Annotated in this window: 107 protein-coding genes and 1 pseudogene (1 of these 108 running past the window's edge); 61 read left to right on the forward strand and 47 right to left on the reverse strand. The window is 44.0% G+C overall.

Translation table 11 applies throughout. The features are described 5' to 3' along the window. Positions 1 to 261: 261 nt before the first annotated feature. The gene (locus ZX61_RS12330) at positions 262 to 792 is read right to left on the reverse strand and encodes a DUF2062 domain-containing protein (RefSeq protein WP_049844933.1); all 531 of its coding nucleotides are present in this window, start codon (positions 790 to 792) and stop codon (positions 262 to 264) included. 6 nt (positions 793 to 798) lie between these two features. Between ZX61_RS12330 and ZX61_RS12335 the strand changes: the two genes are divergently transcribed. The 5 genes from ZX61_RS12335 to kdsB are packed head-to-tail and all read left to right on the forward strand — an operon-like array spanning position 799 to position 6746. Beyond that, complete coding sequence (locus ZX61_RS12335; protein ID WP_082173476.1) at positions 799 to 3039, forward strand: DNA internalization-related competence protein ComEC/Rec2; 2241 nt, start codon at positions 799 to 801, stop codon at positions 3037 to 3039. A 33-nt stretch (positions 3040 to 3072) separates the two neighbouring features. After that, positions 3073 to 4821 carry a lipid A ABC transporter ATP-binding protein/permease MsbA gene (msbA, locus tag ZX61_RS12340; protein ID WP_049844934.1) on the forward strand — a complete coding sequence of 583 codons (1749 nt, stop codon included), beginning with the start codon at positions 3073 to 3075 and terminating at the stop codon, positions 4819 to 4821. A 2-nt stretch (positions 4822 to 4823) separates the two neighbouring features. Beyond that, positions 4824 to 5834, forward strand: a complete 1011-nt coding sequence (lpxK, locus tag ZX61_RS12345; RefSeq protein ID WP_049844935.1) for a tetraacyldisaccharide 4'-kinase — start codon at positions 4824 to 4826, stop codon at positions 5832 to 5834. Further along, positions 5815 to 5994 carry a Trm112 family protein gene (locus ZX61_RS12350; protein ID WP_049844936.1) on the forward strand — a complete coding sequence of 60 codons (180 nt, stop codon included), beginning with the start codon at positions 5815 to 5817 and terminating at the stop codon, positions 5992 to 5994. The genes lpxK and ZX61_RS12350 overlap by 20 nt, the downstream gene beginning before the upstream one ends. Beyond that, entirely contained in the window at positions 5994 to 6746 is a 753-nt protein-coding gene (gene kdsB / locus ZX61_RS12355; protein ID WP_049844937.1) for a 3-deoxy-manno-octulosonate cytidylyltransferase, read from the forward strand. The genes ZX61_RS12350 and kdsB overlap by 1 nt, the downstream gene beginning before the upstream one ends. A gap of 48 nt (positions 6747 to 6794) precedes the next feature. Here kdsB and ZX61_RS12360 read toward each other — a convergent pair whose 3' ends face one another. The 3 genes from ZX61_RS12360 to ZX61_RS12370 form a co-directional block, all read right to left on the reverse strand. Then, positions 6795 to 8333 carry a SpoVR family protein gene (locus ZX61_RS12360; RefSeq protein WP_049844938.1) on the reverse strand — a complete coding sequence of 513 codons (1539 nt, stop codon included), beginning with the start codon at positions 8331 to 8333 and terminating at the stop codon, positions 6795 to 6797. A gap of 9 nt (positions 8334 to 8342) precedes the next feature. Next, a complete protein-coding gene (locus tag ZX61_RS12365; RefSeq protein WP_049844939.1) occupies positions 8343 to 9614 on the reverse strand; it encodes a YeaH/YhbH family protein in 1272 nt (423 codons plus the stop codon). Positions 9615 to 9730: 116 nt separating this feature from the next. Next, positions 9731 to 11665: a PrkA family serine protein kinase gene (locus ZX61_RS12370; RefSeq protein WP_049844940.1), complete on the reverse strand. Its 1935-nt coding sequence runs from the start codon at positions 11663 to 11665 to the stop codon at positions 9731 to 9733. Positions 11666 to 11975: 310 nt separating this feature from the next. Here ZX61_RS12370 and ZX61_RS12375 point away from each other — a divergent pair, with 310 nt between their 5' ends. Next, a complete protein-coding gene (locus ZX61_RS12375; RefSeq protein WP_049844941.1) occupies positions 11976 to 13862 on the forward strand; it encodes a methyl-accepting chemotaxis protein in 1887 nt (628 codons plus the stop codon). Between the two features lie 63 nt (positions 13863 to 13925). Here the strand turns inward: ZX61_RS12375 and ZX61_RS12380 are convergent, their stop codons facing one another. The 3 genes from ZX61_RS12380 to pflA form a co-directional block, all read right to left on the reverse strand. Further along, a complete protein-coding gene (locus tag ZX61_RS12380; protein ID WP_049844942.1) occupies positions 13926 to 14426 on the reverse strand; it encodes a YfbU family protein in 501 nt (166 codons plus the stop codon). Between the two features lie 128 nt (positions 14427 to 14554). Next, a complete protein-coding gene (locus tag ZX61_RS12385) occupies positions 14555 to 15217 on the reverse strand; it encodes an energy-coupling factor ABC transporter permease (RefSeq protein ID WP_049844943.1) in 663 nt (220 codons plus the stop codon). A gap of 66 nt (positions 15218 to 15283) precedes the next feature. Then, positions 15284 to 16024: a pyruvate formate lyase 1-activating protein gene (pflA, locus tag ZX61_RS12390; RefSeq protein ID WP_049844944.1), complete on the reverse strand. Its 741-nt coding sequence runs from the start codon at positions 16022 to 16024 to the stop codon at positions 15284 to 15286. Positions 16025 to 16252: 228 nt separating this feature from the next. Here pflA and ZX61_RS12395 point away from each other — a divergent pair, with 228 nt between their 5' ends. After that, positions 16253 to 18133, forward strand: coding sequence for a methyl-accepting chemotaxis protein (locus tag ZX61_RS12395; protein WP_049844945.1), 1881 nt, complete (start codon positions 16253 to 16255; stop codon positions 18131 to 18133). 4 nt (positions 18134 to 18137) lie between these two features. Here ZX61_RS12395 and ZX61_RS12400 read toward each other — a convergent pair whose 3' ends face one another. The 3 genes from ZX61_RS12400 to ZX61_RS12410 form a co-directional block, all read right to left on the reverse strand. After that, a complete protein-coding gene (locus ZX61_RS12400) occupies positions 18138 to 19145 on the reverse strand; it encodes a lipid A deacylase LpxR family protein (protein WP_049844946.1) in 1008 nt (335 codons plus the stop codon). Positions 19146 to 19326: 181 nt separating this feature from the next. Beyond that, the gene (pflB, locus tag ZX61_RS12405) at positions 19327 to 21603 is read right to left on the reverse strand and encodes a formate C-acetyltransferase (RefSeq protein ID WP_049844947.1); all 2277 of its coding nucleotides are present in this window, start codon (positions 21601 to 21603) and stop codon (positions 19327 to 19329) included. Positions 21604 to 21927: 324 nt separating this feature from the next. After that, positions 21928 to 23475 carry a DUF3360 family protein gene (locus ZX61_RS12410; RefSeq protein ID WP_049844948.1) on the reverse strand — a complete coding sequence of 516 codons (1548 nt, stop codon included), beginning with the start codon at positions 23473 to 23475 and terminating at the stop codon, positions 21928 to 21930. Between the two features lie 671 nt (positions 23476 to 24146). Here ZX61_RS12410 and ZX61_RS12415 point away from each other — a divergent pair. From ZX61_RS12415 to ZX61_RS12430, 4 genes are all read left to right on the forward strand, one after another. Next, positions 24147 to 24917: an ABC transporter ATP-binding protein gene (locus ZX61_RS12415; RefSeq protein ID WP_049844949.1), complete on the forward strand. Its 771-nt coding sequence runs from the start codon at positions 24147 to 24149 to the stop codon at positions 24915 to 24917. 71 nt (positions 24918 to 24988) lie between these two features. Beyond that, positions 24989 to 25759, forward strand: coding sequence for an ABC transporter substrate-binding protein (locus ZX61_RS12420; protein WP_049844950.1), 771 nt, complete (start codon positions 24989 to 24991; stop codon positions 25757 to 25759). A gap of 87 nt (positions 25760 to 25846) precedes the next feature. Continuing rightward, entirely contained in the window at positions 25847 to 26587 is a 741-nt protein-coding gene (locus tag ZX61_RS12425) for an ABC transporter permease (protein WP_049844951.1), read from the forward strand. 3 nt (positions 26588 to 26590) lie between these two features. Further along, positions 26591 to 27268: an ABC transporter permease gene (locus ZX61_RS12430; protein ID WP_049844952.1), complete on the forward strand. Its 678-nt coding sequence runs from the start codon at positions 26591 to 26593 to the stop codon at positions 27266 to 27268. 70 nt (positions 27269 to 27338) lie between these two features. Here the strand turns inward: ZX61_RS12430 and ZX61_RS12435 are convergent, their stop codons facing one another. Both ZX61_RS12435 and ZX61_RS12440 read right to left on the reverse strand, forming a co-directional pair. Next, entirely contained in the window at positions 27339 to 29021 is a 1683-nt protein-coding gene (locus ZX61_RS12435; protein ID WP_049844953.1) for an aspartate:alanine antiporter, read from the reverse strand. A 192-nt stretch (positions 29022 to 29213) separates the two neighbouring features. Then, positions 29214 to 29477 (reverse strand): GrxA family glutaredoxin, encoded by a 264-nt coding sequence (locus ZX61_RS12440; RefSeq protein ID WP_049844954.1) that lies wholly within the window; start codon positions 29475 to 29477, stop codon positions 29214 to 29216. Between the two features lie 264 nt (positions 29478 to 29741). Between ZX61_RS12440 and ZX61_RS12445 the strand changes: the two genes are divergently transcribed. Then, positions 29742 to 30992, forward strand: coding sequence for an iron-containing alcohol dehydrogenase (locus ZX61_RS12445; protein ID WP_049844955.1), 1251 nt, complete (start codon positions 29742 to 29744; stop codon positions 30990 to 30992). A gap of 60 nt (positions 30993 to 31052) precedes the next feature. Here the strand turns inward: ZX61_RS12445 and ZX61_RS12450 are convergent, their stop codons facing one another. The 5 genes from ZX61_RS12450 to ZX61_RS12470 form a co-directional block, all read right to left on the reverse strand. Next, positions 31053 to 31907: a MurR/RpiR family transcriptional regulator gene (locus tag ZX61_RS12450; protein ID WP_049844956.1), complete on the reverse strand. Its 855-nt coding sequence runs from the start codon at positions 31905 to 31907 to the stop codon at positions 31053 to 31055. 289 nt (positions 31908 to 32196) lie between these two features. Further along, positions 32197 to 33849, reverse strand: coding sequence for a pyridoxal-dependent aspartate 1-decarboxylase PanP (panP, locus tag ZX61_RS12455; RefSeq protein WP_049844957.1), 1653 nt, complete (start codon positions 33847 to 33849; stop codon positions 32197 to 32199). A 142-nt stretch (positions 33850 to 33991) separates the two neighbouring features. Beyond that, positions 33992 to 34504 (reverse strand): hypothetical protein, encoded by a 513-nt coding sequence (locus ZX61_RS12460; protein ID WP_049844958.1) that lies wholly within the window; start codon positions 34502 to 34504, stop codon positions 33992 to 33994. 116 nt (positions 34505 to 34620) lie between these two features. Continuing rightward, positions 34621 to 35526, reverse strand: a complete 906-nt coding sequence (locus ZX61_RS12465; protein ID WP_049844959.1) for a lysine exporter LysO family protein — start codon at positions 35524 to 35526, stop codon at positions 34621 to 34623. A gap of 19 nt (positions 35527 to 35545) precedes the next feature. Beyond that, entirely contained in the window at positions 35546 to 36466 is a 921-nt protein-coding gene (locus ZX61_RS12470; RefSeq protein ID WP_049844960.1) for an HDOD domain-containing protein, read from the reverse strand. Between the two features lie 354 nt (positions 36467 to 36820). Between ZX61_RS12470 and ZX61_RS12475 the strand changes: the two genes are divergently transcribed. Continuing rightward, positions 36821 to 37408, forward strand: a complete 588-nt coding sequence (locus tag ZX61_RS12475) for a TfoX/Sxy family DNA transformation protein (RefSeq protein WP_049844961.1) — start codon at positions 36821 to 36823, stop codon at positions 37406 to 37408. A 107-nt stretch (positions 37409 to 37515) separates the two neighbouring features. Here the strand turns inward: ZX61_RS12475 and ZX61_RS12480 are convergent, their stop codons facing one another. From ZX61_RS12480 to ZX61_RS12490, 3 genes are all read right to left on the reverse strand, one after another. After that, on the reverse strand, positions 37516 to 38082 hold the full coding sequence (locus ZX61_RS12480; protein WP_049844962.1) for a hypothetical protein: 567 nt from the start codon (positions 38080 to 38082) through the stop codon (positions 37516 to 37518). Between the two features lie 179 nt (positions 38083 to 38261). Further along, positions 38262 to 38759: a response regulator gene (locus ZX61_RS12485; protein WP_049844963.1), complete on the reverse strand. Its 498-nt coding sequence runs from the start codon at positions 38757 to 38759 to the stop codon at positions 38262 to 38264. Further along, positions 38756 to 40708, reverse strand: a complete 1953-nt coding sequence (locus ZX61_RS12490; RefSeq protein ID WP_049844964.1) for an ATP-binding protein — start codon at positions 40706 to 40708, stop codon at positions 38756 to 38758. Before ZX61_RS12490 ends, ZX61_RS12485 begins: the two co-directional genes overlap by 4 nt. Before the next feature lie 173 nt (positions 40709 to 40881). Between ZX61_RS12490 and ZX61_RS12495 the strand changes: the two genes are divergently transcribed. Continuing rightward, positions 40882 to 42147: a DUF945 family protein gene (locus tag ZX61_RS12495; protein WP_049844965.1), complete on the forward strand. Its 1266-nt coding sequence runs from the start codon at positions 40882 to 40884 to the stop codon at positions 42145 to 42147. Positions 42148 to 42271: 124 nt separating this feature from the next. Next, positions 42272 to 43354 (forward strand): 3-phosphoserine/phosphohydroxythreonine transaminase, encoded by a 1083-nt coding sequence (serC, locus tag ZX61_RS12500; RefSeq protein ID WP_049844966.1) that lies wholly within the window; start codon positions 42272 to 42274, stop codon positions 43352 to 43354. A gap of 100 nt (positions 43355 to 43454) precedes the next feature. On the opposite strand, the gene ZX61_RS12505 is transcribed toward serC, so the two are convergent. Next, complete coding sequence (locus ZX61_RS12505; RefSeq protein ID WP_049844967.1) at positions 43455 to 45749, reverse strand: YgiQ family radical SAM protein; 2295 nt, start codon at positions 45747 to 45749, stop codon at positions 43455 to 43457. A gap of 206 nt (positions 45750 to 45955) precedes the next feature. Between ZX61_RS12505 and ZX61_RS12510 the strand changes: the two genes are divergently transcribed. The 4 genes from ZX61_RS12510 to ZX61_RS12525 all read left to right on the forward strand — a co-directional run bounded on the left by ZX61_RS12510 (position 45956) and on the right by ZX61_RS12525 (position 51972). Continuing rightward, a complete protein-coding gene (locus tag ZX61_RS12510; RefSeq protein WP_049844968.1) occupies positions 45956 to 48421 on the forward strand; it encodes a bifunctional diguanylate cyclase/phosphodiesterase in 2466 nt (821 codons plus the stop codon). 53 nt (positions 48422 to 48474) lie between these two features. Beyond that, on the forward strand, positions 48475 to 50949 hold the full coding sequence (locus ZX61_RS12515; RefSeq protein WP_049844969.1) for an EAL domain-containing protein: 2475 nt from the start codon (positions 48475 to 48477) through the stop codon (positions 50947 to 50949). Between the two features lie 54 nt (positions 50950 to 51003). Beyond that, positions 51004 to 51684 carry a hypothetical protein gene (locus ZX61_RS12520; RefSeq protein WP_049844970.1) on the forward strand — a complete coding sequence of 227 codons (681 nt, stop codon included), beginning with the start codon at positions 51004 to 51006 and terminating at the stop codon, positions 51682 to 51684. Between the two features lie 87 nt (positions 51685 to 51771). Then, entirely contained in the window at positions 51772 to 51972 is a 201-nt protein-coding gene (locus ZX61_RS12525; protein ID WP_049844971.1) for a DUF4250 domain-containing protein, read from the forward strand. Positions 51973 to 52018: 46 nt separating this feature from the next. On the opposite strand, the gene metR is transcribed toward ZX61_RS12525, so the two are convergent. Then, on the reverse strand, positions 52019 to 52930 hold the full coding sequence (metR, locus tag ZX61_RS12530) for an HTH-type transcriptional regulator MetR (RefSeq protein ID WP_049844972.1): 912 nt from the start codon (positions 52928 to 52930) through the stop codon (positions 52019 to 52021). A gap of 279 nt (positions 52931 to 53209) precedes the next feature. On the opposite strand from metR, the gene metE reads away from it, so the two are divergent. Continuing rightward, positions 53210 to 55495 (forward strand): 5-methyltetrahydropteroyltriglutamate--homocysteine S-methyltransferase, encoded by a 2286-nt coding sequence (gene metE, locus ZX61_RS12535; protein ID WP_049844973.1) that lies wholly within the window; start codon positions 53210 to 53212, stop codon positions 55493 to 55495. A 69-nt stretch (positions 55496 to 55564) separates the two neighbouring features. Here metE and ZX61_RS12540 read toward each other — a convergent pair whose 3' ends face one another. Further along, positions 55565 to 55987: an organic hydroperoxide resistance protein gene (locus ZX61_RS12540; protein WP_049844974.1), complete on the reverse strand. Its 423-nt coding sequence runs from the start codon at positions 55985 to 55987 to the stop codon at positions 55565 to 55567. 111 nt (positions 55988 to 56098) lie between these two features. On the opposite strand from ZX61_RS12540, the gene ZX61_RS12545 reads away from it, so the two are divergent. Both ZX61_RS12545 and ZX61_RS12550 read left to right on the forward strand, forming a co-directional pair. Continuing rightward, positions 56099 to 56557 carry a MarR family winged helix-turn-helix transcriptional regulator gene (locus tag ZX61_RS12545; protein ID WP_049844975.1) on the forward strand — a complete coding sequence of 153 codons (459 nt, stop codon included), beginning with the start codon at positions 56099 to 56101 and terminating at the stop codon, positions 56555 to 56557. Between the two features lie 44 nt (positions 56558 to 56601). Continuing rightward, positions 56602 to 57153: a GNAT family N-acetyltransferase gene (locus ZX61_RS12550; RefSeq protein ID WP_049844976.1), complete on the forward strand. Its 552-nt coding sequence runs from the start codon at positions 56602 to 56604 to the stop codon at positions 57151 to 57153. A gap of 11 nt (positions 57154 to 57164) precedes the next feature. On the opposite strand, the gene ZX61_RS12555 is transcribed toward ZX61_RS12550, so the two are convergent. After that, the gene (locus tag ZX61_RS12555; protein WP_049845121.1) at positions 57165 to 57851 is read right to left on the reverse strand and encodes a DNA-3-methyladenine glycosylase I; all 687 of its coding nucleotides are present in this window, start codon (positions 57849 to 57851) and stop codon (positions 57165 to 57167) included. A gap of 97 nt (positions 57852 to 57948) precedes the next feature. After that, positions 57949 to 58815: a LysR substrate-binding domain-containing protein gene (locus ZX61_RS12560; RefSeq protein ID WP_049844977.1), complete on the reverse strand. Its 867-nt coding sequence runs from the start codon at positions 58813 to 58815 to the stop codon at positions 57949 to 57951. Between the two features lie 105 nt (positions 58816 to 58920). Here ZX61_RS12560 and ZX61_RS12565 point away from each other — a divergent pair, with 105 nt between their 5' ends. The 3 genes from ZX61_RS12565 (at position 58921) to ZX61_RS12575 (ending at position 61063) form a co-directional block, all read left to right on the forward strand. Further along, positions 58921 to 59217: a putative quinol monooxygenase gene (locus ZX61_RS12565; RefSeq protein ID WP_049844978.1), complete on the forward strand. Its 297-nt coding sequence runs from the start codon at positions 58921 to 58923 to the stop codon at positions 59215 to 59217. Then, a complete protein-coding gene (locus ZX61_RS12570; protein WP_049844979.1) occupies positions 59217 to 60197 on the forward strand; it encodes a Gfo/Idh/MocA family protein in 981 nt (326 codons plus the stop codon). The genes ZX61_RS12565 and ZX61_RS12570 overlap by 1 nt, the downstream gene beginning before the upstream one ends. Before the next feature lie 242 nt (positions 60198 to 60439). Further along, complete coding sequence (locus ZX61_RS12575; RefSeq protein ID WP_082173478.1) at positions 60440 to 61063, forward strand: substrate-binding periplasmic protein; 624 nt, start codon at positions 60440 to 60442, stop codon at positions 61061 to 61063. Between the two features lie 66 nt (positions 61064 to 61129). Here the strand turns inward: ZX61_RS12575 and ZX61_RS12580 are convergent, their stop codons facing one another. From ZX61_RS12580 to ZX61_RS12595, 4 genes are all read right to left on the reverse strand, one after another. After that, positions 61130 to 61729 (reverse strand): thiol:disulfide interchange protein DsbA/DsbL, encoded by a 600-nt coding sequence (locus tag ZX61_RS12580; RefSeq protein ID WP_049844980.1) that lies wholly within the window; start codon positions 61727 to 61729, stop codon positions 61130 to 61132. Between the two features lie 189 nt (positions 61730 to 61918). Beyond that, positions 61919 to 62299, reverse strand: a complete 381-nt coding sequence (locus ZX61_RS12585) for a hypothetical protein (protein WP_049844981.1) — start codon at positions 62297 to 62299, stop codon at positions 61919 to 61921. Positions 62300 to 62473: 174 nt separating this feature from the next. Continuing rightward, positions 62474 to 62749, reverse strand: coding sequence for a T3SS regulon translocated regulator ExsE2 (gene exsE2 / locus ZX61_RS12590; protein ID WP_049844982.1), 276 nt, complete (start codon positions 62747 to 62749; stop codon positions 62474 to 62476). A 7-nt stretch (positions 62750 to 62756) separates the two neighbouring features. Continuing rightward, on the reverse strand, positions 62757 to 63203 hold the full coding sequence (locus tag ZX61_RS12595) for a CesT family type III secretion system chaperone (RefSeq protein ID WP_049844983.1): 447 nt from the start codon (positions 63201 to 63203) through the stop codon (positions 62757 to 62759). A gap of 472 nt (positions 63204 to 63675) precedes the next feature. Here ZX61_RS12595 and ZX61_RS12600 point away from each other — a divergent pair, with 472 nt between their 5' ends. The 15 genes from ZX61_RS12600 to ZX61_RS12670 all read left to right on the forward strand — a co-directional run bounded on the left by ZX61_RS12600 (position 63676) and on the right by ZX61_RS12670 (position 74605). Further along, positions 63676 to 64080: a YscW family type III secretion system pilotin gene (locus ZX61_RS12600; protein WP_049844984.1), complete on the forward strand. Its 405-nt coding sequence runs from the start codon at positions 63676 to 63678 to the stop codon at positions 64078 to 64080. A 642-nt stretch (positions 64081 to 64722) separates the two neighbouring features. After that, entirely contained in the window at positions 64723 to 65583 is an 861-nt protein-coding gene (locus ZX61_RS12605) for a helix-turn-helix transcriptional regulator (protein ID WP_049844985.1), read from the forward strand. Positions 65584 to 65734: 151 nt separating this feature from the next. Next, on the forward strand, positions 65735 to 66715 hold the full coding sequence (locus ZX61_RS12610) for a T3SS regulon anti-activator ExsD domain-containing protein (RefSeq protein WP_049844986.1): 981 nt from the start codon (positions 65735 to 65737) through the stop codon (positions 66713 to 66715). A 13-nt stretch (positions 66716 to 66728) separates the two neighbouring features. Next, positions 66729 to 67157 (forward strand): YscB family type III secretion system chaperone, encoded by a 429-nt coding sequence (locus ZX61_RS12615; RefSeq protein WP_049844987.1) that lies wholly within the window; start codon positions 66729 to 66731, stop codon positions 67155 to 67157. Continuing rightward, the gene (gene sctC / locus ZX61_RS12620; protein ID WP_049844988.1) at positions 67154 to 69007 is read left to right on the forward strand and encodes a type III secretion system outer membrane ring subunit SctC; all 1854 of its coding nucleotides are present in this window, start codon (positions 67154 to 67156) and stop codon (positions 69005 to 69007) included. Before ZX61_RS12615 ends, sctC begins: the two co-directional genes overlap by 4 nt. Before the next feature lie 5 nt (positions 69008 to 69012). Next, entirely contained in the window at positions 69013 to 70314 is a 1302-nt protein-coding gene (sctD, locus tag ZX61_RS12625; RefSeq protein WP_049844989.1) for a type III secretion system inner membrane ring subunit SctD, read from the forward strand. Further along, positions 70301 to 70510, forward strand: a complete 210-nt coding sequence (locus tag ZX61_RS12630; RefSeq protein WP_049844990.1) for an EscE/YscE/SsaE family type III secretion system needle protein co-chaperone — start codon at positions 70301 to 70303, stop codon at positions 70508 to 70510. The genes sctD and ZX61_RS12630 overlap by 14 nt, the downstream gene beginning before the upstream one ends. 11 nt (positions 70511 to 70521) lie before the next feature. Further along, positions 70522 to 70773: a type III secretion system needle filament subunit SctF gene (gene sctF, locus ZX61_RS12635; RefSeq protein WP_049844991.1), complete on the forward strand. Its 252-nt coding sequence runs from the start codon at positions 70522 to 70524 to the stop codon at positions 70771 to 70773. A 3-nt stretch (positions 70774 to 70776) separates the two neighbouring features. Continuing rightward, positions 70777 to 71136: a YscG family type III secretion system chaperone gene (locus ZX61_RS12640; protein ID WP_049844992.1), complete on the forward strand. Its 360-nt coding sequence runs from the start codon at positions 70777 to 70779 to the stop codon at positions 71134 to 71136. Next, positions 71133 to 71762 carry a YopR/YscH family type III secretion effector gene (locus ZX61_RS12645; RefSeq protein WP_049844993.1) on the forward strand — a complete coding sequence of 210 codons (630 nt, stop codon included), beginning with the start codon at positions 71133 to 71135 and terminating at the stop codon, positions 71760 to 71762. The genes ZX61_RS12640 and ZX61_RS12645 overlap by 4 nt, the downstream gene beginning before the upstream one ends. An 8-nt stretch (positions 71763 to 71770) precedes the next feature. Further along, a complete protein-coding gene (gene sctI, locus ZX61_RS12650; RefSeq protein WP_004745577.1) occupies positions 71771 to 72115 on the forward strand; it encodes a type III secretion system inner rod subunit SctI in 345 nt (114 codons plus the stop codon). A gap of 3 nt (positions 72116 to 72118) precedes the next feature. Next, entirely contained in the window at positions 72119 to 72862 is a 744-nt protein-coding gene (gene sctJ, locus ZX61_RS12655) for a type III secretion system inner membrane ring lipoprotein SctJ (RefSeq protein ID WP_049844994.1), read from the forward strand. Next, positions 72855 to 73520, forward strand: a complete 666-nt coding sequence (gene vscK / locus ZX61_RS12660; RefSeq protein ID WP_049844995.1) for a SctK family type III secretion system sorting platform protein VscK — start codon at positions 72855 to 72857, stop codon at positions 73518 to 73520. The genes sctJ and vscK overlap by 8 nt, the downstream gene beginning before the upstream one ends. Beyond that, complete coding sequence (locus ZX61_RS12665; RefSeq protein WP_049844996.1) at positions 73499 to 74131, forward strand: HrpE/YscL family type III secretion apparatus protein; 633 nt, start codon at positions 73499 to 73501, stop codon at positions 74129 to 74131. Before vscK ends, ZX61_RS12665 begins: the two co-directional genes overlap by 22 nt. 117 nt (positions 74132 to 74248) lie before the next feature. Beyond that, a complete protein-coding gene (locus ZX61_RS12670; RefSeq protein WP_150114998.1) occupies positions 74249 to 74605 on the forward strand; it encodes a hypothetical protein in 357 nt (118 codons plus the stop codon). Between the two features lie 163 nt (positions 74606 to 74768). Here the strand turns inward: ZX61_RS12670 and ZX61_RS12675 are convergent, their stop codons facing one another. Then, on the reverse strand, positions 74769 to 75182 hold the full coding sequence (locus ZX61_RS12675; protein ID WP_049844998.1) for a CesT family type III secretion system chaperone: 414 nt from the start codon (positions 75180 to 75182) through the stop codon (positions 74769 to 74771). A 192-nt stretch (positions 75183 to 75374) separates the two neighbouring features. Here ZX61_RS12675 and ZX61_RS24710 point away from each other — a divergent pair, with 192 nt between their 5' ends. After that, on the forward strand, positions 75375 to 76592 hold the full coding sequence (locus tag ZX61_RS24710; RefSeq protein ID WP_082173485.1) for a hypothetical protein: 1218 nt from the start codon (positions 75375 to 75377) through the stop codon (positions 76590 to 76592). A 247-nt stretch (positions 76593 to 76839) separates the two neighbouring features. Here the strand turns inward: ZX61_RS24710 and ZX61_RS24095 are convergent. After that, positions 76840 to 76980: pseudogene (locus tag ZX61_RS24095) on the reverse strand (IS481 family transposase); the annotation flags it as partial. Between the two features lie 195 nt (positions 76981 to 77175). Here ZX61_RS24095 and ZX61_RS12685 point away from each other — a divergent pair. Both ZX61_RS12685 and ZX61_RS12690 read left to right on the forward strand, forming a co-directional pair. After that, a complete protein-coding gene (locus ZX61_RS12685; protein ID WP_049845000.1) occupies positions 77176 to 77634 on the forward strand; it encodes a type III secretion system chaperone in 459 nt (152 codons plus the stop codon). Positions 77635 to 77645: 11 nt separating this feature from the next. Next, positions 77646 to 79121, forward strand: a complete 1476-nt coding sequence (locus tag ZX61_RS12690; RefSeq protein ID WP_049845001.1) for a hypothetical protein — start codon at positions 77646 to 77648, stop codon at positions 79119 to 79121. 57 nt (positions 79122 to 79178) lie between these two features. On the opposite strand, the gene sctU is transcribed toward ZX61_RS12690, so the two are convergent. The 8 genes from sctU to sctN are packed head-to-tail and all read right to left on the reverse strand — an operon-like array spanning position 79179 to position 85594. Next, complete coding sequence (gene sctU, locus ZX61_RS12695) at positions 79179 to 80231, reverse strand: type III secretion system export apparatus subunit SctU (RefSeq protein WP_049845002.1); 1053 nt, start codon at positions 80229 to 80231, stop codon at positions 79179 to 79181. Between the two features lie 9 nt (positions 80232 to 80240). Continuing rightward, positions 80241 to 81032: a type III secretion system export apparatus subunit SctT gene (sctT, locus tag ZX61_RS12700; protein ID WP_049845003.1), complete on the reverse strand. Its 792-nt coding sequence runs from the start codon at positions 81030 to 81032 to the stop codon at positions 80241 to 80243. Next, positions 81029 to 81295 (reverse strand): type III secretion system export apparatus subunit SctS, encoded by a 267-nt coding sequence (sctS, locus tag ZX61_RS12705; protein WP_004745567.1) that lies wholly within the window; start codon positions 81293 to 81295, stop codon positions 81029 to 81031. The genes sctT and sctS overlap by 4 nt, the downstream gene beginning before the upstream one ends. 14 nt (positions 81296 to 81309) lie before the next feature. After that, the gene (gene vscR / locus ZX61_RS12710) at positions 81310 to 81960 is read right to left on the reverse strand and encodes a SctR family type III secretion system export apparatus subunit VscR (RefSeq protein WP_004749292.1); all 651 of its coding nucleotides are present in this window, start codon (positions 81958 to 81960) and stop codon (positions 81310 to 81312) included. Position 81961: 1 nt separating this feature from the next. Further along, a complete protein-coding gene (gene sctQ, locus ZX61_RS12715) occupies positions 81962 to 82921 on the reverse strand; it encodes a type III secretion system cytoplasmic ring protein SctQ (RefSeq protein WP_049845004.1) in 960 nt (319 codons plus the stop codon). Continuing rightward, positions 82921 to 83805 carry a type III secretion system needle length determinant gene (locus ZX61_RS12720; RefSeq protein ID WP_049845005.1) on the reverse strand — a complete coding sequence of 295 codons (885 nt, stop codon included), beginning with the start codon at positions 83803 to 83805 and terminating at the stop codon, positions 82921 to 82923. The genes sctQ and ZX61_RS12720 overlap by 1 nt, the downstream gene beginning before the upstream one ends. An 8-nt stretch (positions 83806 to 83813) precedes the next feature. Beyond that, positions 83814 to 84275 (reverse strand): type III secretion system stalk subunit SctO, encoded by a 462-nt coding sequence (gene sctO / locus ZX61_RS12725; protein WP_049845006.1) that lies wholly within the window; start codon positions 84273 to 84275, stop codon positions 83814 to 83816. Further along, positions 84272 to 85594, reverse strand: coding sequence for a type III secretion system ATPase SctN (gene sctN, locus ZX61_RS12730; protein WP_049845007.1), 1323 nt, complete (start codon positions 85592 to 85594; stop codon positions 84272 to 84274). Before sctN ends, sctO begins: the two co-directional genes overlap by 4 nt. A gap of 190 nt (positions 85595 to 85784) precedes the next feature. Here sctN and sctW point away from each other — a divergent pair, with 190 nt between their 5' ends. From sctW to sctB, 12 genes are read left to right on the forward strand one after another with little or no spacing between them, the layout of a single operon-like run. After that, the gene (gene sctW / locus ZX61_RS12735; RefSeq protein WP_049845008.1) at positions 85785 to 86681 is read left to right on the forward strand and encodes a type III secretion system gatekeeper subunit SctW; all 897 of its coding nucleotides are present in this window, start codon (positions 85785 to 85787) and stop codon (positions 86679 to 86681) included. Further along, on the forward strand, positions 86662 to 86946 hold the full coding sequence (locus ZX61_RS12740) for a TyeA family type III secretion system gatekeeper subunit (RefSeq protein ID WP_049845009.1): 285 nt from the start codon (positions 86662 to 86664) through the stop codon (positions 86944 to 86946). Before sctW ends, ZX61_RS12740 begins: the two co-directional genes overlap by 20 nt. Then, positions 86933 to 87307: a type III secretion chaperone SycN gene (gene sycN, locus ZX61_RS12745; RefSeq protein WP_049845010.1), complete on the forward strand. Its 375-nt coding sequence runs from the start codon at positions 86933 to 86935 to the stop codon at positions 87305 to 87307. The genes ZX61_RS12740 and sycN overlap by 14 nt, the downstream gene beginning before the upstream one ends. Next, complete coding sequence (gene vscX / locus ZX61_RS12750) at positions 87304 to 87681, forward strand: type III secretion system protein VscX (RefSeq protein ID WP_049845011.1); 378 nt, start codon at positions 87304 to 87306, stop codon at positions 87679 to 87681. Before sycN ends, vscX begins: the two co-directional genes overlap by 4 nt. Positions 87682 to 87687: 6 nt before the next feature. Beyond that, the gene (locus ZX61_RS12755) at positions 87688 to 88029 is read left to right on the forward strand and encodes a tetratricopeptide repeat protein (RefSeq protein ID WP_049845012.1); all 342 of its coding nucleotides are present in this window, start codon (positions 87688 to 87690) and stop codon (positions 88027 to 88029) included. Further along, entirely contained in the window at positions 88013 to 90139 is a 2127-nt protein-coding gene (sctV, locus tag ZX61_RS12760) for a type III secretion system export apparatus subunit SctV (protein WP_150114999.1), read from the forward strand. Before ZX61_RS12755 ends, sctV begins: the two co-directional genes overlap by 17 nt. Continuing rightward, on the forward strand, positions 90139 to 90549 hold the full coding sequence (locus ZX61_RS12765) for an LcrR family type III secretion system chaperone (RefSeq protein WP_049845014.1): 411 nt from the start codon (positions 90139 to 90141) through the stop codon (positions 90547 to 90549). The genes sctV and ZX61_RS12765 overlap by 1 nt, the downstream gene beginning before the upstream one ends. Before the next feature lie 60 nt (positions 90550 to 90609). Then, positions 90610 to 90900, forward strand: a complete 291-nt coding sequence (locus tag ZX61_RS12770; RefSeq protein WP_049845015.1) for an LcrG family type III secretion system chaperone — start codon at positions 90610 to 90612, stop codon at positions 90898 to 90900. A gap of 11 nt (positions 90901 to 90911) precedes the next feature. Continuing rightward, positions 90912 to 92810, forward strand: coding sequence for a virulence-associated V antigen (locus ZX61_RS12775; RefSeq protein WP_049845016.1), 1899 nt, complete (start codon positions 90912 to 90914; stop codon positions 92808 to 92810). Between the two features lie 11 nt (positions 92811 to 92821). Further along, on the forward strand, positions 92822 to 93313 hold the full coding sequence (locus ZX61_RS12780; protein WP_049845017.1) for a SycD/LcrH family type III secretion system chaperone: 492 nt from the start codon (positions 92822 to 92824) through the stop codon (positions 93311 to 93313). Between the two features lie 3 nt (positions 93314 to 93316). Next, positions 93317 to 94432, forward strand: coding sequence for a type III secretion system translocon subunit SctE (sctE, locus tag ZX61_RS12785; RefSeq protein ID WP_049845018.1), 1116 nt, complete (start codon positions 93317 to 93319; stop codon positions 94430 to 94432). 12 nt (positions 94433 to 94444) lie between these two features. Further along, positions 94445 to 95785 carry a type III secretion system translocon subunit SctB gene (sctB, locus tag ZX61_RS12790; RefSeq protein ID WP_049845019.1) on the forward strand — a complete coding sequence of 447 codons (1341 nt, stop codon included), beginning with the start codon at positions 94445 to 94447 and terminating at the stop codon, positions 95783 to 95785. A 139-nt stretch (positions 95786 to 95924) separates the two neighbouring features. Here the strand turns inward: sctB and ZX61_RS12795 are convergent, their stop codons facing one another. Then, positions 95925 to 96356, reverse strand: coding sequence for a CesT family type III secretion system chaperone (locus tag ZX61_RS12795; protein WP_049845020.1), 432 nt, complete (start codon positions 96354 to 96356; stop codon positions 95925 to 95927). A 218-nt stretch (positions 96357 to 96574) separates the two neighbouring features. Here ZX61_RS12795 and ZX61_RS12800 point away from each other — a divergent pair, with 218 nt between their 5' ends. Further along, positions 96575 to 98116 (forward strand): ADP-ribosyltransferase, encoded by a 1542-nt coding sequence (locus ZX61_RS12800; RefSeq protein ID WP_049845021.1) that lies wholly within the window; start codon positions 96575 to 96577, stop codon positions 98114 to 98116. Between the two features lie 88 nt (positions 98117 to 98204). Here ZX61_RS12800 and ZX61_RS12805 read toward each other — a convergent pair whose 3' ends face one another. The 3 genes from ZX61_RS12805 to ZX61_RS12815 are packed head-to-tail and all read right to left on the reverse strand — an operon-like array spanning position 98205 to position 103633. Further along, positions 98205 to 101012 carry an Hsp70 family protein gene (locus ZX61_RS12805; RefSeq protein WP_049845022.1) on the reverse strand — a complete coding sequence of 936 codons (2808 nt, stop codon included), beginning with the start codon at positions 101010 to 101012 and terminating at the stop codon, positions 98205 to 98207. Positions 101013 to 101069: 57 nt separating this feature from the next. Further along, positions 101070 to 103001: an Hsp70 family protein gene (locus ZX61_RS12810; RefSeq protein WP_049845023.1), complete on the reverse strand. Its 1932-nt coding sequence runs from the start codon at positions 102999 to 103001 to the stop codon at positions 101070 to 101072. Beyond that, a complete protein-coding gene (locus tag ZX61_RS12815; protein WP_049845024.1) occupies positions 103001 to 103633 on the reverse strand; it encodes a DUF2760 domain-containing protein in 633 nt (210 codons plus the stop codon). Before ZX61_RS12815 ends, ZX61_RS12810 begins: the two co-directional genes overlap by 1 nt. Positions 103634 to 103954: 321 nt before the next feature. Between ZX61_RS12815 and ZX61_RS12820 the strand changes: the two genes are divergently transcribed. Both ZX61_RS12820 and ZX61_RS12825 read left to right on the forward strand, forming a co-directional pair. Then, entirely contained in the window at positions 103955 to 105484 is a 1530-nt protein-coding gene (locus ZX61_RS12820) for a sensor domain-containing diguanylate cyclase (RefSeq protein WP_049845025.1), read from the forward strand. Positions 105485 to 105572: 88 nt separating this feature from the next. Next, complete coding sequence (locus tag ZX61_RS12825) at positions 105573 to 106103, forward strand: 3'-5' exonuclease (protein WP_049845026.1); 531 nt, start codon at positions 105573 to 105575, stop codon at positions 106101 to 106103. Between the two features lie 49 nt (positions 106104 to 106152). Here the strand turns inward: ZX61_RS12825 and ZX61_RS12830 are convergent, their stop codons facing one another. From ZX61_RS12830 to ZX61_RS12845, 4 genes are all read right to left on the reverse strand, one after another. Beyond that, positions 106153 to 107601 carry an AGE family epimerase/isomerase gene (locus tag ZX61_RS12830; protein WP_049845123.1) on the reverse strand — a complete coding sequence of 483 codons (1449 nt, stop codon included), beginning with the start codon at positions 107599 to 107601 and terminating at the stop codon, positions 106153 to 106155. 135 nt (positions 107602 to 107736) lie between these two features. After that, positions 107737 to 108195, reverse strand: coding sequence for a tellurite resistance TerB family protein (locus tag ZX61_RS12835; protein ID WP_049845027.1), 459 nt, complete (start codon positions 108193 to 108195; stop codon positions 107737 to 107739). Between the two features lie 77 nt (positions 108196 to 108272). Beyond that, on the reverse strand, positions 108273 to 110174 hold the full coding sequence (locus ZX61_RS12840) for a hypothetical protein (protein ID WP_049845028.1): 1902 nt from the start codon (positions 110172 to 110174) through the stop codon (positions 108273 to 108275). A 3-nt stretch (positions 110175 to 110177) separates the two neighbouring features. Further along, positions 110178 to 110543 carry a hypothetical protein gene (locus ZX61_RS12845; protein ID WP_049845029.1) on the reverse strand — a complete coding sequence of 122 codons (366 nt, stop codon included), beginning with the start codon at positions 110541 to 110543 and terminating at the stop codon, positions 110178 to 110180. A 169-nt stretch (positions 110544 to 110712) separates the two neighbouring features. Here ZX61_RS12845 and ZX61_RS12850 point away from each other — a divergent pair, with 169 nt between their 5' ends. The 3 genes from ZX61_RS12850 to hrpA all read left to right on the forward strand — a co-directional run. Then, complete coding sequence (locus ZX61_RS12850; protein ID WP_408058743.1) at positions 110713 to 111987, forward strand: MipA/OmpV family protein; 1275 nt, start codon at positions 110713 to 110715, stop codon at positions 111985 to 111987. A 120-nt stretch (positions 111988 to 112107) separates the two neighbouring features. Continuing rightward, entirely contained in the window at positions 112108 to 113040 is a 933-nt protein-coding gene (locus tag ZX61_RS12855) for an ABC transporter substrate-binding protein (protein ID WP_049845031.1), read from the forward strand. Positions 113041 to 113131: 91 nt separating this feature from the next. Next, positions 113132 to 115343 carry the 5' portion of an ATP-dependent RNA helicase HrpA gene (gene hrpA / locus ZX61_RS12860; RefSeq protein WP_082173479.1) on the forward strand. 1718 nt of this gene lie beyond the right edge of the window, so the window shows 2212 of its 3930 coding nt (coding positions 1–2212); the start codon lies at positions 113132 to 113134; the stop codon falls past the right edge of the window.

A 115343-nucleotide genomic window follows, 5' to 3' on the forward strand; every position in this document is an offset into this window, starting at 1 on the left:
GACTTATGAAGCCGAACTTAAACGTTTGAAAGATACAATCAAAGTACAATTTGATTTGAGTATCAATGAACTAATTTTAAAGTCAAAATCATATCATATTTGTTTGTTTGAACGTAACAATCTGATTATTATGGATAAGAAATCAAAACCCCCCCCCCCCCCCCCCAAAAAAAAAAAGGACCATCCGGTCCTTTTTTCATTCTTTGTTTTCAGTCAGTTTCAAGTTTGTTCGTTGCGGGCTGTATGTTTAATAACAACGATTTACTTCTTCAGCAAATTGCCTATTCTGATTTTTCTTTGTTGCCAGCTTCGTACCACTGAATAGCGCCATAGTGCCCTGATTCCAAAATAGCCCAGCATTGCAGACAAGATGCCACAGATAAGGCAGCCAAGCAGAAATGGGGGACCAATTGTACTCATCTGGTGGAGAATAAATTCCCAAGAAAGCTCAAAGTGGAAGTGTTGTGGTGGGACATGCATTGCCCAAGCTCCGACTTTATAAGCGAAGTAGAACAAAACGGGCATAGTGACAGGGTTACTAACCCATACCAATGCGACTGAAAGAGGCAGATTTACACCACACGCGATAGCCAAGCCAGCAGACATAATCATCTGGCTTGGGAGCGGGACGAAAGCCATAAATAAACCAACAGCGAACGCGCCTGAGGCTGAACGGCGATTAAGACACCATAGGTTTGGGTTGTATAGCACATTGCCAAAAATCTTTAGTGCCTTTTGACGCTTAATTACTTCGTGGTCAGGCATAAAGCGTTTAATAAATTTTCTTGGCATAGGGAAATGACTCTCTACTTATATTACTGGACGCTAATTTCATTCTCTTTGTTGATCACAACCAGTCCATATTGGCCATTATTGCCGAATATTGAACACCTGCTAATTGCTTTAGCTATATTGGTTGTTTCAACCAAGTATAGAAAAGCGAGGGGTTTTCTGGGACTGGCTTTAGCGTATGTTGTCATCCTGATGCACGGCAACGTATTGCGATATCAAACAGAAACACTTTTTCAAGCTGGTCAGGATATTACCATAATCGCTGACGTTGACAGCCTTTTTAAGCCAATAAATTTCGGCTTTCAAGGGATTGTTGTAGTTAGATCAATCAATGGCGAAGCCTTAACCAAGATTAACCAACCTAAAATCCGCTTAAGCAGTCCAGTATTGTTGAAGCTTGGTGAGCGAATATCAGCGAGAGTACGAGTAAAACCTATCTATGGACTGATGAATAGTACCGGGTTCGACGCTGAACAGTACGCGTTAACCCAAGGTATTACAGGATCTGGAACAATGGATCGCAAGAGAAGTTTCTTCATCGTCAGCCAGCACTCGGTGCGAGCACAGTTGATCGATTCGGTTAGAGACAAAACGCATCAACTCGAGCACCAAGCGATGGTTTTAGCGCTTATGTTCGGAGTGCGAGAAGGGATTTCTGCACAAAGTTGGCTGAAGTTAAAACAAAGTGGCTTAAGCCATCTTGTCGCCATCTCGGGCCTGCATGTGGGGATCGCATTTGGGATTGGTTGGTTGTTAGGTTTTACATTACTTCGGGTTCATTCATTATTTTTACATGCACCAATGCTGGTGGGGTTAGTTGTCGCTTTTAGTTATGCGTGGTTGGCTGGTTTTTCCATTCCAACGCAGCGCGCTGTTATCATGTGCTTTCTAGTGTGCGTGTTTACTCAACTTTCAGGTCGTGTTCCCAACTCACTTAAGTGGCTATTGGTGCTATGTGCACTTCTTACTCTGGCCCCTTTTTCTGTCGTGTCTCCCAGCTTGTGGATGTCGATGAGTGCGGTCGGGATAATCTTCCTGTATCAAACTAAAAGCAAATCACGCGCGACATTGTTTGGGCAAACAATAGAAGCCCAACTCTTTCTTGTGGTTGTGATGATGCCACTCGTCATTTACCTTTTTCATGGTCTGAGCTTTGGTGCTGTTGTTTACAACCTGATCTTTGTGCCTTGGTTTACTTTGGTGGTTATCCCACTGGTTTTCCTCTCATTTATATGTCAATTACTCGCTCCTTGGATTGAGTTACCTTGGTGGGTCCTTGAGTATAGCCTCAAGCCTGTAAATTGGGCGATGGAGTATTCCCATTGGACTTGGTTTGATATGTCGAATCAGTCGCTATTGTGGCTTGTCACAAGTACGGCAGTGATAACCATGTGTCGAATGGTCGCCAAGCAGTATGTTTGCCTGATCGCTTACTGCGCAAGCCTTAGCCTAATCACTTGGCGAGAGCCGCCTTTATGGCGAATTACAGTGCTAGATGTCGGTCATGGCTTGTCGGTGATTGTTCAGCAAGATGACAGGGCATTTATCTATGATACAGGTGCAGCTTGGCCAACTTCGAGTATCGCTGAGCAGATCATTACTCCAACGATGATTGCACGCGGCATTAGTGATTTAGATTACCTAGCAATCAGTCATTTTGATAATGACCATGCAGGTGGTGTTGAGGCGTTAAAAGAAAGGTGGGCTCCCAAGGTAACGTTAACTAGCCAGACTGGCTATTCGTTGACACCTTGTATCAAAGGGCGCTCTTGGCAATGGGATGGAATTACTATAGAAGCGCTTTGGCCTCCCACAACAGCGGCGAGAGCTTACAACCCTCATTCTTGCGTTTTCAAACTCGTGCATAAAGCTAGCCCGACAACACTCTTGCTAGCGGGAGACATCGAAGCCATCGCGGAATGGATTTTGGTACGAGATGGTCAAAAATTGGATTCAGATATTCTAATCGTCCCTCATCATGGTAGTAAAACTTCATCCGTTCCTGCTTTTGTTAAGGCGGTGAACCCTGAAGTCGCAGTTGCTTCACTGGCTAAAGGAGGACGGTGGCAGTTGCCCGATGAAAATGTGGTAACGAACTACCAAAAAACAGGGGCAAAATGGATGGATACAGGGCAGTATGGTCAAATTGTGTTCGATATTTATCCGCGTAGATATCAGGTAACAGCGCTAAGGGAGATCAAAGGTAAGACTTGGTATAGGCAGATGCTACGGAACGGAGTAGAATAGCCACAATACTGTAAAAGAAAAATAAGCAATTCTATGTCTCTGAATCAAGACGAAACCACGTGGCAAACCTTTCAACGCCTGTGGATTTATATTCGACAGTACAAAGCAGGTCTAACTGTTGCTGTTGTAGCTCTTATTATTAATGCTGCTGCTGATACTTATATGATGTCATTGGTCAAACCCTTGCTAGATGAAGGCTTTGGCGATGCAGAATCTAACTTTCTAAGAATCCTGCCTTTTATTATTTTCGGCATGATGGTGGTGCGAGGCCTGAGTGGGTTCGTTTCAACATACTGTTTAAGCTGGGTTTCTGGCAATGTGGTTATGGAGATGCGACGCTCTATCTTTAACCAATTTATGCATATGCCAGTCTCTTACTTTGATAAAGAATCCGCCGGTGGTCTGCTATCTCGCATTACTTATGACTCTGAACAAGTTGCGGGGGCAACGAGTCGAGCATTGGTGAGTATTGTGCGTGAGGGTGCCAGTATTATTGGCTTACTTATCCTTATGTTCTGGAACAGTTGGCAGTTATCATTGGTATTGATTGTTGTTGCTCCAATCGTGGCATGGGGAATTGGATTTGTTTCGAAACGCTTCCGTAAAATCTCCAAAAATATGCAGGAAACTATGGGGCATGTCACCTCGTCCGCGGAGCAGATGCTAAAAGGCCATAAAGTGGTTTTGAGCTACGGTGGACAGCATGTCGAAAGCGAGCGTTTTGATTCTGTTAGCAATCAGATGCGTCAGCAATCGATGAAAATGGTGGCGGCTCAAGCGATTGCCAACCCAGTGATTCAAGTGATCGCGTCTATCGCTTTGGTTGTTGTTCTGTTTTTAGCGAGTGTCGATTCAATCCGCACAGAGTTGACTCCAGGTACGTTTACTGTCGTGTTTTCTGCCATGTTTGCTCTAATGCGACCGCTTAAAGCGTTGACCAATGTAACCTCTGATTTTCAGCGCGGTATGGCCGCAAGCCAAACTTTGTTTGCTTTGATGGATCTTGAAACAGAGCAGGACAATGGTAAATATCAAGCGGATAAAGTACGCGGTAACATTGAAGTGAAAGGCGTGACATTTACCTATGAAGGCAAAGAAAAACCAGCACTAAGCGATGTTAGCTTTAAGCTCCCGAAAGGAAAGACAGTTGCGCTCGTCGGACGCTCAGGATCCGGTAAAAGCACTATTGCCAATCTATTCACGCGTTTCTATGACGTAGACGCAGGTAATATTTGCTTAGATGAACATGATATCCGTGATTACACTCTAAGCAACCTGCGTTCACACTTTGCTTTGGTTTCGCAAAATGTTCACCTATTCAACGATACTATCGCTAACAATATTGCTTATGCTGCAACTGAGAAGTACAGCCGAGAGCAAGTTGAAGAAGCAGCTCGACTAGCGTATGCGATGGACTTTATCGACAATATGGATAAAGGACTGGATACGGTCATCGGTGAAAATGGCGCGAGTTTATCTGGTGGTCAGCGTCAGCGTATTGCGATTGCGCGTGCACTTCTGCGCGATGCTCCAGTATTGATTCTAGATGAGGCGACATCTGCGCTCGATACCGAGTCAGAAAAAGCGATTCAGTCGGCCTTGGATGAATTGCAGAAAAATAAAACTGTACTGGTTATTGCTCACCGTTTGTCTACCATTGAAAACGCAGATGAGATTTTGGTGGTTGATGAAGGCGAGATTGTTGAACGTGGTAATCACAGTGCCTTAATTGAGAAAGACGGTGCATACGCTCAACTTCATCGTATTCAATTCGGTGCTTAAATTTGATTGAAAAGATCTGGTTTGAGAATCACCCACTAAAATATTTGTTGTGGCCGTTATTGTGGCCATTGAGTGTTTTGTTTGGTTTGATTAGTCGTTCACGACGTAGCAAGTATCAAGCAGGGAAAAGAGCGAGTTATCGTGCTCCAGTGCCGGTAATTGTTGTCGGTAATATCACTGCGGGTGGTAACGGTAAAACCCCCGTAGTGATCTGGTTAGTCGAGCAACTTCAAGCTCTGGGCTATAAACCTGGGGTGGTCTCGCGTGGATATGGCGCCAAGGCTCCTGTATATCCGCTGATCGTGGACAGTGAAACCTCTACCAAACATTGTGGTGATGAGCCTAAGTTGATTTATAAACGCACAGGTGCACCTGTTGCGGTATCTCCAACTAGAAGTACCGCTGTGCAGGCGCTACTGCCTCTTGGCGTCAATGTGATTATAACCGACGATGGCCTTCAGCATTATGCATTACAACGTGATATAGAGATTGTGGTTGTTGATGGGGCAAGGCGTTTTGGCAATGAATCGCTTATTCCTCTGGGCCCGTTACGTGAATCAACAGCGCGGCTGGAAGAGGTCGACTTCATTATAACCAATGGCGGCAATGCACGGAGAAATGAAGCTCCGATGGCTCTGAAACCGACCCAAGCTGTGAATTTGAAAACGAATCAACGAATGGATGTCTCAGAGTTAAAAGGAAGCTTGATTGCTATGGCTGGAATAGGGCATCCACCGAGATTTTTTAAAACACTAGAACAATTAGGAGCAAAGCCAACTTTTCAGCAGGGCTTTGCAGATCATAAAGATTTTGAACTGTCTGAATTAGAACAGTTAGCCGCTAAAGGTGACCATCTAATCATGACTGAAAAAGACGCAGTAAAGTGCGCGCATTATGCCAAAAAAAATTGGTGGTACTTACCCGTTAGCGCGGAATTCAAAGACACCGACAAAGCGTGCATTATTAATAAGATTAAAGAGGTTAAGGAACAGTATGGATCATCGTCTGCTTGAGATTGTTGCATGTCCAGTATGTAAAGGAAAACTAACTTTTGATAAAGAGAAGCAGGAACTGGTATGTAAGCTAGACCGCCTTGCTTATCCAATCAAAGAAGGGATTCCTATGCTTCTCGAACCAGAGGCGCGTAAAGTTAGTATGGACGAGGGCAGATAATGTCTTTCACAGTTGTCATTCCAGCTCGATACCAATCGACGCGCTTGCCAGGCAAACCGTTGGCGGATATCTGCGGCAAACCTATGATTCAGTGGGTCTACGAGCAAGCGATTCAAGCGGGGGCTGACAAGGTAATTGTAGCAACTGATGATAGCCGGGTTGAAAAAGCGGTTAAGTCATTTGGTGGTGAAGTCTGCATGACCTCTCCAGATCACGAATCAGGCACTGAGCGCCTTGCTGAAGTGGTTGAAAAAATGGCAATTGCTGATGACCATGTAATCGTCAATGTTCAGGGTGATGAGCCGCTGATTCCACCGTCAATCATCGCTCAAGTTGCTGAAAACTTGGCCAACAGCAAGGCACCAATGTCGACACTCGCGGTAGAAATCCTCGAAGAGGCGGAAGTATTTAACCCCAATGCAGTTAAGGTTCTAACGGATAAAGATGGTTATGCGATGTACTTCAGTCGTGCGACTATTCCTTGGGACAGAGACAACTTTGCCAATAAAGAGCCAGTCATCAAGCAGCCATTAATGCGTCATATCGGTATCTATGCTTACCGTGCTGGGTTTATCAATACTTACATCAATTGGGAGCCGACCGCTCTAGAAAAGATTGAGTGCTTGGAGCAGCTACGTGTGCTTTGGTATGGTGAAAAAATCCATGTTGAAGTGGCAAAAGAAGCGCCAGCAGCAGGTGTTGATACACCAGAAGACTTAGAAGTCGTTCGTGGTATTATTGCTAAGCTATAGTTTGATAGCAAAAAGGCCCAGAACGGGCCTTTTTGTTTCAATTAAGCTTTAGATTTTCCCATCATAGTCGTTACGCTTTGGGCAGGTTCCAAGGATTTCTCTTCGTCCGCTATCTTTTACCTCTTCAAGGATAACGTCAAACCCCCAAAGTCGATAAAGGTGTTTAAGAACCTCATCATAGCCGTCGTCGAGCGGGATTCTATCATGTGGAATATATTGTAAAGTCATCGAACGATCACCACGTACATCGACATTAAACACCTGGATATTTGGCTCTAGATTACTCAGGTTGTATTGAGCCGCTAGCTTTTCCCTGATTGCTCGATAACCTGTTTCATCATGAATCGCGCTAACCTCAATATAGTTTTTACGGTCGTCATCGACGATGGCGAACAGCTTAAAGTCACGCATTAGCTTTGGTGACAAATACTGGCTAATGAAGCTCTCATCTTTGAAGTTTTGCATAGCGAAATGCACAGCTTCCAGCCAATCTGTACCTGCAAGGTCCGGGAACCATTCTCGGTCTTCATCGGTAGGCTCTTCACAAATTCTACGAATGTCGCGGAACATCGCAAAGCCAAGTGCATAAGGGTTGATGCCACTAAAATATGGGCTGTTATATGATGGCTGCGCGACAACACCGGTATGGCTATGTAAGAACTCAAGAATAAACCTGTCAGTTACTAGACCCTCATCGTATAGATGATTGAGAATAGTATAGTGCCAAAAGGTCGCCCATCCTTCATTCATAACCTGAGTTTGCTTTTGTGGGTAGAAGTACTGGCTAATTTTACGCACGATACGGACGATTTCACGCTGCCAAGACTCAAGCAATGGTGCATGTTTCTCAATGAAATAGAGGATGTTTTCCTGTGGTTCTGTAGGGAAACGGATTTTCTCACTTTCAGGTTCAACCTTCGATTTTGGAACTGTACGCCATAAATCATTAACCTGAGATTGCAGGTATGCTTCACGTTCCTCTTGACGAGATTTCTCCTCTGCAATAGAAATTTTCTCTGGGCGCTTGTAGCGATCTACGCCAAAATTCATCAAGGCATGGCATGAATCGAGGAGATTTTCGACCTCTTGAACTCCATATTTTTGCTCACATTCCGCCATGTAGTTTTTGGCAAATAGAAGGTAATCGATAATTGAACTGGCGTCAGTCCATGTTTGGAATAAATAATTGCCTTTGAAAAATGAGTTGTGACCGTAGCAAGCGTGCGCCATGACTAACGCTTGCATGGTAACGGTGTTCTCTTCCATAAGATAGGCGATACAAGGGTTAGAATTGATCACTATCTCATAGGCCAGCCCCATTTGCCCATGTTTATACCCTTGTTCTGTTTGGATAAACTTTTTGCCAAAAGACCAGTGGTTGTAGTTGATAGGCATCCCGATACTAGAGTAAGCATCCATCATTTGCTCTGAGGTAATAACCTCGATTTGGTTCGGGTAAGCGTCGAGCTTGTAGTGGTCAGCAACACGTTTAATTTCTGTGTGGTAGCGGTCCAAGAGATCAAATGTCCAATCTGGGCCATCTGGCAGTGCCTTGCTTTTTGCTGGCTTTTTCGTTTTTGTTGTCATACGGCCTCCCTAAGCAGTCTCTTTTTTGAAAAGCTCTCTAAATACAGGGAAAATATCCTCAACGTTACGAATGTTTTTCATCGCAAAGTTGGGGAAGGCACCCTCAAGCTTTTCGTACTCGTGCCACAATGTTTGATGAGAGCGGCGAGTGATTTCGATGTATGAATAGTATTGGCAGTTTGGCAATAGGTTTTTTGTTAGTAGCTCGCGGCAACGTGGAGAATCATCTGCCCAGTTGTCGCCATCTGAAGCTTGAGCAGCATAGATGTTCCACTCCCCAACGGGGTAGCGATCGGCTACAATTTCGTTCATCAGTTTTAGAGCACTTGAAACTATGGTCCCCCCGGTTTCTTGAGAATAGAAAAACTCATGCTCATCGACTTCTTTAGCTTGAGTATGGTGACGGATAAACACCACTTCTACATTTTCGTAGGTGCGGGTTAAGAACAAGTAGAGCAGAACATAAAAACGTTTTGCGATGTCTTTAGTTGCTTGATCCATTGAGCCAGAAACATCCATTAAACAGAACATCACGGCTTGGCTTGATGGAACTGGGCGGCGTTCGTAGTTTTTGAAACGTAAATCAAAGGTGTCGATAAATGGCACCGCATCAAGCTTGCGACGTAGAGCTTTGATCTCTTCTTGCAGCCGCTTCTCCTCAAGCATTTGTGCAGGTTCAGACATTTTTACGCAATCGAGTTCTTCTTCAAGTTTGCGAAGCATGCGCTTTTTACCTGCTGTCATTGCTGTTCGGCGTGCGAGTGATTGCTGAAGCGACTTTACGATCGCAATATTAGCGGGAACCCCAGCGGTTTGATAACCCGCACGATGAGTTTTCCACTCAGTGATTTTGGCTATTTGATTCTTTTCTAAGTTCGGTAACTCCAGATCTTCAAACAGAATATCGAGGTATTCATCTTTAGAAATCTGGAATACAAAATCGTCTTGGCCTTCACCGTCTGCGCTGGCCTCGCCTTCACCAGAACCACCGCCTTGACCTCCACCTTTAGGTCGTTCGATTTTATCACCGGTAATGAATTGGTCATTGCCCGGATGGACACGTTCTTTCAGGCCGCCTTTGCCTTGATGAAAGACTGGCTCTTTGATGTCTTTATGCGGAATTGCAACGTCTTCACCAGTTTCAGTGTTGGTGATTGAACGGCGATTTACCGCATCCGCCACAGATTCTTTAATCTGTTCTTTATGGCGGCGTAAAAAGCGCTGGCGGTTAACCGCACTTTTATTTTTGCCGTTCAGTCGTCGGTCAATAAATTGCGCCATGAGTCACCCCTTATCTCTTACGTACCTGCCTTTAAATGTCGACAGACACTTATATATCCAATCTCCTACCAGAGCGTTAACCTCTGGTAGGGATTTCATGGGCTAAAACACTGCTATTACGAAGATTTACGTACGCGTAGATACCATTCAGATAGCAAGCGGACTTGTTTCTCTGTATAGCCTTTTTCCATCATACGAGCGACGAAATCGTCGTGTTTCTTCTGATCTTCAGAAGAGGTCTTAGTGTTGAAGGAGATAACTGGCAGCAACTCTTCTGTATTCGAGAACATTTTTTTCTCAATCACAGTGCGCAGTTTCTCGTAACTTGTCCAAACTGGGTTAGTCCCGTTGTTGTTGGCACGAGCACGAAGCACAAAGTTGACGATTTCGTTGCGGAAATCTTTCGGGTTGCTTATACCGGCTGTTTTTTCGATTTTTTCTAGTTCGTTGTTTAACGCAGAGCGGTCAAATAGCTGACCTGTTTCTGGATCGCGATACTCTTGATCCTGAATCCAGAAATCTGCATAAGTGACGTAGCGGTCAAAAATATTCTGACCGTATTCTGAGTAAGACTCTAGGTATGCGGTTTGAATTTCTTTGCCAATAAACTCGACATAACGTGGTACTAAGTAACCTTTTAAGAATTCGAGATACTTCTCAGCGGTTTCTTGCGGGAACTGTTCACGTTCAATTTGTTGTTCAATGACATAAAAAAGATGAACGGGGTTAGCTGCGACCTCTGTTTGATCGAAGTTAAACACGCGCGATAAGATCTTAAATGCGAAACGTGTCGATAACCCCGACATACCTTCATCCACACCTGCAAAGTCGCGGTATTCTTGATAGCTTTTAGCTTTAGGGTCTGTGTCTTTTAATGTTTCACCATCGTACACTCTCATCTTAGAGAAGATGGATGAGTTTTCAGGCTCTTTTAGGCGAGAAAGAATACTAAATTGCGATAACAACTCTAACGTACTCGGTGAGCACGGTGCTTTCGACAACTCCGAGTGGTCGAGCAGTTTTTGGTAGATTTTGACTTCTTCTGCTACACGCAGACAGTAAGGCACTTTGACGATGTAAACACGGTCGAGGAATGCTTCGTTGTTCTTGTTGTTACGGAATGTCTGCCACTCGGATTCGTTAGAGTGGGCGAGAATCATGCCATCAAATGGTAGGGCAGACAGACCTTCAGTACCATTGTAGTTGCCTTCTTGGGTTGCAGTTAATAGAGGGTGAAGCACTTTGATTGGCGCTTTGAACATCTCTACGAACTCCATCAAGCCCTGGTTAGCACGACATAGCGCTCCTGAGTAGCTATAAGCATCTGGATCGTCTTGAGAAAAATGCTCTAGTTGTCGAATGTCCACTTTACCTACGAGTGATGAGATATCTTGGTTATTTTCATCACCTGGCTCGGTTTTAGCGATCGCAAGTTGGTCTAGAATAGATGGTCTTACTTTCACCACTTTGAATTTAGAGATATCGCCGCCAAACTCATGGAGGCGTTTTGCCGCCCAAGGCGACATAATCGATCGCAAATAGCGCTTTTCAATCCCGTATTCTTGCTTGAGTAAATCACCGTCTTCATTGACATCAAATAAGCAGAACGGGTGGTCATTGACTGGGCTACGTTCGCCATTGGCGGAAAGCACATAAACTGGCACCTGTTGCATTAGTGCTTTGAGCTTTTCTGCCAAAGATGATTTACCGCCACCTACGGGACCGAGTAAATACAGAATTTGTTTGCGCTCTTCAAGCCCTTGAGCTGCGTGTTTGAGGTAGGAAACAATTTGCTCGATGGCATCTTCCATACCATAGAAATCTTTAAATGTGTCGTAACGAGAGATGACGCGATTGGAGAAAATACGACTCAGTTGTGGGTCTTGTGCGGTATCAATAACCTCTGGCTCACCAATTGCCATCAATAGTCGCTCTGCAGCATTGGCGTAAGCGCTCTTGTCGTCTTTACAAAGCGCTAAAAAATCTTGTATTGATAATTCCTCATCCTTTGAGGCTTCGTAGCGCGCTTGGAAATGGTCGAAAATACTCATAATGAATTCCCCTCTGAACCTGTCAAACTGACAATAAACCCGCATAGAAAAGCAAATCCTTTCTTACTTAAGATTAGTTGGTTTTTAGAATTTTGCTTAAAAAATATGTGTTTAATTGCAATTTGTGACCGAGAGCTAGTTGTCAGACCACGCTGAAATGTAACGTTCAAAATTAGATATTTATCTGGTAAATGAATGCCTAATAGAATTGTTAAGTTACGAGCTAGATCATGATTTATTTTTTGCCTCGAAATATAATATGGTTGATTTAAATAGAGTATCCACATAAATAAAACAAAAGTGACGGGAAATGCTAAAAAAATTATCACTGAAAAATAAACTCGCGATCTCAGCGAGTGTTGCCATAGTCATCGGGGGACTGTTGGTTGAAGGACTTTCGTTTCGAGCTTCACTAGAAAGGCTAAATGTTGAAGTAGAGCAGCGTCTTGAAAGCACTGCATCATCATATAACCAATATGTATCAGATTGGATTCTATCAAAAGAGAGAGCGCTAACTTCGCTATCTCAAGAGTCCAAGCAGCAAGATATCGTTACACACCTCAAACAAGTTAAAAGTTCTGCAAGTTTCGATAATGTGTTTCTAGCATACCCGAATGGCGGGCAAGATAACGCCAATGGAGTCGTTCTACCTTCCGGCAATGATGATCCACGTGTGTGGGGATGGTATAAGAACGCGGTGAAGCAACCAAGCAAAGTGTTTATGGATAACCCTACGGTTGCAGCAGCGACAGGTGCGAATGTTGTATCTTTAGGGAAGGCTTTAGATCTTCACGGACAACAAGTAGTACTCGGTGCTGACGTCGAAATTACTGATATCTTGAGTGGTATGGAGAAGGTTATCCTACCTGGTGACGGTTATATGTTTATCGCTAATGATCAAGGTAAGGTTTTTGCTCATCAAGACACCAAGCTGCTCAACAAGTCGCTGCAAGAACTCGGTCTGAATGAGAGTTCAATTAAGCAAGCAGTAGCTTCAGGGCACAATATCAATGTTGAAGTGCTTGGTAAAACGTCAGTCGTTTATGCGAAATCGATTGATGGCAGAGGGCTAACGACGGTCATTGTCGTTGATTATGACTCTTTGGTATCACCTTTATTTAGCGCAGTATGGGGGCAACTCCTTGTTACTGGTATTGTTGTCGTAATCTGTACAATTTTGTTTAACCTATTGTGTAACATACTGTTCCGTCCTCTAAACAATGTTTCCTTAGCGTTAGAACAGATAGCAAATGGTAGCGGTGATTTGACTCAGCGTATTAAGGTGGAGTCACAAGATGAAGTTGGCAAACTTGCACACAATTTCAATACTTTTGTTGGTAGTTTGCAACAATTAATTGGCCATATCCGCGAGCAATCATCTCAGCTCACACAACAGTCTGAATCAAGTACACGTCGTGCCCAAAGCTCTGTTGATGAGATACATCATCAACAACAAGAGATTACAATGGTTGCTACCGCAGTGACAGAATTGGCAAGTGCGACGCAAGAAATTGCATCACATGCCGAGAGAACGGCGCAAGCCGCTCAAGATTCAACAGTAAGTACTGAAAGTGGACATGAGTTAGTGGAAAACACTAAAGGTTCGATAAATAAACTTGCCAATGAACTACAAAGCGCGAGCGATGTTGTGGGTGATCTTGAGCGACACGGTCAAGAAATTTCAACCGTGTTGTCTACGATTCAAGGTATTGCAGAGCAAACAAATTTACTGGCATTGAATGCAGCAATTGAAGCAGCTAGAGCAGGTGAACAAGGTAGAGGTTTCGCTGTCGTTGCAGATGAAGTTCGCGTACTTTCTCAACGTACTCACTCATCAACAGAAGAGATTAAAAACACGATTGCTGTTCTTCAAGAAACAACGAGTAGGGCGGTGTCTATTATGCACAACAGCGCTGATCTCGCAGGGCTTTCAGTAGAAGATGCAGACAGAGCGGCCAATGCGCTGGGTGAAATCAACCAAGCGGTTACACTGATCAGTGACATGGCGACGCAAATTGCTACCGCTGCGGAAGAGCAAACTCACGTCACTAGCGAAATTACTCAGAACATTACGTCAATTAAAGATGTCGCAGACCAATTGGTTGTTGGTGTAAATCAAAGTTCTGAGGAGTCGTTCCAAGTTAAGAGCCAAGCTGAAGAGCTAAGTGCTAAAGTTGCAACATTCAAGTTATCATAACTATTTGTTATTAAAATAAAAAAAAGGGACTAAATGGTCCCTTTTTTCTTGGTCATTTAGGCTCTAGGCATTGAAGATCTGCTTGAGTTCATTTGCACACAAATGATACTGACGCGGGCAGTTACGCCATGTGTTTAGCATACGACGGTACTTGTCTAGCATTGGCATTTGCGCATTAAAGTGGTGTTCACCTTTACTAAATTGTGGGTAAAGGCCTTCTGAGTCAATTAGGAAGCGTACGTAATTTACAAGTTGTGCCTCAGAAGCAATATCGAAACCTAAGAAAGTTAAGCGGCGCTGGTCAACATCTTGTTGCTCCTGTTCAGAAAGCATTTTGTTGGATTCTTGCATCGCGTGATACATCTCCATAATGTCGATAATTTCGCGACACTCAGCTTCAACTAAACAACCAAAATCTTTGTTAAGTTCTCGCATTTGAAGTTCGTATCCGCGCTCGACAATAGTCTGTAGACGCTGGTACTTGGCTGCATTTTCTTGATCTAATTGCGACATCAGGTAGTACTGGTTAGATAGGATCAAACGTTGAGCGTTGGTCATTTCCATGGTGGCCTCACTAAAATAATCTAATACATTTTTAATGTGCTTAGGTTATCTGTTCCTTGTTGAGTGAAACATGATCTCAACACATATTTAATATGAAAAGCACAAAGATTCAGCAACAATTTTGCTTGTTATTTATGATAGTTATTGTAGATGTAGTCACGGTCAGAAAACACCCTTAATAGCTCGGGTTTAAAGACAGCTAAAACGGCGGCAGTCATCCCGTTGAGGAGTCCTTCAGGAAAAGCGAGGAGTGGGGTGAATATCAGGTAATTATCAAATATCGTTTGCCAGTCGTATTCAGTAACAATACTCAAATATACAGAATTAGCGATTAGGTGGAGGGTGCCCGTTAGCCCACCATTGAGAAAGCCCGCGATGAATATAAAGATAAAAATATTCCTCGGTAGGTAGCGATAACTTGCCAAAAATATCGAGTAACTAACCACAATGGGAAACAGGCAGGATAAGACTAAGTACTCAGGGATGGTTTGAAAAGCAAGCTCACCAAATAGGGCCATAAGGACACATATGACGATGGCAAGAGCAAACGCGCTCTGCCAGCCGTACATCAAGGTCAGAGCAGTAATCCCGAGAAAATGGATAGACAGGCCCTCTTTCACCCCTACATCAGCCGACCAAAGCACATACAGTGCAAAGATAATCGCGAAGGAAATATTCTGAAATGAACGTTCGTGTATCAGTTTTGGCAGCAACACCTGTTTGACATCGCGCCATATAAAGAGCACCGCAATGGTCACCACGATGAATGCAAGCAATTCGTCTAATTCCACCTAGACCTCAAAAAAAATACCAACCGAGACGGTTGGTATTTTTTACGAATTAGAGATGAAGTGGTATCAGTATTTAACGTTTGAGTGATACTGCTCAAGAATTGATACGATTTTGTCCATGGTTTCCTTTGAAGGTGGGTTTGTCCCTTCAAGTGGATATTCGATACCAAGTGCTTCCCATTTATGCGCACCAAGCTTGTGGTATGGGAGCAGCTCAATCTTTTCTATATTGTCCATGTCTTTAATAAAGTCGCCAAGCATGTGTGCGGCTTCTTCATCGTCCGTGTAGCCAGGGACGACGACATAACGAATCCAAGTTTTTTGCCCAATCTTATGCAGGTAGCGGGCAAAATCGAGTGTTCGCTTATTAGATACACCGATGAAATCGTGGTGAACTTCGTCTTGCATATGTTTAAGGTCAAGCATCACAAGATCAGTTGCTTCAAGCACTTCATCCACGACATCGGTGTGCTTACGAATGTAGCCGTTTGTGTCTAAGCATGTATGAATGCCCTCTGCATGTGCAGCGCGGAAAAAATCACGGACAAACTCAGGTTGCAGCATTGCTTCACCACCGGAGCAGGTTACGCCCCCTCCTGATGCATTCATAAAATGCCGATAGGATTTGGCTTCATTAATAATCTCTTCAACGGTCACTTCCTTACCACCGTGAGTATCCCATGTATCGCGGTTATGACAGTACATACAGCGCATAAGGCAACCTTGCAAAAAGACAATAAAACGGATACCAGGTCCGTCTACTGTCCCACAGGACTCGAAAGAATGAATACGACCAGTTGTTGACATGTGCTCATCTCGTATTTAGTAATTTGTGCGTTATTTTATTACAAATAGTGGGGTTTAAATAGGGTTTGATATTCAGAGACACAACATTTTGCTAAATAAGAAAAAAAAACATACTTGGGCTAAAATGTATGTTATAAAAATGTTGCAAATATAAGAATATTAATAATAAAAAGAAAAGGTCTGGCTAGACAAGTATTAATGCATACCACTGATGTTAAGGGATTATTTATGGATATGCTTGCATTATCTCAGAAGCAAAAAGTCATGCTATTTCTGGTTGTTTTAGCATTAGGCTTTGTTGCTTTAGCAGGATTCACATCCTCACGACTCACTCAAATGAGCGATCAGTACCACCTCAGTAGTGATGTCTCTACGGGCTCTATGTCCATTTACCAGACTCAGGCCAAGATTCTGACGTTAAGTAGTAACTTAGATAATTTGAATGGCACCCAAGTCTCTCAGGCAAAGCAGGAAATCGCGGAGATTGTTACTGCGGTTAACGAGGACGCGGAGTTTCTCATCAAATTAAGCCTGACTAACCAAGCAGATAACCTTAAGCGTAATGTAAACGTGTTTGAGTCAGCAGCGAATCCTTGGTTGAATCTTAAGCAAGAACTGGGGTTTACTATTGACGAAGGAAAACTGGGTGAGCTTAAGCAGTTGGCCAATACCATTGAAAAGAAAATTGAAGAAACAGGCATGGTAACGCTTAACTCAGATTTCCAAGCCATGGTGAAATCACAGCAAAATTATTTGTTACAACCAAATGAAGAGAATCTAAAGCTGTTCAATCGCGCCATGGGGAGTTTTGAAAGCATGTCTAATGTTTATGCCATGCTTGAACTTTATGAAAAAGAGATCGAACAATACAAATCCACGTTCGTAAGAGTGAGTGAACTTTCACGCCAACTTGGTACCGTTGAGCAGCAGCTACTAAGCTCAAAGTCGCAACTGACCCAATTGATCGCCACTATTACCAACGATTTAGAAGGCATTTCTACTCAGTATCAATCATCTGCGGAGAAAACATCTGAGCAAACACTCTGGTCGATACTTGTTGCGTGTGTAGTGTTAGCTGTATTTACTGTTGCAATTTTTGTAATGCAAAGCACATCGTTGGCTAAATCTTTAGCGAGAACACGTAAAGTGTTGCATGGGCTTTCAAATGGGGATCTATCTCAACGAATGATGATGACGAAAAACCCTAACGATGAGTTTAATCAACTAGCGAACAGTATCAATGAAAGTTGTGAAAACCTAGGTGGCTTGGTCAGAGGAGTGCAAGAAAGTAGTCAAGCGCTATCAGGTAACGCTGTAGAGCTAAATCAAGGGCTTGATATGTTGGTACATCATCAATCTGAAGTGCTAGGGCAAACCCAACTTTTAGCTTCGGCAACAGAAGAGGTGAGTGTAACGACTCAAGAAGTATCAAATTCACTAGAGTTTGTATCAGAGATTTCTCGCTCTTCAACCCATGCTGCAGAAGAAGGGGCAAAAGTAATTGGCGCCGCAATTGGCTCACTTGAAGAGGTCGGTACGATATTAACCTCTGCTGCTAGCCACATTCAGTTGCTTGAACAAGCCTCGTCGAAGGTTGATTCAGTGATGGAAATTATCAACGGTATCGCGGAGCAAACTAATTTGCTTGCTCTTAATGCGGCGATTGAAGCGGCAAGGGCAGGTGAGCAAGGGCGGGGTTTTGCCGTTGTTGCGGATGAAGTCCGTAGCTTAGCCGTTCGAACGGTTGACGCGGTAACAGAAATTTCAGGTACCATCGACACAATGAAAAAAGAGAGCGCTGAGGTTATTCAGTTTATAGGTCAATCTGAAACGTCGATGTCGGCGGGGCGTCAGCGCGGACAAGAAGCGATGGATGCGCTTAAACTGATCACCGAAAAAGCAGACGAAGCTTCACATCAAACGGAAGTGATCTTCTCCTCTATCAAAGAGCTAGCGACAACCAGTCAATCTATGGCCGACAATATGACGCAAATCTCTGCTGCGATGAAAGAACTAGAGCAAAACAATGAACAGCTGAAAAGTGTTAGTGGTGTTGTTGAAGAAAGGTCTGGCAGCTTGAATCTAGACTGCCAGAAATTCACAATCTAGTTATTTAAAAGAAAGCGTATAACGCAAAACCTCCAGTGCCATATACGCTTTCTGGTGCTTCTTTATAATCTGGCGTTTTAGCTGTGGCAGTTAACGTCGCGCCAAAGCTTTGATTGTACCAAGCAAAGCCAGCCACTGCGGTTGCTTGATTGTTTTCTAACGTTACATTGTAGATGCTTGGGTCTTGGCCATTTTTCACCGCATAGTCATTGACACCTGAGCGATCACCTTCGACTGTAATATCGTTAAAGCGATAACGAGCTTCGATACCGGTAAAGATAAACCAGCCACTTTGAGAACCTCCGAGCATACCAGCGCGGAACGGGTTTTCGTTATCGATGTTGGCAGCACCCATGTTACCAGCTAGATCAGAACCCCAGCGGAACATTAAACCTGTAGAGATATCGCTACGGAAATTACCGGCATTTATTTCTGAGATGTTGCTGATTTCCCAGTCTGTGTTAGCGATAAAACGTTGACGTATAAGATTAAAGTGGCTTAGGTAACCGACGCTAGCGGCAAAGCTATCGTCAACCTGATACGCCCATCCATTGGGTTCGTCAGATTTTGTTATTGAATGGACGATTTTCTGTGCGTCTTCAGAGAGTGCTTTATCACCAGTTACACCCAGAGTGACATTAAAGCGCTGAGCTTGTTGTGGATGAAGGCTGATATAGTTGAACTCAGTGTGTAAGTAGCCTGCATATGGCCTGTCATTGACCATGGGCGTTGTCGATTCAATATCCGATGGTGTGTACATCTTGTGACCAAGAACAAACTCGAATTTGTCTAATGAAGCGCCACCCCAAAAAGAAAGGCTGAGAGGGGCAAATATCGGATCAGGTGTTATTGCGCCAGTGGTATAGCTTAGAAACAGTCCGTTGGTGTAGTCTTGGTCAACACCGAAAATGCCATCGTTATCAATAGAGAAAGAAAAAGTCGACTTTTCAGAAGCTAGACTTGCCGCCGAAGCGAGCAGAAGGGGCAGAATAATGGTACGGTTTAACTTCATAGGCTTGTGCTTAACTTAATTGGAATTCTGATAGTACAGGATTAATTGAACTAATGGATAGCAATTAACATACCAGTGAAGTGAATTGTGCACCGTATCTCTCATTTTGCAGTAACTGGTTGATAGAAAAAATAAAGCCCCGCATTGAGCGGGGCTTTTTTAATCATTCATTATGTTGAGATTATAGAGACTCAGTGAATGTACGTGCGATTACGTCTTTTTGCTGTTCAACAGTTAGAGAGTTGAAGCGAACAGCGTAACCAGATACACGGATTGTTAGCTGAGGGTAGTTCTCAGGGTGCTTAACTGCGTCTTCTAGAGTTTCACGGTTAAGAACGTTAACGTTCAAGTGTTGGCCGCCTTCGATGCCTTGCTCATGGTGGAAGTAACCATCCATAAGACCAGCAAGGTTAGCGCGCTGTGAACCTTCTTCTTTACCTAGTGCGTTTGGCACGATAGAGAATGTGTAAGAGATACCATCTTTTGCATCAGCAAACGGTAGTTTACCTACAGAAGTTAGTGAAGCTACAGCACCTTTCTCATCGCGACCGTGCATTGGGTTAGCACCTGGAGCAAATGGAGCACCTGCTTTACGACCGTCTGGCGTAGTACCAGTCTTCTTACCGTATACCACGTTTGAAGTGATAGTTAGGATAGACTGAGTTGGGATTGCATCACGGTAAGTCTTAAGCTTACGGATTTTACCCATGAAGTTAGAAACAAGTTCACAAGCCATGTCATCAACACGTGCGTCGTTGTTACCAAATTTAGGGTAGTCGCCTTCGATTTCGAAGTCGATTGCGACGCCATCTTCGTCACGGATAGGCTTAACCTTACCGTATTTGATTGCAGATAGAGAGTCAGCTGCAACAGATAGACCAGCGATACCACAAGCCATAGTACGACGAACGTCACGGTCATGAAGAGCCATTAGAGCTGCTTCGTAGCTGTATTTGTCGTGTGAGTAGTGGATAGCGTTTAGCGCAGTCACGTATTGCTTAGCTAGCCAATCCATCAGGTTGTCTAGACCAGCCCAAACTTTGTCGAAGTCTAGAACTTCGTCAGTCATTGCTTCAGTCTTAGGACCTACTTGGATTTTAAGCTTCTCATCTACACCGCCGTTGATAACGTACAGTAGAGTCTTAGCTAGGTTTGCACGAGCACCGAAGAATTGCATGTGCTTACCGATAACCATTGGAGATACACAACAAGCGATAGCGTAGTCATCGTTGTCGAAATCTGGACGCATTAGGTCATCATTTTCGTACTGGATAGAAGAAGTATCGATAGACACTTTCGCACAGAACTTCTTGAAGCCGTCAGGTAGCTGCTCAGACCAAAGTACAGTGATGTTTGGCTCTGGAGAAGGACCCATAGTGTATAGCGTGTTTAGGAAACGGAAGTTAGTACGTGTCACTAGCGTACGACCGTCAACACCCATACCACCCATAGATTCTGTTGCCCAGATTGGGTCGCCAGAGAATAGCTCATCGTACTCAGGAGTACGTAGGAAACGAACCATACGTAGTTTCATTACGAAGTGGTCGATCATTTCCTGAGCTTGTTCTTCAGTGATGATGCCAGCTGCGATGTCACGCTCAACGTATACGTCAAGGAAAGTCGAAGTACGACCTAGAGACATTGCTGCGCCGTTTTGAGATTTAACAGCTGCTAGGTAACCGAAGTAAGTCCACTGGATAGCTTCTTGAGCTGTAGTCGCAGGACCAGAAATGTCGTAGCCGTAAGATGCTGCCATTTCTTTCATTTGACCTAGTGCACGGTGCTGTTCTTGAATCTCTTCACGAAGTTGCATGGTCATTTGTAGATCTTCGCCTGACTCAAGTTTCTCTTGAGTAGAGTGGAATTGAGCTACTTTGTCTTTGATTAGGAAATCTACACCGTATAGAGCTACACGACGGTAGTCACCGATGATACGACCACGACCGTATGCATCAGGAAGACCAGTTAGAACACCAGACTTACGACATTTTAGGATGTCAGGAGAGTAAACATCGAACACACCTTGGTTGTGTGTTTTACGGTACTCAGAGTAGATTTTAGAAACTTGTGGGTCAAGCGTACGACCGTATGCTTTACAAGAACCTTCGATCATACGCACGCCGCCGTTAGGCATAATAGCGCGTTTTAGAGGTGCTTCAGTTTGAAGGCCAACGATTGTTTCTAGATCTTTGCTGATGTAGCCAGCGTCGTGAGAAGTGATGGTAGAAATCACAGAAGTATCAAAATCTACAGGTGCGTGAGTCGCGTTTTCCTGTTTGATACCTTCCATAACTTTAGCCCAAAGCTGGTTAGTTGCTTCAGTGCCTTCAGTAACTAGGAAAGACTCGTCGCCTTCATATGGTGCGTAGTTCTTCTGAATGAAGTCGCGAACGTTTACTTCGTTTTGCCAATCACCTTCAGCAAAACCTTCCCAAGCTTTAGCAAATTGCTCTGCCATGACATACCTACCTTTTTAGTAGAAAAAACACGTACCTGTCCGATCCGTTGAGCGAGTCGGATTCCCATTATTGGGGCGGTACACTCTTATGAATAACAATATGTATAGTCTTTAAAATCGAACAGCGAAAGGGCATAAAACTATATATATTGTCACTACTTTTTATATGGTGTTCTATTAACTTGGATTCAAGGATACGCTAAAAAAAAATTGCAAACCTTAAACTAAATCAATAAATGGTCCGTTATTTAAAGTATTTTTTAGTATTAACTGAAATATTAAAAAAAAGTTGAGAGCCTTACGCGGCTCTCAACTCATTGTTGACTACAGGAATGCTGGGATGCCGTATTGGCCTTCAAGCATGCCTACTGCCAACATAGCAACTAGACAGATTACAAGTACTCCGACTGGAATCACAATCTTATCGACAAATGACAGACGCGCCGCGCGCTCTTTATCGCCAATTAGACCGTTGTTGTCGAGTAGCATGGTTAATGCCCAAGCAAGCACTGGGTTTACGACAGCAGAGCCGAAGATACAGATGCCTGCTGCTTGAGAATCTTTTGAATCTTTAACCATCTGCATACCCGCCTCTAGTAGAGGAAGAGATACACCTACAAGCAGAGCAACACGCATCACAGGAGGCCACACTGCGATATCCATAGGAAAGCCTAAGATGGCTATGATCATCACTAGCAGACCAAGAAGGATTGCACCCGCTGGAATTGGGCGCTTAGCGATCGCTGCAGGGATCATGTAAGTCCCCCAAGATGATGTAATGTTACCACCACCGACTGCCGTACCAACCATCTGACGGATAGAACACATGGTCATTGTGTCATCAACGTCCATCAGCACTTTTTCGGTCTTTTTAGGGTAGTTTAGTTCTTGGAAGATACGGTGACCTAGGAAGTCAGGAGACCACATTGCTACCGCAAGGATTGCAAATGGTAGAGAAGCAATAAAGTGCTCTACAGTAGGAAGGCCTAGCATCCAACCTTCTTCAGTGCTACCCCACCAGTAAACTGGGTTTAGGTTTGGTAGACCCGTTTCGGTCACAAATTTAATGTCGAAGCCTGCGCCTAGTACAAGAGCAAGTAGTAGACCAGTAAAAGCACACACAGGAATAGCAAGCCAACGTTTGTTTACTTTTGCCAAGAATGCGTATAAAGCGATAGTGACGGCTAAAACGATAAGACCGACGTAACCCATACTACCTGCGGTAACAGTGTCCGATTGCAAACCAACAGCCCAAGACTGGATCGAGTTGATTTGACTCATGGTCCCCGTTAGGCCTAAGAAGATCAGTAAGCCCCCCGCAGTACCTTGTGACGTCAGATTAACCAGTTTAGAGCCACCTTTTAGGAAGCTAAGCAGTAAACCAAAAATACCAATTAGGATTGCCAATGCAAGGGGGTGGGCACCTGCAAGCGCTATGGTACCGATAAGAGGGATCATTGGGCCGTGGTTACCCGCAAGGTTCGCTTTCGGGTTAATAAAACCGGAAGCCAATACACAGAATAGTAATGCAGGAATAAGCATCTCTACACGTGCTACCTCAATCGCAAACTCTTTACCTAAATTGACGTGATCCCATGCTGCGGTTAGGCCTTCAGCCCAAGACATCATTACAGCAGAGTACATCGCAATGATACCGATAGTGCCTGCTAGTGCAGGAACCAAGTCTTCAAGTTCGAAACGGAAGTCGCGACCAGGAAGGTTTAAACCAAAGCGACGAGGCTTCATGATTTGTAATTCGTGGTCTAGATAGTCTGAACGGCTTTCAAATTCAGAAGCTGGACGATGCAGCTCTTGATAGCTCTTGTTTTCGATATCCGAATCAGAGTGCGGTTTATTGACTGCGTCTGACATAGATTCCTCATATTCTAAAAAGTTAATGATTCTTCAAAGAGTGACCCGATTATTATTCTGTGACGGTCGCTCAGCAAAAACCTGGCGTAGCTTCCTGCAACTGCTCCCTGGTCTACCTCAGTGTAGCGCACTTGCTGTGTGCTATAGCATAGAGGATTTAAAGATAAAACGTACGACTATTGAGGCTTTTATCTTTGACGCGAGTTTAACGTGCTAACCCTTAAGAGTGATTGATTTAGATCACTTTATGAAAGGTTGTGAAAGAAAACTACACAACAAGTTAGCGTGGGGGCTGATAAAGGGTATTCTATTGAAATTCAGTTTCATAATGCGAGTTTTCTTAGCGAAATCACAAGGGTTCAAACGTAAGAAATATTGAATTTGAGATGGTTTGTTGAGATAGATCTTATTTTTATAAAAATGTTAATTAGTGGTTTTGGCTTATAGCTTGGGTGGTAGAGTGTTTTATGCGCATTTTTAAGCTCAAATGACTGAACATTGCATTATTACTCATATAAAGTGGTTAGATATCGCTGTTTTACAGGTTAATAATTTGTTGCAACTTGCACAGGGTAGTGCTAATTTGTATCGCAATGTGGGTGGAACCCAGCAGTCGGCCAAGCGTTTTAAACCAAGCGTTTGGTTATAATAAATACAGGGAGTAAAAGCGCATGAAAGATGTACCAGCGCTGGACATAAAAGAACTGCATAAAACATTTGGACAAAATGAAGTTTTAAAGGGCATCTCGTTAGAAGCTCACAAAGGGGACGTCATTTCTATTATCGGATCATCTGGGTCTGGTAAGAGTACCTTTCTTAGATGCATAAACCTGCTTGAAACGCCAACTGAAGGTGAGATTTGGGTTAACGGCGAATTAATCCAAATGAAGAACAACCGTCAAGGTGAAGCAGTCCCTGCCAATGAAAAGCAAGTTCAGCGCATCCGCTCGCGCCTTGCCATGGTATTTCAAGGGTTCAACCTATGGTCACATATGACCGTGCTTGAAAATGTTATCGAAGCACCTATCCATGTACTAGGTGTGCCGAAAGCACAAGCGCTTGAAAATGCAGAGCTATTGCTTAAGAAAGTCGGCTTATACGAGCGTAAAGACTACTATCCAGGTCATTTGTCTGGTGGCCAGCAGCAACGAGCGGCGATTGCTCGCGCTCTTGCCGTTGATCCAGAGGTAATGCTGTTCGATGAACCAACTTCAGCACTTGACCCAGAGTTAGTGGGTGAAGTACTTGGCGTAATGCGTGATCTAGCAGAAGAAGGTCGAACCATGTTGGTCGTGACACACGAGATGGCTTTTGCCCGCGATGTGTCGAATCATGTGATGTTTTTGCACCAAGGTCTGGTGGAAGAGCAGGGCGACCCAGCCAAGCTATTCACCAGTCCTGACTCAGAGCGTCTGCAACAATTTATCTCGTCGATTTACTAATCGCCGTTTAGCGGCAAAACACAACAAGCAATTAAGTAAAAAATAAGAATCACAATCACAGGAGTATGGAAATGAAAAAGTGGTTATTAGCAGCAACACTGGCAGCAACAGCAGTCTCCGGCGTAGCGCAAGCGAAAGAATGGAAAACAGTTCGCTTCGGTATCGAAGGAGCATACCCTCCATTTAGTTGGACAGAGGCTGACGGTTCGCTTAAAGGTTTTGATGTCGATATGGCGAACGCACTTTGTACCGAAATGCAGGTGAAGTGTAAGATTGTTGCTCAAGATTGGGATGGCATTATTCCTTCCCTACTTGCACGTAAATACGATGCCATTATTGCAGCGATGTCGATTACTGAAGAGCGCAAAAAGAAAGTCGATTTCACTGGTAAATACGCACTTATCCCTAATAAGTTCATCGCTAAAAAGGGTGCGGGTCTAGATTTCGATAACCTCGACGGTCAAAAAATCGCAGTTCAGCGTGCAACAACTCACGACAAATACCTAACTGATAACTACGGTGACAAAGTAGAAATCGTTCGTTATGGCTCATTCGATGAAGCATACTTAGACCTTGCTAATGGCCGTGTTGCCGCGGTACTTGGCGATGCTTCAGCACTCGAAGAAGGTGTACTGAACAAAGCCGGTGGTGAAGCGTACGAATTCGCTGGTCCTTCACTGACTGATCCAAAATGGTTTGGCGACGGTTTTGGTATTGCGGTTCGTAAACAAGACAAAGACCTAACTAAGAAGCTAGACGCAGCAATCCTATCTCTACGTGAAAAGGGCGTCTACCAAGACATCGCTGCTAAATACTTCAACTACGACGTTTACGGTCAGTAATCGTTGCTAAGCGACCGTTGGTTCTTGTTCCTAGGAGTAGTAGCCAACGGTCGAATTTTATAAAGTTTAGGGATCAGGAACTTACCTATGCTGGATCTACAAGGATATGAAGCTTCGATACTAAAAGGGGCCGTAGTAACCATCGAAGTCGCGCTATTGTCGTTATTGTTAGCGATGATTTTAGGCATGCTAGGTGCATTAGCCAAAATGGCCCCATATCGCTGGGCTAGAGCTATCGCGACACTATATACCACAGTTATTCGTGGTATTCCCGACCTCGTCCTCATGATGCTGATTTTCTTCGGTGGACAGATTCTCCTCAACAACAGTTTGTATTCCATCAACGAAACTTTGAATGAGTGGTTCGCATCGAGCGACCCGAATCATGAATGGACAGCTTACTTACCCGATTATATTGATGTCAGCCCATTCATTGCGGGCGTGCTTACGATTGGGTTTATTTTTGGTGCCTATATGGCTGAGACTTTCCGCGGCGCGATTATGGCTGTCGACAAAGGAGAGTTGGAAGCCGCCAAAGCATACGGAATGAGCTCAGTACTCGCATTTCGTCGAATCCTATTACCTCAGATGATCCGCCATGCGTTGCCTGGTTTTGGTAACAACTGGTTAGTACTGTTAAAAACAACCGCACTTGTTTCGATTATCGGCCTTGAAGATATGGTACGTATGAGTTCACTTGCGGCAGGTTCGACCAAAATGCCATTTACTTTCTATATGGCAGTCGCGATCATTTTCTTATTCTTTACCAGTGTCTCGACAGGCTTCTTGAAAATGGTAGAGCGCAAATTCAGTATTCATGCGAGGTAAAGAATGGACTTTTCACTTATTTTAGAAAGCTTCCCAATTTATCTAGACGGTCTGTGGACGACCACATGGTTAGTAGGGTTAGCGCTCATTATCGGATTAGTTGTAGCGATCCCACTAGGTGTGGCACGCAACAGCCATAACTACTTGTTGAATGGACCGAGCTGGGCATTTATCTACTTTTTCCGTGGTACGCCGTTGCTCGTGCAGCTATATCTAATTTATTACGGTATGGATCAGTTCTTCCCTGTGAAGGATACTCCTTGGGAAAATGCTTGGTTCTGTGCACTAGTGGCATTCGTGCTAAACACTTCGGCCTATACTGCTGAAATTATCCGCGGTGCAATCAACGGACTACCTAAAGGCGAAGTGGAAGCTGCGAAAGCCTATGGTATGAGTACATTTAAAACCTATCGACGCATTATTTTACCAAGTGCATTGCGCCGCGCTCTTCCAGCGTACAGTAATGAAGTTATCTTTATGCTTCACGGTAGTGCTGTTGCGGGTATCGTTACTATTGTTGACCTAACAGGTGCTGCTCGACTAGTTAACTCTCGCTACTACGCGCCATTTGAATCGTTCCTAACGGCAGGTCTGTTCTACATGGCACTGACCTTTATGATTCTTGCTTGCTTTAAGTTTGCAGAAAAACGTTTCTTAGCTTACCTAAGACCGTTGAGCTAACATGAAGAATACGAAAAAGGCTTCCTTCGGGAAGCCTTTTTTATGTAAATTTGTCAATAAGATTGGGAGTTTAGCTGAGGATGATAAGAATCGTACCTGCTAAAGTCATCAAAATATTGGCGATGGCGTATGTGCCTGCATACCCAAGTGCTGGAATAGTTGATTTAGCGTAGTCATTAACAATATCCATGGCTGGTGCACATGTGCGTGCGCCAATAATTGCGCCAAATAACAGTGCTCTGTTCATTTTAAGCAGGTAGGCGCCGACTAGGTAGGCCACCACAACGGGGACGACGCTTATTACAAACGCTAATCCGATCACCTGTAAGCCAACTTGTGAGAGGTGTTCAAACATTTTGCCCCCCGCGCTGAGCCCTATACCGACCATAAAAAACATTAACCCCAGGTCTTTAACCATGTTTAGCGCCCCTTGTGGCACATAGCCGAATGTTGGGTGGTTAGCACGTAAAAAACCAAGCGTAATCCCTGAAAGCAATAGGCCTACCGCATTACCGAGGCCAAATGAGACCTGACCGAAAGTCATGGTGATTAAACCAAACATAACGCCAAGAATGAAGAAACTACAGAAAGCAAGCAGGTCTGCCATTTGGCTGTGAATCGAAATGAAACCAATTTTTTCTGCCAGACCATGCACCCGGCTCTTCTCACCACTTACTTGCAGTACATCACCTTTGGCAAGAACGATGTCCAGATCCATTGGCATTTCGATTTGAGCGCGGACCACACGGTTCAAGAAACAGCCGTATTCAGATAGGTTAAGATCTGACAGACGCTTACCAGCGATAGAGTCACTCTTTACGACGATTTCTTCTTCAACAACACGTAGGTCAAGGAGATTGCGGTCAAAGACCTCTTTACCGTTTCTAAAGCTTGGGTCTAGCCGCGCATGGCTATCTGGGAAGCCCACAAGAGCAATCTCGTCACCTTGTTGCAGGATAGCATCGCCATCGGGGTGGGCGAGGATGCCATTACGACGAATACGCTCTATGTAACAGCCAGTTTGACGGTAAATGCCCAACTCACGCAAGTTCTTACCATCAATCCAATCGATCAGCTCTTGTCCAACACGATAGGCACGAATTATGGGTAAATAGACTTTACGTTGACCTGAACTACCTAACCCCCGCTCTTGAGCAATCTGCTCTGCAGAATCAGACAGATTTTGCTTTTGTAGCTTAGGAAGAAGCTTGGCAAACATGATCATGCTGATAAGACCAATCAGATAAGCCATGGCGTAACCGACAGATAGGTTTTCAATAACTTTCGAAAAGTCCATATTATGTGGCGTAGTGGCTAGCCCAGAGTTTAGGGCATCTTGAGCGCCAACTAATACTGGTGTGGATGTTAGCGCGCCTGCCATCATACCGGCGGATAAACCAAAGTCTAAGCCCATCTGATGGCTTGCAAAATAGGTGATAGACAACGCCGTAGAAAGAACGACCAAACTTATGATGAAGTAGTGTTTTCCGTCTCGGAAAAAGATACCGAAAAAGTTTGGCCCTGCCTCGATTCCGACACAATAAATAAACAACATAAAGCCAATAGTTAAGGCTTCTGCGTTAAAGGTAAAACCGAGGTGTCCCATTACCAATGCGGTAATTAATACACCAATTGAGTTACCAAGTTGAAAGTTGCCGAAACGAATTTTGCCAATACCTAGGCCGATCGCAAGTACAACGAAAATGAGAAGAATAGGGTTTTGTTCGAGCAAATGTACTACGTCAATGTTCACGGGCAATTCTTGTGTTGGTGCCGGGGAGTAGGTTAAGTGAGCGAATTGTATCTGAATATTGCCAAATGATAAGTGAAATATTTTATATTTTGCTATTAGCTGACTTAGGCAACAGAACCGACAAACTTATTTAATCTCAGCCACAAAAAAGCCGCTTACTGCTAAGCGGCTCTTATCGAATCTCGATTAATACTAGGCGAATAGCCCTAGGTGCTCTTTCGCGTAAGCTTCAAACTCATCACAGCCACCAATATGATCTTGGTCAATGAAGATTTGAGGAACAGTTTCAACAGGTTTACCGACCGTTTTCTCCAAGTCGGCTTTAGAAATGCCTTCTGCATGAATGTCTACGTAACGGTAGTTGAAATCATCACGTTTTGCTTTCAGCGCTTCAGCATGCTCTTTTGCACGAACACAGTACGGGCAAGCCGGGCGACCAAAGATAACTACGAACATATTCTCTTTCTCCTGTATTTTGTTGATTGCAACTATGCCCGAATCATTGGCGGAAATAAAGTGTCATTTGCCTCTTGATTTGATAGGTAAAATCTATTGAGCAAAAAGTAAACTTGATGGGTGTTGATAAGATCCTTTGGTGTGTGCTTTAGGTCGAGAAAGCCATATAATTATTAAGGCTTTTTCTGACAAATTGCACTGGGTCATGTTTATTTGCTGCCATTAGGTGCAAGCTTATTAGACGGTTGTCACAGGAGTGTGTGTATGTTCCAGTTTATGACCTCTACCCGAATCATATTTGGGGAAGGTGCCTTGCAATCTTCGCTATCTATTTTAAATCAATATGGTTACAGCGTGCTTCTGGTCACGGGCAAAAACACCGATCGGGCTTCCCCGCTTCTTCACTATCTAGTGCAACAAAACATGCGCTATCAACATGTCGCGATCAGCGGTGAACCAAACATTACCATGATTGAAGAAACGGCATTAGTTGGGCGAAAATTCAAACCCGATTTGGTCGTTGCGATGGGAGGGGGAAGCGTTCTTGACATGGGTAAAGCGCTTGCTGCAGTGATCCCTAATCAAGGGGATGTGTATGACTATGTCGAAGTAGTGGGTCGCAATGTTCCACTTAAGTCAAAACCTATTTCGTTTATAGCTATCCCAACGACAGCAAGCACAGGCTCTGAAGTGACGCGGAATGCAGTGCTGCGCTCTGGTCAAGATCAGGTCAAAGTGAGTTTACGCGATCCTGAAATGCTGGCTGACGTTGCGATAATTGATCCAACGTTAACTTACGGGACTGATCAGCTAACTTCGGGCCGTGGAGCAATGGATGCTTTTACTCATTTGATGGAAGCGTATGTCTGTGGTGACCCTAATCCGTTAACTGATATGATCTGTGAAGAAGGGCTGAGAAGGTTAAGCCAATCAATATTGCCGGCGTGTTTACAGGATAATTATGAGGCGAGGGCCAATATATCATTTGCGGCCATGCTAGGAGGAATGGCGATAACCAACGCTAAGCTAGGGGCTGCTCATGGCCTGGCATCTGCTTTGGGCGGCAAGCTAAATGCACCGCACAGTATTATTACAGCAAGGCTTGCTCCGTATGTAATGACAGAGAATATTAAAGCTGCACAAAAGGCAGGAAGAAGTAATGTGCTCGATCGATACAATAAAGTAGCTCAAATCTTGACTGGACGTGTCAACGCGCGCCGAGAGGAAGGCGTTTTATGGGTTAATATGATGTTAGATAAGCTCGCGTTACCAACACTAGATAGTTTCGGTGTTTGCGCAACTTCTTTTGAGGACGTTGCTGATGACGCGCTCAAATCTGTTGCGATTAAAGGCAACCCATTACCACTAACGAAGCAGAGACTAACGTATATTCTCCAGCAGGTTTGCCAGTGTCAGAACCAGTGTGAAAATGTTAACCGCTGGGCTGAAGAGTCAAATGTGAGAGTAGTTGTACAGGTCAACAAGAAAGATCAGGGAAGTTACCAAGACAGTTAATATGGTAAAAGTGATGGTTAGGGGTAATAAAAACGGAGTAACTATGTACTCCGTTTCTGTTTATAGCTGTGAAAGCTTATCGTAGCGAGAATCTTTCAAAACATCTTTAACACGTTTGAGGTTTTCTCTAAAGCCTGTTCCGCGCCGTAGAGTAAAGCCAGTGGCTAATACGTCTATGACGGTCATTTGTACCACTCGGCTTGCCATAGGCATGTAAACATCGGTATCTTCAGGGACATCAAGTGATATAGACAGCGAGCTCGCTTTGTCGAGTGGTGAATCTTTTGCCGTAATCGCAATAACCGTAGCGCCATTTTCACGGGCTAGGTTGGCTATTTCGACTTGACTCTTGGTGCGACCAGTATGAGAAATCAGCACAATTACGTCGTTGTCTGTACAGTTAATACAGCTCATACGCTGCATTACGATGTCTTCAAAACAGGTAATTGGGATGTTAAAGCGAATGAATTTGTTCTGAGCATCTTTCGCAACGGCAGATGATGCGCCTAAGCCGAAGAAAGAGATGCGTTTAGCTTGGGTAAGCAAATCGACGGCGCGGTTGACCTGCATTGCATCTAAGCTGTTTTTGGCTACGTCTAGACACGCCATCGTCGATTCAAAAATCTTATGGGTATACGCATCAGGACCATCGTCCTCTTCAACATTGCGGTTTACATAAGGCGTACCATTAGCCAAGCTTTGAGCAAGGTGGAGTTTAAAGTCTGGAAAACCTTTAGTATCTAAACGACGACAGAAGCGGTTAACAGTAGGCTCACTCACATCAGCCATTTTTGCCAGTGTAGCAATACTAGAATGAATAGCAGTTTGCGGTGATGCCATGATTACTTCGGCAACTTTACGCTCAGACTTACTAAAGTTTTCTAGATTTTTTTGAATTTTTTCTAATGTGTTCATAGTGTTCACGAGGGTATAGAGAACAACTCACTGGATATACCCGTATGTTAATGATGGGGAACAAGGCGTCACCCCAAAAAAGGTAAGTGCAATCCAGCGCCATGGAACCAGTATAAACCTAAGCTAAAGGTTTACCGTAACTTTTCTATTAGGCAATTGGCTAATATATGACAAGCCTCAAACAAAATTTTGGTTAAACTACAGAAATCTTGATTCTGCCGCAGAAAATTTCAATTTAAAGGCTTGTGTTGATAGGCAAATTACAAATTTGGAGAAAGAAAATTTCACTTTATTCGCTTAACGCAAGTATCTGCTGCGCTAACTTTTCTATCCTGCCAAGTAACTTGGGCGCCTGCTTAGCGATCTCTCTCTGTTCTTCGAGTACTGAACTTAGAATATCGCAACTGGTTAGAGGGTTTGCCAACACAACGCGGAAAACGATGGTGTTCAAACGCCCCCACTGCTTAGGGTTTAAACGAGTGCGAGACACAAATGACTTACCAGTCTCTCGTTGACGTTTTTGGATAAACTTGGTCAGTTCATTAAGCAACTCGTTGAGTTGTTCTGTCTGACTTCCTGATGATTTATCGAGAGCAAGACGAATGTTCGCTGGTAAGTAACGATAGGTAAGAAGACACAGTTCTGGTTGTGAAACGAGTTCGAAATCTGCTTGTTGCTCAATGTGGTTAGCAAAGAACTTGGCCTTGTCTATGCTTTGGTCGATCAGTAGCTCGTAACCAGGGCGGCTAATAATATGCATGGCCGCATATACCAGCATAGCCATTCCTGAACGTGAGCCTTCTAAAGTATGGCTGCCTAAGTCTTTAGATCCCTTCCGCAATATGTACTGGGCATGATGCTCAATAGATTTCATTGCATCAGGCTTTTTGAATAAGACCATACCTGCGCCCATTGGGATGTAGAGCTGCTTGTGCGCGTCGATAGTGACAGAGTCTGCAAGCTCAACACCATCGAGTAAGTGTCGATAGTTATTTGACATTAGAGTCGCACCACCCCATGCCGCATCAACGTGGAAATGACACTCTTCCATTTGGCATATCTGAGCCATTTCTTTGAGTGGGTCGATGTTGCCTGTTTCCGTAGTACCGGCAACACCGATCACCGCGAATGGTTTGATGTTTTGTGCCTTGAGCTCGGTGATACGTTGTTGTAACGATTGTGGGCAAATTCGATTGTTGCTATCTGTTTTAACCGCTACCAAGCCTTCTTGACCAATGCCTAGAACATCTGCCGCTTTCTTGAGAGAGTAGTGACCACGCTCGGAGACTAATACGGCTAATCCTTCATAGCCATAATGCTTCATTGCTTTGTACAAGCCTTCCTTTTCTACTCCTTTAAACTCACCGTGCGCTTTTAGTGCATTATTGCGTGCTACCCAAAGCGCGGTAATGTTCGCGATCGTGCCGCCGGAACAGAATGCTCCTAAAGAATGGTTGGCGCTGTGCATCCATTGATTGTAAAACTGGTCTTCTTCTCCATAGATAAGGCGGTGCAACATACCAAGTACTTGGCGTTCTAATGGAGTAAATGCTTTGGAGGTTTCAATCTTAACCAGGTTCTGGTTGAGAGCGATCATGATTTTTGACAGCGGCATTAAGAAGTAGGGTAACGCTGACGTCATGTGGCCAATAAAACTTGGTGCAGAGGTGTGAACCGAATGAGAGACCAGTGTATCGAGCAAATGCTGAGTATGATCCGAGACAAATTCGGGTTGTTCTGGGATTGACGCCTGCGAGAAGTCTTTTTCAATATCACGTAGTGGCTTTTCTTCAGCCACGATGTGTTCGCGCAAAAACTTATTTAAGTTACGCGATAACTTCTCTTCAATTTTTGTAAGCGTTGAGTCTGGCCCTTCAGGGACGGTGAAAATTCGGAGTAAGCTCTCGAAACTCACATCAGCCGTTTTATGTTCCGATATCATACAGCTACATTGCTCTAATCATTTTTGTTGCAGCGGGACAATCTAAACGAAAACGGGAACAAAGTCCCGCCTTAATTACCGAATCTTAGATTTTACCGGGTAGAAGTTTGTTGAAAACATAAAGCCCCTACAACCCTTGTGATTACTTACACTTGATCGATTCAAGCTCTTTGATTGACGCGTTATAGCGCTTTAGTGCGCTATCAATCTTAGTCGGGTGACTGAGTAGGTCGGCAAACGCTGAGCGCAGTTCATAATTTTTGTCGTGCGGCTTAGCTTGACGATCACCAAAGGTCACTTTTGCTAATTGACCCAGTTCATCACTACGTGACGCCAATACTTTGATATCTTTTTGTTCTAACTGCAACCATGCTTCAACAGCTTGATTAGTGGCCACTTTTGCTGGATCTTGTTCAAGATAATAGTGAACGGCTGCGCGGTTGAGTTCGAAATGGTTTTTACGTCCTTTGAGGAACCACTCGCTAACTTCGCTCAATTCAGGGTATTGCTTTGAAGTTAGCTCGGAAAGATCTTCGTACCAATGAAGAGACGCATCGATATACGCGTCATACTTTTTAGATAGACAAGCATTGTCAGCCGCAGTTGCAAATGTAGAGGTTGCAGCAAGCAGCATTGCAATGAGAGTACGTTTCATAGTGATTCCTTTTAAGGCGAATTATTATAGTTTCTAGTTATCTAATTTAGCGTTGGCTAAACTTGTTAGGCTTGTAAGCGCATAATATAGAGGTTTTGCATAACAATTCCTGCGATCTAGCCTGCAAGTGAGACAAAGAACAGCATCAGTACAGGTACGAGAAGACTGAGTATGAAACCACTGACTATTGCGATTGGTACGCATCGAACGCCACCTGTAGTTTGAATCACAGGTAAGGTGAAATCCATCGCAGTTGCACCAGCATAACCAATCGAAGTGCAAGGCTTAGTTCTTATAAATAGTGGGATAAGGACCAATGCAATTAGCTCGCGTAGCAGTTCTATCATAAAAGACGCACCACCATATACAGGTCCAAAGGCATCCCCCATTAGTATGCCTGCTAAAGAGTACCAACCAAAACCAGAGGCCATGGCCAACCCTTGGAAAGGATCTATATCGAGGATCAATGCGGAAACAATCCCCCCAAGCAAAGAGCTAACGATGATCACTATAGCGATCAGCATGCCGTGCTTGTTGAGCAATATTTGACGTAATGTCAGGCCACTGTTACGCAATTGGATGCCAATAAAAAACAGCAACAGAAATAGGATCCATTCACTAGCAGTATCTACCCAGCTCAGATCAAAGGGAACGAGCAAGCCTCCAACGAGTCCACCGCCAACAACCAATATTAGTTTTGCAGACTCCATCGCCATTTCAGACAGAGGCAGTTTTGTATTGCTGGCGTCAGTTTTTATTGGCAGCCATTTATCAATTAATGGCAATACAGCAAGATTCGATAGACTCAAGCAAACAAAGAACACCGCGGTCGTTTTTAGAATCAGTTGCAGGTTTTGCCCCAGATTATCAAGCGCAGCTAAGCTTAGCCCCATCAGGGCCAAAATCACGTAGATCAGGCTAGATGTGCTTGAGTTAATCTTGTCGAGTAGCGACTTATTGGTGATAGAAATGAAATACCCCACAACAAGTGGGGCAAAGATAAATAACATCCCTGAAAACATGGTACTTCCTGTCTAGCGGCTATAAACCACTCGCGCTAATAAGTTCATCTATCTGTGTATTGAACTCAATATCACTTAAATTACTGAGTTTGTACAGTATATCTGCGCCTGTAATATCAAATTCTACAGTGTGTTCAGTGATTTGTTCATCTTGTCGACGGAACATGAGGATATGATTAGCAATTCGAGCAACATCCAAGTAACTCACTGCCACGTCTGTTTTGTCGATAACTTGGTTTGAAGCCACTTCAAGAAAGTCGTTGTCAAACCCCCAGCTTTCGAGGACGAGTTTACTCGCGGTGGAGCACTGACGATCGAAAATCTGGAATGCTATATCTTCATCAAGGTAATTACCTTGCTCTAGATAGTTGTGATACTCATTGACGATGCAAAACAGGCCGATATCAGCGAGAAGGCCAGTAAGCAAGGCTTTGTCTGTCTCTAAATGACTGTAGTTTGGTGAGCCAGATTCTTTGAATCCACGCACTACTAGCACCATGGTTGCCGCCAGCTCTCGTGAGTTTGCAGCACTTTGTACCAAGACGTTGTTGCACGACTGACTGAGATTGACCGAGTGTTTTAGTTGTTCAATCGCTTGGGCTGTGACAATGTCTCTCACACGAAGGATACCTAGACGAGATACAGCGGTAACTAAATCGGTACAAGTGATATTACGACGATTAAAAATAACCGAATTCGCGACACGAATGACAATTGCTGCAAGACCTGGATCTTCAAGTAGGCTATCTGCAACATCTGAAACAGTGGTGGTATCTTGGGTGCAAAGTTGCTGAATCTTTAACACCACGTCGGAAATAGGAGGAAGAGAAATAGTACGCGACTTAATTGAGTGCTCAATTAGGACTGAAAACTCAGACTCGATACCTTTGAGTAATAGCTCGCCATTCTCTGGGAGCCAATAAAAAGATAAGTGGTTCATATACACGATAAGATTGGGGTACTCCATATAGTGTACCGCTTAACGTTATATATTAGCAAATTATTGATATTACTTATTGATAATTCGCGCAGCATTTTATCTGGACGTATTTCCTTGTTCACAATCAGGTTAATACAATAACTTGTGATATTGTTCACGATATGACATCAATTGAGTGTCATTGATGTGACCAATGCACAGACTTATTTTGTTTCGTTAACTATCATTCTTAGTACTTGTTATCAACCAAACTAAACAATAACTAACACTATAGTTGGGTTGTGTTTTAATTTTTCGCTTATTACTGCTGCTATCTGGTGATCATAACTAATCGGGGTATTTGATTAAGGATCAATGGATATGACAGAGCAACTATTTATTCAATACGTAAAAAGGTTTGGCGACTTTCAGAAACGATCTATGTTTGGTGGTACAGGGTTGTTTAGGGATGAGGCCATGTTCGCACTCATCAGTGCAGATAAAATATTCATCAGAGGTGGTGAGAGTTTAGATAAAGTACTCAATCAATTAGGCTGTGAAAAGTACCGTCATGTAAAAAAACAGACCACAGCGACGGTGAATTACTACGACATTACTCAGCTTTTTTCTAGTAACCATCAACAACTGAGTGATTTGGTTGAGCAATCAATAAATTTTTCTGTGTCACAACGAGAATATAAGCGCTCATCAGCGAATAGACGTCTACGAGACCTACCTAATATGCAACTGACGTTAGAACGTATGGTGAAAAAGGCCGGAGTGGAGGATGTCGATACATTTCTTGAACTTGGTGCACCTGCTGTGTTTTCGCGAGTGAAGCAAGCTTACGGTAGTGATGTAGATGTGAAACTACTTTGGAAATTTGCCGGAGCCATCGAAGGTATCCATTGGAAGCTTATCCAAGAGCCACGTAAACGTCAGCTTTTAGCCAGCTGTAATTAAACTCTTGCCACTTCAGAGTTATCGTTAGAAGTGGAATGCTCAAATGCAAATGGATTTGCAATAAAAAACCGAGGTCGTAACCTCGGTTTTTTTACATCTCGACTCGATTAGTACTTAAAGCGAGTAGTGAACATCAATTGATCACCGTAGAAGTCGTTAATGCGAGCTTCCGCACCTATTGAGAAAAGTTCAGTAGAGTGGAAACGAACGTAAGCAGAACCTGCCCATTCTTTATTGTTGTCAATGGAAATGTAGCTACCTTTACCACCGACCTCTAACTGAGGACCAAGCCATTGACGAACGCCAAGGTTTAACTCCATACCAGTTTCTGTACCACGGTCTAACCCGAAGCGGCTTTCATTACCCGTATCAACTAAGCGGACAAGCATCTCACCAGTGAAATCAGCCCAGTTGTTAATTGGTGCATGGAAACCAAAACCCGCGGCAGCATCGTAATCGCCTTCGAATTCAGAATCGATACGACCGAGAACATGTGCGTTGGGGTGAATAGACTTGCTCATTGCAGCGCCGAAAGTGACAGGGCTAGCACCGATTCGAGCCTCAAGGTAGTCATAATTAAAGTTGCTCATTACCGCTGGGCTACCCGGTTCGGTCTGAGCAAATGATTGACCAGATACAAGCACAAGTGCTGCAGCTAAGATTGTTTTACGCATGGGACGATAAACCTATATCTTGTTAATTTCCTTGGTCTTTAGCGACATCAGCGCCATGACATGTGAGTCTGTGACCCCGATACGACATGATAATGCATCATAGCAACAGTCACTATAAAAATGTCATTGTTTTGTCGTTATTTATTCAATTAAGCAATTAATATGCCGTATTTGCGTGTTTACTCACCATAATAAAGGCGATTTTTAGCCATCGCTTCGAATACTCTTTCTGTTTCGAGTGCGGATGCCCAAGGCATTAACTCCGGTTCGTGCTCAATCATATATGTTGTAAGCTGGTTTTTGAGGACCTGGCGTAGCTCATCGCCCTGCCAAGGTTTGGCAATATAGAAATCTAGGCAAGAGTGGTTGACGGCTTCTACGGTGTCTTCTAACCCTGCTTGGCCCGTGAGAAGCAGCTTTCTCGTTGGTTGGGTTGGTTCATCTTGATTAAGTTCGATTAAAAACTGTATCCCGGTCTGCTCCGGCATAATATGGTCACAGAGAATCAGTGCCAATTTTACGTCTTCTTGACGTGACTCCGCGATCAGTTGTTTCGCTTCTTGGACCGATTCGGCTGCCTCGACAATGAAGTGTTCTTCAAAACAGTCAAGATCCTGCATTACGCTGTCCAATACTTCTCGTTCATCGTCAACACATAAAATAAGGTATTTATTCATTTAGGGCTCCTAGACGATAGGGGGACTTGGCTGAACGGCAGCCAAACCGACATTTTAGTAAACTGATTAACGACAGAGTCAACTTCAATTCTCCCACCGTGTTGGAGGACAATTTGTTGACACACAGATAGACCAATACCTAAACCAAAGTTTCCCTCCTTCTTAGTTGTAAAGTTGAGGGTAAACATTTGCTGTTTGATGGCGTCAGGAATACCACAACCATTGTCGGTAAAAGAAACAACCACCCAGTCGATTTGATTTTCAGACACTCTACTTGTTTCAACTCTTAGTTCGCCTTTATTAGGGAAAGCATCGATAGCATTGGAAATCAAATTGGTCCAGACTTGCTGCAAGGCAATAGGTTGGCACTGTATCTGAGGGATATCGGAATAGACACGTTCGACATGATGATATTTAAGGCGGCTTTCAAAGATGACTAAGGTGTCTTCAATACCTTCGTGGATATCGACCAAGTGAAACTTCTCGTCATCTGGCCTTGCATAACCTTTCAAGCTTTTGACCATATCGGCAATTCGACCTGCACAGACGTTAATCGAACGTAATGTCGAACCCGCCAAGTGGTAGTCTTCTAATCGTTCAAGCTTACTTAAGGTGTTTTCAGGTTGAGCCTTGGCTAAATGAATCCATTCATCTCTATCCTCTAGCCCTAGTTTGACCAGTTTTTTTGCAAGGCGTCGGTCATTAAGTTGCTCTTCGAGAACTTTGGCCAGCTCCCTTTCTTTGGCGGTTGAGCGTGGTCTTTGGCTGAGCCCTTCCTGTAGTACTGATACTCCATCTAGACCGACTTGCTGTACCGAACGGCCATCAACCAATTGCTGAATTTTGCTTGTTAGTGTCTCTGTTCCTCTAAGAATTGCTGCTATTGGATTGTTAAGTTCATGAGCAACGCCCGCGACGAGCTGGCCAAGCATTGCCATTTTCTCGCGTTCAATCAGTTGTTGATGAGCAGACTCGAGTGATTCAAGGGTTTTTTGTAGTTCAAGCTTGGTATTGATGCTTCGTTGAAGGCGCCGATTAAAATGCCTAAGCAGCAGGTTAGTAAACAGTGGAAGTAAGGTCATGTTGGAATGCATGACTTTTGAAAAAACATCTCGATCCAACTTAATGACTTCAGTTTTTGAGAGAGTCACAGCCGTTGAAAAAGAAGGCTCTCCGGTGACAAAAGACATCCCCCCGACAATGTTCCCTTGGGTGTGCCTAACTACTTCGCGTTGCATTCCCACGTCGTCTTTTTTGTATAGTGCGACTTCACCTTTGGTAATAAACCAAAGGAATTGGTTTTCTTCACCTTCGATGGTGAGCAAATGTTCAGGAGAGTATGTTCGGCACGCCTGAGTCTCATCCTCTTGTGCGAAGAAATCGAGCAGGGCAGTCGAGACCTTTTCGGCGAGTTTCTGGTCGGACAAACTATGATGATCAGAAATAAAACCTTCACGATAGCTTCGCATTTTTTGCTCGATATGAGCGCGAAGTAACCTGTGCTGGTCAAGAACTTGGCTGTAAGAAAGCAAGTTGTCTTTGTCGTTTTTGAGAATAAACGTTGTCAGTTCTTTCTGTGCAGTTTTGTGAACTAAATTGTCTTGCAAAGGCTTGGTTAAGCAGTGATCTAAGCGGCCATCGTTGACCGCAGATAAAATCGCTTGGATGTCTTGGCCACAGCTAATTAGCACTTTTCTCGCACTTTGTGTATGGGTATTTCTATCTAGCTGAATAAGGAAGTCGGCACCATTAAAAGTCTCGTGATGGCTCGCAATTACAAGAGCGACAGTCTGTTTTTGCTCAAGGCAATATTCTAACGCAGCGTGGGCGTCTTCCAACGTATCTGCGGTATGAAGATCAAACTTTGCAGCAAAAGGACTGAGCTCTCGCCTTAGCTGCTCAATGCTAATGGGGTTGTTATCTAAACAGAGTACGGAAAATGGGTTCACGACTAGGCTACAATTTAAAGATTGACACGTTTTACTCTACCAAGGATGGCAATTGAGTATTGAGAGCTAAGTATGAGAATTTTGTTTGTTTTTTGTAGAAAGACAATACTCTGATTTAACTCAATGTTTTTTGGTGTAGACTTAATGAAATCAATAAATAAGACGTATTTATCATGGATCTAAAAAAAATGGGCGCTATTGGCGGCGCTATTTCGCTTGCGTTATGTTGGCCTTTGGCTGTAGGACAAATTGGACAGACGGTAATACAAGATGGTGTAACACACCTGTCAAATGAGTCAGTCAATGCTGAAGTTGTCGAGTATGATCGCGGCTATTTATCATCGACGGTAAAAACACGTTACACCATTCTCGACCCGGCACTTGCTGAACAGTTAGCGATTGACGGCTTACCATCAGAAATTGTTGTGAGCAGCAATGTCAGTCATGGTTTGTTTAGCTTAAAGGCTGAATCTGTTATAGAGAATGCGCCTGAGCTGCCTTTAACATTAGAAACAGTGACCCAGCTCAACGGTAACACGGATTATGTGTTGAGTCTGGCCAACTGGAATCAGATAACGGATGGGCCGGAAGGTGCGATTGTCTCTGTAACACCGTCGACTTTGAAAGGGCATGTTAGTGTACTTGGCGATGTGACATATGATCTCGATATTCCTTCGGTAGAGATTGACTTCAACTCCGGTGAGAAGATGCTGTTATCGGGCCTAACGGGTCAGGGTGAAGGCAAGAAGATGAATGGCTTCTGGATTGGTGAACAGACGATGAATCTAGATGAAGCGTCTGTACTCAACGTTGATCAATCTCCACTATTTGCTTTGAACGATAGCAAATATACTTTCCTTAGCTCTTTCGATGAAATGGCTAAGACAGTGGGTAGTCAACATATCGTAGATCTCAATAATCTAGTGATGGCAGAGGGTAATGTAGACAGCGTGTCTATCGATCTGTCCTTTGGAGATCTCGACAGTGTGGCTTTCGAGCACTTGATGAATCTATATCAAAACAATCCGATGCCAACCAATTCGGATATTGAACAAGCGCTCCCGTATGTTGAAAGTTTGTTTTCGAAAGGTTTTTACTTTGCCATGAACAAAATGGCGGTAAAACTTGGCCAGGAAAGTGAGTTTGAATCGAAGTGGAAGATTACTGTACCGCAAGGGACAGATAATGTCGCGCAGAATCCAGCATTGATCTTACCCGCTTTGACCGGTGATCTTGATACCTTTTTCTCAAGTGGTTTAGTTACTCAATACCCGTTTATTAAACAGGGCATTGATGAAGCAATGGCGATGGAACTCATTCAGCAAACCGAAAATGGTTACCAGATTCAAGCTGAATTAAAAGAGGGGAATTTGGTATTTGAGAATGGTCAGCAGATCCCTCTAATGGCGCTGTTTTTGCCAGCGTTAATGCAACCATAATTACCCAATTTACATGTTTAACGCGAAAAGAGGCCTTAAGACCTCTTTTCTTGCTTTTTATCATTCATAAAACATGGTATTAATCGAGTAATCTCTTAATCAAGCATGCGCAAGGAAAGACTAGATGAGCAAGGTTTATAACTTTAGCGCAGGTCCAGCGGGCCTACCTAAAGCTGTGATGGAAAAAGCACAACAAGAATTCGTTGATTGGAGCGACTTAGGGACTTCTGTAATGGAGATCAGTCACCGAAGCAAAGAATTTATCAAAGTCGCGGAAGAGGCTGAACAAGATCTACGTGACTTACTTAGTATCCCTGACAACTACAAAGTGCTGTTCTGTCAAGGTGGTGCGCGAGCTCAGTTTGCGGCAGTGCCTTTAAACCTCCTTGGCTCGTCGAAAAAAGCGACTTACATTGACGCGGGATACTGGGCAGAAAGTGCGATTAAAGAAGCGGGGAAGTTTTGTGAAGTTGATACTTTTGACGCTAAAACGGAAGTTGATGGTAAAACGGGCGTAGTCCCTGCGAACGAATGGAAAATTTCACCTGATACGGCGTATGTTCATTTTTGCCCAAATGAAACCATTGATGGCATAGAGATCGGCGAGCTTCCTGATACGGACAAACCTATCGTTGCGGATATGTCATCTAACATCCTTTCTCGTGAAATTGACGTAGCAAAATATGGCGTGATTTATGCCGGAGCACAAAAGAACATTGGCCCTGCAGGGCTATGCATAGCGATTGTTCGAGACGACCTATTAGATCTAGCTAACGACCTTGTACCTAGTTTTATGAGCTACAAAGTCTTGGCAGAGAAAGACTCAATGTTTAACACACCGCCAACTTTTGCTTGGTATCTGTCCGGCCTTGTATTTAAGTGGTTAAAAGAGCAGGGTGGTGTCGCTGAAATAGAGAAGATCAATAAAGAGAAAGCATCACTACTCTATAATCAGATCGATAGCTCGGACTTTTACATCAACAACGTGCAGCAAGCTAACCGTTCTAGAATGAATGTTCCGTTTCAGTTAGCGAAACCTGAGCTTGATGGTGCATTTCTTGAGCAAGCAGAGAAACGTGGCTTGGTCGCTCTTAAAGGACACCGCGCAGTTGGTGGAATGCGAGCTTCAATCTACAACGCTGTTCCTTTAGAAGGGGTACGGGCTTTGGTCGAATTCATGCAAGAATTTGAAGCTCAAAACGCTTAATTTACCTGTTCATTTTTCGCAAGGCTCAACTATAAGTTGGGCCTTTTTAAATGTTGAAGGCATAAAAAATCGCAGCGATGGCTGCGATTTAGTGTGAGGCTTAGCGTCGTTTCGGCTTACGTCCTGCTGGTGGTTTGCCTGAACTATTGTTTGTTGGCTTTCCATTACGGGTATTCGTTGGTTTACCGTTTGGTTTTCCTCCATGAGTAGGTTGCCCCGTACTCGTTCCTTTCGGGTTTCCGCTTCTACTTTTTCCTTTCTGATCGCCATGCATCTTTTCGAATCCAGGCTGGCTTTTAGTATGTTTGGTGGCAAAACGCTGCGAACCGTGACGACCGGACTTACGACGTTGAGCAGGTGTTTTGGCATCAACATCTTCTGCAGGAACTAAGCAGTTTGCCTTGTCGCCAATCAAATGCTTTTTACCCATGCTAAGTAAGGCTTCGCGAATCAAAGGCCAGTTAGCCGGGTCATGATAACGTAGTAGTGCTTTGTGCAGACGACGTTGACGCTCGCCTTTAGCTACTGGAACCTCTTCACGCTTCTTGTACTTCACACGTTTTAGTGGGTTGGTCTCTGAGTAGTACATTGACGTTGCATTGCACATTGGAGATGGATAGAAGTTCTGTACTTGGTCACATTCAAAGTTGTTTTTCTTCAACCAAAGCGCCAAGTTCAGCATGTCTTCATCTTCGGTGCCAGGGTGAGCAGAAATAAAGTATGGAATTAAGTACTGCTTCTTTCCTGCTTCAGCGCTAAATTTTTCGAACATCTCTTTGAAGCGGTCATACGCACCCATTCCCGGTTTCATCATCAGATCCAGAGGGCCTTTTTCTGTATGCTCGGGGGCAATTTTTAGATAACCGCCAACGTGGTGGGTCACTAGTTCTTTGACATATTCTGGAGACTCAATTGCTAAGTCGTAACGAACGCCAGATGCAATCATGACTTTCTTAATACCGTCTACTTTACGAGCTTCACGGTAAAGATCGATCGTGTGTTTGTGGTCGGTGTTGAGTTTGTTACAAATTCCTGGGAAAACACATGATGGGCGTCGGCAGTTAGCTTCTGCTTTAGGATCACTGCAACCTAAACGGTACATGTTGGCTGTTGGGCCGCCGAGATCGGAAATAGTACCTGTAAAACCTGGCACCTTGTCACGAATCTGCTCCAGTTCAGTCAAGATCGATTCCTGAGAACGGTTTTGGATGATACGACCTTCGTGTTCGGTGATGGAGCAGAACGAACAGCCACCAAAACAGCCACGCATAATATTGACCGAGGTTTTGATCATGTCATAAGCAGGAATTTTGGCTTTACCATACATTGGGTGAGGCACACGTGCGTAGGGTAAACCAAAAACGTAATCCATCTCTTGAGTTGAAAGAGGAATCGGTGCTTGATTGACCCACAGTTCACGATCGCCGTGGCGTTGAATCAAGGCACGACCTGAATACGGGTTAGTTTCAAGGTGCATGATGCGACTCGCATGAGCGTACAGAATACGGTCATTGTTGAGCTTTTCAAACGGTGGAATGCGCACCGCAGTGGTTGCCGCATCATGGCGCGATGGGCGAATGCTAATTGGCTGCGCTTCGCTTTCCTGAGTTTTCGTTTTGGTGTCGCACTGTTCCTCAACCGCATACGGGTTTGGAGGAATAAATGCTTCTTTACGTGGCTTCTCAATGCGTGAAGAGTCGATCACCTTGTAGCCTTCAGGCGTCGCAGGCAGATTGACCGCTGTTCCACGAATGTTTGTTAGCGAAGAGATTTCTTCTCCATCTGCTAATCGATGCGCAACTTCAACTAGTGCTCGCTCTGCATTACCAAATAGCAAGATGTCTGCTTTGGCGTCAAACAGAACCGAGCGACGTACTTTGTCAGACCAGTAATCATAGTGAGCGAGACGACGCAGGCTGGCCTCAATGCCGCCCAGAACAATAGGGGCACCTTTATAAGCTTCGCGACAGCGCTGTGAGTAAACTAAAGTAGCACGGTCAGGTCGTTTACCACCTTCATTGTTAGGTGTATAGGCATCGTCATGGCGGAGCTTACGATCTGCAGTGTAGCGGTTGATCATTGAATCCATGTTACCAGCTGTGATACCGAAGAACAGGTTAGGTCTACCCAATGCCGTAAAGGCATCTTTGTTGTTCCATTCTGGTTGAGCAATTATACCCACTCGGAATCCTTGCGCTTCGAGAAGGCGTCCAATAATCGCCATACCAAAGCTAGGGTGATCGACATACGCGTCACCTGTTACGATAATAATGTCACAGCTATCCCATCCTAAGGCATCCATTTCTTTTCTGCTTGTCGGTAGAAATGGCGCAGTGCCGTAGCATTCTGCCCAGTATTTTTTATGCTCATGAATAGGAGTGATATTGCTGTACATATTTTGTTCTCTGTTCCAGGGAGCGCGAATTATAGCGACTTGGGCGGTGACTATCTACCTCAATATGTCTCTGGTTATTACGACTAAATAAACCTTATTCAGTGATTGGAAAGATAGGCAGTACTAAAGTGTTAAGCAAATAACGATCATATACCTCTCAATGACCTATAATATGCATATTATTGTTATGGCGTTGGTTGGCTATCATGGCGACAGTAATTGAAGCTCGGCTTGAAGAGAAAAAAAGTAATGCGCGTAAAACCAAATACGCTACTTATGACTGGTATTTGAACCTAAAAACGCAAGTACTGGAGTTTGATGATGAGGCGAAAGCGGTGCTGCTGGGGGATTCGTCTAAGCAGCTTAGTGCGAGATCGTTGTTTGAGTTACTCCCTCAGTCCCAGAGACCTGTGGTCAAAGAAGCCTTTCAGTCGGCTCTTAGCTCCGGTCTGCGTACGTATACACATTGCTGTTTAATGAACGATAGAAATTTGTTCGCTTATGCTGAAATAGTGATTGACCGCGTGAGTGCCCATGAGCTGAAAGGAACGCTGTCTCCTTGCTTAAATATCTCCTCTAAGCATGAGGCGGCAGAAATTTTTTATTCAGTATTTGAAAACGCCCACCATGGTGTAGTTGTTACAGACTCTGAGACTCGAATTTTAGCATGTAATCGTCATTTTGAATCACTGACGGGTTACCTAAGAAATGAAATTGTTGGCCTAAAAACAAAGCTTTTCAATGCAGGCAAACATTCACAAGCCTATTACCAACAACTATGGGAACAAGTTCAGTCAAGCGGTCATTGGAGCGGAACGATATTATCGCGGCGTGCCGATGGCTCGATATTTCCTCAGGAATTAACTATTCACAAAGTGAAACCGGGTAATGGTGAGTCGTATTTTGTCGGTTTTTCATCAGATTTGTCTGGTCAGTTGGATAGGATAGAAGACATTGAGTCTGGTGGAATTGACCTGTTAACCCAACTTCCAAGCAAAGATACGTTTCTCGCCCAGTCATCACAAGTTTGTCAGTATTTGGAAACAGGACAGGGGGTGGTTGTTTTAGCCATACAACCCACTTTCATGCAAGACTCTGCTCAAGAGACAAAGCGCCAATTTGCTAGCTATCTGAAAGATAACACCAAAGTGCTCTCCTGTGGGTATATTGGACATGATTGTTTTGTCGTGACCTTAGCTTACAGTTTTCAGCAACCAACCCAAGTGGTATCTGGTATTGGTCGTTCAATTAAAAAGCTATTTCATAGCTTTAAGCATGCACCATTGCAAGTCGCCACAGCCTTGAAAGAGGGGATTACCGGTGTATCGGTATTTGATGTCGATGCGAAAACTCCTAACGGAATGGTTTCTCATGCTTACCAAGCGTTACTTGAGCTTCATTCAGGGCAAGCTCGACGGATCAACTTTTATGACCGTAATATCCACAATCAAATTGAAAGGAAAAAAGCCTTAGAAGAGTTCGTCACAAGGACCATTGAAAAGAAAGCGGTAGAAGTCTATTTTCAACCGATTGTCGATATCACTACAAACCAAATAGATAAATTCGAAGCTCTTTGTCGTTTCCCCGTGGAAGGCGGGCTTGAGGCGACAACCCAAGAGTTAATTAGTATTGTAGAAGAACTAGATAAAGTGGTTCAGCTTGATGATGCTGTACTCTCTATTGCCGTTGAGCAGTTGCCAGAGCTACAAAAGTTATTTGGTTCACAGGTTAAGCTTTCTTTAAATCGGTCTTTAAGAACATCAACGGGCTTGAATGAAATCTTAGAGCGAACAGCGATGTTGCTCGATATAGCAAAAGTTGACCCCGAGTCGATAACCCTAGAATTCACAGAGAGTGCCTATTTTGAAAGTGATGAACAAAATAAACAAGTGCTGTCTTTTTTGCGAGATGCGGGTGTTTCGATTGCAGTGGATGATTTTGGTACGGGAAGTGCGTCATTCCGTTATCTTAAGGAGTGCTATTTCGACATCCTAAAAATCGATCGGGCTTTTATTCATAATATTACATTTCAGTCCCGCCAGTACTATATTGTGCAGTCTCTCATTCAGCTGGCCAAGCAGTTAGAATTGAAAGTCATTGCAGAGGGGGTAGAAACAGATCAAGAGATGAAAATTCTGCGCGCCTTAGGTACTGATTATATTCAGGGCTACTACTTTTCAAAACCCTTGCCTCTGGCAGAGCTAAGAGAGGTAAAAGATTTCTGTCAATTGCCAGTAACGCATTCCGATGTTGACGCTGACACGCTTTTTCATCTTGTCGAGCACGGACACCATGTCGATGCAGGAGATTGCCTCTCTCTTGTTTATCAATACTTTGCCGATGGATTTAATGACTACTTACCTGTGGTGGAAGATAAGATTTGTGTTGGTTACATAGACAGAGTCAATATGAATCTTCATTTAACACCTAACATGGGGACAGATCGGGAATCAAACAAAGAGCAAGCTTATTGGAACAAGCCAGCGAATAGAATTATGGTACCTGTTCAAACCACTTTATTGTGGGATACTCCGCAATCAAAAATAGGGCAACTGATTAAGAAAAATACCGCTTTCCCGTGGGTACTTATTGATGACCAAGGTTTGTTCAAAGGTATTATTAGCTCGAAGACTGTACTTGAATATCTTGCTAATAATAATAATGTCACTTAGGGAAACTTGTTCTAACTTTAATACTAGGGCTAGCTAAACTAAAGGATGACCCTATGTATCGGGAGTTAGGCTCCACTGCTCTGTCGTCAGCGAAAAATGACCAAAGTGTTGCCAAGTCTTTAGATTGGGTATGGGACTTAGAGCATCATCAACTCACTATTGATGAAGAGTGCTGTCGCCAGATATTGAATTCTGATCTTCCTTCGCTAACAGGCAATGTATTGCTGCCATGCATGAGCTATCACGATCAAACCGAGCTATTAAACCTCCTTGCCGAATCAAGTAAGTATCATTCTAGTCAGCGGTTTTGTTGTTGTTTACAGCTTAGTGATGACCAATGTTGTTATGTAGAATTACTTTTTAAAGGTGAAGACCGTTATACCGTTAAGGGGAGTGTGACACCTTTGCTGTTTGTCCACGCGACCACGTCAACACTCAGTGCCTTGTTCGAGCAGCTTTTCAACAATCCTCATCATGGGGTCGTTCTCGCAGATAGCTCGCGCACGATTATCGCGTGCAATGATTACTTTCTAAAGCATACCCATTACACCAATCAACAATTGGTGAGTCAACCGATGGATAAGCTCAACTCTGATAAACATAGTTCTGGATTCTATCAAAAAATATGGCAACAAATTGACGAAGAAGGGAGTTGGTCTGGTGTGGTTTTAATTCAAAGCTCATTAGGTAAAACCTATCCGCAGGATTTGACTCTTCAACAGATCAATTTAGTCGAAGGCACCTTTTATGTTGGTGTTTATTTAGATTTATCCAACAATCTTTACCGAATCGCTGATGTGGAGCGGGGAGGGATAGAACTACTGACTCAACTGCCAACAGAGAAACAGTTTACGCGCTCCATTACAAACCAATGGATGGATGCTGCCGAGCCTAATATTAGTATGGTCGTTGCGTTCCATCCAAGTTTTGCACAAGTGGACGACTTTGAGCTTAAATCTATGCTTTCGGAGCATTTGAATAAGAATAAAGTCGTTAAGTATGTTGGCTATTTGGGCAGCAATCATTTTGTCGCCTGTTTGGAGTGTGAAAAGATTGCTGGACCTTCTCAGATAAGATTGATCCACCAAACCATTCGACGCTTTTTTGCCACGTTAAACCAGTCTGCAGGTAAAACTATCCACAATGCAATCATTAGTGGTCGTGTAGGGGTGTCGGTACTTGGGCATGATACACATAGTCCTAAGAAGCTTGTTTCTCATGCTGTTCAAGCCATGTTAGAGCAATCAAGTGCCCAAAGAGGGCAAATCACCTTTTACCACGGAGCATTACACAAAGAGGTGCTAAGACGTAAAGAACTGGAAGAGTGGGCAGAGAAACTGATTAAATCTCAAGAGGTTGAAGTTTATTATCAACCAATTGTTGATGTAAAAAACTGGGATATTGTTAAATTTGAAGCACTGAGTCGCTTTAAAGGCCCTAACGGTAAATTCCTAAACACTCAAGAGATGGTTATGATTGCTGAAGACCTAGATTTGGTGTCTGATCTTGATTGGTGTGTGGGTAAAAAAGCGCTGCAAGATCTCAACAAAATACAAGCTAGGTTCGGCAATGGTTTAGGTGTGACGATCAATCGGTCATTAAATACCAAACTCGAAGTTGATGAGGTGTTACAAAGTGCTGACTCCTTGGTCCATCAATATGCCTCTAGCCCAGATACCGTCACAATTGAACTTACCGAAAGTGCTTACTTTGACAGTGAATCTCGTCAATCGAGTTTAATCCGAAATATTCGGCGCAGAGGTGTGAGTGTCGCCATTGATGACTTTGGAACAGGTTATAGCTCATTTGCATACCTGAGCGATTGTAACTTTGACGTTTTAAAAATTGACCGAGAGTTTGTAAAAGACCTCAAAGAGGGTTCACACAAATATTATATTGTCAAAATGATCACCCAGCTTGCGCATACCTTAAATGTTAAAGTGGTCGCGGAAGGGGTGGAAACCCGCAACGAGTTAGAGGTGATATGCAGTCTAGGTGTGGACTTTATTCAAGGGTATTTTTTCTCTAAACCTTTGCCATTAGAAGAGCTGGAAAATGCTTGGGGATACTATGAGAAACTTGATAGTTTTTTATCGAGCGCTGGGCATGCGAGACAAGTTGGAATACTCAGTATTACTCAAGTACATATTCCAACGTTGGCACCGGACGATACCATAGAAAAAGCGCGCGCACTTTTTGATTCCGGCCAATATCGACTTGATGTTATTCCGATTGTAGATCGAAAAGAATGTGTGGGTATCGTTGGCCGAGAAGAGTTGAATTATCACCTTTCTCCTACCTTAGGCACTAAACTAGAAACCATTAAAGACTTATCAATTACTAAAAAACGACTTAACCAAGTGATGCGTACCAATGTGTATACGGCTTCGTTCCATACCAAAATTTCAAAAATCAACGAAATTATCAAAGCGGGCATCAAACCGCCTTGGCTAGTTGTTAACGATTCAGGAGAGTATTTAGGCATTGTGACCAATCAGGATATTTTAGAACATTTCGCCAATGGCTAAAATTGCCCAATCTGCTATTATCCGCAGCCAACAATTTCATAAATCGATGACGTTATGGTTCAGCAATTACTCGCCGTTTTCGCGCCTATGTTACTTGGTGCGCTGTTTATTCTTACCCTTATTTTAGTCAAAGGTGATATATGCCCTGGTCAAAGAGGGCGCATCCATAAAGTGCTTCCTTCTTTAGCGCTCTTATGGCTGGCGGTTGCGTCACTACGCATTGAAGCTATGATGATCGTATTTGCCATAGCTTACTTTTACACTCAAGTACAAACAAAAAAGACTCGCGACCAAGGTCCAATATGGGTGATGTATCTAGCTAATGGTTTGGCACTTGCTTATGTTGGAATCGAAGTAAGTTTACAAGCGTCGGTTGCTGCTAGCTTAAGTATAATTGTTCAAACTTTCTTACTGGGAGGATTGTTGGCTCACTTACTTCTTACTGTTGCTCGCACTCGATTGCAGGCATTTCACCGAATTCTACCGGTTTCAGGTGTTGTCTCTGCGATGTTGATGAGTCTCGCTATATTGCTTAAAGCTTATGGCCTAGATAACGAAATCTTGATCGCAGTGACACAGTCGCTCTTGGTTGGTGTCGCGTTGATGATTAGCGCTGTATTGGTTTGGTGCTGGCATATGCTGGCAACGAAAGAAATTAATAAAATGCAGTTGGGGATTGCGTTGGCGTTTATGCTAATTGCGAGCACATCCAATCAGGCACTATTTGCTCTTTAAATCTGAATAAAGATTAGATCTGGCTCACTTTCAAAGCGCTTATTTATAGCTACTCTTTTAAGAGCAGTATCATAAAAGGAGGTGTCAATGGATCTCAGTAATGCAGCGAGCTTTGACAGCATTATCTTATTAGGAATAGTGAATGAAAAGCTACGTTTGGAGTGTGACTCTTTTGAAGAGTTAGTTTCTATGTATGAAATGGATGTTGAAGCGGTGACTGGTAAGCTCGACATACTTGGCTATCAATACGACCCTTTAACTAACCAGTTCAAATCATATGACCGATAAACTAAAAGAGGCGTCCAGCCTCTTTTAGTTCACTATGGCTTGCCAATCACACTGTTTTAATTCCATCCAAGTGGCTTTGAGACTGAGTTCTAGCCGTATTAAAAAAAGCTTGTAGATAGCGTTTGTTCTTATCAGCGTTGCGTGTCGCTGCAAATAAACGTCGCCATAGCCCATTGCCTAGTGGAATACTAGAAATAAGCCCTTGTCTTGAAAATTCGCTAATTGCCCAATTAGGTAACGCGGCAACGCCAAGTCCGGCAGAAACCATCTGAATCAACATCAAAGTATTATCCGCCTGTTTCCACCTTGCTGGTTCAATTCCAGCAGGCTGTAAGAAGTGTTTAACTACATCCAAACGAGACTTTTGTACTGGGTAAGAGAGCATGGTTTGTTCAGCAAGATCTTCTGGTTCGATACACTTTTTTTCCGCCAAAGGATGAGAAATTGAAGTGACTAAACGCATCTCAAAATCAAACAAAGGCTCGTAGTGCACTTCCGAGCGCGGCTGAATATCTGAGGTGATGACCAAATCGAGTTCTCCCGCCATCAGGGCAGGCAAAGGTTCGAATCCAAACCCGGAAGAAAAGTCCAACGTTACGCTAGGCCAAGCCACCTGATACTCTTTAAGTGCAGGCATTAACCACTGGAAACATGAGTGGCATTCAATCGCCATGTGCAGTCGACCGTTCACATCCTCTTTCAAGCTCGCAATTTCATTTTCTGCTTTGGCAATTTTAGGCAACACATCATCAGCCAATTTTAGAAAGATCTCACCCTCGGAAGTGAACTTCACCGGGCGAGTTTTACGCAAAAATAGCTGTCCACCAATTCTTGCTTCCAGATCTTTGAGCTGGTGTGACAAGGCCGACTGGGTTAAATGCAGTGTGGTTGCGGTTGCGGTTAGCGAACCAGTATCACGCAAAGTGGTCAATGTTTTCAGATGCTTGAGCTCAATCATGAATTTCCCTCAGATGATGTGTGAACAGCATGAATATTTATAACCTACCTTGTTTTTATAGGGGTGTAAACATCTAGACGTCTATATCATTGGCTGAATATGTTGATGAAGTTGTTGGACCTTGTCTTAAAGACTATGAAATTTTCTAATAAACAAGTTAAGTATTTGGAGATTGTCCAAATTTGATTTTGGCGAGATAGTTTAGCCATCCGGACATCTTGAAGGTGTTCTGCACAGTATTAATAAATTGCAAAATTGAGAATCAGAAGGATCGGCAAGATGACAACGACAACGCATATATTAGGTTATCCTCGCATTGGTAAAAAACGTGAACTGAAATTTGCGCTTGAGAAATACTGGCGTGGCGAAATTGATCAAGCTGAGTTAAAAGCGGTAGGCGCTGAGTTACGTAACAAAAACTGGAATACGCAATCTGAAGCCGGGTTAGAGTTTGTGACTGCAGGTGATTTTGCTTGGTATGATCATGTTCTTACGACTACATTGCTACTAGGACACGTTCCAAAGCGACATCGTGATGGTTTCCCCGATCTAGATACTCTGTTCAAAGTCGGTCGTGGTCAATCTCAAGCGGGATGTGATTGTAGCGGCCATGCGGCCTCAGACATGACTAAGTGGTTTAACACCAACTACCACTATATAGTGCCGGAGTTCAGTCAGGACGATACGTTTGAAGTGAGCTGGCCTCAACTGTTTGAAGAGGTCAACGAAGCTGTGAAAGCTGGTCATAAAGTCAAGCCTGTATTACTTGGTCCTCTGAGCTATCTTTACCTTGGTAAGGAAGTAGAAGAGGGTTTTGATCGCCTGGCTTTGCTACCTCGTCTGTTAACCGCTTATCAGGCAATCTTAGCGAAGCTAGCGAAACAAGGCATTGAGTGGGTACAGATTGATGAACCGATCCTCTCTCTTGAGCTAAATAAGCCATGGCAAGACGCCTTTAAACTTGCGTATCAAGTGATTCGCAGTGATGTGAAGGTTCTGCTCACCACGTATTTTGATTCGGTTAGCGACACGCTTGATAAAGTTGTCGAGCTAGCAGTAGATGGCTTGCACATTGATTTGTCTGCAGCGCCTGAACAACTAGACGCTGTTGTCGAAAAACTACCTGAACATTGGGTGCTGTCTGCTGGTGTGGTTAATGGGCGCAACGTGTGGCGCGCTGACTTGAGCGCTCAACTGGCGTTACTGCAACCGCTTAAAGATAAGCTCGGTGACAAGCTATGGGTAGCGAGCTCGTGTTCACTTCTGCACAGTCCGGTGGATCTAGAATTAGAGCCTGCTCTGACGGAAGAAGTGCGCAGTTGGTTTGCTTTTGCTAAGCAGAAAGTAACGGAAGTGGCACTGCTGGGTAAGGCGCTAGATGGCAGCCAACAAGCTATTTTTGCTTGCGACACCTATAGCGCACCGATTCAAGCACGTAAAACCGCAACTCATGTCAATAAGCCACAAGTTCAAGCGCGTTTAAATAATATTACCAAGTCTTTGGCAGAGCGCAGTGCACCGTATGAAGAGCGTGCAGCTCACCAAAGTGAAGTATTGGGGCTGCCGCTGTTTCCGACTACGACCATTGGCTCTTTCCCGCAAACAAGCGAGATTCGAGTTCAGCGCAGTGCCTATCGCAAAGGTAAATTGTCGCAAACGGAATACGATTTAGCGTTAAAAGACCATATCGCTGATGCGGTTAAACGCCAAGAAGCGTTGGATCTGGATGTCTTGGTTCACGGTGAAGCTGAACGCAACGATATGGTGGAATACTTTGCAGAAAACTTAGCGGGCTTCCAAACTACTATATTTGGTTGGGTACAGAGCTACGGATCTCGCTGCGTTAAGCCTGCCATTGTGGTTGCAGATATTGAACGTGAAAAGCCGATGACAGTGGAATGGTCTATCTATGCTCAGTCTTTAACTGCGAAACAGATGAAGGGCATGCTAACGGGGCCAGTAACGATTCTTTGTTGGACATTCCCACGTGAGGACATCACTCGCAAGCAAATCGCTGATCAACTTGCGCTAGCACTGCGTGATGAAGTGTCAGACTTACAAGGTGCGGGCATTAATATCATCCAAATTGATGAGCCAGCGATTCGTGAAGGTTTGCCACTTAAGAAGCGCGATCATAAAGAGTACTTAGAATGGGCAGTGGACGCGTTTAAGATTTCAGCGGCAAGTGCTAAACCAGAAACTCAAATCCACACTCACATGTGTTACTCAGAGTTTAATGAGATCATTGAATCTGTCGCCGCGCTAGATGCAGACGTGATTACAATAGAAACATCGCGTTCAAACATGGAACTGCTTAAGGCATTTGAAGACTTCAACTATCCAAATGAGATTGGCCCAGGTGTCTATGACATTCACTCACCAAACATTCCAACTAAAGAATGGATCGAAGGCCTACTCAACAAAGCGGCAGAGAAGATTCCGGCGCAGCGGTTATGGGTGAACCCAGATTGTGGACTGAAAACACGTAACTGGGCAGAAACAGAAGCGTCACTGGCCAATATGGTGTTAGCGGCTAAAGAACTTCGCAAAAGCTACAAAGCGTAATTTTGAGCTTTAAAGCAACAAATGCCGACCTCAGGGGTCGGCACTCTCTGTTTACACAATCAACACCAATTAGATTGCTTGGCCATTTACCGTGACTTCTACGTCGATATTCCCGCGTACAGCGTTTGAGTAAGGGCACACTTGATGCGCAACGCGAACCAGTTCGAGCGCTTGTTCTTGAGGTAGATCTATTGAGGCTGCAAGGCTTACCGTTAGCGCAAACCCTCCTTGTTCGTTCGGACCAATCCCAACTTCTGCTGTCACTGGTGCTTCTTTTAGAGCCATTTTACCTTCGCGGGCAACATGCAAAATAGCATTTGAGAAGCAGGCTGAATAACCTGCGGCAAACAGTTGCTCTGGATTGGCAGCAGCGCCGGTGCCGCCCATTTCTTTTGGATAAGCGAGCTCTAGTTCAAGCAAGCCATCATCTGTTTTAACCAAGCCGTTTCTGCCCGCCAGTGCTGTTGCTTTAGTTTTGTATAGTGTCGTCATGTTTGCATCCTTATTTTAAGTTGCGTGCAATTCAATTGCTTGCAATATTAGATCGAAACAAAGCTGGAATGCAAGTATATTGTGCGCAATTTAATTTGAAAGGGTAGTGGAATGAGTTACTGCGATAGTGAGAAACAGCTAACTGAAGAAGAAAGCTTATTGTTAGAGAATCAGGTTTGTTTTCCTCTCTACAGCGCTTCCAATGCGGTGATTCGAACCTATCGCCCGTTATTGGATGCCCTAGACCTCACTTATTCCCAGTATCTTGTCATGATGGTGCTGTGGGAAAGTGATGGGATTAGTGTCAAGGATATTGGTGCAAGATTGCATCTCGATTCTGGTACATTAACCCCGTTATTGAAGCGGCTTGAAGCTAAAGGCTTTGTTCTAAGAGGAAGAAGTGAACTAGATGAAAGAGTTAGGGTGTTAAAACTTAGCGAAGAAGGTAGGAGACTCAAAGAAAGAGCCGTTGCGATTCCCGCAGAGATGAAATGTAAGATTCAGCTCGACCTAGATGAATTAATCCTACTGAAGACATTGTGTGAAAAAGTAATTGTTAAGCTTGAGTAATAACGGGCATTTTAACTGGCTTATCATTAGAAGAAGGAAAATAAATGCTAGAAACGAAAAGACTTCGGCTAAGACAGTGGCAAGATTCAGATATTGAACCCTATTGCCTGATCAATGCTAGCGAGCAGGTGATGCGCTATTTCCCATCCGTTATGACCAAAGAAGAGACCCTAGCTCAAGTAGGACGTGCACGTAGCTATATAGATAACAATGGCTATGGCTTTTGGGCGGTTGAGCTAAAAAGTACTCTAGAGTTTATTGGCTTTGTGGGTCTGCTTGCTCAAAGTGAAGAAAGTGGTTTACCTAACACGCCGTTTGTCGAAATTGGCTGGCGATTAGATTGCAAACACTGGGGTAAAGGCTATGCCCCTGAAGCGGCTCAAGCTGCCTTGGAGTTTGCTTTCACGGAATTGAAGCTAGAGCAGGTTTACTCCTTTACCGCTTTGCCAAACTTACCTTCACAAAGGGTGATGGAAAAAATTGGCATGAGCAACATAGACCAAGATTTTGACCACCCTAAACTACCGAAAGGTCACGAGTTAGAGCGCCACTGCTTATTTAAAATCACTCGCGAGCAGTGGCAATCAGCTCAATAAATGTTGAGGGCCTATACGCGGTTATCACCCGTACTAAAGGCGATAGTTTGGCTGATTTCTGTTAGTGAACGCCCGCTTTCTTGTTGCCAGTGAGCAAAAGCGCTGTTGGCTGCTGCAAGAGAGCGTTTGGTGTCTTTGCCCCCTTCAATGATTTTGTAGTTACGTAGATAGCTTTCAACATCACCTGAGAGGATAAAGGTATCGACTCCCATTTGGCGCAAACTGTATGGGCCTGTGTTGCCACCAAGACGGTTGCCATGCTTCTTGAGATAACTCCATAGCCCCGTAATGTCTTCACTTGGCCAGTTGGCGACCATGTTGGAAAATGAGCCATGTTGTAGGGAAGCTTCGTGTAGCATTTGAGCATTCGCTTGAATGGATTTCACTTTGGCATGATGGCGAATAATTCGAGTATCAGATGCTTTGTTATCCCACTGCTCTTCAGAAAGCATCAAGAGCGGCTCAATCTTAAAAGCAAAGAACACCTCTTCAAAGTTAGGCCATTTGTTTCTCACTACCTTCCAAGAAATGCCGCTTTGAAACACTTTCATACTGAATGCGGATAGCCAACGATCATTGGTAATCTGCATCAGTTGATCCAATGACAATGGCTTAGATAGTAATGACTCTAGGTTTGCTTCCCCACCTTTGCGCTCAGCTGCGCGTTGGTAAATATCGTCGAACTTTTCTAGTGCCACAATGAGGCTCTCCATAATGTCTTTAACCACTTTAGCAAACATACTAACTTTCTAGCTATTGTTTGTCTGTACTAAAAGGGGATTAGAGAGCGTATTTTCAAGGCCTTAAAGCGCTTAACAGATAGTCGGCAAAGGTTCGGTCTTTTAGCGATAACTGTTTGTCTTTATAAACAAGATGAATCGGTTTTGTTGGCAGAGGGAAGTTATCAAGCACTTGCTCAAGCGCGCCTGATTTAAGATCTTGCTCAAGCAAAATGCGAGGCTGCATAACAACCCCCACACCTTTCAAAGCGGCTTGACGAAGTACCTCTCCGTTGTTTGCCATCAACTTGATATGTTGGCGTGAATCCGACTTAGTACTTGGAGTATCTGAAATATCGTGATAGCGAAAACCAAGGCAAGAGTGGCGAGTCAGGTCTTCTGGCTGAATAATCTTGGCATGCCTAGCGAGGTAATCGGGTGAAGCGCAATAGATAAGATCATATTCTCCTAGGTATCTTGCCACCAAGTTGGAGTCTTTTAGCAGACCAATTCTAATAATAAAGTCAGCCTCACTTTTGTATGGGTCAACTACACCGTTGTCTAGCTCCAAATCAATACTGATATCAGGGTATTGAATGATGAAGTCAGACAAAATAGGTGCGAGAGCCTGAGTACCAAAGGTGACAGGTGCGTTGATTTTTACCGTGCCTTTAGGTTTGTTCTGCAAATCATAGATAAGGCTTTCAGTATTGCTGATATCTTCGAGAATTCTCTGGCACTCTTTAAGGTAAATTCTTCCAGAGTCTGTCAAGGTTTGCTTTCTTGTCGTGCGATGAATCAGCGGTGTGTTAAGTAAACTTTCAAGATGTTTTATGTGTCTGCCGACCATGGTTGAAGACATCGAAAAATAGTCCGCGGTAAGGCGAAAGTTGCCTTGTTCTGCGACATGACAAAAAACCTTCATACTGGTGAGCTTGTCCATTAAACACTCTGGGTTGTTAAACAAAAAACATTGTCCTAGTTTAACAATCTGAGCGCTGTAATAACATGATTTGCTTAACGTGAAGAAAATAAGGTTTACTGAATAATGGACTCAACAATTTTTGTCACTGCGGAGCTAAGAGTAAACACTGATGTAGACTTAGCCGTGGCAAGGAAAGCAATTGAACAGTTTTGCTCGGATATGGAGTCGGAGTCAGGCTGCCAACAGGCGACAGCAACGTTTGATGTTAACGACCCTCGACGCGTCATATTGTGGGAGCGATACGACGACCAGTTAGCGATTGAGGCACATTTTGCTATGCCTCATACACAAGCCTTTATCGCTCTAGGTATGACAGAACTGGTCAGTGCAACTAACAGTCACAGAGTGGGAGAAGCATAATGAAGTGGGGCATTCTAGGAACGAGCTTTATCTCTGATGTGATGGCAGCAGCGATTGCGGGGGACAGTGAAAGCGATCTTTATGCGGTTGCAGGCCGAAACCCACAGACGCTTGAAGAATTTGCCAGCAAGCACTCTGTTGCCAAGACGTACCTTTCAATGGATAAGTTGATAGAAGATAGTGACGTTGAGGTGGTTTACATTGCATTGCCGAACCATCTTCACCATGACTATGTCATCAAAGCAGCGCAGAAAGGCAAAGCGATACTGTGCGAGAAATCCCTCTCTATCGATATGGAAAAAACTCATGCCGCATTAGATGCGGTTCGTGAGCACGATGTGTTTTTTGCAGAAGGGTTAATGTATCTTAATCATCCGTTGATTCAATCGATTTTAGAAACACTAAAGCAGGGAACAATTGGGGAAGTGCGCAGCATCCAAGGCTCTTACATTGCTGCTATTAGTCAGTTTGTTAACCCTGAGAGTAAGGGCGCACTGTATAACTTGGGCTGTTATCCTGTGTCACTGATGCATCTTGTCCTGCAAAATCAATTTGGCGACAGTATCTTCGAAAATACAGAGGTTCAAGCCATTGGGCGCAAAGGGCAAGATGGTAACCTTTGCGAGTCTAGCGCCATCTTCAAGTTTGGTCAAAATGTGACAGCTCAAATGCACACAGCAGAAGATCACGGCTTAAAGCATGGATTCAAAATTCTTGGTTCAAAAGGCGCAATCAATCTTACGACCAACCCTTGGCTACCCACAGAAGAAAACCAATACAGTGTCGAAGTTTATGAAACCTCGCAGAAATCAGTTAAGGTACAAGCTAAAGGGGATGGGTTCTATTATCAGGTAAGAAACATTCGACAGGCCGTGAAGTTGGGCCGCAAGTCACTCGATAGACCAAGTGCTACGCCAGATGACTCTCTGCAGATCATGAAATTGCTAACCGACTGGGAACGAGCCGCTTCTACCTTCTAATTGCGCTAATAGCTTAAACCCAAAGCCAGAACATCATGTTCTGGCTTTTGCGTCTGCTAAGTAGACGTTAGAGTGAAAGTTGCTTTTGAGATCACAATGATAGATTGGTGTACGCTATAGGATGAGCCTATATTAAAGATATGGATTCTTAATAGCTTAGTTTGATGATTAGTAGGACTTTATACACTTGGATATTCGCTTGGCTGTGCTTTGGCAGTAGCTACGTACACGCACAGTATAAAATGCACTTCTTTTGTCCAGATTTTCCACCCTATACCACCGTTGACAGCACAGGCAGTCATAGCGGAATTGGGCTTGATAAAATGAAGTCGATACTGGACTCAGTCGGCATAGACTACACCATTGAAATTAACTCTAATCACGGGCGTGCATTGGCTGAGCTAAAAACTGGGCGCTCAGATGGCTTTTTTATGGCTTCTCAGAACGATGAGCGCGACAAATATGCGGTTTTCTCTGAGTCAGTAATGACCAATCGTTGGGTCTGGATTGTATTGACCAGTCATCACGGAGAGTTTTCTTCTTACCCCAAGTCAGGGTATACAGTCGCTAGCTTACTAAACACCAATACAAATCGTTGGCTGACGAAAACGGGTTTCAACTTAGCACATCCGGCCGAGAGTATTACATCGTTAATTAGTATGTTAGATAAGCAAGAAGTGAACGCCGTATTGGTGGCAGAAGAAGTCTACAATCACAGGTTTAAAAACAATACCAAATACAAAGTTATCTTACAGGAAGAGAAAGAGTTTGGTGTTTACATCTCCAAATCATTTCTTAACCGTCATCCACAGTTCATGGACAAACTCAACAGGGCAATACGAGCTAGTCAAACTAAGAGGCGATAGCGAGTTGGAGAAATCTAAAAAGCCAGAGCAAGATGCTCTGGCTTTTGATTTCTTTGGTGTATAGTCTTAAAGAGTCAGAAGGTAGTTTACCAACTGATTGTACTCTTCAAATGAACGGATTTGGTCCGCTTTTACAATGTACTTATTATTAACTAAGACACCTGGGACACCTGTGAGGGTGCTGTTTGCGAACTGTTTGTCGAATCCGCGCTGCATGGAATTGACCACAAAACTGTTGTATGTTGCATCAAACTTCTCTGCATCAATTCCATTGTCAATAAAGATTTGGCGTAACGCTTGCTCATCTTTTGGCGCATTTCGTAGTTCATGGATCTGTTTGAACATAGCAGGAACCATAGTTTTTTCAGCATCTAAAGCAACCATGGTTGCGTAAGACTTAGCCATCGGAACAGCCATGTTAGAGCCCATAAACGCAACATGGACTTTTTCCAGCTTTGCATTCTCAGGCAGAGATGCTTTTAGGTTCTCAACCACAGGTTCAAATTTGTAGCAATGAGGACAGTAGAATGAGAAAAACTCTGTGACTTTTGGTGTTGCCGATTTGTCTGTGTCTAATACTTTGTAATGTGTCCCTTCTTCAAATTGTGCAGCCTGTACCGATAAGGCAACAATCAAAGAAGAAAAAAGAGTAAATAGCTTTTTCATCGCTTATTCCTATATAAATTCCGATTATCAAATAGCTTTATCCCGTTCATATTTGAAGCTGCCCAGCAAACCAAATACAACACCTATGCTGATTGGGGTGATCAGGCTCGCCGCCTAGATGCAGCTACAACTATTTTGGGTATGAATTCTTAACGCATTGAGCGCGGTAAGAGTTTGTGAAGATGGGAACTAAGCGATTGGAGGGCGGAACAAAGTACGAGCGCGCGTGATAGCTTTACCTATATCTTCTAAATCTAATGGAGCAAGTATTGGCAGAGAAAGTTGCGCTGTTGATATGGATTGGTTGTTGGTCAATTTAAGTAGACATGTCGAGCCACAACAATGATGGGCTGAAGCTTGGTGATACTGATCTAACTCTGGACACTTAATGGGACTAATCTGGTAATGGTTTTGGTCGTTAATCAGTTTGGATGATATTAGCTCGATACTTTGCTCACTTGCTTGCATGCCCACTGCACTACTGCTCAAAATAACAAGGCAGGAGAAAGCAAACACTGAAAGAATGGAGCGGCTAAATATCAATTGAGTAATCCGTAGTATCGAAGTCATTACAGCTTAACGGAATTTTAAGTCTAGATAAACGTTTTGCTTTCCAGAGGTCAAGAGATTGAGGCTAATAGTGCTATCTGTCTGCTTACCTCCTAAGTCCAATCACCATTGAGCATAGAGATAAAGCGGTTGCGCTAACTTAGCCTGTCTTATTTGAAAACCTGTTCACAGTTCTCAAAGAACTTCTACTTTTCGTTTATAGAGCGAGTTGATTGCAAACTGCTTATCATCACTAAGTACAGTGCTGCTAAGTGCAAGATTACTTAGCTGATTTAGTTGCTTGTTAAGTGATATTTTCGCTTGAGCCTTGTGTTGTTTACGTTCCGAAGAGCCAAGTAAAGTGACTGAGCGGCCATAAAAGGTTTTCTTTGATACGTTATTACGCTCTGTTGACGTGTCTAAGGTAAAAACATGAGCGTTGTTTCTCGTGGGTTGAATATCATTCGACATAGTACTCTTACACCCTTAAGTCTGCAGTATTTGGCAAGCCAAGGTTTTGCTCCGGAGTCTCAAAGGCTGTCAATAGTGACTCCCAAGACTCACACTGTGTAATAAGTTCAGCTAGCGCAGACTCGAAGTAAGCATAATCAAGCTTTTCACTACTTAGTAGTTTATGTAGACACAAGACGTTTCTATTGTTGTCGAGACTAAAAAAGAGCTCGTACTCTGGCCAGTGATGATTGAAAGCAAGCAAAGAACGGCAAAGGTCGCTACTGAGCACAGCTAAATTGACCACCTCTGCTTCTATTTGAAGTGTTTCCTGATCAGGGTGATATAAAAAGTGAACTCGTATTGCATCATCAAATGCAAGACTGAGTTCATTATCAGTTAAGCGTAATTCAGGCAAGCCTATTTGATGAGCAAATTGAGTTAGCACCTCATCTATTTTCTGGCGTGCTGACATATGTAGGATCCTTATTTTCGTTTTTCTCAATGAACATATGTGAGAGCGGCATTCTTGTTTATCATTATTTGGTGTAGTTTTTTATATTTTGGTCGAGACTGAGTGTTTTTTATATGGATACTCAATAATTGTGCACCAAGTTTCATCGTTCAGGTAATGCTTTCAAAGAGTTAAGTGATAGTGTTTGTTTTTGTATGCGGTATGTTATTGATGGTTTGTTTATTGAAATGTTCTTATTAATTAATTCAAAACTGAGAGACTCTATTATCAGAAAAATGATCTGTATCTAATGATATTATTATTTGTAAATACAAAGAATTGACAATTACTTATACGACGCACAATGAACCGGATCTGTTTTTTAAGGCGTGCACCTTGTTCAAATCTACAATCTAAAAGGTTGATTTTAGCAACGTGGCTGTATAAATTTACACCAATTCCCTCTAATTTACTTAAACTTGGATTTTTTTGAATGAAAAAGCCTTTATGGTCCGGTCTAGTATTTCTGGTTGCTTTGAGTGGATGCAGTCAGTCCATTTCGAATACGGATACTTTTAGTAAGAAGTCTCAAGCTCAGGTGTACGGTTGGATCTCTATAGATGATTATTTTTCACCTGTTGTAACTAAAGTAGAAGTGGATATGTGTCAAGTGGTTGATAATAGGTGTCTAACGTCGGCAGAGCAAGAGTATAAAGGGGTTCAATTGCCGATTCAGTATTCATTTTTGATTTCACCTCTTCAGGCTGGTGATGGGAATATGAAAATCCGAGCAAGACTGTTAGATAAAGGAAGCGTAGTTGCTCAAAGCTTGGTTGAATATCATTTTGAACCTGGTGAGAGACGTGTTGATATAGTGTTAAGCTCAACAAAAAATTAACAACAAAACCGGAACGATGTGGTTGGTTAATTTGTGTTTTCTTAATTAGTGGCTACTAAAATAAGGTTTTCTTATATTTAATATGTGCTCATATGAAATGATTTTTACTCATCTAAATGATATACATTTGACTTTTTAGCTCATCGGGACAGTGAAATTTATCACTTATGATTGTTGCCTAAGTTGCTAACTTTGTGATTATAATTCGGTTATCGGACAAGTTGGCTTGACTGGAATGAAATTTTGAGTGCGTGTGCGCTTGCATACCCCTGTGTCTCATGTTTGAGAATGTAGTGTTAAGTAATTTCATTTTGTTCTAATAATAAACCAAAGTTATTAATATAACTCTCAGTAGTTATAACTTTAGTTAATACTAATTAAATACAAAAATTAGCGTTCCCTGTAATACCAATAATCTAACTCAGGGAACTCGCATATTTAGTTTTATTTACCCCGCTTGAAAGCGGGGGTTTTGAGCATTTTGCTTTAAATACGGGGGGGTATAGTTGGTTGCTAACTTACTGTGCTCTTTTCTTTTCTTCTTAAATTACTAATGCATTATTAGGGTGTTATCGCTAACTGATGGTGCTTTGGAACTCCTGTGCTTTTAAAACAAGGAGTGAATATGATGAAGGTTAGGAAATGAATGTGTCAGGCCAATTAAACACGGATAAATTCGGCGCTTGTTTTGAAAAAACTCACAGGTTTTCAACTCAGGAAAGCTTTGATGAGGTATTTCATTCAGATCATTCTCAAATTGTTATTGTTCGTAGCGGTCAGTTAAAAGTTCAAACTGGAGATTGTACAGTTAATGTTCTTGCTGGTAGTGGAATTTTTTTGTCTCAAGGCGATTATTTGTTTGAATACTCGACTCTTGGTGAAGAATACCAATCGATGATCATAGAATTTGAAAATGAGCTGGTGAGCCAGCTATTACAAAAACATAGCGATTTGCTAATGACATTGCCAAAGTCGGATAAGGCTATTATGGGGCTTTTCCCCTTTGGCTTAAATATTCTACTGGAGCAAGTTATTTCGGGTATGCAAGCGCTGGAAGAGCAATCTTATCCAAGTGCAATTATGCGATTAAAATACGAAGAAATGTTGATCCTGCTATTACATAGTGAGGGAGGAGAGCAGCTCTATGCTTTGCTCTCGCAACAGATGAATCGCACGTCAGAAAGGCTACGTAGATTTATGGAATTGCATTATCTGAAAGAATGGAAGCTCAATGATTATGCTCAGGAGTTTGGTGCAAGCCTAACGACTTTCAAAGAGCTTTTTAATGAGCACTATGGTATGTCCCCGCGAGCTTGGATTAGCGAGCGCCGCCTCCTGTATGCGCACAAGCTATTGTTAACGAGTAAGATGAGTATTGTCGATATTGCGATGGAGGCAGGTTTTTCTAGCCAGTCTTATTTTACTCAGAGCTATCGCCGTCGTTTTGGTACAACGCCGAGTAAAGTGCGATCAGGTGAAGAAATGGTCGCAATCGCAGAATGAAATGACTTGTGACTAAAATTTTCTGACTTTTATTACAAGTGTCGGTTTGCAAGTCATTATATTATCATCAGCATAGAAACTAATATTCAATACTAATTTCACCTCTTTCGTTCAGGAGTGTACGAAAGAAGTGCGGAGAAAGAAGACGAAAATGAAAAAGCAGCATTGGCGACGCCGTTCGCTTTTTCCAGACAACTCTGTGGCAAAAAGGAAGGTCACGGTTTTGCAGAGAGGGGCTCGATACCAAGAGGCCGCTAAGCAAACGCAGGGTAAAAATGTTGTTAATGTCAGTCACCGTCAGCTCCTAAGCGAAGGTGTCTTGAGTTCTGAGCAGCTATCTCTATTACAAAGGTTGCTAAATAGAGATGTAATTGACGCTTTGTGCTCAAGCCAGTTAGTTAAGACTTATGAAAAGCTTAGTGTGCCGTTGGATAGATTTGCTATGCGTTTGTTCTTAGAAATAGGTTCGAGGTTGGGTGCAAGTCAGATCTTTACAACCCACGAACAGCGCGTGGCATATATCAATCAACATGTCGGTTATCGATATAACCTAGCTAGCCCGAAATCACTGACATTATGTCTGCACTGCGCTATTGCTGAATGGGTAAATCACCAATCTGACCAAAGTGTGTTACTGGATGTGGTGGAAATTGAGCAACTAGCTAACCAACTTCAGATTCAAGGCAGTTACTGGGAAAAGCTGTTGGGCCAAGAAGCGAGTGCTATATACGTAAAGCAGCAACTCGAATTGATAAAGTCTCAACAACAACAGGTGAAAGAGCAACTTCAAACCCTTGAAGATACGCACAAGAAGGCCGCAGAGTCACATCGTCTTATGATGGAAAAGTGGCAGCCTTGCCTCAATGCATTAGAAGCATTGTCTGAGCACGCGCTGACATCTCCAGAGTTCTTCGCAGCATGGCAGGCATGGTGTGAGCAGGCGAGTAGACTCGCCCCTGAACTTCGGGAAGTTTGGGAAGCATGTGACCACATATATCGTGATTTAAACGCGGTTGCGAAACTGTGGCAATGGTTCCAAGACATGAAATCGGTAGGTGACGTAGATCTGTATTACTTTGATGTTCAAAGTGGTCAGTGTGGTCAAGCTTACAATCACATGAGTCATATTTAATAAAGGCATAACTATGCTAAATCAAATAATGAAATCTCTAGCAAATACGCTAGAGGTTAGGGCTTTTGCGCCCAATGAAAATGGCATATACGAGATTGAAGTTGACCAGTTTAACGTCGAAGTTAAACAACATTCGTCTTGGATTTTATGGGAAACCGAATTGCCTTTCCACTTTGATAAAGATTTAGACTATCAAAGTGAACAGATGCTTAAACGTTGTATGCAGTTGTCTTTAAAAACAGTACGTGATGGCCGAGATACGTTAACTCTAAATAAGGAGCAGCGTTTAGTGTTACAAGGTAAGGCTCCGTTTGATCAAGTATCTTCAGTGATTTTTCCTTCACTGCTCTCCCAACACGTTAACATGTGTGAATTCTACAGTGAAATACTAGAGCATGAACGTGTAAACCGTGCAATTAATCATACAGTGTGGCTGCCATGAGAACATTGCTTGCCAAACTCAGCTTAGCAGTTCTTTTGTTGTCTGTTGGTTCAACAAGTTTATTGGCTGCCCCACTCGATTGGCCACAGCGCCCGTTTCGCTATTTTGCTGATAATGATTCTCTAAAAGAGTTATTAAATAACTTTGGCGCAAACTATGGTGTGTCGGTTGCTGTCAGTGAAAAAATCAGTGAAAAAATTAGTGGGAGATTTACACCAGAAGAGCCAACCGAGTTCTTAGATTACTTGGCACAGGTTTACAACCTAATGTGGTATTTCGACGGTGCTGTACTACATGTATACAAGGCGACAGAAACTCGTTCACGGCTTCTCCAGCTTGAGCTTTTAACAGCGCGAGATTTACGAAGCACGCTAATTTCAACTGGGGTTTGGGATCCTCGTTATCGTTGGCGAGCTGTAGAGAGCAAAGGCCTTATTTATCTTGCAGGACCACCGCGTTACGTCGATCTAATCGTTCAGACAGCGGAAGCGCTAGAGAGCCGATTGTTACAGAAGGCAAATTCTACTGATGAACTTTATGTTGAGCTGATCCCATTAAAATATGCTTCAGCAACTGATCGAGAGATCTCTTACCGAGACCAGAAAGTTATTGTACCAGGCATAGCAGCAGTGCTTCGTCGATTAGTATCAGGTGTACAAACACAGGTTGTAGATTCAAGTGCCAAGACCGACGGGGAGGGTGGCGAAAGCCAAGATGCGATAGCTAAGCCAGCGTCAGTACATGGTGGTGCTACAGTTGAAGCTGAACCAGGTTTAAATGCGATTATTATTCGCGACACTCAAGCGAGGCTTCCTTTATATCGCAAGCTAATTGCCCAGCTAGATCAACCACAGTCAAGAATCGAAGTTGCTCTTTCGATCGTGGATATAAGTGCAAATGACATTAGCCAGCTAGGGGTAGATTGGCGAGCAGGAGTGTCTGTCGGTAACAACAGCATTATCGATATAAAAACAACAGGTGATGTCGCTGGTGGCGATGTTACTTTGGGCAGCGGCGCGACCTTTAAATCCCTGCTTGATGCAAGTAACTTAAATTATTTGCTAGCCCAAATTCGTTTGCTGGAATCTCAAGGGAGTGCCCAAGTGGTGTCGAGACCGACACTATTAACGCAAGAAAATGTAGAGGCTGTCCTTAACCATAGCAATACATTTTACGTGAAATTGCTAGGCAAAGAGACGACAGCTCTTGAAGAAGTGACTTATGGAACCTTGTTGAGGATTGTGCCACGTATTGTTGGCGATCGTTTCGCTGAGCGTCCAGAAATCAACTTAAGCCTGCATTTGGAAGATGGTTCAGAGATCCCTGATGGTAGTGTTGATGACCTGCCTTCAGTACGAAAGACCGAAATCAGCACCTTAGCGACCGTGAAGCAAGGGCAGAGTTTGCTGATTGGTGGTGTATATCGTGATGAAGTCAGCCATCAGTTACGCAAAGTACCATTACTTGGTGATATCCCATTTTTAGGTGCCTTGTTCAGAAGCAACACTAATACAACTCGTCGCACTGTTCGAATGTTCATCATTGAGCCACGCATCGTAGTAGATGGCATTGGCGACAATGTTCTTATTGGCAATGAACACGATCTGCGTCCTCATATTGGACAGTTAAACAATATCTCCAACAACAGTACACAGTTTAAGTCTGCAGTAGAGCTATATAGTTGCTCGACGTTAGAACAAGCACAGCGTCACCAAATGTATCTACTTGAAAGCGAACAATCTTCACTACTGTCAGAGTGTGAATTACCAACCGGACAAACGGGTTGGCGAGTTAAAGTGACTCAATGCGATTCAGAACCACACTGTATGCGCCCAGCTAAGGAGCTTTGATAAGAATGGAGCAATGGAAAATTCGTATCTTATCCGGGGTGCATTCCGGAGTAGAGGTCCCTTTGCCTCAAGGTTCATTGGTGCTAGGAAATGATGACTTTGGTGCTGACCTTGTACTTTCAGACGCGGGTGTTGAGAGTCATCACCTTACGCTTGAATGTACGTTAGAGAATGTCATCTTGAAAGGCTGTAGCGACGCTTCGCTACAGGGTGAGCAGGTCGATGTTGTTGAAGAAGGAGTTGAACTAGAGCGCGGCAGTTTGGTTTCTGTCGGGGTAGTTCAGTTTGCTATCGGACATGCAGGTGATGATTTGGCAATCTTGGGCCGTGAAACAGAAACTGTAACCAAAGAGATATCCAACAAGGTGACGAGAACTTCGAGTTGGAAACGATCTCTATTGATTGGTGTTGTGTGCAGTATGTTGCCGAGCGCGATTCTTGCGGGTATGTGGTACAGCCAGGCGAATAGTAATGCCAACGAGATTACCACTGAAGCGGAACCAATTGTTCAAGTTCGGGATATTTTGAAAGAACTTGGGCTAGATGATGTGCGTGTAGAATGGAATGCGAACGTTCACCAAGCGGTACTCGAAGGATATGTCGACGATAGTGCCCAAAAACTACAGCTATTGCGTCGAATAGACTTACTAGGGATTAACTATAAAAGCGATTTACGCACCATGGAAGAGATCCGTCGCGGAGTTCGCTTTATCCTTCGAAATCTAGGTTATCACCAAGTCAAAGTTGAGAACGGTGATGAAACAGGGACCGTGCTGCTAACAGGATACATCGATGATGCGAGCCGTTGGAGTCAAGTCGAACAGATTCTAGAAAGGGATGTCCCCGGTCTTGTTGCGTGGAAGGTTGAGTTACAGCGGGCAGGGGCGTATATGGATACGCTGAAGCAGCTGCTTGAAAAAGAATCCTTACTCAAAAAAGTCCAAATCGTTACCAGTGGTGATCGCGTGGAAGTGCGCGGTGAGCTAGATGATATTGAGACGACACGCTTTTACAGCGTCACTAGAGAGTTCAGGGAACAGTATGGTGAAAAACCGTACTTGGTTTTGAAATCTATCCCAAAAGTTAGCAAAGGAAGTAACGTTGATTTCCCATTTCGCAGCGTGAATTTTGGTCAGGTGCCGTATGTCATTTTGACAGACAATGTTCGTTATATGGTGGGTTCCCGAACCCCTCAAGGCTATCGCATTTCAAGTGTAACACCTGACGGAATTGAATTGGTGAAAGGTGGACAGGTCATCAATATTGAACTCGGATATTCAAAAGAGAATAACAATGACAGATCTTGAACAAATCTTAAATAACGATCCAACTGGAGCTGAAGTGAAGAAGCTTAAGGAGACACTTTTCCAAGCGCAAACTTCTGTCAAGCGAAAGCTAGATCAGGGGTGTGATCCTCAGCAATATCAACAATTAACCAAGCAACACGAAGCGTATATAGCTGCCCAGGCAGTCCTTGAAAACTACGTTTCCCGGCTAAGTTAAGGAGAAATACTATGACATCTTTTTATACTGGTACCAGTACAGTCAACCTCGACGAAGTTAAGAAAAAACTTACTGATCAGGCTGCAACGGCAAACACTAATGTGACCACCGCTATCAATAATCTCTCAGCCAACGCGGACGATCCTTCGAAACTAGCTGAGCTGCAGCACACCATCAACCAATGGTCAGTTATCTACAACATCAACTCTACAACGACCAGAGCAATTAAAGATGTGATGCAGTCTATTTTACAAAAGGTGTAACTGATGGAAAGAGAAATGCGTCAGCTTTTGGCTGCAGTGGCTTTGATGGCTACAGGTACGCACTGTCATAAAGAAGCTCAATCAATTGTCGAGTGCCTCGAACAGGAAGAAGGGACTGAAGAGGTGGTGGCGATGATTTTGGCGATGAGCTTAATGAATAGGGGCAAGTATGAACAAGCTGAGCAGCATCTTGCTTCATTGTGTTCTGCTCATGCATCTCTTATTCCTCTTGCTGCCTTGGCTGCGGGTAAGGCGGGTTTGTCTAGTAAGGCTGAGCATTGGTTGCAACAAGCAGCGAATGGGAGATCACAAAGTAAAGCCTTTGCTGAAAGTTTTTGTCATGATCTTAGGAACTTTGGATGATCATTGACTCAAGCTTGCAAGCTGCTGACCCAAAGAGCAGAAATGAGCTAAGCGCGTATCGACGCCAAGATGAAGAGCGAATGAGTTCGTTAATGACGGAATCAACGCAGCAAGAAAAAAGCGTCAAAAAAGAAACAAATCCGCCTGTTGTTCAAGCTTCTAGTGACGCTTCCATGGTTAAAGCTTGGTATGAGAATATTAAGCCTCAGCAATATATTAGTCGACAAGCTTTGATCTCGGAGCTAAAACAAGCTTTTCCCGAACTTGCTTCGCAAAAAGAAGCTTTGTGGTACGCCTACAACAAAGAGAAGTCGTTAAAAGGGACAGAAGAAGCAAATTCGAATTTACTGAATATGCTTAAACAGGAGCTTGTAGGGGACTTCGCAAGTGAACTCAGAGATGTACCACCTACCGGTAGCGATCAGCTTAGACAAATGCTATCAGAGAAGTATTCTCTGAGTGCTCATAAGGAACAAGCCCTTTGGCATGCTTGGGATGAGCTTAAAGCGGTTCCGGAGATGAAACCCGTTGTTGATTTGGTTCGCCAAGAGTTGAGCCTAGTTATTTCAAAAAATGCCATCGTCAAAAACATGCTCACTCATAGCCATAAGTTAGATTTGTCGTAGGAGGTCATATGATCAACACGCAATACACTGAAGTAGTACAAACAAGCCTAGAGCAGGTGCAAGACGCCCAAATAGAAGATGGGCTCAGTGAACGTTTCGATCAAGCAATGTCATTACCTGAAAGCAATAATGGCCTAGAGGGTGGTTTGTTAGAAAACATCAGTGAACTAAAGTCAAATATCGACAATGCTAAAAGTTCATTGCAGGACAGCATGGAAGCGGTAGGAGACAACCCTGCGAAACTGCTAGAAATGCAATGGGCGCTGACGCGTATTACTTTCCAAGAAGAGTTGATTGCCAAGACAGTTGGCAAAACCACTCAAAACGTAGAAACCCTATTAAAGGCTCAGTAAGAAATGATGAATAAATTGCGTGTATTCGCCTTGGCTATGGTTGTGTTTCTTGCAGGTTGTCAAACTGAGCTTTACACGAATATAAGCCAGAAAGAAGGTAACGAGATGTTATCTATTTTGCTGTCTGAAGGCGTTGTAGCGACCAAAGAGCCAGGTAAAGACAACACGGTAAAATTGATGGTGGATAGCTCGCAAATAGCGTTCGCGGTAGATGCACTTAAGCGCAAAGGCTATCCACGTGAAGAGTTTTCAACACTAAAAGAAGTATTCCCTAAAGATGACTTAATTTCATCACCATTGGCAGAGCGTGCGCGTCTAATCTATGCAAAGTCTCAGGAATTATCGTCGACACTTTCTCAGATTGATGGGGTACTTGTTGCGCGAGTGCATGTGGTTCTCGAAGAAAAGGATCTACGTCCTGGAGAGCGTCCAACGCCAGCTTCAGCCTCTGTATTCATCAAGCATGCTGCCGATGTTGCATTAGACTCGTACGTGCCGCAGATAAAGTTGCTAGTCAACAACAGTATAGAGGGCCTTAATTACGATCGTATTAGTGTCGTAATGGTACCATCTGCAGAGGTTCGAATCACTCCTCAGGGGAATCAGTTTGAGAGCATCTTGTCTGTTCAACTAACAAAAGACTCGGTAGATAATTTTGTTGTCATTCTTCTTTTTATGGTGGCGTTAATGATTGGAACGAATATGGCAACTTATCTTTGGTGCCGTAGGAATGTAAAACGTGGCTAACCCAGAAACACCGCTTAGTCAGGTTGTCCACCAGTTCAACTACTGCCCGTGTCAGTACATGGACAGTAGCTGGCTTACCGAAAAGCAGTCTTGGATAGAAAACCTAGATGGTTGGAGGCATAGACCAATGCTTAACAACTGGGCGCTAAAAGAGTGGGCATTGACGCCCATTTCCGAGTCGACTTTTAATATACCGACAAACAGTATGGCACTTTTGCCACCTGAAGCACTTAAGAAACTGTTAGTCATGGTTGGCGGTGTGCTGCATTGCATTGCAATGCGTCAAGTTATACTCAAGGAGCCAAAGCAACATCTAAATACGGTGTTTGGGCCTGAGGGGGTGCAATTCTGTATTCAACAAGGTCCAATGCTACTTTCTGATTGGCCAGAAGGGTGGCAACACAAATTACCTAGTCAATTTGACAGCGTGAGCATCCAGGAGCGCGCGCTACAGCTAGGCTTGGTCTGGTTTAGCTTTATCCTAAAAAACTCTCCGGACAATATCCAACAGCGATGGCGTTTTAAGCTCAAACAGTCAGATTTCACTTTCTCATCAAATGTTGCTTGGCTAGAAGAAAGTCAGCGTGATTTGGCATATCGACTAACTAAAAAAATCGCAAAGCAGGTTATTCCCCAATGGTTTCATTTGTTGAAATAAAAACAGACAACTTACAACTCGCACCGGGGTTGAAAGTACTAAAAGCTCGAGAGTACTTGAGCTACTTAGACTCCCAGCACTTGGTTGAAGCTGCGCATGCTAAAGCAGATAGCATTGTTGAGAGTGCTGAGCAGGCTTACGAAAGTGAAAAACAACGTGGTTACCAAGATGGGTTACAAAAGGCGAAAATTGAAAACGCCCAGACCATGATTGCGACCCTAGCTAAATGTAATGATTACTACCTTCAGGTAGAGCAAAAAATGACCGGCGTGGTGCTTGATGCTGTACGCAAGATCATCGATACCTTTGATGACGTTGATACGACGGTAAGTGTTGTGCGTGAAGCTTTACAATTGGTCAGTAACCAAAAGCAAGTGATTTTACATGTTCATCCAGAACAAGTCATTGACGTCCGAGAAAAGGTTTCATCGGTATTGAGTGACTTTCCAGAAGTAGGATACGTTGAAGTCGTTGCCGATGCGCGTCTAAAAAACGGTGGCTGTATCCTTGAAACGGAAGTCGGCATCATCGACGCAAGTATTGATGGTCAGTTGCAGGCGTTAAAGCAGGCTATGGAAAAGCAACTTAGTGAACGTCAAAACGCCCTGTAACTAAACAACCCAATTATTGCTCTCGCCAAGTTTGAATATCACGATTTATTGGATTGGATGAACCTATTCAATCTGAGGGCAAGAGTTGCTTGATAACAAAATTAAGGACGAAAAATTGTGAAGGCAGCACGAAGAGTGAAAGGGTTGCTAGTTGTGGCACTTGCCATGATTGCAGGTTGCTCATCTACGGTACAGGTCTGGTCGAAAACGGAGCCTGATTATATTGAAGTTCTGCCAACTTATGCTGGCGAAGATGTTGAAGCCGTACTGAAAGCTCAAAATATTAGTTCGGTTTGTGTACAACCGCCACAAGAAGTAGAGAAGGCATGTTTTGTTCGAGAAAGCGATATCAGTAGGATTTCAAGAAAAGTAATGGCGACTCCTGCCGCTTTGGTCAATGATTCTGAGAACGTGATTAAAGTGACTGGTGCAGTTTTACTACTGTATGTACTGCCTTCGTCATTTTACGAGTAAAACAGGCGTTGTGAACAAAATAGAGAGTGGTTGTCGCCACTCTTTTTTTGTCTAGAAAACAAATAATGCCAATGGTCTAATCAATAAATGTAGCTGCTATCTCTGCACTAACATGATGAGTTTTAAGTGCTGATCATTATGATGTTGGTGCTACTCTTTAAAGTCAAACCATCAAACTTGAGTATAATGGAGGCAAATCTGTCGATATCGGTTCCTCCGAAGATAAAACCTGAGCAAAATCCAAGAGATTTTCAAGAATTTGGTTTATTGCTGGAGCATCGAGTTCATTGATTCGGTATTGACTCCAAATTACGAGATCGTTGTTTTGAGATAAACCGATACGCGGTTGAAAAAACTCCGAAGAAAAGAAGTTTTGTCTAAGTAGCAGCACTGCTTGTTGTTCACTAGTCAGCGTGCCAGCACTCATAAAAATAACCAACTGGTCTTCGCTAATAGGAGCTAGGTGCACGACGTTTTGGTTTTCAAAAGTTAAACTGGATAGACCTCCTTCTATAGTCAGTTCTGTTTCTAGAAGCCTACCTAAATCGTCTATAACCATTTTAAATCTTTCGTTCATGTGATTTGACCACCTTGTAAAGAATATCCATGAAGTTATCAAAAAAACTCTTAGTCATTTGTTACTCGTGGCTGTGGTTTTGTAGGCATTCGTCTTTTGAGACCTAAAATAAAAATTAGCGACCAAAAATGCAAACTAGAGCCAGAATAACCCCTTAACATGATGGCTGAATTCCACAATATCGAGGTCAATATGGCATTATCGATTCAACAATTGCACACTCAGGTCACTAAACTAGCCGAACACAATGGTGACGCAACGGGTAAACTAAAAGGAAATGTAGCTCCAAATACTGAAGGTAGATTTCAAGGACTTAAAGTCTCAAGTGGTGCGAGAGATACAGAAAAAACCTTTGCTACAGAGGTGCTGAAGCACGCATCGAACGTCATCCTCAACAAGAATGAACAGGCTGAGTTATTCAACAGTGCTTCTCGCTTTGGTAAGAACAACTTTGTCTTGCATCAAGCTACTGGTGGGGAAAGTCGTTTTGTCGGGTTAAATAGTGATCAATTGACTCTCCGAGATGCAAAAGTTTTACTGGAAGCAGCGATGCGTCAACAAGCTCCACCGCTGCCTCCGCGAGGTGCCACACCACCACCGCTTCCTCCGCGAAGTGCTACACCACCTCCTGCTGGAGGCGACAGCACAAATAACGCTTCAAGAAAATATGATCAACAATTTATTTTAGATTCTGGTTCAGGAAAGTCAGCAGAGGGTATTGCTTTGAAAGCTAAGTCAAGCGCCTTAAAAACTCAATCTGTAAGTTTGAAATCAAATGTTATTAGCATTCCAGATAATCTCAAAGGTATTACTTTTAACTCTAGAGTTTATATTGTTGGACACTGTTCCCCGGGCTCCAGTTCGATAGTCAGTGACAAAGGTGTGAGAATAACAGCTCAAGATTATGCTAAAGGTATTGCCGAGGCAATTACACGATCAAAATCTGAATATAAAGGAAAACCGCTTGTTGTGAGTGTTATGGCATGTAATGGAGGAAGCTCATCGTCGGTACTTGTTAACAACCGTAAGGAAGCACTAGAGCTGAGGGCTGATAATAGCAGAGTTGACATTGTCTGGCCTAGTAGCAGTGGGAGTGGATATGGGTGTCTTCCTAAAGGAAGTACAACACTTGCACAGGCCCAGAGAATTTCAAACTATAACCCCGACGAACTTCATGACAGCTTCGCCGAAAAATTAACACAAGAGCTGTTAGAGCTAGGTATTGTTGCAGAGGTAAAAGGAAGAACAAATGTAGTTGGAAGAACCAGTGAATCAAAATTGGAAGGTGTTAGAGATGGAGTGGATACTTTTTCAAAAAAAGTGAATGGAAGACACCATGTAGAAGGTGATAAAGTTGGTTTTATCGCCCAAGGAGGAGATATAAACAAAGTTGTTTATGATTATAAATAATTCCATATGTGCATAGTGTAATTAAGCGCGGTGACATAAAGTGATAGTGCTTATTAAGGTTGAAAAATGAAAAAGAGACTGTCCTGAATTCTGTGTAACTGTCTAAACTTAAGCCTTCAAGGCTAAGGGTGGATAGTATGGACAAGAAAGCACTTGAAGCGTTTGCTCGTGAAGCTGCTAAATTGTACTAATTCTGACCTGACAGTTACCCACTTTTCGACTTGGTGCCTGTCAGATTATATCTGGGCTAGATTTTTTCAGCCCAGATTGATTTCCCATCGTCTATTGTTTCTACAGGTGTTCTACCGCAATACATTTTTCCTTGATGAGTACGATGATAGTTGTAGTAGTCCATCCATTCGTCCAGATCTTTCTGCAACTCTTCCATGTATTGGTTACGGAAACGCCATTTTAAAGTCTTTCTTGTATAAATAACCTACAAACTGCTGCAAAAATCAGCTTTATAGTTTTGTGGTAAGTATCACAGCGCATTGCCGAAAGTAACAAAATTAGAGCTATTTACGACATCGTTCAATAAGTAATCGTTGTTCAATGGATTTCAGTGAAACAAAAAGGAAAAACTATGAAATCAATACAACGCTTACTTGATGAATTCTGTTCTCTCAATGAGCTTCCACCACTGCTTATTGAAAATAATGGTCGTTGTCAGTTGCTTGTCGACGACCGCACACTGCTCTATTTTATCGCGACAGAAGATAATGAACTTTTGTTATCTGCTCGTGTGGGTGCACTGCCAAAGCAGGGTAGCTTAAGGAACCGAGGTTTAGAGCTGTTGGCAAGAGCAAATTATTATGGGTTAGGTTGCGGCGGCCTGAATCTCGCCATATCACCAGATGGACGTCAAGTCATTCTGTTTGGTCGAAAAGCTCTAGAAATGTTAGATGCAGCAAATCTCACCCAGTGGTTCGACGAATTCAATCAACAAAGCTCGGAGTGGTCAGCGCGGTTTTCCATGTTAGACCGTGATATTCCGCTCAGTGAATCAAACCAACAAACCTTTGCTCAGCAACTACGTGTATAGAGGAAGATATTATGGTGAATCCAGTGAAAGTGGGCCAAGCTAGTGTACCAGATTTAGACCAGTTCCGTGCGGTTGCGGCTGCCAAAGATGACCGTGTAATCAGTAAAAAAGGTGAGGTTAAAGAGCCATCGACATTCCATAAAGGGCATAAATACGCTGCGATTAGCGAAAATGTGCTTAAGCAAAAATACAACAAGTACTTTCAAGAGAATATAAAAACCCATTTAGACTTAAAGCAAGCACTGATAAAGGAAGAAAAGTACGATACGGCTATGTTGGCCTACTCTCTTGTTAGCCCTTCAGGGTATCGAGGGGAGCCTCTGACAGAAAGAAAAATCTTAGAGGTTGTCAGCCTTTTAGATGAAGTTAAAGTTGATGGAGATACTTACCAAGAGCTCAAAAATAATTTTGATGCAATAAGCAAAGATGCTCGACTTCAAGCGAGCTTAGAGACCCAGTATCCGGGTAAGATGGACGGATTTAGTGCTGAGTTGATAGAGATGGTGAAAGACAAGCTAAAAGGGCCCGGGGTTAATGTGGCTATTAACATGCTATTACCAGGAGTGGGGTTGATTGTCGCTACCGGTCGAGAATTGTACAAAGCTTCTATCAACGGGGATGCTGAGGCATATCATCACCAATTAGAGCAGGTTTCGCACTTGCCAGGACGAGACCAACGTTTATCTTTACCAATGGAGCAAGCGCTTGCCATTGGTCATGCAAAACTGTCTGCTGAAGGAGGGATAGGTGCCACGTTAGGAATGGCAACAGGAGGACTCGGCACATTTGGCGTAACTCCGGTGGCTACAGCAGGTGTACTTCCTTTAGCTAAGGAAGCAATCGGAACTGTTGCTGCGTCGGGTATTATTAGCGGTGGCGGCTTTGTTGCGGGGCAGGCTAGCAGTTATGTTCTAAACAAGGAAGCAACTGAGTCATTGGCTGAGGAGGCCAATTCAGGCGTGTTGCCAAGGCTTGAGGTTGCCAACACAAAAGGAAACTTCACTTTTAGTATGCAAGACGCCGCATCGGTGAGAGCTCTTATGGTTTATCTAGGGCCAAAAGAAGACACAAACTTGACGGGCTCTGATGCTCCAGCAGAAGTTAAACAGATGGAGAATGCTCGGTTAGCATTAAAGAAAATGCTCGGCTCGGCACCTAGTGAACATTTGGTCCCAGACACCGATGCTATATTGAAGCTTAGCGAAGAAGATGAACCTAGCGAAACAGAGAAAGTGGCGACGGGCGCACTGAAAAAACTTCTCGACGAAGATTGGAACTGGTTGATGCCGGCAGTACGTTGCTTAGACGAAGGTAAGGCGGATCAGATCAATGAAAAGTTGACTTATAAATTGCCATTAGACGCCCCCAATGGCCGCGTAATGCTAGATAAGAGTCCTAACTTAACAGATGAGCAAATTGATGCACTGAAGAGATTGGGCTCACCAAGCCAATTAAGGTTGCTCTATTTAGCAGAAGGTTGGGTATAAAAAAGGGAGCGAAAGCTCCTTTTTAATATATGTAACTCTATGTTTTGACGGGCTTTATTAGTTGGCTTCTGCTGAATCTAAAGAAGCTACCCACCTTAGAATCTCTGCTGTTGCCTCAATCAGATCTCCGGGGATGTATTGATCAAGTTGGCCATCGGCGTAAAGTGCCCGAGCTAGAGGAACCTTCTGCATAACCGGTACTCCTTCTTCCTGTGCGATTTTAATCATACGTTTTGCCATGGCATCGGTTTCTTTCAAAGTGATGATTGGAAGAGGGGTTTCTCCTTTTTTGTAGTAGAGACCGATGGCGATGTGGGTAGGGTTCGTTACTAATACGTTGGAACGCTTAACATTTTCACGTTGGTTAGATGCCTGAAGTTCTTGGTGTAATTGACGGCGTTTACTTTTGATTTCTGGACTACCTTCCATTTCTTTATATTCGCGCTTAACTTCGTCTTTAGTCATTTTCAGTTTCTTGGTGTGATCGTATTTTTGGTAAGCAAAATCAGCTGCAGCAATCACAATAAACCCGAAGGAAGAGATAATCATAAGCTGTTTAATCAACACGCCAGCTATGGTTGGAACGCAGTTTAGTCCACAGGTAGGGACTTGTAGCAATGTATTCAGGTTGCCGCGAAGGGTAACCCAAATAATGCATGAAAGCAGACTGACTTTAAGTATCGATTTAATAAATTCGATAACACTTTTGAGTGAAAAAATCCGCTTTGCCCCCTCGACAGGGTTCACTTTTTTGATTTCAGGTTTAACAGATTCTCCGGTAAACAGAAAACCAAATTGGCCCATGTTGGCGAAAACTGCAACGAGCGCTGCGACAAGAATGATTGGAGCCAAGAGGTAAGCCATTTCTTTAGCAATCGAGATGGCGACATCAAGCAACGCATCTTGAAAGCCTTGATAGGCCAGTTCACTGGGAAGTAGCAACAGGGCGGAAATGTGTTCAAGGTAATAATCTGAGAATGCAAACAGTACAGCAATGAGCACAAGTATCAGCGAGGAAGAGACGATTTCTTGGCTTTTGGCAACCTGGCCTTTTTGTCTCGCGTCACGAAGTTTTTTCGGGGTGGGTTGTTCAGTTTTTTCACCGCTCATATCTCAATCCTAGTGGCTTAGCCAAATGGGGTTTAGTAGTTCGACAAACAAGGTGATATTGGGGAACAGGTCTTGATAATGATCCATCATCAAAGCGAGATAAAAAATCAGTAAAACACTAGCAACGGCACTTTTAACTGGCATAGCGAGGAAGAATACGTTGAGCTGAGGGGCAAATCGGCTAATGAGTGCAAGCCCAAACTCTGATAAGAACATCGCTAATACTAATGGTGCAGACATCAAGACTCCAAGCCATAACATTTGCTGGAACTGTCCGTAAAAGAATGTTACCCAAGCGTCGGTTACCGTTGGAAAGAAATCAATAACGGGCCATGAGTTATAACTTTTGAAAATCGCATACATAAATGCGATATAGCCACCACCAGAAAAGAAGAGGGTGATGAGTGTTTGAGTCAACAAAACGGCTGTTGGTGTCGATTGTGACCCTAATGTAGGGTTAAACATTCCCGCCATCGCAGCACCGCGTTGGTTATCGATCAAGAAGCCACTAGCTTCTACGGCCCAAAATGGAATCGCTGCGATAAAGCCAATCAAAAGACCCAATAAGATCTCTTTGCCGAGGATAACCATAATCCATAGCCCATCAATCTCGGCAGGTAAGGCGTGCTGGTTTATGATTGGAAAAGTAAATAGCGCCAGTGAGCACAGGACACCATTGCGGACCATAGTGCCACCTAGCATCTGCTTGCTTAAAATAGGCAAAAAGATAAAACACGCCATCATTCGAGGTAGCGCTAAGCTGTAAACAAATAAAGCTTGATGGAGATCTTCGTAGTTCATCGTATCTGCGGAATCTTATCCATTGTAAGTGCGGCAAATGAATGCAGCTCCGCACCTAGCCATTGGGTAGTAACAAACAGAGTAATGATGACTGCGATCAGTTTGACGACAAATCCGAGAGTCTGCTCTTGGACCTGAGTCAGCGCTTGTATCAGTGAGACCAAAGTACCGACAAAGGCAGCAACTAAAATGGGAGGCAGCGATAGTACCAAGACAAGTGTTAGTGCTTGTGTCGTAAAGTGAATGATTTCTGAAGGATTCATAGCTAGGTACCTTGTCAACCGTAACTCAACACGAGACCGTGAGTTAACTTGGTCCAACCATCAAGTAGTACAAATAGCAGCAGTTTAAAAGGCAGCGAAATGGTCATAGGGGATACCATCATCATCCCCATTGCTAACAGAATATTTGACACAATTAAATCGATGGCGATAAAGGGAAGATAAAGTAAAAAACCTATTTCAAAAGCCCGAGTTAGCTCACTGACGGTAAATGCAGGCAATAAGAGCAATAAGCTGTCAGATTCAAGTCGGTCAACGTACTTTTGCGGCCATAAAGTTCGCGCAGCATCGGTGAAGAATGCAGCTTCTGTCTCTCGAATATGTTTTTTTAAAAACTCGCGATAGGGCTGCATTCCACTTTCAATTAGTCCTTCAACACTTGCTGAATCCTCTAGAGAAATCTCGTTTGCCTTTACATAGTCATAGGTTTCGAAGCCAACGGGTGCCATGATGAAAATAGACAAAATGATCGCAAGACCATACAACGCCATGTTGGGCGGTATTTGCTGCACACCTAATGCATTTCGCAACAATGAAAAGACGACCGCAAGTTTGACGAAAGAGGTGGCCATCATTGCGATGAAAGGAATCAACGCCAGTAGCGCAAGGCTGACGATGAGATTGAGTTCGTCTGGCAGCTGAATCATGTTAAGCGTTCTCGCCGATGAAAATTTCTAATAAGCGAACACCGAGCTTATCGTTAACATTAACAAGCTCACATTGACCTATCACTTTGCCATTGGCTCTTAATGCAACCGGTTTGGTTATTGGTTGGTCTAACTCAAAAACATAGCCCGGTTGAAGCTGAGTAAGTTGCTCTAAGGTTATCGTCTGCTGACCAACATCAAAAGTAAGATCAACTGGAAGTTGTTGATGTTCGGTAATTGGCTCTTGGTTATGTAAATCGTTCATAGTTGGTTCTTTTTCCAGTATTTGAATGGTTTGGTCTTCAAGTTTGCATCGCCATAGATTTTTGCCTGATAGCTGAAAAACAACTTGCTGATCAGCAACATAGCAGTGGTCAAAAAAGACAACATCGCCTTGTTCAAGAGCAGTAAAGTCGCTCACCGCTAATTGAGTGGTGCCAAGGCACAACCAGATAGGCAGAGTGATTTGCTGATTGATTTTGGAGGATAGCGTTGGCAGAGCTTCGACGAGAACGTTGTTGCCTTGGCTCAGCCAAAGGCAAAGTGTATTGTTGTTGCCCTTGGCAGCCAACATCAAGGTTTGTTCTTGATTGCTTTCAATCGTAATGGGTTCCAACTTGCTTAGAACTGGAAGCTGCCCAAATTGCTGTTTTAACTCACGCGCATATGACTCCAATTGAGCAGCCAGTAGCTCAAGCTGAAGCGAATCTGGTAGTGAGTCGAAAGAAGTCTCTTTAAGGATATCGCCTAGCCATTGCTGTAATTGTGCCGATGCCAAGTCGATGTGTAGAGTTTGACTACCAATTATCGCCGTAAGTCGATACCCCGAAAACTGCGGTTTTTCCGCGATAGTGATTGATAAGCTCCCCCCATTATCGCCATGGAAGTAACATTGCTTTGTGCAAAGGCGATTAATCAGTTCAACGCTTTCGGCTTCGATTTTAGGAAATGCAAGTTTCATCAGTTTTCCTCTGGCTGCCATTCATCATAAATGCTGCGCTGTTGCCGCGAATGTTGCTGGTCATGTTGTTGGTCTGTTTGTTCTGTGACGGTGATTTTAATTGGTTGATCTAAGTTAAGACGATTAAGCCTTTCGGATAATTCTTGGCGTGCCTGCTGGTTAATGACTGAAAGTGCGTTATCTTGACGGATGGTCACGCTATAACCTTGGTTATCTAACTTAATTTGGATCTCTCCACCTTTTAGCTGACCGTCGTTGAGAAGCAAGCGCACCTCTTTCGATGTGGTGGCATTCGGTAGTGATACTTGGATCTGCTCTACAAGCTGTTTGACGAGGTGAGACAGCTCGCGTTGAGTTGGTTGAGAAGCTTGACTGGTCATGCTTCTTAAAATGAGTTCTCCCTGAGTCATAGCATTAGAGGAGTGACTTTGCGTTGCTTCTGTTTTAGGCGTTGAATGTGTTTCTAGTAGCTCAAAAGGAATCTCTTTTACTTCAGCACTAGATGCTCCACGGCCTAGGGAAGAGAGATTTGATTCACCTTTACTAGTGGCCAGAGAACCAGAGCTTCCCGCCATTGGATTTCTGTGATTTTTATCCTTTGGTGACAAATCGGAGTCTTGTCTTTGACTATTACTTTGAGCAAGTTGCAAGCTCACTCCTTGACTTGACGAGAGCTTGATCTTATCGGCAGGAAGGCTTTCTACGGTATTCGTTTGTTCTGAATCTTTGTCGCTGGCTTTCTTTTTGCTTAGTTGTTTTTTGTCGGCCATTGCACTTTCGAAGCGAGATTGCAGGCGATTTGGGTCCTGCTCTAAAGCTTTTTGAGAGCGTGCTCTTTGAGGTGGATTTTGGGTCTGACTGTCAATGTTTTGCTTAATTTGCATTGTTCCCTCTACATTACCGCGACAGTGCGAAATTCTTCTTGTTCGAGTTCTTCTTGATGTTGTGCTAGCAGTTCTTTCTCTGCTTGCTCTTGTTCATATAGCTGAATAAATTTTTCGGTGGTTTTGTGTGCTTGTAAGGCAGCCTTTTTTTTGTCTTGTAAGAGTCGCTGCTCTTCTTCAAGTGCTTTCTTTGCTTCTGCCGATTTTTGCTTGAGTTCGGCCTCGCGTTCTCGTAACAGGGCAATTTCTTGTCTTAACGTTTCTAATTCCTTGAGCAAGACAGTGCTCTGTTTGGCTTTGGCAAAGCGCCGCTCTTCTTCTTGCTCGCGCCAGTGATGGTATTCTTTGACCGTTTGTTCTGCTTTCAACACGATCCCGGAAGCATGGGACACTCGGTATTCTTGCTGCTGGACTGCCTTATCGGCTTTGTCAGCACGAATTCTTTTGATGTGCAGAAGCTGAGCAATCATTGGTTAGCAATTCCTGTGAGTTGTTCAACCGCGCCAGTTAGGTCGCTCAGCTCATGAGTACCCTGACGAAGAAAAGTGCGGATGTCTTCGCTTTGAGCAATTGCCATATCTGCTCTAGGGTCAGTACCTTGTTGGTATTCACCAATCTTAATTAGCAACTCGACTTCCTCGTATTTTGCTAACATTTCACGCATATGAGCCGCAGATTCTTTGTGCGAGTCATCAACTATCTGGTTCATTACGCGACTTGCAGAGCGTAGTACGTCAATCGCGGGATAATGGTTGGTTGCTGCGAGCTTTCTCGACAGAATAATGTGTCCATCGAGTATTGAGCGAGTTTCATCGGCGACGGGCTCTGTCATGTCGTCACCCTCAACCAAAACAGTATAAAGAGCCGTAATAGAGCCTTTGTCTGATTGTCCGGCACGCTCCATCAACTTAGGTAATGCTGCAAAAACTGACGGTGGATAACCACGTCGTGTAGGTGGTTCACCAGCCGCTAAGCCAATCTCTCGTTGAGCACGTGCAAACCGAGTGACTGAATCCATAAGTAGAAGGACGCGCTTTCCTTGATCGCGAAAGTACTCGGCAATCGACGTCGCCACGAAAGCGGCTTTCGCACGCTCCATTGCAGGGCGATCAGATGTTGCAACGACCAGTACAGAACGGGCCATGCCTTCTTCACCAAGGTCATGTTCTATAAACTCTCGAACTTCCCGTCCGCGCTCACCAATAAGAGCAAGTACGGTGACATCGACATCTGCGGAGCGAATTAGTTTGGCAAGTAAGGTACTTTTACCACCACCGGCGGCGGCAAAAATACCCATACGTTGGCCTTCACCGCAGGTAAGTAGACCATCAATTGATCGGACACCCAACGATATTGGCTTTTCTATCAATTTGCGTTGCATCGGTGGTGGTGCATCTTGATAGACGGGATACCAGGATGTAGGCTCCTGCATTTGCCCACCATCAAACGGGCGGCCAAGTCCATCAAGAATCTTACCTAGCAAGTGTTCACCGACACCAACTTCGTGCATTTTCCCCAACGGACTTACTTCAGTGTTGGACGAAATACCAAACATGTTGCCAAGTGGGGTTAGCAGTGCGTGGTGTTGTTGGAAACCCACAACTTCGGCCAATAAAGACAAAGTTTGGTCAGGATTACGTAGTTCGCAAAGTTCACCCACGCGCACACCAGGGACCACGGCTTTGATGATCGTACCGGTTACTTGAGTAACACGACCCCGGATCTGGATCAGTCGTGTTTGCTTGATAGCTGATTGCTGAATATCGGTGATATAGGAAAACTGGTTCAAACTTAAATTTATGCACAATGATTGATGATTACGAGAATAGGTTTTAGGACGTTCTATTTATAGTGAGTATTAGTCGGGAGTTTTTAGAAAACTAAAAAAGGCCTAAAAAAACGCGTCTGATTTTGACAGCTTGGAATGCTGGTGCTCCATATAATCGCTCTATAAATTGGGAAAAATAGAGCGTGAGTGAATGAGTACGATCAATAATCAAGTCACTACAAATTCGAAATTTGATGCGTCCGCGAGAGTTAGCCAAGATAGTGCTCGCTCTGATATTGCTAGTAGCAAAGGTACCTATCGGGGGGAAACTGTCAGAGTGCATAACGCTACTCAATCGCTATTCGATGCGATGGAGGAGTTGACGTCACTGGGCTCAGAAAAGGCAGAAAAAGACCTTAGCAAGCGTAAAGTCAAAGACAGTGGTTCACGCGTCAATGAAGTTCATGAACTGGTCTCTGAGTATCTAAAGAAAGTTCCTGATTTAGAGAAAAACCAAAAAATAAAAGATCTTGCTGCCAAGATGGCTGGTGGCAATATTTCTACGATTGCGCAACTGCAAACCTATCTAAATGGATTTTCAGAAGAGAAAAGTCACCAATACCTAGCGTTAAAAGCGGCAAAGGAATACCTCAAAGCGGGCCCAGATAATAAGCATCTGCTGGCGGTTATTGATCAAGCCTTATTGAAGATGGAGCAAAATCCAGACTCTTGGGGTCAGATCGATACCGAAATCCGCGTATCGCAATTTGCAGATGATTTTAGTCGTGAGCAAGAGTTTAGCAGCTTGCATCAGTTGAGAGGTTTCTATCGGGACACTGTACACAGCTATCAAGGCTTAGGAGCCGCATATCAGGATGTTGTTGAACGATTTGGTTCGCAGGAAGTATCGACAGCTGTGGAGTTCATGTTGCAAGGCATGAGTGCAGATTTGAGTGTTCAAGGTAGCACGATTGACTCTGTAAAACTGCAACTGCTGATGTCTGATATGCAGAAGCTAAAGACCTTAAACACGCTTCAGGACCAGGTGCGCGGTCTGTTCCAAATGTTTCAAACGCAAGGGATGAGCCATGGCCTATCAGGACTCTGACTTAATGGCTGACATCATCGCTTTGGTTGAACAGCGATGGGTGGGTGCTGAAGCGGTTTGGAAGTTAGCTGAGTCAATGAGCTTAAACTCGATTGAACAAAAAATAAGCTTCTTCCGTGAGTTACATAAGTTGGTTCGACATATACCTGTAGACGTGTTCGCAGACGATGAGCAAAGGCAAAACTTAATCCGTGCGGTGCAAACGGCACTTGATGAAGCTGTCGATAGAGAAGAAGAGGAAGCGTGGGAAGATGAATTGGATTGACTCGTCAGTGGATGATTTTTGTCGAGGGATGGGGTTAGATACGGTTGATTTTTCATCAACTGGTCGGGTGCAGCTGACATTCCAACTTAGCGGAACTCTCCACATAGAAAGACACCAAGACAACATATTTTTGATGCTTTCAAGAGGGATTTCATGGCATCAATCGAGCGAACTGATTAAAGGTGCATTAGCACTGTGCAATTTTGAGAATGGCTGGCCGTTTTCCGTTCGTACGGGATTGTTGGGAGAAGAAACTCTTGTATTCACGGCGCAAATTAATGGTGCGGAGGTAACAATACCATCTTTAGAACAAGCGTTTGCGTTACTGATTCGACTTCACAATGAAGTGGTTGAAAAATGAATAGTATAAGCACCTTAAATGTTGGGATTGAAGCATTTAGTCATCTCACAACCGAGCAAGCTGAACACGACTTTCCACAACGTTTCCAGCTATTGCCAGATGGCCAAGCGATAGCGACACACTTGGAACGTTTATATGATCTTCGCCCTTCAGACCAATACCTATTAAATCTAGCTAAGCCGAAGTTAACGCAATCTGACTTATTGAGGCCAGAAAAGTATCGTGAGCAATTTGATCAAACGTTAGACACTCTCAAGGCGTTGGCAAATCAAAGTGACTCCCAAATACTGACTTCAGCAGCAAGAACGCTAGAGAGTAGCCAATTAGATCAGCGCTATCTAACCATGGCTCTCAACCTACTAATTCAGGTCTAACGAGCAATGATAAGCAAAAAAGAATCAGAGCTTTTACTGGTGCATGCAGCGCTTCAAATTCAGTACCAACGACCAGAACAGGCGATGTCTTTGCTCGACGCACTGCTAGAGCTTAGCTCTGACAATTGGGAAGCAAAACGGCTGCTCGCTGTCGCCTGTCTACAAACAGGGCGCTATACCCGCTCGACCATGTTGTGTGAAGAATTATTACAAGTTGATCCAAAAGGCCATGAGGCGGGACTTTGGTTTTGCCTTAGTCAGGCCAGATGGAAACAGAATAATCAAGATGGGGCACGTCAGGCCCACAGACGTTACCTACAATCACTAAATAGTGAATCTAATGAATAAGTTGATTGATATATTAAATAAGGTCGGTCAGCGTAAAGATATTATGCTAGCAGTTATGTTGCTGGCGATAGTCTTTATGATGATTTTGCCTCTCCCTACTGGACTTGTAGATGTCCTGATTGGTGCGAACATGAGTATCGCTGTGGTGTTACTTATGCTGGCGATTTACATTACCACGCCGCTAGAGTTCTCCGCTTTTCCTGCCGTTCTTCTAATCACGACGCTGTTCCGTTTATCACTGTCTATTACCACCACACGCCTTATTCTTCTACAAGCTGACGCAGGTCAAATTGTCTATACCTTTGGTAACTTCGTGGTGGGTGGCAACTTAGTTGTCGGTATTGTTGTTTTCCTAATCATCACCGTAGTTCAGTTTATGGTCATTACCAAAGGTTCTGAACGTGTTGCTGAGGTTAGCGCGAGATTCTCGCTTGATGCAATGCCTGGTAAGCAGATGAGTATCGATGGTGATATGCGCGCAGGGGTGATTGATGTCAATGAAGCTAGGCACCGCCGCTCTTTGATAGAGAAAGAAAGCCAGATGTATGGGTCGATGGACGGCGCAATGAAGTTCGTAAAAGGCGATTCAATTGCGGGGTTGATCATCATCGTAGTTAACATCCTTGGTGGTGTCATGATCGGGGTCACTCAGAAAGGCATGAGTGCATCTGAAGCGTTGGAATTATTTGCGATTCTAACGGTTGGAGATGGTCTCGTTTCACAGATCCCTGCGCTATTTATCGCCATTACTGCTGGTATCATCGTTACGCGAGTGTCTCATGAAGAGTCTTCAGATTTAGGCTCAGATATTGGTGGACAAGTGACGGCTCAACCAAGAGCCTTGCTCATTGGTGGTGTTCTTCTGATTCTATTCGCTTTGATTCCTGGTTTTCCGAAGATAACTTTCCTTGTTCTTGCAGCAGTGGTTGGGGGAGGGGGAATGTTTCTCTTTTACCAACAAAAAAAGCAAAACGAGACTGACACATCTGATCTATCTACATTTGTCGCTCAAGGTGCGGGTTCACCTGCTGCGATGCCACATAAGCCATCTCAGTCACGAGCGAGTAAAGGCAAGTTAACCGAGCAAGAAGAGTTCGCCATGACGGTGCCTCTGCTTATCGATCTTGATTCAAGTTTGCAGGTGCACCTTGAGGCAGTAGCACTTAACGATGAGCTTGCAAGGGTTAGGCGCGCACTATACCTCGATCTTGGCGTTCCGTTCCCTGGTATCCACTTACGTTTTAACGAAGGAATGAGCAGTGGAGAATATTTAATTCAGCTACAGGAAGTACCTGTCGCTCGAGGTCGGATCGAGCAAGACAAATTACTTGTGACCGAGGGAGCAGAGCAGCTCGAGTTGCTCGGGATACCTTACGAAGAAGACGATGACTTCCTTCCTGGTGTCAAGACTATGTGGGTGGCAAATAGCCATCGGGCGAAGCTAGAGGCAAGTCATGTCGGTTTCTTAACTCAGGATAGAATTCTAACATTCCATTTATCACACGTGCTGAAAGACTACGCACAAGACTTTATTGGTATTCAGGAAACTCGTTACTTGCTTGAGCAAATGGAAGGCAGTTTTGGGGAGTTGGTTAAAGAAGCGCAGCGTATTGTACCTTTGCAAAAAATGACTGAAATCCTTCAGCGTCTGGTTTCAGAGGATATATCTATCCGAAATCTAAGAGTTATTCTCGAAGCGATGGTTGAGTGGGGACAAAAAGAAAAAGATGTCGTTCAACTCACTGAATATATTCGTTCAAGCCTGAAGCGTTACATTTGCTACAAATACGCAAGTGGGCAAAACATGCTCCCGGCTTATCTGCTAGATCAAAGCCTTGAAGATACGATTCGCAATGGTATTAGACAAACATCAGCGGGCAGCTATTTGGCGCTAGACCCTTCAGTTACTCAGCAATTTGTCAGCGATGTAAAGCAGACTGTAGGTGATCTTAGCAGAATGCCTAACAAGCCAGTGCTAGTTGTCTCCATGGATGTACGTCGATATGTCAGGAAGTTGATTGAATCAGACTACTACGAGTTGCCTGTGCTTTCATTCCAAGAGTTGACACAGCAAATCAACATTCAACCACTTGGTCGGGTTGGAATGTAATGGATAAGCTCATTTGCTCTCTACAAAACGCAGGGATAGAGACGACACCATATTACTGGCAACAAAGCAGTATCAAGCTCGGAGAACGCATTGAATTCGATGGAATGGAGCTTGTATTTCGTGTTGAAGAGGGCGAAATAGTTATTGTTCTGCTTAGAAGAACCAGCGCCAACCAAGGACTTCGAAACCCATTTTCCTGCCTGTTTATGCTTGCTGAACATGCGGTTAGGCTCTACCCAGCAGACTGGGTCATTCGAGGTAATGTCGATGTGTTACGTGGAAGTAACATGAGTAACCAACGACTTGCGCAATTTTATCTAACGGCTTGTGGTGCCAGCCATGATGCAGAAGAAGACTGGTATTTGCTGCGTTTAGCTGACTATAGACCGTTGAAAAATAGGAAAAAGTAAAAAGTCTCGGCTGTTACTGACAGCGCGCGACGTTTTACTGCCTTTATGATGGAAAACAAGATGAAACAACCCTTTACCGACACGATAGACCAAGCCGAACTAGCGATCCAAAGTGCTGGAGATCGTAGTGATGTATTTAACGAACTGTTGGAAGGGCTTGGGGTCGGGCCAGTAGCCGGTGAAATCCTGCTGGGAGGGATTAATGCCTCTCCACAAACCATGAAAAATGCAGAGCAGGAACTGGCAGAAGAGGTGATGCGCAGGCGTCAGCAGTTGAATGCTGTTCAGGCACCGGGTGAAAAAGGCAAAAGAAGAAAACGTCCGACCATGATGCGCGGAATGGTGATTTAAGGTTTTTTGATATGACAGATATGCGAACAACAACAGACTTAAACGCGGTTGCTACGAGTGGCGCTGGTGATGTAGACAACCCACAGGTTCCCCTTTCCTTTCAGGCTGAACTGGAAGCAAAGCTTAAAAAGAATCTCTCCGAAGATCAGCATACTCTAATTGCCCCACTTCTTACTCAACTGCAAGATCTGCCTCCTATTAATGGCTTAGCGGCTGCAGATGAGATTGCACAACAGTACGCGACAGCTATTGAGACCCTGATTGAGAAGCAGGCGGCATTTTCTGATATGCCGCTTCAGGGCGCTCTGACTCAGTGGATTGATAACCTCAAAGCCAAAGTTCCCACCGAAGGTGATGCGAAGGGCAAGGTTGCGCAAAGTGAGCTGGATACACAACTGAATATTACCCTAGCAACTCAGTTTGAAAGTTGGTTTACCAACCTGTTAAACCAGAGCGTCGGGCCGGGTATGCCGACGGAGTTTATCCGTAATATTCAGCTAACGGGCTCGGGTACTTTGCCCTTAGCTGAGCAGATGCCGGATCTGGACGCTGCTGGCCTAAAAAGTAAAACAGAAGAGCTTAGTACGTTTTTTGCCGGTATCAAAGCGCGGTTACCGCTTTCAGAGAATCCTGGTGGGGCCACTCAGTACCTGCGAGCTATGTTTGAGCGACTGGGAGAAGGACCTTTCCCGCTATCACAGTTGCTGTCGGGCGATATTTTACTGACGGAAGAGCAGTTTACAAACAAAGTAACCGAGCTTCTACAAAGTTCGCTTTTAATCAGTAAAGAGGATGCAGAGGCGATAGCTGGCCAGTTTATAAGAGCTGGTATTGGCAGTATGTCAATAACTGATCTGGAGAGCCTCTTTAGCAATCTTGACGGACAGGTTGACGGGATGTACGCCTATGCCCAGGCAAATGGACAGTTGTCAGCGACGGTGACACTTGCCAAAAGTATTGAGGATATGGTTGCGCTGCTGAAAAACAATCCGACCAGAGAAATCTCTATTTCTGCTTTTTTTGCTGGTATTGCAAAGCCGTTAACAGATTTGCAGATTGATACTCTTGTTAGTGGACTGAAGGATCAGAAGCAGAGTCAGGTTTCGGAACAGGAGCTCGAAAGGATTAAGGAAAGCGCTGGAAACGATATAGAGGTCCTGTTTCAAAAATACGAGAGCGGGCAGGATATGTCTGGTCAGAAAAATCTTCAGCAGCGTTATGAGACGCTGACTGGAAATCTCGCAAAGTTAAAAGCTAGGCTTGGCAACGTTAGCCAGAAAGAGCTTGACGACAATAAAATCTTGGCTGAGCACGCTTTGAGCTCACGGGATTTGCTGTCAATTACCGATGCCAGTCTGGCAAACCGCTTCGATGAACAGGTACTACTGGCACTGAATGAACGCCGAGTTAATCGCCTCGAAAAGCGTAATGAGGTAAAAGATGACCTACAGGATCTCACTGCTCGCCTGAAGGTTTTTGGTGAGGTTCAGTCGAAAATTCATACTCAGCAGAGCAATAACAGTGGATACAACCCTGCCGGCTACAAATTTTCTCATAGTGACTTTGGTTATGGTTCAGAAGAGGCATTTAAAAAGTCACCTGAATACGCATATCTGCAAAGCATAGCTCCTGATAAACAGGTGAGCGAGATAAGCCATATGGACTTCCTTAAAAATGAGGGGGTAGATGCTCAGAACAAGACCTATCAGAATGAAGAAGATGAACCCACTTACTTAACTGATTTCTCAAGCTCAATTAGCGATAAGTCCAAATTGCTGAACGACGAAGTTCAGATCAAAACCACCACACTGAATGATCTCAGCTCTCAATATAATTCAACTGTTGAGGCGATGAATAAATTCGTTCAGAAATATCACAGTATTTTAGAACAAATCCTACGAGCTATTTAAGGATAAACACCATGACTACAGAACACGCGACTACCGATGCATCTCAATTTGATGCCAATGACTTGTTTTCTTTTCTGGAAGAGGGCGGCACGATTAAGATGCTCCATGATGTGTCTCCTGACACTATTGAGCACATCTATGCCGTGGGCTACAACTTCTTTCAATCCGGTAAGACTGACCAGGCAGCGAAGGTTTTCCAATTACTCTGCATGCTAGACCACTATCAGGCGCGTTTTTTTGTAGGTCTTGGAGCAGCTCGTCAGGAATTGGGTGAGTATCTGGAGGCGATTGACGCCTACAGCTATGCAGCACTGGTGGATATTAATGATCCGCGTCCGCCTTTCCATTCGGCTGAGTGTCACTTAAAGCTCGAGCAACTGACCGAAGCGGAAAGCGGGTTCTATAGTGCAAAGGAGATGTCTGCCGGGAAATCAGACTATGCAGATTTGCATAAACGCGCAGGCATCATGTTGGAAGCGGTGAGAAATAAAAGGAGTAACTAGAATATGAATTCTATGCTAATTGACCGCTCCCAGGGAACTGGTTATACCCAGGGCCCTGATGAAACGAAGCTGGATAAAACCCAGCAGAAAAACGTCGGACAGACTAATGTCGCGGCGGGAAATGTTCAGAAAAATGGTGCAGAACTGTCAAACTCTGACAAGGTTCTACCTCAGCTGAATGTTCCACAGGTACAAGTGACAGAAAAAAGTACCCCGCTGACTCTGGCTGAGATCGCAACGCTTCAGCAAGCCGTTAGCGCTTTATCTGGAACCATGCGAGCAACAGGTCAGGAGACGACAGCAATTGCTGTAAAGATCATTTCAGGTTCTGCCGATGATTTTGAAGTTGAGCTGGCGGCGCTTACTGACAAGCTGAAAAGTGCACAGAACAAACTCAAAATTGAGGAAGTGAAAGTCGCTAAAGCTAAGCATGAGCAGGAAATGGCTGAAAACCTAGAGAAGATTAAAGAGTCTCAGGAAGCTGCGCAAGAAGCTAAGAAGTCTGGTCTCGCGTCTAAAATCTTCGGTTGGATCAGTGCAGTTGCCTCGATTATTGTTGGTGCCATTATGATCGCGACTGGTGTTGGTGCAGCTGCGGGCGCCCTGATGATTGCCGGAGGTCTGATGGGGGTCATCAGTCAGGTGACACAGATGCCGGAAGTTCAGAAAGCGATGGAAGCCGCAGGTGTCGATGTAAAGGCATTTGGTTATGCCATGATGGCTATACAGGGAGCACTCGCTATCGCAAGTGCTGGTGTTGCGATAGGCAATATCGTTAACGCATTGAAAGGCGCGGTGGATGTAGCGGCTAAAACGCTGTCCACAGCTGTCAAGGTAACTCGTACCGTTGCAGAAACCGTCGATACAGCGGCAAATATTGGCTCAAGTGCTGCAGACATCGCCAACGGGGTGAATCAATCGAAAGTTGCTAACATTCAGGCTGATCTCGCTGACATTCGGGCTGAAATGACTCTCGATCAGTCGGTAATAGACAAACTCAAAGAAGAGATTGAGAACATCCTGCAGGGCTTCCAAGAGCTGATGGAGATTATTATGCAGATGATCCAGGCTAAAGGCGAAACTATGCAGACAGTATTGAACCGTCCGGCTACGGTCTAAGGGGGAGTTGCAATGGCAAATGAAGTTAATAATATAACTGCAGGTTATACAAAGGTATTTGATCTGGTTGACAGTCTGAAGACTGAAACCGGTGAAACGCGGGCTATCACAAAGCAGGAAGCGGCAGAACTGAAAACAACGGTTCAGAGTTGGGCAAACGACCTTAAAAGCTATCAGTTGTCGGTCCCGTCAGGCCAAGTAAATGGTCAGATGGCGATGGCTGCAGAAAAGCTAATTGGTGAGTTGTCTACAGCATTGAGTAATATCAACTTGGTTGGTTCTCTGACTAATGGTACGCTTTCAGGTTCGCTACTGATAAGCTCGCTTGAAAAAATCAAGCCAGTTGCAGACTTTGTTCTTGGTCGTATTGACACTGTGCTGGCGGGTAATCCTGTATCTGAAAAGCTGATGGCTCAGATGGCTCCTTTGATGGATGATCTCGTGACTGCGATCGTTCAGAGTGCCGCCGGGGAAGCAAATAAATCAAACAACCTAGATGATATGCTTCCACGCTTAACTCAGGCAGTTGAGTCTATTAAAACAATGCTCAACGGTACTCAAGAAGGCAGAAAGCTAACGCAAGAGCTGAATAGTCTGATTGGAAAAATGACCAACAATGCTGGACAGGTAGCCGACGCAGAAGATAGTTCCAACTCTATCGCTGATGGTCTAGCTCTCATTGTTCTGCTATATACTCTTTCCAAACTTAGCCGTCAACAGCAGGTACAACAGCGTGAAATTGCTGTTGATGCGACAGTGACTAGCCAGAAAAATCAGGCTGATGAGCAAAGAAGTGCCGCTTGGGCGATGATTGGTATGGCTATCGTTGCCGGTGTTATGGCTGGGTTAACTGTGGCCGCGGGCGCGTTTGGTGCTTTCCAGTCCGGCAAGAAGATTGGCAAAGAGATGTCAGCAAACGCGCAGGTAAATACCCAGCAGAAAGGTATGAACCAGGTTGACGAACTGCTGCAGAAAACTGACCTTCCTGAGCAAAAGCGTACTCAATTGCTAAAAGCTAAAGAAGAAGGCACTAAGAACCTGACAGAAGGTAATCAATATTTGCAGACGAATAACCACAAGTTTGATCGTATGACAGGTATTAACCAAGCGCTGACTGCTTTTGTTCAGACTCTGGGTCAGTTTGGTAACGCGATTGCCAATTATTCACAGGCCGAATCCCAGGCACGAAGTAAGGAAGACGAAGTTCAGGCCACCCAGGCTCAAGCAGAAAAACAGAAAGCAGACGAAAATGTCAGCTTCCAAGAAGGTCTGCTTAAAGAGCTTCGTGACTTGTTCCGCTCTATTGCTGATAGCGAGAACCAGGCATGGCGGGCTTCGGCTCCAACGGTTTAACTTAAAATCGTTCTAACCTCAAGGCGCTACATTGTGGCGCCTTTTTTTGTAAATTTTCTTATTGGTTATGTACAAAAAAAAAGCAAAGCCAGAGTGACTTTGCTTAGATTCCTAATGGTTCTTTGTTAGTGAACGACGATTACACTCGGAATGCAGCTGGGCTAAAATTAGACTTCTCTTTGGCCTCTGGTTCAGCCAACTCTTGTAAGTCACTTTGCACTTGATCGTAATATTGACTAAGAAGCTCAAGTTGCTGATAGAGACTATGACGGTCAGCCTGTACCAGAGACTGATGGTTCCAGAGGATCACGTTATTGCTGTTGCTATCAAAGCCAACGACAGGCTTTTTCTCGTCTTGACTGAACATACCAATCTCGAGCAGCGATTTCGCATTGTCAGAGGTTAACTCACCAAGATTGCTGAACATAAGTAACCGTCCGGAAGGGTGTTCTGTAATGTGGCATTCCTGCTCTCCTACCTTGAAGCTGACAATGGTATCAATGTTACCTGAAAGTGTTAGGTTTAACTCCTGACATAGTATTTCAATTGCCTGAGTGTATTGTTGACTCATTCGTTACTCTTATGTTGGTCTGAAAATCTAACGGCAGTACAACAAAAAGCGTCTGGCTCAACTATCAGTATCGGCAGGAAGTTTTTATATTGTTTAGTGTGAGTGAATGAGATGACTGACTGGTATTTGTCAGTTATATATTTCCGACTGATCCTGATATTTTCTCCTGCAGCAAGCTCCTAAACTGCTTCATGTGTTAAACAATAAAGAAAAGCAGTATGACTCATTTAAACGCAACTCACTCTAGCGCAACACAGGTTGCCAGTATTTCAAATCATCAGACAGAGCTGTCAACTCAGGCTGGCGCACTTGGTGATAAACCAGTCACTTCAATTGCAACACCAAAAGATGCTCAGCAGTTAGCAGAAAGGACCGAGAGTAGTCCGAGAACGTCGCTAAAAGACAAAGTAGTTAGCTGGTTGAGCAATGCGGCAAACGCCATTAAGGGGTTGTTTACAGCAAAAGATAAGCCTGTCTCAAGTATGACTCCGACAGGTCAAACACAGCAGCTATCTCGTGAAGAAATGGGTAAGGTAGCCCTAAAAGAGTCTCTAAATGGTCTAACTCAGTTAGATACTTTATCGAGTCTTGATGGAGAATCACTGAAGCAGCAACATAGAGAGCTTGCGACAAACAATGGTGCTCTGCGCTCAACAGTTACAGCACTTCAGACAATCAAACTGTTCGGTACAGAAGCCCAGAAATCGGCGGCAATCAATATATTAAGCGATACGGTGGGTGGCCAGCCTTTCCAGCAGTGGGCGACAACAGGCAGTGGCGAGGCTAAAGATGCTGCAACGTTTTTGAACGATGCCTCATCTGAGGAACTACAAGCAGCTAGCGACAAGATCAATCAACTCTCCGTGCAAATCAGCAAGCTGAAAGGTGAATTGATTGATTATTTACAGCCTCAGCAGACTGCTTCGGCAAGTGAAGAGAAGCCCGCGAATTCAGTTGAATCTCGTTATGAAGCGGATAACGATTTTGGGATTGGAGGCGGCCGCTCTGCTAAAGATAGCAGTGTTAAAACTGCACTGGATGCAGTTAGCTTCCTAGCTACGAGAGTAGCACCAAGTACAACCCCAACATTGTCTAGTGAATCGATTAATGCACTGCAAGATGCAATCGCCGACGGGACAGTCACCTTTAGTATGATACAACAGGACGTTCTTAATAAAGGCGACTTAGCCATGATCCGGGAGCTGGCACTTTCAACAGTTTCAAACCAAGAAGCATCATATACTGGCGAACTAGGCTCAATTGTAGACTCGTTAAATCATAGTCGGTCAAATGCAGGAACCGTAATGCAAGGTGTTCAGGGCTTTATTGATATGTCGGCTTCTCAGTGGCACGCAAAAACAGCGGATAAGCCGGAAGACGCTATTGACGCCAACGCTCACGCTAAGTTTGACAGAGAGTTGATGAAATCAAGCCTTGATGGCATGTCGCAAAGCGATCTTAAGCAGGCTTTAGCTCAATTAGAAGGCGATTTTGGTCAGAATCTGAGGGGCATTATGGGCTTAGTTGCCGAAAAAGTACCAGTTTCTGATGATGCACAGGAAAATCCGGTGCTGATCTCTAGTGCGATGCGCTATGGCAATGTTATCGAAGGATTGATTACTGCTCTAAAGGAAAAGTTAGGTGAGCCGACCGATACTCGCTTTGCTGATGCACCAATGATTAGCGACCTTTCTGAGCTGACTGCTTTTGAGAAAGCTGCGCTGTTAAGGGTGGGAATTACGGAAGAGATGATGGCTTAACCCACGTCTACATGCTTTGTTTACACTAAAAAGATGCCCTTCGATGAGAAGGGCTTTTTTGTCTTAGGGTTATAATGCATTTCAGCCATTAATGATTTACAAGAGTCAACCCACTAGGCAGAGCGTCGCCAAACACGCGCTTAGATTCGCTTTCTGATAGCTCTTTCACCTCTTCTACCAAGCTAACCCAGGATTCAGGCACCTTGCTTTGTTTTAGCTTAGCGAGAACTTGTTTTCTATAGTCATCAGAAATATCAAACAGACGATCACCTGTTTTTCGACAGATCATGACCGCGGCAAAAGCAATCATTGGTTCTTTTTGCCAGTTTTGCTCGAGTAATTTAGGTAGCCATTGTTCTGCTTGTTCACGAGGGATCACGCTGTGCTGACTGCCATACAGTGGAGTACGTGAAGCAAGCCTACCTAACGCCCACCAATGTGCTTGTTCGAACTGGTTATGGTTAATGGCTTTACTTATACACCAAGAAGCGAGAAGTACCTTATCTTCTATTTCAAGATGCTCCAATGAGGCGGCAAGCCTGACCATAGATTCGTAACCCATATCTTGCGCCGCTTTGGCTGACTGAGGGTTTTTCATCGCCCCTGGATGAAGATACTTAGCAATATCGGCGAGGATGCTCTCTTGCTGTTCTTGACTTAGTCCCCCAGCAATTCGGCGCCAGAAGACCCACCAGTCGGTCCAACCTTGATGATTTTTAAACTGAATCCCCTGTTGGTAGAGCCCCCAAACTTGCTCGATACGCCATGAATCAGTAGCATCGCCAAAACCAGGGCGCAGCGAGAAGCCAGCCAAACGTAACCAGTTCTTTTCGTGCGGTTCAGAGCGACGACGACGTTTGTGTCCGAGTGCCAAAACATCAAACAGCTGACGTAAAGTCGTGAAGTCCCACTCATCACGTTTACCCAGTTTGCGTTCGAGATCTTTGGCAAGGGTTTTGATTTCTTTAGAATCCGCGCTTTTCTTATTGCCACTGTAGATACGAGAAATCAGCTCTTGACATTCGGGCAGGCGAGGGTGAAGACTCTCTTCAACTTGCTCTTCTGCTTGTTGGTTACGAACTTCGAATTCTAATTCCCAACGCTTTGTGTCGTCTTCGACATGGACACACTCCATTTTCAGCGTGCCGACTTCGGTTAGCTGACAGGCGAGCTGAACTTCAACTCGCTCTTTCTGGTTGGCTTGCAGCTCGATTCCTTCACCTTCCAGTGTCGAGATGTAAGGGGGTAGCGGCGCGAATAGGTCTGGGTCAATATCAACCATGACGCCATTTTGAATGGCTGTGTTGTTGGACAGCGTGTCGTGTGTCGTTGTTAGAAGGTTAAAACGAACAGGTTCGCCCAAGGTTAATGAGAATCGGCGACCACTAAGTCTAATCTCGTGCCCTTCCTCGGTCCCTTTTGATAGCAAACAGAGTGCCTTGCCCATTTTGTTCTTTTCTTGAAGATGTAAGAAGTAAGAACGTGCTGCGCCACCACCGATTTTAAGTTGCGCACCTCGGCGAGCCTTACTAAAAGCGACAGCGCCAAGTGCGACTGACCAATCCGGATGAGGGTTATCGAGCACCGTGACATCGTCACCACGCCAGTTGCCAAGCAATTGGGTAACACGCTGAGTGACAAGGTCACTATTGAACACACCACCGTTGAGCAGGATGCCTGCAGGGATAGCGGGTTTGTTGGGGTCGTCTTGCTTGAGCGCTGCCATTGAAACTTGCTGATGTTGGCTCAAAAACTCTGCAACATGCTTACTGACCGCAGGATCGGCGACGTAAGGCAGACCGAACTCAACGACAGCACTGCGTCTTTTATCTGGGGTGTCAGTAAAACCAGACAATGGGAAGAATCCATCTAGAGCAATTTGATGAACTTCTTGCTTTGAAAGGCCGATACTCTTCGTCCCGCCAAGAAGTTTTGAACCGCTGCCGAGCATAGTGATCTTTACTTCTTCAGGCGCGTTGCTAGAAAGTAGATTTTCTTTTGCCTTGCGCGTTTGCTGAATCAGTTTGGTTAAGCTAGCTGCATTGAGCTTTTTACTTTGATTGAAGCGCTGCTCTGACAGATGTGCTAAAGCAAGGTCGAGATTATCACCACCGAGCATTAAGTGATCACCAACGCCGATGCGATCCAAAGAGAGCTCACCTTGATCGAACTTAGCTTCAATCAAACTTAAATCAGTTGTACCACCACCGACATCACAGACAAGAATTAACGGAAGGTCTTTTAGCTCTTCTGCTGCACTTTGCTGGTGGCGCGCATACCAGTCGTAGCAAACCGCTTGTGGCTCTTCGAGAAGCACAATTTTATTTAATCCTACGAGCTGCGCGGCTTCAAGGGTAAGTTTGCGCGCTGTTTCGTCGAATGAAGCAGGAACCGTCACCACCACTTCTTGGTCTTCGAGTTTATTGCTTGGATTGCGATAGTTCCAAGCAAGTCGAATGTGGTTCAGGTAGCTTGCGCTGGCGATAACAGGCGAGACTTTATCGACATCCGTTGCTCCTGCCCAAGGCAAAATGTCGGAGCTTCGATCCACCGCTTGGTGCGAGAGCCAGCTTTTGGCACTAGAAACTTGCCGACCTTCCACTTTCGCACCGAGCTCTCGCGCCCATTCGCCAACAATCACTTGGCTAATGTCACCCAAGACAGGTTCATTATCCCATGGCAGTGTTAAGTCTGATGGGGAGACTTGACCTGCCGCTGGGTGATAACGGAAAGAGGGTAGCAATGGCTTGCGCACGACTTCACCCGGGCCAATCAACTGGTCTATTTCAAATAGGGAAACGGCAGAGTTTTGTAGGTCGTCGGTGATTTCACAGAATGCGACAACCGTGTTGGTTGTACCTAAATCAATACCGACTAAGAATCGAGGAGATGCCATAGATAACCTTATTTGCGGATAACTTAAAACAACGGCACCCAGAGGTGCCGTTAATCGTTATGCTTGTTCTGAGTTCGAGTTTGCGTCTTCGCGGACATCAAATTCAACATGCCACTTCTGCCCATTGTCAGCTGCGATAGCTTCAAGATACAAAGTACCTAGCTCAGTGACGCGTGAGGCAAGAGTCACCGGAACCACTTCACCTTCACGGCGCCCTTCAGAAACAGGTAGCGTGACTTGAATCTCAGGCAGTTCGTCTAGCTCTTCAGGAGCCCAATGGTCTAGGTGAGTACCAGCGATGTCGTCACGACGAACGGTAGAACCAAAGAACTGGAAGTTAACCGGTTGACCAATGATAAGCCCAAACTCTTGGCTTGGAACATCAGCGCTGGATCCTTCTTCCATGCCAAATGGAGCCACACACAGTGCTTCCATCGGTGGAGCCATCCCTGGAATTGCTGGCATAGCGCTTTCAATACCTACATAATAGCTAGACGCGACACCACCGCGAATTCGAACGCCTTCTCCTCGGCGAACGCTGCCGTAGTATGAAGCCCCGCAAGCCACTGCCAGATCGAGGTCAACACCAGTCAAACGCATCGCCATTTCGCTATCTGCATCAATCAACCATTCGTTGAGCGTTTCTTCGAGACGATTAGCAAGAAGCGTAGATTTTAGGACGCCACCGTTAAACAAAATCGCAGTCGGTTTGATGAAGTCACAAGATTGAGCGGTTTCACCACTTGGCATGCCTGGCATATTGGCAAATGGGTTGTACTCTTGTTCAATTTCAGAACCAGAAAGTGCGTTGGCTTGTTTAGTCAAGAAAGCAGCAATATGGCGAGTAATACCTGCGTCTTGCGCGTAAGGTAGGCCCATTTGAGTCAGTGCGCCACGGTTACGCTGAACGGGATGCTCGCTAACAGCAACTTTAGGGAAGAATCCATCAACAAGTGTCTGCTGTACTTCTTGCTGAGTTAGTTCTGTTTTAAGCGTCGCACCTAGTAGCTTAGAACCACGGCTAGGTACAACGATAGGCACTGATTGAAGCTCGCTATCGTTTAGTAGGGCTTCTTTTGCATCACGACATGCATGAGTCATTGCCTGAACTTGCCAAGGCTGAAGCTCTTTGCCTTCTTGAGCTAGCTTCATCTTGAGACGATAAGCCAGCGCAAGGTCCATATTGTCGCCACCCAGTAGAATGTGTTCACCGACAGCGATACGATTCAGCGTTAGGTTACCTTCTTCCTCCGTCACCTCAACGAGAGAAAGGTCAGTTGTACCCCCCCCGATATCGACCACAAGAACAATATCGCCAATAGAGACTTCATCGCGCCATTTGTCGTTACTATCATCAATCCAGTTGTAGAGTGCAGCTTGTGGCTCTTCAAGTAGCGTTAGGTGAACCAAGCCCACATTACGCGCAGCTTCAGCGGTTAGGTCGCGTGCGGCAGGATCGAACGATGCAGGAACAGTAATAGTAACGTCTTGATCGGCTAACGGGTTATTTGGGTTGGTATGATCCCAAGCTTGCTTTAGGTGCTCTAAATAAAGTTCAGTGGTACGTAGTGGTGACACCTTCTCAACTTCTTCAGGGCTACCAGCAGGAAGAAACGCATCACGACGATTTACGCCACCATGACATAACCAAGATTTAGCACTGGCAATTAAGCGAATTGGTGTTTTGGCACCAAGGTTGCGAGCAATAGCACCCACCAAAGCCGTTGGTTCAGATGACCAAGGCAACACTCGTGATGCAGGGTTCATCTCGTGTTCGTGTGGTTGGTATAGGAACGAGCCTAACTGGCTACGAGTTTCAACCGTACCTGGAGCAGTCAACTGAGGAACCGCCATCACTTCAACACGGGCATCTTCAACGTGAGTGTCGACATACGACAACACGCAGTGAGTAGTACCTAAGTCGATACCGACACTGAACTTTGGTGCATTAGATTCGGTGTGTTGCTGTTGGTTATTTTGATGTTCCATTATAGCTCAACCTCAGCAGGAGCAATGATAGATGCATCGTAGTTTTCAGCGAGTTTAGGTAAGTCCATCGCGCTCGCTTTCCAACCTTTGTGAACCAGTGTGCCATTGAATGGTGCGTTACCTGTAACGTTGCCTGTAAGGCGAACTTGTTGTGGGTTAAAACCATCTTCAATTGTGATACGAGTTTCTTCGTCTTCATTGCGAATATGCTCTAGCGTTACGTAGTCACTCAGTACCTTTTTACCACCAGTGTGGATAACGCGAGCAGCTGCGCCAACTTCTTCATCAGAGAAGGTAGTCAGGTCTTCCTTCAGGAAATCAACAAGGCGAGCTTCTTGCTGCATGATCGACAGAAATTGCATTGCTGAATCGGTAGATGCAGTTGCCAGCTTTGATTCAACTTCAACCACTCTTTCGATGACTTTTTCAACTTCGACCACTTTTTCTACTTCAATGATCTTTTCGACTGGTTTTTCTACTTCAACGATTTTCTCAACTGGTTTCTCTACCACTTTCTCAATCACTGTAGATTTGCGAGAAACCGCGATAAGGAGCAGCAATACACTTGAAGCAGCAAGGCCTGCGTGAAGCATATCGAACGTTTGAGGGATCATTTGTAAATCGAACGTCATGACAATTCTCTTAATGTTTAAGTGTAAGGAGAGATTGACTCAATCTCTGCTTGGGCTCAGATGGCGGTATGAGCCTATTTGTACTGATAAATTGGGGCAGATATTAGCATAATCAAGTCACCATTCTGCTACTAAAAGCGCTTTAATCCGATGCTATAAAGCTTAAGTGATGGGTTTTTATTCGATTATTTACTCAAAAAGAGGCATACCGCACGGAACTTGAATAGTTTCATATGTAATCGACAATCTCGCTTTATGTAACTAAATGGATAACGCTAGAATGTCGCGGTTATTTTTCTGTGTCGTTTTACAAAATGCTTTATGCAACAATTGACTAAAAAGAAGTATTTATATCCGTTTTTTGCATTCATTTTCACCTTGATGGTGACCTTGTACGCAGTCTATTTTGTCTATCAATCTCAGTTTAATTACACGGTGTCATTGGTCGATAAACTCGCTGATCAACAAGCGGAAAACCTTCAGCAGGTTGTCGAGAGTGACCTGCAATTTATCGGAGCTGGCGCCAATTTTTTTCATGCTACTCAGCCCGAGGACTGGCATCGATTCCCAGTATTTGCCGATCAGATTGTTTCTGCTTCACAAACACTTATCGCGCTGCAATGGATGCCGCGTATTGAACAAAATCAAATCGTTAGCCATATTCAAAAGGTTAAGCGAACATACCCGTTTTATGAGATCTATACAGTACCCAAGGATGGACCAAAGACTCTTGGCTACATTATGCCAAACAATGAGCCAATCTATCCTGCATCCGATGTGTATCCCCGAAATCAAGCCAATTTCAATGCGTTAGGCTATTACTCGTCTCGGCTGCGTTTTCAACTGGTCCTAGATGGAATCCGTGAAACTGGGCTGCCTAGTGTTTCTGATAAAATTCGATTACTGCAAGATGGGCTCGATAGGAGTCTCGAAAAATCGGGGTTATTGGTTTATCACCCAGTGTTTAGCGCTGAAAACAGCGAAGAGTTGGTGGGAGTAGTGATAGGTGTTATCCGCTCGACCAAGTATTTTGAGTCTATTGTTGTACGCACCGCCACAGAACAAGATTTGTTAGTAAAGGTTACCGATATAGGGTTTGACGCGGAAGACGACCCGATCTTATATGAAAGTATTAATTGGGACATGACAAGCGGTATTGAGATTACTAAACGCGTTGTGTTACCTAATCGTGAGTGGATTGTTGATTTCAAACTCGATAAAAAAACGACTGACAATGACCGCATCGTGCTGATCGGAATTTTAATGGCAGGAACTGTTATTGCTTGCCTTTCGAGTTACATTGTTTTGCTGTTGGTTCGCGATCAAGAGCACCTAGAAGTATTGCTTGATGAGCGCACTAAAGAGCTTCAGTTCTTAGTCGATCACGATACGCTAACAGGGATATACAACCGCCGAGCGTTTAGTCGTTACCTTACTGACAAAGTCAGTGATCAAGAATCCTTTGCGTTAGCTGGGTTTGACATTGATAACTTCAAACTGATTAATGACCATTACGGCCATGTAGCTGGTGATGAAATGTTGTGTCATGTGGCTAAAACAGTACAAAGCAATCTTGAACCTAGTGACGTTTTTGTCCGCATGGGTGGCGACGAATTTTGCATTATCTCTCATATTACTGATCGCTACGAACTGTTTAACTATCTAGATAGAGTTGGCTGCGCAGTGGCGACCTCGGCGTATGAGTTTGATGGGAAGATGATCAAATGCTCGTTGAGTATTGGTGCCGCGATACGTCGTATGGAGAACGAAGAAGATATAATGCAAGCCTCTGATGCTCAACTGTATAAGAGTAAGCAAGCGGGTCGAAACTGTGTCTCGATTGCAGAATAACTAGCCAATTGGCGTGCTGATATTCGAGTTTTTGATTATTCTGATGTAGAATTTTGCGCTTTCAGATTATTTTGAACAAAGGCGAACCATGAACCATAACCGTGTAGTTTGTTTCGATTTAGAAATGTGCTGTTGGAATGAAAACGGTGTCGGTACAACTGGCGAAATCATCGAAGTCGGGCTTGCAGAGATTGACCTAATTAAAGGGGAAATCGTTAAGCGTGCTCAGTATTACGTTAAACCCGACACAGATGAAGTCTCGCTGTTTTGTTCTCAGCTAACTGGTATTACACCGCGCAAGGTTGAAAAACAAGGTCGACCACTAGAAGACGTTCTCAAATCTATGGTGAAAAACTTTGGTGGCGCAAACAAGATTTATGCTGCTTGGGGTCGTGATGACAAAGTATTAAGGCAGGAATGTTTGAATAAGGGCATCAATATGCCATTTAATGAGTTTATCAACTTAGCAACCTTGTTCCGAATTCAAAATCGCCTCAAAGATAAACGAATAGGGCATAAAGCCGCTCAGGAAAGCAAAGGGATTGAGTGGGAAGGACGCCAGCATTCCGGATATGTTGATGCGTATAACCTTGCCAAACTGGCTTTGACCATGTTTTAGCTGGGCTCTGATCAATGAATGCCCGATGGGTATGCATCGGGCATTAGTATCATGGTCTAATCCCTTCAAAACTTACTTTCTGTATCTTCTCATTTGATAGCCTAGTTACCTTTTTAACATCCCCTCGATAGTAATAAGGGACAAAGGTTAACGTGCTATTTTGAGGCCTGGCGTAGTAGAGTTCTGCTGTTTGATGAGTGCTGTGCTGTGCAAACAGGTAGCCAATCAGTGCATGCTCAAATTGATGATAACCATTCCCCCAATGGAATGCTTTGGTACGCTTTGGGTCAAGTCCAACGCCACCGTACTGGTGATCGACCCACGCATCTTGAAATATTGGCAAGGTAAATTCCAATACATTATTCATGGACTTATCAACCATAGAAACAGTCATTGCCGCTTGATCAAGCTCAGCCCACTCCCATGATGAACTGCCCTCTGAGTATGGGCGACTACGCCAACCTATAATTTTTTGCCCCTGCCACTTTTTTTTGAGCGTTTCACCAAACAGATACGAGACAGAACTGAAATCACGCTCTTTTTGTGCCTGTTCCAAGGTGTGTTTCATTCCATTGAAGCCAAAATCGGACCAGTCTTTGTTGCCAAGTCTCTGCCCAGTTAGATAGGTCATCCAGTAGGCTTTGATGGTGTGACCAAAATCATTGTGCTTAGCGTCAGGCATCATTACCGCTTTATGATGAATGGCGCCGTAAAAGCGTTGCTCATCGTTGGAGTGATAATGACTTATCAATATTTGGGTTAGCCAGGACAAGTCAGCTAACCATTTTGACTTGGCAGGTTCTGGAAGTAGGGGGGCCACTAAGAGTAAATAACCATTGATTTGGTCAAGTTGTGCGACTAGCTCTCGTTGACGTGCACTCTCTCCGTCACCATCTTTTAGGACCCAAGCTAACCCTTGCTGATCTTCTAAGCGATATTTGTCGAAGATAAATGCTTGTTGCTTGATCAGTACTTGCTCGACTTTTTTGTCTTGAGTTAGGTAGTAGTACATAGCGAGCCCAACCAACGCATAGGCTTGATCTTGAGAAGTACGTTGTTGCCAGTGTAAGCCAGGTTTTCCTTGTTGAGTAAAACTAAAAAAACCGCCATTATTAGCGTCTTGGAGTTGGTCAATTAAATAGTATGCTCCTTGCTTGGCGAGTTCGAGTGCTTTTGGATCGCCACTGAGATGAAACAAGACACCATAAGCATAAGTTTGGCGTGATTTCATTCGAGTATAATCCCGGTCAAAGTTGGGCGTAATCCACCCCTTATTCAGTTCAGGGCAAACGTTATTGACGTCAAGTAGGGTTCCGTTGTCACAACGAAATGTTGGAAAGTTGCCTATTGGCTTGCCTAGTGCGCTTGGCATTATCCAGTAAGGTGCTAGACCTTGGGTTGTGTGATTGAGCCAATCTTGTCCGGAAGGTAAATTAGCATTAGTGTAAGAACTAAAAGCTAATGCACTAAGCAGTAGCGTGGTTTTATGTAGTGTCATCATCGACCTGTATCGTATTGAATTTTCTCCAATATAAACAAACATGATTGCGCATTGTGCCGACACAATCACAGAGTTTGTCTGGTACAAGGTTGCTGTAATGACACTCCCGTAAATGAGGTGTTTCAGGTTAGACTATAGGATATCAGTATCATCAATTGCGGATAGTTTGGCGCGTATAAACTCACTATGGTCGACATAAAGCAGCTCTGCGGTTTTTCGTATTACAGAGTCTTCTAATGGATCAATCTCGCCATCAGCATTCGCCACTTCCCACATCGCTTTAATAAGTGCGAAACGGGTCTCTTGACTTAGCTCTCGCAATTGAGATGTGAAGTCGTAGAGAGAAGCTGAATCTTTACTGCGCATTTCTGCTCTGCTTAACAGAGTTTTTGCACCAGATTCATCTAAATCGAGTAAACGTGTCAATAGGTGGCGTTTCGCATCGATTTCAACTTGCTCAATTTGGTGGTCTGCACCGGCAACTTCACACAGTAAGCACGCAATAGCCAAGTTTACATCAGGTTGCGCGTTTTGACCTAAGTCTTGACCTTCGAGTAATTGTTTAAATAGCGAGGCAATAGAATTCAGCATACTTAAAACCTTTGTAGTATCACTATTTCTATAAATAGTGGTGATCAGTGAACATCTCAAGGGTCTTTACAAAAACCTTACTTTTCTTTTATCGGTGGAAAATCCCACTCCCGTCCATCACCAGTAAGGATGGAGATTCGTTCTGGTTTGCCTTGCTTATCCAACTTAAGTTCGCCGACGGCACTGGTATTCACAAGACGGCGCGTTCCTTCGCCGTTGGGGTCACGTTTTTTAATTTTAAGTCTCTTGCGCTTGGTAAAGAAATTAAGCGGAGAGCGCGGTGAATACAGTAACCTATCAGCATGATCACAAACACCGAGTAAAGGCTCTGGAAACTGGTTTTTGAACCCGCTACAGGTGATCTGAAAAATGTTTGGACTGCTGCGTCTGAACCTAAGCTTAATATCGTAAGCAAAAGAGTAGTGCACATCGCCGGACAAAATGACGAAATTCGTTGGTGTTTTAGTATGGGTGAAAATACTCAATAGCGTATTGGCGCTTCCGGGGTGAGCCATCCAGTTCTCGGCATCAATTAGTAGCGGTTGGCCTAAAACTGTCGCGCCTTTCTGTAGAGCCTCGATAAACTTAACCCCAAACATAGGAGCAGCAGAGACAATGACCACTTTATCCTGATGCATCAGTTCTTGCTGAAACTCAACCAGTGCTTCCCAGTCCATTAAACCAGAAGGCTTGTTCATACGAGATTCAGAGCGCCAACGACGGGTACGAGTATCAAGTACGACTACTTTAGGCGAGCAGTGAATCGTGTAGTGCCAACGCTCAAAGGTATAGAGATACTTTATAAAGTCATTTTGCTGTTGGCCGCCGGGTTGTTCTAGAAATCGCGTAGCGATGGAAATAAATTCTTGGTTGAAGTTGTCTGGTTCATTGCCCCATCCTTGGCAAAGCCAGTACGCAATCAGTCCATTACCAATGATACGACTAGAAAACGCATTGCCATAGGCGGCTCTTTCCCAGCCGATGGTCAAGTTCCAATCATCGGTGATGTCGTGGTCATCAAATATCATGTAAGTCGGGATGTGGGCAAACAGTCTTTGGATTTGAGGTAAGCCTTCTACGAATTCATCGATAACCGTTTTTTCTTCGCGCCACTGCTGCTGAAACGTAGGAGAAATGCGTTTATCTGCATGAGTAAACTTCTTGTCCAGCAAATTGTTTAGGTTGAGATAAGGCCAAAGCGTGGGAGACCACACCAATAGGTACATGGCAACGAATTCTGAAAATGTGACTAGATGATTCTCCGCTTCACGTGAACTGAAAATAGGGGCGTTACGGTGAGGAAACAGTTTAGTCAGCCAACTGCCGTCATCGACATAGTGCGGTAGTATCTTGTCACGGCCATAATAACAGTCAGGGTGAGTATATAATTCTTGGCTCGATTTGATGGGAGCTTGTGCGAACTGTTCGTCTGGCAGACCAAGTAATATAATGGTTTGTAAGATGGCATCTAAGGTAGGCCCTGCAACGTGGTCAGCGTAAATCTGGTCACCACTCATCATTAGTAGATCGGGACGTTCTGGCAATGATTGAGTTGCTACTTTTGCGTCCATTTGAACCAAAGCATCTTGGCTCGGGTGATGTGGGTTACGACATGAGCCATGAAGTATGTAGTCAGCTTTAGTTGAGATCTTAAAGGTTAGGCTCTGCTCATCTTGGTATAGGAGATCAGGGTATAGCGATGTCAGAGCACCATGTTGGGTATGAAATTCATAGCTAAGCGCGACATGGGTAGGGAAGTCGCCCTTAAATTGAGCCAGCGTTACATAACAACGTTTACCGATAGCCAATTGCTGGCACTGGCTGAGATCTTGTGAGAAGACATCCCCTAACTGAGGTTCCAATTTTAGCACAAACCGACCGCTAATCGGTTCACTGGTCACGAGCCAAAAAACGAGTTCGTTTGGGGTGGTCTTACGTAAGATAGGTCCGGCAATTAGGAAAGGTACACTGTTATTCATTCACTACTCAGTTGGTGGCTCAGGGAGTTCGGGATCTTCAAGGATTTCGATGATTTCTGAACTAGAAAGTTCATGTCCCATCAAAAATAAAGCCAACATGGCATCTGCTTTGGTTTTTGTATCAGACTGTTCTTCAATGATTTGCTCGAATCGGTGACGAATCATTTCTATTTCGTGTTCGACAAACCCCCGTCCTTCCTCTTCGCCCTGTGTTTCTTCTGGAGCGCTGTCGAAGGACAAAAACATCATGTCACCGTCGAGTTCTGTGTCGAGCAAGCGTTCAGGCAACCAATACTCTCCAGTGACAATATCTGGATCTGCGTGCTCTGGTAAGGACTCGATTATTCTTTTTAGTTTGGAGGCTTTCACAATTTTTCGATTTAAGTGATCATATCTTTATATTTTAACGACGAATGACCGAGAAACATAAGTATTAACTGTTTTAATTGGTTAGTTTTTGAGTGCTTTAGTCACTTTTGGACAAAAAATGATAACTAATAAACGTTTATCCGCGTTAACTCTTTCTGTTAGTAGTTTGATGTCAGCGTCACTGGATGCTAAAGAGTCAAGTGCGTTTAGCGAACAAAATTGGGGGATAGCCGCAGTCTATCGCACCGCCACCATCCCATTTGATACTAAAGGTGGTGATCATTCTGTCGGTACATTTGTGCCTATGATGTTCTTCAATAATGACCACGTGTTTGTCAATGGCCTTGAGGGGGGAGCATACCTTCATCAAAGTGAAGATCAACAGTTCCAGTTGAATGCACTGATGAGGCTACGTTTTGTCGATATCCCGGCTTCGGTACAAAATGCCAATGAAGGTGATTCTGTTGATTTCGGTGGTCAGCTCAGATACAAACTGGATGACAAGTGGCGGCTCGACACGGAATTGATGAGCGACAAAGATCTGCGTATTCATCTCAATCTGCGAGCGTCAGCCCAGTACGAGCTTGGTGATTGGGAGCTGCAGCCTGATGTGACGTTGAGATACAAAGACTCAGACTTTAACAGTGAGTACTACGCTTTTTCCGCCACTACCAATCAGTTTATTGGTGCAGGGGTTGACGCAACAATAGGACTAAAAGCGCGTTACCACGTACACTCAAATCTCTATCTACTTGGAGCCACGAGTGTGACTCGACTAGATCATAGCGCGTACCACTCTGATGCCGTCAGAGAACGGTATCAAGGTGAGTTTTATATTGGCTTTGGATTCTTTAATGATAAGACGAAAGCGCCTAAATCTCAGCTTACTAGTAAACGTTATGTTCGTTTTTCCCATGGTTGGGCAACGCCTTCAAATATTGGTGAGATTATTGCCTTTAATACTGAAAAAGATCCGTACAATAACCAGATGACTTCGGTGTTTTATGGTCACCCTTTAACTGATGAACTGTTCGGTATTCCTTTAGATATCTATTTTACGCCGGGTATTGTTCATCATTGGTCATCTGAAGTGCAGTCAACGGCGACTGAATATATTGCGGCGATAAAGGCTTACTACACCTTGGATTGGCCAACCAAGTGGCGCTTTGGTGTGGCTGAGGGGATGTCTTATATCGACAGTATGACGTATGTCGAGAACGAAGAGATGAAGTCAAAAGGGTACACACCTAGTAACTTGCTTAATTACTTAGATTTTTCGTTTGATGTCAATCTTGGTGATCTAATCAACAACCGAGACTTCGAAAATATGTGGTTGGGTTATTCGATTCATCATCGCAGTGCGATATTTGAAAGTGCTTCCCAGTATGGGCGTATCAAAGGCGGCAGTAACTACAACACTCTTTATTTACAAATAGACTTCTAAACAAACACCAAGGAGCAGCAATTTTGCTGCTCTTTCTGTTTCTAGGGGCGCGGTATCGGTTGGGGAAGTGAATTTGTCCTACTCTTATACGTAGCAGCATAATCATAATGGAGGTAACTGATGCGAAAAGTCCTCCTATTTGTGCTTGCTTTGTTGGTAACTTCACCGATATCTAGTGAGTCTATTCGTTTGTTGTCGCTAGATTGGAGTAGTCAGCAAGTCATTACAAAGGCTTTAGGAATACTTATTGAGCGACAGGGGATTGAAGTTGAGTTCATTCATGCAACATCTGATGCCCAATGGTTTCTGCTTGCGCAAGGTAAAGCAGACATTCAGGTTGAAGTTTGGCAAGGCTCAATGGGGACAAAGTACGAAGAGCTTGTGACAAAAGGGTTTATACAAGAGGGAGCGACTCATTACGCCGAAACACGAGAAGAGTGGTGGTACCCAAGTTACGTAGAACAACTATGCCCTGGCCTACCTAAATGGGAGGCTCTAAAATCTTGTGCTTCAGTATTTTCTGAGGACGAAGGGGATAAAGGTATCTATTACACAGGTCCGTGGGAAAAGCCCGATGCGGCAAGAGTCAGGGCGTTAGAATTGGATTTGCAAGTACATATTTTGCCAGATGGTGAATCAATCAACAATAAGATACATAGCTACGTTAAGGTCAAACGACCTCTGTTGATCTTTAATTGGTCACCCAATTGGGTAGAGGCGAAGTATGACGGGAGTTTTGTTGAGTTTCCGCCGTACAGTAAGGAGTGTGAACTTGAGCCTGAATGGGGAGTGAACAGCAAGTTCAACTGGGATTGTGGCAATCCCAAAGGTGGTTGGCTAAAAACAGCAGTTTCCAACAAACTGCAAGAGAAGTCTTTGTGCACCTTTGATATTGTATCTACTTTCAAACTGACAAATCAACATGTTGCGTCCGCGGCGCTTCTCGCTGATGTAGACAAACTATCAGTCAATCAAGCTGCTCTTGAGTGGTTGGATAAATACGCTACTGAGCAACAAGGCTGGCTTAATCATACATCCTGTAAGCCTTTGTGACGAATAAATAAAGCACAGGCTTACCCAACCACTTCCTGTATTCTGTGATACAATTCGCACGTTTTAGATCAAGATAAGAATAGGAAACGCTTTGACTTCGTCACAGCCAGATAAATCAAAAGCGGCGGATAGCCAAGTTCAGGCTAACAATGCCTCTTCTCTTCGCAAAGCGCTGAATCAGTGCATGCTGAAAGATAGATTTCGTCTAAGCAAACGTATTTCAGGGGCAAACAAAATTAAAAAAGAAGCCTCTCGCAATGCGGTGTTTGATGAGATCGCGCTCGATATTGCCAAATCTATGATGGAAGTAGATCAGCGCACCAATTACACCCCAAAGATTGAATATCCTGAGATCCTGCCAGTAAGCCAAAAGAAAGATGATATTGCGCAAGCGATCGAGCACAATCAAGTAGTGATTATTGCGGGTGAAACGGGCTCAGGTAAAACGACTCAATTACCTAAGATTTGTGCCGAGCTTGGTCGCGGAAGATTTGGCTTGATTGGTCATACCCAGCCTCGCCGTTTGGCGGCGCGTTCTGTGGCAAATCGAATTGCTGAAGAGATGGAAACCAAACTTGGTGAGTACGTCGGCTACAAGGTGCGCTTTAACGATCAAATATCTGAAAATACGCAAATCAAACTGATGACGGACGGTATCTTGTTGGCAGAGATTCAACACGATCGCTATCTGAATCAGTATGACACCATCATCATCGATGAAGCGCACGAGCGAAGCCTAAACATCGACTTTATCTTGGGCTATCTACGAGAGCTTTTACCGCGTCGTCCAGATCTGAAAATCATTATTACTTCGGCCACCATCGACCCAGAACGTTTCTCAAAACACTTTAGTGATGCGCCAATTATTGAAGTATCAGGGCGCACCTATCCGGTTGAAACGCGCTATCGTCCATTGCGTGGTGATGATGATGTCGATCGTGACCAGCTGGAAGGTATTTTCGAGGCCGTTGATGAGCTATGTGATGAAGGTTTGGGCGATATCCTTATCTTTATGAACGGTGAGCGTGAGATTCGTGATACCGCAGATGCGTTAGCCAAACGTAATCTAAAAAGTACCGAAATTGTGCCGCTTTACGCGCGACTCTCTGCGGGTGAGCAAAACAAGATTTTTCAGCCTCACGCTGGTCGTCGCATCGTACTGGCAACCAACGTCGCCGAAACCTCTCTCACTGTACCGGGCATAAAATATGTGATTGATCCGGGTACCGCTCGTATCAGTCGATATAGCTACCGAACTAAAGTACAGCGTCTGCCGATTGAGCCAGTTTCTCAAGCGAGTGCTAATCAGCGTAAAGGTCGTTGTGGTCGTGTAGAGGAGGGTATCTGTATCCGCCTGTACTCCGAAGATGATTACAACTCACGCCCAGAGTTTACCGATCCAGAAATTTTACGTACCAACTTAGCTTCAGTCATCTTGCAGATGACCGCGTTAGGTTTGGGAGATATTGAAGCCTTCCCATTCGTTGAAGCGCCAGACAAGCGTAACATTCAAGACGGTGTCAGGCTGCTTGAAGAGCTTGGTGCAATTGATGAAAAAGCCAAAGATCCTAAGAAGCGTTTAACTCCAGTTGGTCGTCAGTTAGCTAAGTTGCCAATCGACCCGCGTTTAGCGCGTATGGTCCTTGAAGCGCCAAAATACGGGGCTTTAAAAGAGTTAATGATTATTGCCTCAGCGCTGTCTATCCAAGATCCGCGCGAGCGTCCAAGTGATAAACAACAATCGTCGGATGATAAACATCGTCGTTTCTTCCATGAAGAATCTGATTTCCTGACGTTCGTAAACCTGTGGGACTATCTTCAGAAGCAGCAGAAGAATTTATCTGGCAACCAATTCCGTAAGCAGTGCAAACAGGACTACTTGAATTACTTGCGTGTCCGTGAGTGGCAAGATGTCTATTTTCAAGTGCACCAAGCGATGCGGGAAATGGACTTCAAACTTAACAATGAGCCTGCCAACTATCAAAGCGTTCACAGTGCAATTTTAGTAGGTTTGCTGTCTCACATTGGTGTCAAAGATCCAGAGAAGAACGAGTACCAAGGTGCACGCAACGCTCGCTTTCACATCTTTCCTGCATCTGGGCTATTTAAAAAGCAGCCTAAATGGATTATGTCTGCGGAGCTGGTGGAAACCTCTAAGCTGTGGGGGCGTATTATCGCCAAGATTCAGCCTGAGTGGATTGAACCCTTAGCCAAGCATCTTATCAAGCGCAGTTACAGTGAACCGCATTGGTCGAAAAAGCGTGCTGCAGTAATGGCTCACGAAAAAGTGATGTTGTATGGTG

The sequence above is a fragment of the Vibrio sp. VPAP30 genome, assembly GCF_001188205.1.
Lineage (GTDB): Bacteria > Pseudomonadota > Gammaproteobacteria > Enterobacterales > Vibrionaceae > Vibrio > Vibrio bivalvicida.

Coding starts and splice junctions, on each gene's coding strand:
- ZX61_RS12330 (WP_049844933.1), bottom strand. CDS start 792: ATGCCAAGAAAATTTATTAAACGCTTTATGCCTGACCACGAAGTAATT.
- ZX61_RS12335 (WP_082173476.1), top strand. CDS start 799: ATGACTCTCTACTTATATTACTGGACGCTAATTTCATTCTCTTTGTTG.
- msbA (WP_049844934.1), top strand. CDS start 3,073: ATGTCTCTGAATCAAGACGAAACCACGTGGCAAACCTTTCAACGCCTG.
- ZX61_RS12350 (WP_049844936.1), top strand. CDS start 5,815: ATGGATCATCGTCTGCTTGAGATTGTTGCATGTCCAGTATGTAAAGGA.
- kdsB (WP_049844937.1), top strand. CDS start 5,994: ATGTCTTTCACAGTTGTCATTCCAGCTCGATACCAATCGACGCGCTTG.
- ZX61_RS12360 (WP_049844938.1), bottom strand. CDS start 8,333: ATGACAACAAAAACGAAAAAGCCAGCAAAAAGCAAGGCACTGCCAGAT.
- ZX61_RS12365 (WP_049844939.1), bottom strand. CDS start 9,614: ATGGCGCAATTTATTGACCGACGACTGAACGGCAAAAATAAAAGTGCG.
- ZX61_RS12370 (WP_049844940.1), bottom strand. CDS start 11,665: ATGAGTATTTTCGACCATTTCCAAGCGCGCTACGAAGCCTCAAAGGAT.
- ZX61_RS12375 (WP_049844941.1), top strand. CDS start 11,976: ATGCTAAAAAAATTATCACTGAAAAATAAACTCGCGATCTCAGCGAGT.
- ZX61_RS12380 (WP_049844942.1), bottom strand. CDS start 14,426: ATGGAAATGACCAACGCTCAACGTTTGATCCTATCTAACCAGTACTAC.
- pflA (WP_049844944.1), bottom strand. CDS start 16,024: ATGTCAACAACTGGTCGTATTCATTCTTTCGAGTCCTGTGGGACAGTA.
- ZX61_RS12395 (WP_049844945.1), top strand. CDS start 16,253: ATGGATATGCTTGCATTATCTCAGAAGCAAAAAGTCATGCTATTTCTG.
- ZX61_RS12400 (WP_049844946.1), bottom strand. CDS start 19,145: ATGAAGTTAAACCGTACCATTATTCTGCCCCTTCTGCTCGCTTCGGCG.
- pflB (WP_049844947.1), bottom strand. CDS start 21,603: ATGGCAGAGCAATTTGCTAAAGCTTGGGAAGGTTTTGCTGAAGGTGAT.
- ZX61_RS12410 (WP_049844948.1), bottom strand. CDS start 23,475: ATGTCAGACGCAGTCAATAAACCGCACTCTGATTCGGATATCGAAAAC.
- ZX61_RS12415 (WP_049844949.1), top strand. CDS start 24,147: ATGAAAGATGTACCAGCGCTGGACATAAAAGAACTGCATAAAACATTT.
- ZX61_RS12420 (WP_049844950.1), top strand. CDS start 24,989: ATGAAAAAGTGGTTATTAGCAGCAACACTGGCAGCAACAGCAGTCTCC.
- ZX61_RS12425 (WP_049844951.1), top strand. CDS start 25,847: ATGCTGGATCTACAAGGATATGAAGCTTCGATACTAAAAGGGGCCGTA.
- ZX61_RS12430 (WP_049844952.1), top strand. CDS start 26,591: ATGGACTTTTCACTTATTTTAGAAAGCTTCCCAATTTATCTAGACGGT.
- ZX61_RS12440 (WP_049844954.1), bottom strand. CDS start 29,477: ATGTTCGTAGTTATCTTTGGTCGCCCGGCTTGCCCGTACTGTGTTCGT.
- ZX61_RS12445 (WP_049844955.1), top strand. CDS start 29,742: ATGTTCCAGTTTATGACCTCTACCCGAATCATATTTGGGGAAGGTGCC.
- ZX61_RS12450 (WP_049844956.1), bottom strand. CDS start 31,907: ATGAACACATTAGAAAAAATTCAAAAAAATCTAGAAAACTTTAGTAAG.
- panP (WP_049844957.1), bottom strand. CDS start 33,849: ATGATATCGGAACATAAAACGGCTGATGTGAGTTTCGAGAGCTTACTC.
- ZX61_RS12460 (WP_049844958.1), bottom strand. CDS start 34,504: ATGAAACGTACTCTCATTGCAATGCTGCTTGCTGCAACCTCTACATTT.
- ZX61_RS12465 (WP_049844959.1), bottom strand. CDS start 35,526: ATGTTTTCAGGGATGTTATTTATCTTTGCCCCACTTGTTGTGGGGTAT.
- ZX61_RS12470 (WP_049844960.1), bottom strand. CDS start 36,466: ATGAACCACTTATCTTTTTATTGGCTCCCAGAGAATGGCGAGCTATTA.
- ZX61_RS12475 (WP_049844961.1), top strand. CDS start 36,821: ATGGATATGACAGAGCAACTATTTATTCAATACGTAAAAAGGTTTGGC.
- ZX61_RS12480 (WP_049844962.1), bottom strand. CDS start 38,082: ATGCGTAAAACAATCTTAGCTGCAGCACTTGTGCTTGTATCTGGTCAA.
- ZX61_RS12485 (WP_049844963.1), bottom strand. CDS start 38,759: ATGAATAAATACCTTATTTTATGTGTTGACGATGAACGAGAAGTATTG.
- ZX61_RS12495 (WP_049844965.1), top strand. CDS start 40,882: ATGGATCTAAAAAAAATGGGCGCTATTGGCGGCGCTATTTCGCTTGCG.
- serC (WP_049844966.1), top strand. CDS start 42,272: ATGAGCAAGGTTTATAACTTTAGCGCAGGTCCAGCGGGCCTACCTAAA.
- ZX61_RS12505 (WP_049844967.1), bottom strand. CDS start 45,749: ATGTACAGCAATATCACTCCTATTCATGAGCATAAAAAATACTGGGCA.
- ZX61_RS12510 (WP_049844968.1), top strand. CDS start 45,956: ATGGCGACAGTAATTGAAGCTCGGCTTGAAGAGAAAAAAAGTAATGCG.
- ZX61_RS12515 (WP_049844969.1), top strand. CDS start 48,475: ATGTATCGGGAGTTAGGCTCCACTGCTCTGTCGTCAGCGAAAAATGAC.
- ZX61_RS12520 (WP_049844970.1), top strand. CDS start 51,004: ATGGTTCAGCAATTACTCGCCGTTTTCGCGCCTATGTTACTTGGTGCG.
- ZX61_RS12525 (WP_049844971.1), top strand. CDS start 51,772: ATGGATCTCAGTAATGCAGCGAGCTTTGACAGCATTATCTTATTAGGA.
- metR (WP_049844972.1), bottom strand. CDS start 52,930: ATGATTGAGCTCAAGCATCTGAAAACATTGACCACTTTGCGTGATACT.
- metE (WP_049844973.1), top strand. CDS start 53,210: ATGACAACGACAACGCATATATTAGGTTATCCTCGCATTGGTAAAAAA.
- ZX61_RS12540 (WP_049844974.1), bottom strand. CDS start 55,987: ATGACGACACTATACAAAACTAAAGCAACAGCACTGGCGGGCAGAAAC.
- ZX61_RS12545 (WP_049844975.1), top strand. CDS start 56,099: ATGAGTTACTGCGATAGTGAGAAACAGCTAACTGAAGAAGAAAGCTTA.
- ZX61_RS12550 (WP_049844976.1), top strand. CDS start 56,602: ATGCTAGAAACGAAAAGACTTCGGCTAAGACAGTGGCAAGATTCAGAT.
- ZX61_RS12560 (WP_049844977.1), bottom strand. CDS start 58,815: ATGGACAAGCTCACCAGTATGAAGGTTTTTTGTCATGTCGCAGAACAA.
- ZX61_RS12565 (WP_049844978.1), top strand. CDS start 58,921: ATGGACTCAACAATTTTTGTCACTGCGGAGCTAAGAGTAAACACTGAT.
- ZX61_RS12570 (WP_049844979.1), top strand. CDS start 59,217: ATGAAGTGGGGCATTCTAGGAACGAGCTTTATCTCTGATGTGATGGCA.
- ZX61_RS12575 (WP_082173478.1), top strand. CDS start 60,440: ATGCACTTCTTTTGTCCAGATTTTCCACCCTATACCACCGTTGACAGC.
- ZX61_RS12580 (WP_049844980.1), bottom strand. CDS start 61,729: ATGAAAAAGCTATTTACTCTTTTTTCTTCTTTGATTGTTGCCTTATCG.
- ZX61_RS12585 (WP_049844981.1), bottom strand. CDS start 62,299: ATGACTTCGATACTACGGATTACTCAATTGATATTTAGCCGCTCCATT.
- exsE2 (WP_049844982.1), bottom strand. CDS start 62,749: ATGTCGAATGATATTCAACCCACGAGAAACAACGCTCATGTTTTTACC.
- ZX61_RS12595 (WP_049844983.1), bottom strand. CDS start 63,203: ATGTCAGCACGCCAGAAAATAGATGAGGTGCTAACTCAATTTGCTCAT.
- ZX61_RS12600 (WP_049844984.1), top strand. CDS start 63,676: ATGAAAAAGCCTTTATGGTCCGGTCTAGTATTTCTGGTTGCTTTGAGT.
- ZX61_RS12605 (WP_049844985.1), top strand. CDS start 64,723: ATGAATGTGTCAGGCCAATTAAACACGGATAAATTCGGCGCTTGTTTT.
- ZX61_RS12610 (WP_049844986.1), top strand. CDS start 65,735: ATGAAAAAGCAGCATTGGCGACGCCGTTCGCTTTTTCCAGACAACTCT.
- ZX61_RS12615 (WP_049844987.1), top strand. CDS start 66,729: ATGCTAAATCAAATAATGAAATCTCTAGCAAATACGCTAGAGGTTAGG.
- sctC (WP_049844988.1), top strand. CDS start 67,154: ATGAGAACATTGCTTGCCAAACTCAGCTTAGCAGTTCTTTTGTTGTCT.
- sctD (WP_049844989.1), top strand. CDS start 69,013: ATGGAGCAATGGAAAATTCGTATCTTATCCGGGGTGCATTCCGGAGTA.
- ZX61_RS12630 (WP_049844990.1), top strand. CDS start 70,301: ATGACAGATCTTGAACAAATCTTAAATAACGATCCAACTGGAGCTGAA.
- sctF (WP_049844991.1), top strand. CDS start 70,522: ATGACATCTTTTTATACTGGTACCAGTACAGTCAACCTCGACGAAGTT.
- ZX61_RS12640 (WP_049844992.1), top strand. CDS start 70,777: ATGGAAAGAGAAATGCGTCAGCTTTTGGCTGCAGTGGCTTTGATGGCT.
- ZX61_RS12645 (WP_049844993.1), top strand. CDS start 71,133: ATGATCATTGACTCAAGCTTGCAAGCTGCTGACCCAAAGAGCAGAAAT.
- sctI (WP_004745577.1), top strand. CDS start 71,771: ATGATCAACACGCAATACACTGAAGTAGTACAAACAAGCCTAGAGCAG.
- sctJ (WP_049844994.1), top strand. CDS start 72,119: ATGATGAATAAATTGCGTGTATTCGCCTTGGCTATGGTTGTGTTTCTT.
- ZX61_RS12665 (WP_049844996.1), top strand. CDS start 73,499: ATGGTTTCATTTGTTGAAATAAAAACAGACAACTTACAACTCGCACCG.
- ZX61_RS12675 (WP_049844998.1), bottom strand. CDS start 75,182: ATGAACGAAAGATTTAAAATGGTTATAGACGATTTAGGTAGGCTTCTA.
- ZX61_RS24710 (WP_082173485.1), top strand. CDS start 75,375: ATGGCATTATCGATTCAACAATTGCACACTCAGGTCACTAAACTAGCC.
- ZX61_RS12685 (WP_049845000.1), top strand. CDS start 77,176: ATGAAATCAATACAACGCTTACTTGATGAATTCTGTTCTCTCAATGAG.
- ZX61_RS12690 (WP_049845001.1), top strand. CDS start 77,646: ATGGTGAATCCAGTGAAAGTGGGCCAAGCTAGTGTACCAGATTTAGAC.
- sctU (WP_049845002.1), bottom strand. CDS start 80,231: ATGAGCGGTGAAAAAACTGAACAACCCACCCCGAAAAAACTTCGTGAC.
- sctT (WP_049845003.1), bottom strand. CDS start 81,032: ATGAACTACGAAGATCTCCATCAAGCTTTATTTGTTTACAGCTTAGCG.
- sctS (WP_004745567.1), bottom strand. CDS start 81,295: ATGAATCCTTCAGAAATCATTCACTTTACGACACAAGCACTAACACTT.
- vscR (WP_004749292.1), bottom strand. CDS start 81,960: ATGATTCAGCTGCCAGACGAACTCAATCTCATCGTCAGCCTTGCGCTA.
- sctQ (WP_049845004.1), bottom strand. CDS start 82,921: ATGAAACTTGCATTTCCTAAAATCGAAGCCGAAAGCGTTGAACTGATT.
- ZX61_RS12720 (WP_049845005.1), bottom strand. CDS start 83,805: ATGCAAATTAAGCAAAACATTGACAGTCAGACCCAAAATCCACCTCAA.
- sctO (WP_049845006.1), bottom strand. CDS start 84,275: ATGATTGCTCAGCTTCTGCACATCAAAAGAATTCGTGCTGACAAAGCC.
- sctW (WP_049845008.1), top strand. CDS start 85,785: ATGAGTACGATCAATAATCAAGTCACTACAAATTCGAAATTTGATGCG.
- ZX61_RS12740 (WP_049845009.1), top strand. CDS start 86,662: ATGGCCTATCAGGACTCTGACTTAATGGCTGACATCATCGCTTTGGTT.
- sycN (WP_049845010.1), top strand. CDS start 86,933: ATGAATTGGATTGACTCGTCAGTGGATGATTTTTGTCGAGGGATGGGG.
- vscX (WP_049845011.1), top strand. CDS start 87,304: ATGAATAGTATAAGCACCTTAAATGTTGGGATTGAAGCATTTAGTCAT.
- ZX61_RS12755 (WP_049845012.1), top strand. CDS start 87,688: ATGATAAGCAAAAAAGAATCAGAGCTTTTACTGGTGCATGCAGCGCTT.
- ZX61_RS12765 (WP_049845014.1), top strand. CDS start 90,139: ATGGATAAGCTCATTTGCTCTCTACAAAACGCAGGGATAGAGACGACA.
- ZX61_RS12770 (WP_049845015.1), top strand. CDS start 90,610: ATGAAACAACCCTTTACCGACACGATAGACCAAGCCGAACTAGCGATC.
- ZX61_RS12775 (WP_049845016.1), top strand. CDS start 90,912: ATGACAGATATGCGAACAACAACAGACTTAAACGCGGTTGCTACGAGT.
- ZX61_RS12780 (WP_049845017.1), top strand. CDS start 92,822: ATGACTACAGAACACGCGACTACCGATGCATCTCAATTTGATGCCAAT.
- sctE (WP_049845018.1), top strand. CDS start 93,317: ATGAATTCTATGCTAATTGACCGCTCCCAGGGAACTGGTTATACCCAG.
- sctB (WP_049845019.1), top strand. CDS start 94,445: ATGGCAAATGAAGTTAATAATATAACTGCAGGTTATACAAAGGTATTT.
- ZX61_RS12795 (WP_049845020.1), bottom strand. CDS start 96,356: ATGAGTCAACAATACACTCAGGCAATTGAAATACTATGTCAGGAGTTA.
- ZX61_RS12800 (WP_049845021.1), top strand. CDS start 96,575: ATGACTCATTTAAACGCAACTCACTCTAGCGCAACACAGGTTGCCAGT.
- ZX61_RS12805 (WP_049845022.1), bottom strand. CDS start 101,012: ATGGCATCTCCTCGATTCTTAGTCGGTATTGATTTAGGTACAACCAAC.
- ZX61_RS12810 (WP_049845023.1), bottom strand. CDS start 103,001: ATGGAACATCAAAATAACCAACAGCAACACACCGAATCTAATGCACCA.
- ZX61_RS12815 (WP_049845024.1), bottom strand. CDS start 103,633: ATGACGTTCGATTTACAAATGATCCCTCAAACGTTCGATATGCTTCAC.
- ZX61_RS12820 (WP_049845025.1), top strand. CDS start 103,955: ATGCAACAATTGACTAAAAAGAAGTATTTATATCCGTTTTTTGCATTC.
- ZX61_RS12825 (WP_049845026.1), top strand. CDS start 105,573: ATGAACCATAACCGTGTAGTTTGTTTCGATTTAGAAATGTGCTGTTGG.
- ZX61_RS12830 (WP_049845123.1), bottom strand. CDS start 107,601: ATGACACTACATAAAACCACGCTACTGCTTAGTGCATTAGCTTTTAGT.
- ZX61_RS12835 (WP_049845027.1), bottom strand. CDS start 108,195: ATGCTGAATTCTATTGCCTCGCTATTTAAACAATTACTCGAAGGTCAA.
- ZX61_RS12840 (WP_049845028.1), bottom strand. CDS start 110,174: ATGAATAACAGTGTACCTTTCCTAATTGCCGGACCTATCTTACGTAAG.
- ZX61_RS12850 (WP_408058743.1), top strand. CDS start 110,713: ATGTCAGCGTCACTGGATGCTAAAGAGTCAAGTGCGTTTAGCGAACAA.
- ZX61_RS12855 (WP_049845031.1), top strand. CDS start 112,108: ATGCGAAAAGTCCTCCTATTTGTGCTTGCTTTGTTGGTAACTTCACCG.